The 115,343-nt window shown below is 47.0% G+C and carries 80 protein-coding genes and 1 pseudogene (2 of these 81 running past the window's edge); 35 read left to right on the forward strand and 46 right to left on the reverse strand.

The features are described 5' to 3' along the window. The 8 genes from NF543_RS03160 to NF543_RS03195 all read left to right on the forward strand — a co-directional run. A protein-coding gene (locus tag NF543_RS03160; protein ID WP_257666651.1) for an NADH-quinone oxidoreductase subunit G crosses the window boundary here: on the forward strand, positions 1-176 show its end. It extends 835 nt beyond the left edge of the window; 176 of the gene's 1,011 nt are visible here — the last part of the coding sequence; its start codon lies beyond the left edge, outside the window; the stop codon is at positions 174-176. Positions 177-198: 22 nt separating this feature from the next. Next, positions 199-1,236 carry an NADH-quinone oxidoreductase subunit NuoH gene (gene nuoH, locus NF543_RS03165; RefSeq protein WP_257666652.1) on the forward strand — a complete coding sequence of 346 codons (1,038 nt, stop codon included), beginning with the start codon at positions 199-201 and terminating at the stop codon, positions 1,234-1,236. 16 nt (positions 1,237-1,252) lie between these two features. Beyond that, entirely contained in the window at positions 1,253-1,774 is a 522-nt protein-coding gene (locus tag NF543_RS03170) for a NuoI/complex I 23 kDa subunit family protein (protein ID WP_257666653.1), read from the forward strand. 27 nt (positions 1,775-1,801) lie between these two features. Beyond that, positions 1,802-2,299 carry an NADH-quinone oxidoreductase subunit J family protein gene (locus tag NF543_RS03175; protein WP_257666654.1) on the forward strand — a complete coding sequence of 166 codons (498 nt, stop codon included), beginning with the start codon at positions 1,802-1,804 and terminating at the stop codon, positions 2,297-2,299. After that, complete coding sequence (gene nuoK, locus NF543_RS03180; RefSeq protein WP_257666655.1) at positions 2,300-2,629, forward strand: NADH-quinone oxidoreductase subunit NuoK; 330 nt, start codon at positions 2,300-2,302, stop codon at positions 2,627-2,629. Between the two features lie 60 nt (positions 2,630-2,689). After that, a complete protein-coding gene (gene nuoL / locus NF543_RS03185) occupies positions 2,690-4,609 on the forward strand; it encodes an NADH-quinone oxidoreductase subunit L (protein ID WP_257666656.1) in 1,920 nt (639 codons plus the stop codon). Between the two features lie 25 nt (positions 4,610-4,634). Beyond that, positions 4,635-6,089, forward strand: a complete 1,455-nt coding sequence (locus tag NF543_RS03190; RefSeq protein WP_257666657.1) for a complex I subunit 4 family protein — start codon at positions 4,635-4,637, stop codon at positions 6,087-6,089. A gap of 81 nt (positions 6,090-6,170) precedes the next feature. Beyond that, complete coding sequence (locus tag NF543_RS03195) at positions 6,171-7,550, forward strand: NADH-quinone oxidoreductase subunit N (RefSeq protein WP_257666658.1); 1,380 nt, start codon at positions 6,171-6,173, stop codon at positions 7,548-7,550. A gap of 31 nt (positions 7,551-7,581) precedes the next feature. Here the strand turns inward: NF543_RS03195 and NF543_RS03200 are convergent, their stop codons facing one another. Continuing rightward, the gene (locus tag NF543_RS03200; protein WP_257666659.1) at positions 7,582-9,336 is read right to left on the reverse strand and encodes an ATP-binding protein; all 1,755 of its coding nucleotides are present in this window, start codon (positions 9,334-9,336) and stop codon (positions 7,582-7,584) included. Between the two features lie 110 nt (positions 9,337-9,446). After that, complete coding sequence (locus tag NF543_RS03205) at positions 9,447-12,701, reverse strand: S41 family peptidase (protein ID WP_257666660.1); 3,255 nt, start codon at positions 12,699-12,701, stop codon at positions 9,447-9,449. Between the two features lie 479 nt (positions 12,702-13,180). Between NF543_RS03205 and NF543_RS03210 the strand changes: the two genes are divergently transcribed. After that, a complete protein-coding gene (locus NF543_RS03210) occupies positions 13,181-14,047 on the forward strand; it encodes a CvfB family protein (RefSeq protein WP_257666661.1) in 867 nt (288 codons plus the stop codon). Between the two features lie 18 nt (positions 14,048-14,065). Here NF543_RS03210 and NF543_RS03215 read toward each other — a convergent pair whose 3' ends face one another. Continuing rightward, positions 14,066-14,785 carry a S24 family peptidase gene (locus NF543_RS03215; protein WP_257666662.1) on the reverse strand — a complete coding sequence of 240 codons (720 nt, stop codon included), beginning with the start codon at positions 14,783-14,785 and terminating at the stop codon, positions 14,066-14,068. A gap of 279 nt (positions 14,786-15,064) precedes the next feature. On the opposite strand from NF543_RS03215, the gene NF543_RS03220 reads away from it, so the two are divergent. Together NF543_RS03220 and NF543_RS03225 are read left to right on the forward strand one after the other, a co-directional pair. Next, positions 15,065-15,955, forward strand: coding sequence for a HEPN domain-containing protein (locus NF543_RS03220; protein WP_257666663.1), 891 nt, complete (start codon positions 15,065-15,067; stop codon positions 15,953-15,955). Positions 15,956-16,086: 131 nt separating this feature from the next. Further along, positions 16,087-16,956, forward strand: coding sequence for a HEPN domain-containing protein (locus tag NF543_RS03225; RefSeq protein ID WP_257666664.1), 870 nt, complete (start codon positions 16,087-16,089; stop codon positions 16,954-16,956). Positions 16,957-16,970: 14 nt separating this feature from the next. Here NF543_RS03225 and NF543_RS03230 read toward each other — a convergent pair whose 3' ends face one another. From NF543_RS03230 to NF543_RS03270, 9 genes are all read right to left on the reverse strand, one after another. Then, on the reverse strand, positions 16,971-19,355 hold the full coding sequence (locus NF543_RS03230) for an ABC transporter permease (RefSeq protein ID WP_257666665.1): 2,385 nt from the start codon (positions 19,353-19,355) through the stop codon (positions 16,971-16,973). A gap of 161 nt (positions 19,356-19,516) precedes the next feature. Next, positions 19,517-21,916 (reverse strand): ABC transporter permease, encoded by a 2,400-nt coding sequence (locus NF543_RS03235; RefSeq protein WP_257666666.1) that lies wholly within the window; start codon positions 21,914-21,916, stop codon positions 19,517-19,519. Between the two features lie 44 nt (positions 21,917-21,960). Continuing rightward, positions 21,961-24,402, reverse strand: a complete 2,442-nt coding sequence (locus NF543_RS03240) for an ABC transporter permease (protein ID WP_257666667.1) — start codon at positions 24,400-24,402, stop codon at positions 21,961-21,963. A gap of 417 nt (positions 24,403-24,819) precedes the next feature. Then, positions 24,820-27,216 (reverse strand): ABC transporter permease, encoded by a 2,397-nt coding sequence (locus tag NF543_RS03245; RefSeq protein ID WP_257957427.1) that lies wholly within the window; start codon positions 27,214-27,216, stop codon positions 24,820-24,822. A 563-nt stretch (positions 27,217-27,779) separates the two neighbouring features. Next, complete coding sequence (locus NF543_RS03250; RefSeq protein ID WP_257666669.1) at positions 27,780-27,974, reverse strand: DUF8506 family protein; 195 nt, start codon at positions 27,972-27,974, stop codon at positions 27,780-27,782. After that, positions 27,961-28,539, reverse strand: a complete 579-nt coding sequence (locus tag NF543_RS03255; protein WP_257666670.1) for an ATPase — start codon at positions 28,537-28,539, stop codon at positions 27,961-27,963. Before NF543_RS03255 ends, NF543_RS03250 begins: the two co-directional genes overlap by 14 nt. Before the next feature lie 168 nt (positions 28,540-28,707). Beyond that, positions 28,708-31,152 carry an FtsX-like permease family protein gene (locus NF543_RS03260; protein WP_257666671.1) on the reverse strand — a complete coding sequence of 815 codons (2,445 nt, stop codon included), beginning with the start codon at positions 31,150-31,152 and terminating at the stop codon, positions 28,708-28,710. A gap of 85 nt (positions 31,153-31,237) precedes the next feature. Next, complete coding sequence (locus tag NF543_RS03265; protein ID WP_257666672.1) at positions 31,238-33,685, reverse strand: ABC transporter permease; 2,448 nt, start codon at positions 33,683-33,685, stop codon at positions 31,238-31,240. Positions 33,686-33,745: 60 nt separating this feature from the next. Further along, positions 33,746-36,175 carry an ABC transporter permease gene (locus NF543_RS03270; protein ID WP_257666673.1) on the reverse strand — a complete coding sequence of 810 codons (2,430 nt, stop codon included), beginning with the start codon at positions 36,173-36,175 and terminating at the stop codon, positions 33,746-33,748. Positions 36,176-36,477: 302 nt separating this feature from the next. Here NF543_RS03270 and NF543_RS03275 point away from each other — a divergent pair, with 302 nt between their 5' ends. After that, positions 36,478-36,879, forward strand: a complete 402-nt coding sequence (locus NF543_RS03275) for a GlcG/HbpS family heme-binding protein (protein ID WP_257666674.1) — start codon at positions 36,478-36,480, stop codon at positions 36,877-36,879. Positions 36,880-37,035: 156 nt separating this feature from the next. On the opposite strand, the gene NF543_RS03280 is transcribed toward NF543_RS03275, so the two are convergent. Continuing rightward, positions 37,036-37,263 (reverse strand): helix-turn-helix domain-containing protein, encoded by a 228-nt coding sequence (locus tag NF543_RS03280; RefSeq protein WP_257666675.1) that lies wholly within the window; start codon positions 37,261-37,263, stop codon positions 37,036-37,038. Positions 37,264-37,398: 135 nt separating this feature from the next. On the opposite strand from NF543_RS03280, the gene NF543_RS03285 reads away from it, so the two are divergent. The 9 genes from NF543_RS03285 to NF543_RS03325 all read left to right on the forward strand — a co-directional run bounded on the left by NF543_RS03285 (position 37,399) and on the right by NF543_RS03325 (position 43,095). Next, positions 37,399-39,150, forward strand: a complete 1,752-nt coding sequence (locus NF543_RS03285) for a HEPN domain-containing protein (RefSeq protein WP_257666676.1) — start codon at positions 37,399-37,401, stop codon at positions 39,148-39,150. Between the two features lie 25 nt (positions 39,151-39,175). Further along, positions 39,176-39,364: a hypothetical protein gene (locus tag NF543_RS03290; protein ID WP_257666677.1), complete on the forward strand. Its 189-nt coding sequence runs from the start codon at positions 39,176-39,178 to the stop codon at positions 39,362-39,364. A 41-nt stretch (positions 39,365-39,405) separates the two neighbouring features. Then, on the forward strand, positions 39,406-40,686 hold the full coding sequence (locus NF543_RS03295) for a hypothetical protein (RefSeq protein WP_257666678.1): 1,281 nt from the start codon (positions 39,406-39,408) through the stop codon (positions 40,684-40,686). A 9-nt stretch (positions 40,687-40,695) separates the two neighbouring features. Further along, a complete protein-coding gene (locus NF543_RS03300; RefSeq protein ID WP_257666679.1) occupies positions 40,696-41,202 on the forward strand; it encodes a hypothetical protein in 507 nt (168 codons plus the stop codon). Positions 41,203-41,405: 203 nt separating this feature from the next. Beyond that, a complete protein-coding gene (locus NF543_RS03305; protein WP_257666680.1) occupies positions 41,406-41,612 on the forward strand; it encodes a hypothetical protein in 207 nt (68 codons plus the stop codon). Then, entirely contained in the window at positions 41,606-42,379 is a 774-nt protein-coding gene (locus tag NF543_RS03310; RefSeq protein WP_257666681.1) for an ATPase, read from the forward strand. Before NF543_RS03305 ends, NF543_RS03310 begins: the two co-directional genes overlap by 7 nt. Before the next feature lie 60 nt (positions 42,380-42,439). Beyond that, complete coding sequence (locus NF543_RS03315) at positions 42,440-42,643, forward strand: hypothetical protein (protein ID WP_257666682.1); 204 nt, start codon at positions 42,440-42,442, stop codon at positions 42,641-42,643. 87 nt (positions 42,644-42,730) lie between these two features. Beyond that, positions 42,731-42,880, forward strand: a complete 150-nt coding sequence (locus NF543_RS03320) for a hypothetical protein (protein WP_257666683.1) — start codon at positions 42,731-42,733, stop codon at positions 42,878-42,880. Positions 42,881-42,894: 14 nt separating this feature from the next. Then, the gene (locus NF543_RS03325; protein WP_257666684.1) at positions 42,895-43,095 is read left to right on the forward strand and encodes a PIN domain-containing protein; all 201 of its coding nucleotides are present in this window, start codon (positions 42,895-42,897) and stop codon (positions 43,093-43,095) included. Positions 43,096-43,201: 106 nt separating this feature from the next. Here NF543_RS03325 and NF543_RS03330 read toward each other — a convergent pair whose 3' ends face one another. From NF543_RS03330 to NF543_RS25395, 4 genes and pseudogenes are all read right to left on the reverse strand, one after another. Further along, the gene (locus NF543_RS03330) at positions 43,202-43,327 is read right to left on the reverse strand and encodes a hypothetical protein (protein ID WP_257666685.1); all 126 of its coding nucleotides are present in this window, start codon (positions 43,325-43,327) and stop codon (positions 43,202-43,204) included. Positions 43,328-43,348: 21 nt separating this feature from the next. Continuing rightward, positions 43,349-44,038 (reverse strand): annotated as a pseudogene (locus tag NF543_RS25385) (CocE/NonD family hydrolase); the annotation flags it as partial. Between the two features lie 18 nt (positions 44,039-44,056). Beyond that, the gene (locus tag NF543_RS25390; protein WP_308378392.1) at positions 44,057-44,212 is read right to left on the reverse strand and encodes a hypothetical protein; all 156 of its coding nucleotides are present in this window, start codon (positions 44,210-44,212) and stop codon (positions 44,057-44,059) included. Between the two features lie 9 nt (positions 44,213-44,221). After that, positions 44,222-45,223, reverse strand: coding sequence for a CocE/NonD family hydrolase (locus tag NF543_RS25395; RefSeq protein WP_308378393.1), 1,002 nt, complete (start codon positions 45,221-45,223; stop codon positions 44,222-44,224). Positions 45,224-45,436: 213 nt separating this feature from the next. Between NF543_RS25395 and NF543_RS03340 the strand changes: the two genes are divergently transcribed. From NF543_RS03340 to NF543_RS03355, 4 genes are all read left to right on the forward strand, one after another. Further along, a complete protein-coding gene (locus tag NF543_RS03340) occupies positions 45,437-45,577 on the forward strand; it encodes a hypothetical protein (RefSeq protein ID WP_257666686.1) in 141 nt (46 codons plus the stop codon). 5 nt (positions 45,578-45,582) lie between these two features. After that, positions 45,583-46,257, forward strand: a complete 675-nt coding sequence (locus NF543_RS03345; protein ID WP_257666687.1) for a hypothetical protein — start codon at positions 45,583-45,585, stop codon at positions 46,255-46,257. A gap of 190 nt (positions 46,258-46,447) precedes the next feature. After that, positions 46,448-46,942, forward strand: a complete 495-nt coding sequence (locus NF543_RS03350) for a DinB family protein (protein ID WP_257666688.1) — start codon at positions 46,448-46,450, stop codon at positions 46,940-46,942. A 60-nt stretch (positions 46,943-47,002) separates the two neighbouring features. Continuing rightward, positions 47,003-47,227 (forward strand): DUF8507 family protein, encoded by a 225-nt coding sequence (locus tag NF543_RS03355; RefSeq protein ID WP_257666689.1) that lies wholly within the window; start codon positions 47,003-47,005, stop codon positions 47,225-47,227. 111 nt (positions 47,228-47,338) lie between these two features. Here the strand turns inward: NF543_RS03355 and NF543_RS03360 are convergent, their stop codons facing one another. The 6 genes from NF543_RS03360 to NF543_RS03385 all read right to left on the reverse strand — a co-directional run bounded on the left by NF543_RS03360 (position 47,339) and on the right by NF543_RS03385 (position 55,150). Further along, a complete protein-coding gene (locus tag NF543_RS03360) occupies positions 47,339-47,770 on the reverse strand; it encodes a type II toxin-antitoxin system VapC family toxin (RefSeq protein WP_257666690.1) in 432 nt (143 codons plus the stop codon). After that, positions 47,767-47,982: a hypothetical protein gene (locus tag NF543_RS03365; RefSeq protein WP_257666691.1), complete on the reverse strand. Its 216-nt coding sequence runs from the start codon at positions 47,980-47,982 to the stop codon at positions 47,767-47,769. The genes NF543_RS03360 and NF543_RS03365 overlap by 4 nt, the downstream gene beginning before the upstream one ends. A 231-nt stretch (positions 47,983-48,213) precedes the next feature. Beyond that, on the reverse strand, positions 48,214-50,652 hold the full coding sequence (locus tag NF543_RS03370) for an ABC transporter permease (RefSeq protein WP_257666692.1): 2,439 nt from the start codon (positions 50,650-50,652) through the stop codon (positions 48,214-48,216). Positions 50,653-50,889: 237 nt separating this feature from the next. Further along, a complete protein-coding gene (locus NF543_RS03375; protein WP_257666693.1) occupies positions 50,890-53,337 on the reverse strand; it encodes an ABC transporter permease in 2,448 nt (815 codons plus the stop codon). 41 nt (positions 53,338-53,378) lie between these two features. Beyond that, entirely contained in the window at positions 53,379-53,711 is a 333-nt protein-coding gene (locus NF543_RS03380; protein WP_257666694.1) for a hypothetical protein, read from the reverse strand. A 149-nt stretch (positions 53,712-53,860) separates the two neighbouring features. Next, the gene (locus NF543_RS03385; protein WP_257666695.1) at positions 53,861-55,150 is read right to left on the reverse strand and encodes a DoxX family protein; all 1,290 of its coding nucleotides are present in this window, start codon (positions 55,148-55,150) and stop codon (positions 53,861-53,863) included. 122 nt (positions 55,151-55,272) lie between these two features. On the opposite strand from NF543_RS03385, the gene NF543_RS03390 reads away from it, so the two are divergent. Continuing rightward, positions 55,273-55,707, forward strand: a complete 435-nt coding sequence (locus NF543_RS03390; protein WP_257957428.1) for a hypothetical protein — start codon at positions 55,273-55,275, stop codon at positions 55,705-55,707. 182 nt (positions 55,708-55,889) lie between these two features. On the opposite strand, the gene NF543_RS03395 is transcribed toward NF543_RS03390, so the two are convergent. The 6 genes from NF543_RS03395 to NF543_RS03420 all read right to left on the reverse strand — a co-directional run bounded on the left by NF543_RS03395 (position 55,890) and on the right by NF543_RS03420 (position 60,109). Further along, the gene (locus tag NF543_RS03395; protein ID WP_257666697.1) at positions 55,890-58,310 is read right to left on the reverse strand and encodes an ABC transporter permease; all 2,421 of its coding nucleotides are present in this window, start codon (positions 58,308-58,310) and stop codon (positions 55,890-55,892) included. Positions 58,311-58,453: 143 nt separating this feature from the next. Next, positions 58,454-58,744, reverse strand: coding sequence for a type II toxin-antitoxin system YafQ family toxin (locus NF543_RS03400; RefSeq protein ID WP_257666698.1), 291 nt, complete (start codon positions 58,742-58,744; stop codon positions 58,454-58,456). Between the two features lie 9 nt (positions 58,745-58,753). Beyond that, positions 58,754-58,951 (reverse strand): hypothetical protein, encoded by a 198-nt coding sequence (locus tag NF543_RS03405; protein WP_257666699.1) that lies wholly within the window; start codon positions 58,949-58,951, stop codon positions 58,754-58,756. 56 nt (positions 58,952-59,007) lie between these two features. Beyond that, on the reverse strand, positions 59,008-59,223 hold the full coding sequence (locus NF543_RS03410) for a hypothetical protein (RefSeq protein WP_257666700.1): 216 nt from the start codon (positions 59,221-59,223) through the stop codon (positions 59,008-59,010). 152 nt (positions 59,224-59,375) lie between these two features. Beyond that, on the reverse strand, positions 59,376-59,561 hold the full coding sequence (locus NF543_RS03415) for a hypothetical protein (RefSeq protein WP_257666701.1): 186 nt from the start codon (positions 59,559-59,561) through the stop codon (positions 59,376-59,378). 35 nt (positions 59,562-59,596) lie between these two features. Further along, the gene (locus tag NF543_RS03420) at positions 59,597-60,109 is read right to left on the reverse strand and encodes a D-aminoacyl-tRNA deacylase (RefSeq protein WP_257666702.1); all 513 of its coding nucleotides are present in this window, start codon (positions 60,107-60,109) and stop codon (positions 59,597-59,599) included. 369 nt (positions 60,110-60,478) lie between these two features. On the opposite strand from NF543_RS03420, the gene NF543_RS03425 reads away from it, so the two are divergent. Beyond that, on the forward strand, positions 60,479-61,741 hold the full coding sequence (locus NF543_RS03425; RefSeq protein WP_257666703.1) for a serpin family protein: 1,263 nt from the start codon (positions 60,479-60,481) through the stop codon (positions 61,739-61,741). 10 nt (positions 61,742-61,751) lie between these two features. On the opposite strand, the gene NF543_RS03430 is transcribed toward NF543_RS03425, so the two are convergent. The 9 genes from NF543_RS03430 to NF543_RS03470 form a co-directional block, all read right to left on the reverse strand. Continuing rightward, positions 61,752-64,148, reverse strand: a complete 2,397-nt coding sequence (locus tag NF543_RS03430; protein WP_257666704.1) for an ABC transporter permease — start codon at positions 64,146-64,148, stop codon at positions 61,752-61,754. A gap of 121 nt (positions 64,149-64,269) precedes the next feature. Further along, on the reverse strand, positions 64,270-66,657 hold the full coding sequence (locus NF543_RS03435; RefSeq protein ID WP_257666705.1) for an ABC transporter permease: 2,388 nt from the start codon (positions 66,655-66,657) through the stop codon (positions 64,270-64,272). Positions 66,658-66,796: 139 nt separating this feature from the next. Further along, positions 66,797-69,157 (reverse strand): ABC transporter permease, encoded by a 2,361-nt coding sequence (locus NF543_RS03440; protein ID WP_257666706.1) that lies wholly within the window; start codon positions 69,155-69,157, stop codon positions 66,797-66,799. A gap of 139 nt (positions 69,158-69,296) precedes the next feature. After that, a complete protein-coding gene (locus tag NF543_RS03445) occupies positions 69,297-71,696 on the reverse strand; it encodes an ABC transporter permease (RefSeq protein WP_257666707.1) in 2,400 nt (799 codons plus the stop codon). 131 nt (positions 71,697-71,827) lie between these two features. Further along, positions 71,828-74,200, reverse strand: a complete 2,373-nt coding sequence (locus tag NF543_RS03450) for an FtsX-like permease family protein (protein WP_257666708.1) — start codon at positions 74,198-74,200, stop codon at positions 71,828-71,830. A gap of 62 nt (positions 74,201-74,262) precedes the next feature. Then, entirely contained in the window at positions 74,263-76,671 is a 2,409-nt protein-coding gene (locus NF543_RS03455; RefSeq protein WP_257666709.1) for an ABC transporter permease, read from the reverse strand. Between the two features lie 196 nt (positions 76,672-76,867). Then, positions 76,868-79,240, reverse strand: a complete 2,373-nt coding sequence (locus tag NF543_RS03460) for an ABC transporter permease (RefSeq protein ID WP_257666710.1) — start codon at positions 79,238-79,240, stop codon at positions 76,868-76,870. Positions 79,241-79,341: 101 nt separating this feature from the next. Next, the gene (locus NF543_RS03465; RefSeq protein WP_257666711.1) at positions 79,342-81,795 is read right to left on the reverse strand and encodes an ABC transporter permease; all 2,454 of its coding nucleotides are present in this window, start codon (positions 81,793-81,795) and stop codon (positions 79,342-79,344) included. 103 nt (positions 81,796-81,898) lie between these two features. Further along, complete coding sequence (locus NF543_RS03470) at positions 81,899-84,343, reverse strand: ABC transporter permease (protein WP_257666712.1); 2,445 nt, start codon at positions 84,341-84,343, stop codon at positions 81,899-81,901. A 289-nt stretch (positions 84,344-84,632) separates the two neighbouring features. Between NF543_RS03470 and NF543_RS03475 the strand changes: the two genes are divergently transcribed. Continuing rightward, positions 84,633-85,316, forward strand: coding sequence for a hypothetical protein (locus NF543_RS03475; protein WP_257666713.1), 684 nt, complete (start codon positions 84,633-84,635; stop codon positions 85,314-85,316). A 116-nt stretch (positions 85,317-85,432) separates the two neighbouring features. Here the strand turns inward: NF543_RS03475 and NF543_RS03480 are convergent, their stop codons facing one another. Next, entirely contained in the window at positions 85,433-86,455 is a 1,023-nt protein-coding gene (locus tag NF543_RS03480) for a GntR family transcriptional regulator (RefSeq protein ID WP_257666714.1), read from the reverse strand. A gap of 138 nt (positions 86,456-86,593) precedes the next feature. On the opposite strand from NF543_RS03480, the gene murQ reads away from it, so the two are divergent. The 6 genes from murQ to NF543_RS03510 all read left to right on the forward strand — a co-directional run bounded on the left by murQ (position 86,594) and on the right by NF543_RS03510 (position 97,024). Then, on the forward strand, positions 86,594-87,412 hold the full coding sequence (gene murQ, locus NF543_RS03485; protein ID WP_257666715.1) for an N-acetylmuramic acid 6-phosphate etherase: 819 nt from the start codon (positions 86,594-86,596) through the stop codon (positions 87,410-87,412). A gap of 72 nt (positions 87,413-87,484) precedes the next feature. Next, entirely contained in the window at positions 87,485-89,707 is a 2,223-nt protein-coding gene (locus tag NF543_RS03490) for an alpha-N-acetylglucosaminidase (RefSeq protein WP_257666716.1), read from the forward strand. A 114-nt stretch (positions 89,708-89,821) separates the two neighbouring features. Further along, positions 89,822-92,740 carry a SusC/RagA family TonB-linked outer membrane protein gene (locus NF543_RS03495; RefSeq protein WP_257666717.1) on the forward strand — a complete coding sequence of 973 codons (2,919 nt, stop codon included), beginning with the start codon at positions 89,822-89,824 and terminating at the stop codon, positions 92,738-92,740. A gap of 28 nt (positions 92,741-92,768) precedes the next feature. After that, on the forward strand, positions 92,769-94,295 hold the full coding sequence (locus NF543_RS03500; RefSeq protein ID WP_257666718.1) for a RagB/SusD family nutrient uptake outer membrane protein: 1,527 nt from the start codon (positions 92,769-92,771) through the stop codon (positions 94,293-94,295). Between the two features lie 118 nt (positions 94,296-94,413). Beyond that, the gene (locus NF543_RS03505) at positions 94,414-95,694 is read left to right on the forward strand and encodes a sugar MFS transporter (protein WP_257666719.1); all 1,281 of its coding nucleotides are present in this window, start codon (positions 94,414-94,416) and stop codon (positions 95,692-95,694) included. A gap of 142 nt (positions 95,695-95,836) precedes the next feature. Continuing rightward, the gene (locus tag NF543_RS03510) at positions 95,837-97,024 is read left to right on the forward strand and encodes an ATP-binding protein (RefSeq protein WP_257666720.1); all 1,188 of its coding nucleotides are present in this window, start codon (positions 95,837-95,839) and stop codon (positions 97,022-97,024) included. A gap of 157 nt (positions 97,025-97,181) precedes the next feature. Here NF543_RS03510 and NF543_RS03515 read toward each other — a convergent pair whose 3' ends face one another. From NF543_RS03515 to NF543_RS03525, 3 genes are all read right to left on the reverse strand, one after another. After that, a complete protein-coding gene (locus tag NF543_RS03515; RefSeq protein WP_257666721.1) occupies positions 97,182-99,584 on the reverse strand; it encodes an ABC transporter permease in 2,403 nt (800 codons plus the stop codon). Positions 99,585-99,729: 145 nt separating this feature from the next. Beyond that, complete coding sequence (locus NF543_RS03520) at positions 99,730-102,111, reverse strand: ABC transporter permease (RefSeq protein ID WP_257666722.1); 2,382 nt, start codon at positions 102,109-102,111, stop codon at positions 99,730-99,732. A gap of 523 nt (positions 102,112-102,634) precedes the next feature. Then, a complete protein-coding gene (locus NF543_RS03525; RefSeq protein ID WP_257666723.1) occupies positions 102,635-105,019 on the reverse strand; it encodes an ABC transporter permease in 2,385 nt (794 codons plus the stop codon). A gap of 593 nt (positions 105,020-105,612) precedes the next feature. Here NF543_RS03525 and NF543_RS03530 point away from each other — a divergent pair. Beyond that, positions 105,613-106,071: a DUF6036 family nucleotidyltransferase gene (locus NF543_RS03530; protein WP_257957429.1), complete on the forward strand. Its 459-nt coding sequence runs from the start codon at positions 105,613-105,615 to the stop codon at positions 106,069-106,071. 87 nt (positions 106,072-106,158) lie between these two features. Here NF543_RS03530 and NF543_RS03535 read toward each other — a convergent pair whose 3' ends face one another. The 4 genes from NF543_RS03535 to NF543_RS03550 all read right to left on the reverse strand — a co-directional run. Further along, positions 106,159-108,567, reverse strand: coding sequence for an ABC transporter permease (locus NF543_RS03535; protein ID WP_257666725.1), 2,409 nt, complete (start codon positions 108,565-108,567; stop codon positions 106,159-106,161). A 151-nt stretch (positions 108,568-108,718) separates the two neighbouring features. Continuing rightward, a complete protein-coding gene (locus NF543_RS03540) occupies positions 108,719-111,103 on the reverse strand; it encodes an ABC transporter permease (protein WP_257666726.1) in 2,385 nt (794 codons plus the stop codon). A 58-nt stretch (positions 111,104-111,161) separates the two neighbouring features. Next, a complete protein-coding gene (locus NF543_RS03545) occupies positions 111,162-113,600 on the reverse strand; it encodes an ABC transporter permease (RefSeq protein ID WP_257666727.1) in 2,439 nt (812 codons plus the stop codon). Between the two features lie 141 nt (positions 113,601-113,741). Beyond that, positions 113,742-115,343, reverse strand: partial view of an ABC transporter permease gene (locus NF543_RS03550; RefSeq protein WP_257666728.1) — the 3' portion only. The gene runs 771 nt beyond the window's last position; 1,602 of the gene's 2,373 nt are visible here — the last part of the coding sequence; its start codon lies off the right edge, out of view; it ends in the stop codon at positions 113,742-113,744.

Consider the following 115,343-nt stretch of genomic DNA (forward strand, 5'->3'; position numbering starts at 1 on the left):
GGTTTGAGAAGAAAGCCATATCGGATTGGGTAATTGAAGGACCACGTAAAGTGAAACATACGTCGGTTATTTCATCCAATCATTATGAACAATTGAATCCACCTGCCGTAGTGAGGAAAAACCTTGCTCTGCAGGCAGCAAATAAGGAGGAATTTGATAGGGCGGAGAAGTTATAGTCTCATATCTCAATACTAAGAAATGGAGTTAGCATTTTTCATAGAAAAATTTTTACTGGTGACGATCGTATTTGTCATCTCCTTGGTGATAGCGATGTATTCCACCTTGGCTGAACGTAAAGTAGCCGGATTTATGCAAGACCGTTTCGGACCAGACCGTGCAGGGCCTTTTGGCATCTTGCAACCGCTATGTGATGGTGGTAAGTTCTTTTTCAAGGAAGAAATTATTCCTGCCGGGGCTCATAAGTCCCTGTTTATTCTAGGACCTACCATTGCCATCATCACGGCTTGTATAGGTAGTGCGGTTATCCCATGGGGCCAAGAACTGGTCATCGGTGAGCGGGTCATTGAATTGCAGGTAGCGGATATCAATGTAGGCGTATTGTACATGTTTGGTGTGGTAGCATTGAGTGTGTATGGTATCATGCTGGGTGGCTGGGCATCTAATAATAAGTTTTCATTAATGGGGGCCGTTCGAGCTGCCTCGCAGAGCATCAGTTATGAGCTTGCGTTGGGCCTGTCGTTAATTGCGCTGCTCATGGTCACCCAATCACTTTCATTGAAGGAAATCGTAGTACAACAACAAGGGTTTGTCAATTGGAACATCTGGGTGCAGCCACTTGGTTTCTTGATATTCTTAGTCTGTGCTTTCGCGGAATGTAACCGCGTTCCTTTTGATTTGCCGGAATGTGAGACTGAATTGATTGGCGGATATAATGTGGAATATTCGTCGATGAAATTGGGGTTGTATATGTTTGCCGAATACATCCACATGTTTGTATCGTCGGCGTTGATGTCAGCACTTTATTTCGGGGGATATAATTTCCCTTTCATGTATGATTTGGGGCTGTCGCAGAACTGGATTACAATCATCGGTGTATTGGCGTTTTTTGCTAAGATATTCGTGTTCATCTTTTTCTTCATGTGGATTCGTTGGACACTCCCGCGGTTCCGCTATGACCAATTGATGAACTTGGGATGGAAGATGTTGATTCCATTGGCCATTGCCAACATTGTATTGACAGGTATAATAACCATCATAAAGGATACATTTTTTTAACGAAAAGGGAAATCCTATGGAGCCATTGAGCAACAGGAAAAAAGTATTGGAACAAAAGCCGATGAATTTTTGGGAGCGTATTTACCTCCCGGCGATTTTCAAGGGCCTATCCATCACCATTAAGCATTTCTTCAAGCGTATTCCCACCGTGCGATACCCGGAAGTGCTGCGGCCTTATTCGAAAAATTTCCGAGGGCAGCATTCACTCAAGCGAGACGAGGAAGGGCGCGAGCGCTGTACAGCCTGCGGCTTGTGCGCATTGTCTTGTCCGGCTGAGGCCATCACCATGATTTCGGCCGAGCGCGAAAAAGGGGAGGAACATCTGTACAGGGAAGAAAAATATGCCGCTGTATATGAGATTAACATGTTACGCTGCATTTTCTGCGGATTATGCGAAGAAGCCTGCCCCAAAGAAGCCATTTATTTGGATGGACCACATGTAACGGCAGATTACCTGCGCAAAGATTTTATTTATGGCAAAGACAAATTGGTGGAGCCCCGGTTTGATTATAAAAAAGAACAAGAACCCACAGCCTAATCAGCTGGAAGAACCATACGAAATAGCATGAGCGTTTTTTATTTTGTAGCCTTTTTGTCGATATTTTTTGCGCTGATGACCATATTCACCAAAAACCCGGTGCATAGCGTATTATACTTGGTCATCACTTTTTTCACTTTTACGGTGCATTATATCCTATTGAACGCGCAATTCCTCGCTGTGGTTAATTTCATCGTTTACATGGGAGCCATTATGGTGCTTTTCCTGTTTGTGTTGATGCTGCTTAATCTAAACAAAGATACCGAACCGCTGAAATCCAATTTGGTGAAATTCATGAGCGTTATAGCAGGAATGTGTCTATTGGTTACGTTGGCTGGATCGTTCAGGGTATTGGAGTCGTCTGAGCCGATTGTGCTGAAGAATCCCGATATTGGATTGGTGAGCAACTTGGGCAAAGTATTGTTCAGCGATTTCCTACTTCCGTTTGAGATTTCCTCGATTTTATTGTTGACTGCCATGGTAGGTGCGGTGTTATTAGCCAAAAACGATCCAAAAAAAATATAAATGGAGACTATCGTACAAAATATACAGGGTGTTCCGCTTAACCATTACATTCTGTTTTGTAGTGTTATTTTCACCATCGGCGTCATTGGCGTATTAATTCGTCGTAATGTCATCATCATCATGATGTCCGTAGAATTGATGCTCAACTCGGTAAACTTATTATTGGCCGCGTTTTCGGCATACAGCGGAGATTCCGCAGGACAGGTATTCGTATTCTTTGTTATGGCATTAGCCGCAGCGGAAGTGGCGGTTGGCTTGGCAATTATCGTCATGGTGTATCGCAATACGCGTTCGGTGGATATTAATGCGTTGAACCGATTGCGGTGGTGAGATGGACAGGTTTGCGATTTTGGATTTACGATTTGGATAGCATCATATATTTTTAGAAGCATGATAGATTTAATTTGGTTGATTCCGCTGTTGCCTTTGGTTGGCTTTCTGGTTAATGGCCTTGGCAGGAACGTGTTGCCAAAATCATTAGTTGGGGTTATCGGTAGCGGCATGGTGTTGGCTTCTTTTCTGTTGAGCTGTGGCGTATTTTCAGTAGTTTATGCTGCTCGTCAAGCAGGGGAAGCAGCTTCTTTTACACAAGCTATTTTTGACTGGATTAATGCAGGAAACCTGCATGTTTCACTTTCATTTTTGGTTGATCCCTTGAGTGCCGTCATGCTGCTTATTGTCACCGGTATTGGCTTTCTCATCCATGTCTATTCCATCGGGTATATGAAGCATGATGCGGGTTTTGCCAAGTTCTTCGCCTTTCTCAACTTATTTATCTTCTTCATGTTGTTATTGGTGTTGGGGTCCAATTACATCGTGATGTTCATCGGTTGGGAAGGTGTGGGGCTATGTTCATACCTACTTATCGGTTTCTGGTTTAAAAATTCTGCCTACGCAAGTGCGGCGAAGAAAGCGTTCGTGATGAACCGTATAGGCGATTTGGGCTTTCTTATTGCGGTATTTCTGTTATTTGCCACATTCGGAACATTAGAATTTTCGGGGATATTTCCACAGGCAGCAAATATGTTGGTAGGCGATACCACCTTACTAGTGATTACGTTGTTGTTGTTTGTGGCGGCTACGGGTAAATCGGCTCAGATTCCACTGTTCACATGGCTGCCGGATGCGATGGCTGGACCTACACCTGTTTCGGCATTGATACACGCTGCCACAATGGTTACCGCAGGTATCTACATGATTGCACGGTCCAATATCTTATTCACCCTTTCGCCCATCACACTCCAAGTAGTTACAGCTATCGGTATCTGTACGGCGTTATTGGCGGCCGCCATAGCTGTTACACAAAATGATATCAAAAAAGTATTGGCTTATTCCACTGTTTCGCAGTTGGGTTATATGTTTTTAGGCTTAGGTGTGGGCGCTTTCACGGGTGCGTTCTTCCATGTGATTACCCATGCGTTTTTCAAGGCGCTGTTGTTTTTGGGTGCCGGATCTGTGATCCATGCAATGAGCGACGAACAAGATATGCGTAGCATGGGTGGGTTGAAAAAACAGTTGCCCGTGACGTATTTAACGATGTTGGTCGGCACCATTGCCATCGCAGGGATTCCGCCATTGTCGGGCTTTTTCTCCAAGGATGAACTATTGGCCCATGCTTTTGCAGATAACAAGCTGTTGTGGGTACTCGGTTTCATCGGGGCATTGTTCACCGTGTTCTATATGTTCAGGATGCTTTTCCTTACGTTTTTCGGTAAATTCAGAGGTACAGCGGAGCAAGCGAGCCATTTGCATGAATCTCCGGCTACGATGACCATTCCGTTGATCGTACTGGCGGTATTGGCAGCAGTGGGCGGTCTGCTCAATGTGCCATCGGCTTTAGGTGGTAGCCAGGCATTGGCTGATTTTCTCTCGCCTGTATTCGCGGATTCAGTAGCCATAAAAGGATCGTTCCATTTGGAGCATAGTACAGAATATGTATTGATGGGGATATCGGCTTTGGCGGCTGTGGTGATGGCCATCATTGCATATAGGCAATACGTGACGAAAAACATGGTGCCTACTTCTGATGATGCGCCGCGTAGTCTGCTAGCAAGGCTATCGTACCGCAAGTTTTATGTGGACGAGCTATACGATGCATTGGTGGTGCGCCCCTTGAACACATTATCTGTGTTCTTATATCGTATTGTAGATAACTGGGGTATTGATGGTATAGTCAATGGCTTAAGCAGAAGTGTGGGCGAGTCGGGCAGGGGCATCCGGCTATTGCAAAGTGGCAATGTGGGGTTTTATATCTTTATGATGGTCATTGCCATTGTGGTACTATTGGCCTACGGGTTTTTTAACGGTTAATCGAGACGAAGTTATATCGCGATACATGGACAATCTATTTATACTTTTATTATTTCCAGTCCTTGGGGCGTTGGTGCTTGCCTTTGTGGCACATGCAAAGACTGCTAAGTGGTTGGCGTTGTTGATGTCATTAATCTCACTGGGCCTTACCATCCCATTCCTGGTGAACTTCGTGCCGGATGCCAGTATGCAATTTGAGCAACGTTTTGCTTGGATCCCTTCTTTGGGTATACACTTCCATGTTGGCATAGATGGTATCAGTTTACCGTTGGTATTGCTTACTAATGGTTTGATACCGTTAATCGTTCTTTCTGCATTCAGCTACGATTACAAAGGAGGTTTCTATGCCCTCGTGTTATTCATGCAGGCCGGTTTACTGTTGGTCTTCACTGCATTGGATGCGTTTGCGTTTTATGTGGGATGGGAAGTTGCCTTGATACCAATTTACTTTATATGCGCACTATGGGGAGGGGAAAACCGCATCCGTGTTAATCTGAAGTTTTTCATCTATACGTTCTTAGGGAGCTTGCTTATGTTGGTGGCGATTATCTACCTGCATTTACAAGTGCCGTCAGATGATTACGAGTTGACTTCGTTCTATCAATTGACATTGGATTCCAGCACGCAAAGATGGATTTTTTGGGCATTTTTCATCGCCTTTGCTATCAAAATGCCAATCTTCCCCTTCCACACCTGGCAACCCGATACGTATACAGAAGCGCCTACTGCCGGGACCATGCTTTTGGCTGGTATCATGCTCAAAATGGGCGTGTATGGTGTCATTCGGTGGTTGATTCCAGTAGCCCCCTTGGGTTTCGCGGCTTATGGGCAACTGGCATTGATATTATGTGTGATTGGCGTAGTTTATGCGTCTATCATCGCTTTCAAACAACACGATGTAAAACGGCTAGTGGCTTATTCATCCATTGCCCATGTGGGACTGATTGGCGCAGGCATTTTTGCTTGGAATGTACAGAGTATGCAAGGGGCCATCATCCAAATGGTCAATCACGGTATCAGTGTGGTCGGGTTGTTTTTTGTGCTAGATATTGTCAGCCGTCGACTGGGCACGCGGGAGATGTCGGCCATGGGCGGTATTGCAAAACCCGCACCATCACTAGCCCTTGTGTTTTTGGTGATTGTAATGGGTGCAGTGGGCCTTCCGCTAACCAATGGTTTCATTGGTGAATTCCTGTTGTTGCTTGGAGTCTATGAATACGGTCTCTGGTATGCTGTTTTTGCGGGGCTTACGCTTATATTGGGTGCCGTGTATATGTTGCGGATGTACCAAAAAGTGATGCTGGGCGACATGAATGCGCGAACTTCTAGCTTTGCAGACATTAAGGGATCTGAATGGGTGGTATTGGCTGTGGTGGTGGTGTTGGTTATAGGCATTGGGATTTATCCCAAACCGTTGTTGGACATTTCGGAAGCGGCGGTAACGGATTTGATTGATAAGGTGGGGCCGATTGAGCGTTAATAATAAAACCTCATTGAATACAAACAAAGGCAATGGAAACCTATGAGGTTTGGATAAAGAAGATTAAGATATAAACAAAACATGAGTGCGATTATTACGCTGTCTTTATTAGCAATATTGGTTCTATACCTGGGATTGTTCAATGCTAAGAAAGCTTTATTGCCGATTTCCCTACTGGGGCTGGGGGCTACCTTGGTGTTATACCTGATAGAATGGGGGAAAGATGCGGAACCGCTGTACAGTGGTATGGTGCTTTTCGATCACTTTGCTGTAGCGTTTTCGGTGCTATGCGTTTTCGTAACTGTGCTGATATTCCTTTTATCCAAGGATTATTTTGATAAAGCCAGCACCCATGTGGCAGAATATTATGCCCTTATCATGTTCTCGTTGACAGGAGCATTGCTGGTGGTCTCTTTCCACAACCTGGCCATGCTCTTTATTGGTATCGAAATCATGTCAGTGGCGTTGTATATTCTTGCAGGTATCCGGAAGAGAGACTTTGCTTCTAATGAAGCTGCATTGAAATATTTCCTAATGGGGGCGTTTTCCACTGGATTTTTGTTGTTTGGGATTGCGCTGTTGTATGGGGCGAGTGGATCATTCGACTTGGCAGAGATAAAAAATTATGTGGTAAACAACCCTCAGACGGTATCCCCGCTGTTTTATGCTGGCATCCTGCTATTGATTGTGGGCTTGGCTTTCAAGGTAGGGGCGGCACCCTTTCATTTCTGGACACCTGATGTGTATGATGGCGCACCGATATTGATTACCACGTTTATGAGCACGGTGGTTAAGGCAGCGGCTTTTGCTGGTTTCCTCCGCTTGTTTTATTTCTGTTTTGTGCCATTGCAGGATTTTTGGATGCCGGTTTTGCTGGTTATGACAATTATCACACTATTTGTAGGAAATATTACGGCCATCGTACAACAAAGTTTCAAGCGAATGCTTGCCTATTCGAGTATCTCGCATGCAGGATATATGCTTTTCGCCATCATTGCCATCGGTCCCGCTTCAGCAGGATCGGTGTTGGTATATGCCGGAGCATATTCATTGGCGTCAGTAGTTGCCTTTGGGTCGCTTATTGTGGTGAAGCGTGCTACAGGGAGTGACCATTTTGAGGCATTCAACGGTCTAGCAAAGAAAAACCCTTATTTATCCCTAGCACTTACCGTTGCTATGCTGTCTCTGGCGGGGATTCCGCTTACCGCCGGTTTCATCGGTAAATTCATGATGTTTTCGGGTGTGTTGGCAGATTACCAGGTGTTGTTGGTGGTACTTGCGGCTATTAACGCGGCGATGGGTATTTTTTATTACTTCCGTGTCATCGTGGCCATGTATTTCAAACCAATCGATCGCGATCAAATCGTGCTTACTGGCCAATACAAAACCGTATTGTTATTGGCGGTATTGATTACGTTGGCACTGGGTGTATACCCAGCGTGTGTGGCGGGATTGGTATAGAAGGTGATTTGTCGTAATGGTTTGAAACATTCTATTGGCTATTCAGCACGTTCTCTAATTTGTGGTGCAGGTCGTTGGGGCGGAAAGGTTTACCCAAGTAATCATCAAATCCCAATTGTGTAATGCCGGTAATGATATCATCAGATACGGATGCCGTCAAGGCCAAAATATAAACATGCGATTTGTTAGGATCATCCATGGTGCGGATGTATTTAGTGGCATCTATCCCGTTCATTACAGGCATATGCAAGTCCATCAAGACCACATCGTATACCCGTTGTTCCAATTTATCGATAACCTCTTGGCCGTTTTTGGCTATATCAGGGCTGACTTGCCATTTGAATAGCAATTTTTGCATGAATACGATACTCATTGGGTTGTCTTCGGCCAACAATATACGTAGCCCATGCAGGCTTTTGGTACTGATGGGCCTTTCCCGCTTGGTGGTGCTTGCATGAAGTTGACCATGGTATATGGGATATGTGATATCGAAATAGAACAGGGAACCCACTTGAGGGGTACTTTTCAATTTAATCACACCACCATGCAAATCGACCAAATGCTTTACAATGGCCAATCCCAATCCGGTACCACCAAACTTACGAGTAATGTTGCGCGAGGCTTGAGAAAATGGTTCAAAAATCACTTGTTGCTGGGAAGGATCAATGCCGGTTCCAGTGTCTTCAACGGAAAATCGTACATTGATACGATTAATGTTTTTGCGCAATAATTTGACATCTACGTTGATGGTCCCCTTTTCTGTAAACTTGATGGCATTGCCCACCAGGTTATAAATAATTTGAGCGAGCCTAGCGGTATCACCTGCCACATTAACGGACAACAGCTCTGGATCCGTATTGAGGTTGAAATATAGTGCTTTCTCGTTTGCCTTAATTCTTAACCCGCCACATATATTTTCTAAGAGGTGAGGTAAATTGAAAGGGATGGTCTCCAGTTCGACCTTATGCGAGTCTATCTTGTTGAAATCCAGAATGTCGTTTATCAAAATCAGCAAGCTTTCCGCGGAGAATCTCAAATTGTCTAAATTCTCTTTTTGTTCATCATCTTGGCTATTGTCAATGAGGAGGTTGGCCATGCCGATGACAGAATTTAATGGGGTGCGCAGCTCATGCGACATGGTCGACAAAAAGTCAGACTTGGCATCCAATAGCCTATTGAGTTGATCATTAAGTTTGGTTTTTTCCTCCATGGTTTTATGGAGTGCCCTTTGATAGTAAAAATGTGCGATGATGATGATCAAGGTGTTGGTGGTAATGATAATCATCGAAGCCGGGAATGGATATTGGCTAGGAAGCATCAGCGAATCCTGCAGGGCATTCGTGTTGAACAATAAATAGCCAATAGGTACGACCATAAAGGCAAAGGAATACCAGAGCCCCCGCCGTTGGCCAAGCCCATAGAAGCTCCACAAGACCGCCATGAAAATATTTTGCATCACGATAATGTTTAAACCCGATTCCGTGAAAAAAACGCGATTCCAAACTAGGTAGAGGTATATCATCAAGGCCACGTGGATCAGGAGCTCTAAATACTGTGGCCGTGAGAGAAGCAGTTTCAAGGCCATGATGGTAGCCAAAGCCCCTGCAATAAATCCAGTTATCAGGCTAGGATTTGTTGGCAAGAACGGCAATATCGCACCCATCTTTGCCAGATTGAGAATAAAAACAAGGAAAAAAATCCATATTCGAGCGCGAGTCAGCGCGTCGGATACCGTTTCCAATGTTTTATTTAAGGATAAGTTGGCTAAGGGTAGCTTTTTCGTCATAGATTATAATCTAAACAAATATACACTACTTAAGAGCAGGCGCACACCATATCTATAAAGTATTTAACTAGGCAAAAACATACCAAGAGCGCTCCTATTCCAGTGATATGTTAGTTTGATTTATTAGGGAATGCTGGTATTTTCGGGACACCTGTAGTACCGCCTTCAGCCAGTTTTTTCATCAGCTCGACTATGCCGCGGGTCAATTGCGCATCTGTACCTTGGTATTCTTCATGTGGGTCGTTTATCACCTCAATATCGGGGTGAACGCCCTCTCCCTCGATGATGAATGACGAACCATCTGCCGCGAAGTGCGCAAATTCAGGCTTGCGCATATCGCCGCCATCAATAAACGGCAATGTACCGCTGATGCCTACTACGCCACCCCATGAGCGTTGTCCGATGAGTGGTCCGATACCGTAGTGCTTAAATTGCCAAGGGAACAAATCACCGTCTGAAGCCGAATATTGGTCAATCAAGCACACCTTGGGACCCACATGCGCATCGGGCTTGATGGACGCCGTTTTGCTATTGCGTCGCATGGTGCCCAAGCCAGGTTTACGAAGTAATCGCTCAATAATCATAGGGGATACATTGCCACCACCATTTCCCCGGTCGTCAATGATGAGTGCTTCCTTGTCGAGCTGCGGGTAGAAATAGCGGGCGAATTGGTTGAGGCCATCCGGACCCATATCTGGTATATGTACATATCCGATACGGCCATCACTGGCGGCGCTCACTTTAGCGATGTTTTGTTGCACCCATTCATGGTAATACAATGCCGATTCATCGGGAATGGGTTTTACCAACACCTTGCGTGCACCTTTATCCAAGGGCGATCCGTTGATTTCGATTTCCACCAGTTGGCCAGCCTTGGCAATCAGTGTTTGATAGAGGTTGTCCACATCCTTCAATGACGTGCCGTTGATGGAGATAAGGTATTCACCGGTTTTGGCGGCTACGCCTGAAGCGCGCAGAGGTGACACCAAACTTTTATTCCAGCTTTGTCCGGAAAGGATGCTGTCTATGCGGTAATAACCACTTTTGTGTCGACTGAATAGGGCGCCCAATAGCCCCATGGGGATGCGTTCCACCGCTGGGCGATCGCCACTGTTCACATAGGCATGGCCGACGTTAAGTTCGGAAATTAATTCACCAATCAGATAAGTAAGATCATCTCGATGGTTCACAAAGGGAAGCAGCGGGGCATATTTGTCGCGCATGGCTTTCCAATCTACCCCATGCATATTAGGGTCGTAGAAGTAATCGCGCATTTGCCGCCAGCTTTCGTCATATACCTGCTTCCATTCAGCCTTTAGGTCTACCGTGACTTTCAGCCCGCTTAAATCTACCTTATTGGATGGGGTGATCTTGGATTTGCCAAGGCTTTCAATGAAGAACCCATCATCATGGCGTATAAGGATTTTCTTTTTATCTGCACTTACGCTGTAGCCAGTAAAATTGCCGATTTCAGTTTCCTTTTTGTCTGTTAGGCTGAAGAATGTGAGCCCGCTGCCACCGCGCGAGTAGTAAAGCCCATCTTCCGAGGCCACTAGTCCGAAATAAGATCCAGGTGTTACGGGCAAGCTTTCTATGCGGTCTGCCAGCCCCTCTTCATCCACGGTAATCGTTACACCACCTTTTGCAGCCCCTTCCGCTTTCTTAGCATCACCTTCTTTTTTGTCGTCGCCATCAGTGGCCGTTTTCACCGCCACTTCATCACTTTCTTCGGCAAAGGGGGAGGTGATACCAGCGGTGAGCCGCACAAAGTAAGGGCGGCTCATGTTATTGTATACATGGTTCCATTCCGTATTACTATATGTGGGGTTAAAGTCGCGTGCAGATACGAAATAGAGCAGCTTGCCATCCGGACTGAATTCAGGTTGGCTACTATTATACCAAGCATCGGTCACAGTAATGGTTTTTTTGGTGTCGATGTTATATAGGTTGATGACAGTAAACTCGCGCGCTTTGCCTGGCAGGGAATAAGCAACCCACTTGCTATCGGGCCCGAGGGTATAGGAATTGATGGTGCCTTCATCAGCATGCGCTACTAGCGTTTTACTAGTCGACTGGACATCTACAAGCTGTAAATCCTGATTGCGGTCACCGTAGAGGAGATATTTACTATCTGGGCTCCAGGTTGGATTAAATTTATAAGCCCCTCCCCCTTTGGTCAATTGTTTGGCAGGCTCGGTGCCGTCCTGTTTTTGGATATATAGCTCATCTTCGCCTGTACGGTCGGAAATATAGCTCACCCATTGCCCATCTGGACTCCAACCCACATTGCGGTCATGCTCGCCGCTGCTTTGGGTGAGGTTACGGGTTACTCCCGTTTTAGCAGGTATAGTAAAAATGTCGCCCCGCGCGCCAAAGGTTACACGTTTGCCATCCGGCGAGATAGCCGCACTATAGATGAATTTGGAAGCATCCACCTGCTTGGTTCTGCCCGATGCAAAATCCTCGGCGATTGTAATATTGAGTCGCTGTGTTTGCCCATTAAGCAAGTTGTAGTGATAGATGTAGCCGGCATTTTCAAAGACGATGGCATCGCTGCCCAATGAAGGGAATTTTACATCATATTCGGTAAAATCCGTTATCTTTTGTGTTTGTCTAGTTTGCGTGTCATAGACAAAAAGGTTAGCCGTTCGGTCACGGTCGCTCACGAAATATATCTTGTTTTTATAATACATGGGAAATACATCCTGCGCAGGATTGTTGGTAATATTCTCCGTTTGGCCTGATTTGCTATCGAACAGCCATATGTCGTCGGCCATACCACCACGGTAGTACTTCCATGTTCTAAATTCTCGGAATACTCGATTCATGGCCAGTTTAGAACCATCCATATTATAAGATGCCCAAGAGGCTACTGCAAAGGGTAGTTCCTCGCTTAGGTCGCCATTTAGGGGAGCAAGGTAGAGCTTCCCTTTGAAAGCATTGAATGAGGTGCCGCGTCCACGATAGAGTACATGCTGGTTATCCGGTGTCCAGCCCATCACAATGTTGTTGGGTCCCATGCGGTCGGCCAGATCATCACGGCCTAGGGTGGGGGTATAAGTAATCCGCTTGGGTTCGCCCCCTGTGGCAGGGATGACAAAAACCTCCGTATTGCCATCGTAGTGGCCCGTAAATGCAATGTGTTTGCCATCGTGACTAAATCGGGCAAATAGTTCGTAGCCCGGGTGGCTGGTAATCCTGCGGGCCATACCTCCGCTCACGGGCACTACATAAAGGTCGCCGGCATAGGTAAAGGCCACTTGATCACCAAATACGGCAGGAAAACGCAATAGGCGAGTTTCCTCTTGTGCAACAGTGAACAAAACAATGCAAAGTATTGCGGTTAGGGTAATGATTTTCTTCATGGAATGGAAGTACTATTAAATTCAAAATTACTGGGAATTTGCGGGGCTAAGTTAATGAAAATCTCCCCAAATTGGGTGTAATCTCGCAAGTTGAAGGCATAAAAAAACCGTCCCGACGTGAATCGGGACGGCCGCCCCAATGGGGTTAGGGGCTATCAACCTAAACCTATCGACTTAAAAGCGAAAAGGATGCCAAACTTTTCATTTGCCCATAACTTTTCTGATTTTTTGTGGTTTTCCGGATGGATTCCCCATTTCATCCAAGGCTCGGGGCCGCTTATGGAGCAAGATGCCGTTTTGACAGCTTTATGGAAGCAAGTTCACACCAGTTTTCTTATCGCTAGCTGCCGGTAATCATGCAGTAGGTGAAGCATTAAAGAATGGCCGGCACGGCTATATTTTCAGAAACTATAGTAAGGATTGCTTAGCTTTGCTACTCAATAACAGCCATTGAAGGAAATGGCCTAACGCAAGGAAAAATGGCAGAAATAGGAAAATACAATATACTTAGGGTGGTGGCAGAAAATAGTGATGGTTTGAGCTTATCAGATGGAGAAAGCGAAATTTTGCTACCTTTTGCTGATGTGCTCCCCAATGTGGGGATTAATGACAACATTACTGTTTTTGTGTTCCTGAATAAAGAAGGGCAAATCGTTGCTACCACTAAGCAAGCGTTAGGCGAAGTGGGCGACTTCGTGTTCTTGACCGTAGTAGATGCCAGTGAAGATGGCGCTTTTTTGGATTTGGGAATCGGTAAAGATGTCTATGTGCCTGCAAAGGAGCAGCAAAAGCCGATGAGCAAGGGAGCAGGATACGTAGTTTACCTCTACTTGGACGAGCGCAATCAGCGTATGCTTGCGTCATCGAAGCTGTATAAATTTGTCGAGGAGGATCTCGATTTTGAAGTGGGTGATGAGGTGAGTTTGCTCATCAGTGAACAAACCGACCTGGGTTTCAATGCGATTATCAACAATCGTTATATTGGTTTATTATACCATAATGAAATTTTTTCCAACCTCGCGATAGGTGATAAACGGAAAGGATGGATTAAAAATATCCGCGTAGAGGGTAAGGTTGACCTCAGCCTGCAGCCACAGGGGTTTGGGCATGTTCTTCAGACTAAGGAAGTATTATTGCATGCCTTAACAGTCGAAGGGGGAAGAATTGGTCTGGGTGATAAAAGTACGCCTGAGGAAATATACGAGCGTTTCCAGATTAGCAAAAAAGCCTTTAAGAAAGCCATTGGTGGACTGTATAAGGAAAGGGCAATCGAGCTCGGCGATCATGAAATTAGGCTTATAACAAATCATCCACCCAAAGATTTTAATGATACTTCAGGAGAGTAACGGGATGATTCCTCCTCATTATATTTGACTCCTCGTGATTTTACCCTTGATGATGTACAGCTTTACAATGGAAGCTTTGTCGATGATGGTATCGCCTTTATAATCGGAGTTGGAGGAGCGGAGGATAATTTTGGTGGTATCCGCGTGTTCATAAAGTAACTTCACGGTGACCATACTGTTGGCATGCTCATCGGTGATTACGAGATAGGCTTCACCCCAAAGGATAATATTTGGATTGGTAATCTCCTTGATGGCGATAATTTCGCCGTTGACAAAACGTGGGTACATGCTATCACCGTATATAGGTAGGTAAGCCGTACAGTCGTTAAAAGGGCGGTAGTTTACATAATATTCTGGTGTACTATCGTAAAAGATATCCGGTAGTTGCTGTTGTAGCTCGGCTAAGTTTATGTCGTAATAAGGTACACTTTCTTCGGCTCCTACTGAAGATACTCGAGGCTTGAAGCTTTCCTTGTGATAGGGCCGTATCTTGAGTAACTTTTCACCTTCTCCAGTGCTTAGATATCCAGGATTGATATTATAGTATTCGATAATATCTTTTGCCAATCGCTTTCCCAATTTGCGTTTGTTGTTTTCTATGGATGATCCATTATTGAAGCTTTTCATTAGTGGGCTGTAAAACTCCTCTACCGTCATTTCCAAAGAATTGCGGATTCCTTTTAGCCGAGGCCCAATTTTTTCTGACTGTAAATCAATGTTTTCTAAAATACTTAGCATTTCAGTGCAGTTTGATATTGTAATTAGTATCTAAAGATAGTATCTTTGTGGTGTTGGCCATTGCAAGGTACGAATTTCTCGCAAAAAAATAGTTACTGGACTAAAATGAGCTATACGACAGATTTTTTCATTGCACGTTTGTTTTCAATGGCACTCAAGCTTGCTCCGCAGGTTCCGTCTGTGGTCTACTAGGGTTCACGCAGCGATCCGGCGCAAACTTATCGGATTTATGATGGATATAAAGTGAAGAACAATAGCTAACACTAACACTTAAATACTATGGAATCATTAGAAACTTCAACAACGCAAACACCAAATTACCTTGGTGAAGAAATTCAACAACTTATTACCGCCATCACCGAGGTGATGGCGGTAGAAAAAATCATTTGCTTTGGCAATACCATTCATCGAGTGGTGCGGAAAAGCTGCTTCGAAGAAATTAGGCCAGAAAATGGAGTGGCCCAAAACAGTTACAGCTTACTGGTCATCCCCACAGCGGATAACACGCTACACATGGCCATTGCCCAGCAACGGATCGAAGAGGCGACAAAGTCCGTTGCAGCGGTTATTGCCATTGTGCACCCCATGGAAGAGGTGAATGCAGCCCTACAAAATGGCAGTACATTCTTTACTTCCATCTATAAAAACGGGACACTAATCCATGATCGAAACGAGCTATCTTTTGCGGTACCGAGCGAGGGCAAACCCATCGCTGCACGAATTACTAAACGGGAAAAATTTTGGGACAAATGGCATGCCTTGGCCAAAGGATTTCTCCAAGGGGCAACATTCTACCGCACAGTGGAACAGCCTAATCTTGCCGTGTATCTGTTGCATCAAGCTGTACAACATTGCTATGCCGGCATGCTCCGTGTGTTGACGGGCTACCGAACCAATAGCAATGGCCTGAACAGGTTGTTGCGGCTCATCGATGCAACGGTGTCTTACCCCGCTATCGCTTTACCTCGTCAAACCGAGGAGGACATCCGGCTCACAGGAATACTGCTCAAAGGACACAGTGATGCCCGCTACAAGGATTCTTTTGAAGCCACCCCGGAAGATGTGATGAAGCTAATGAACTGCGTAACAACCATTATTGATGCTGCTGACCGACGTTGCCGCGAGCGTATTCAACAGCTCAAGGATGGCAAAGTGGCTTATGTAGCATAAGCCTTGGCACCAATAGGATCCGTTTTTCACTGACAAAGCCGAAGAACAAGTGCAATTTTCCGGCAATTGCCAGTGATTGATAAAAAGTTACCACTTAATGATATGATGTTGAACACTAAAAGACTATTACCATGGATATCGACCCCAGTGAACTCAGTGTAGCCCAACAAGCTGCATTACGCCAAACAAGCCGGGCGCTTGTTGAACGAATCAGTACCAGTTACATTTTTTGTTTTGCCCTGCAGCGGCATGAATCACGATGTACACATTGTTTCGCGCAGCGAACCAGCAAAAGATGGTTTCAGGCAGATATCCTATTGGTGTATAGCGATGACGAACAACGGTGCCTATATGATATCCAGCACCATGCCAACAATCTCAACACCAAGGAAAACCGATATACGACCGTAGTAATGGGGCGTACCGAGGCCATGGAACGATTGGCAGCAGGTGATGCATTTGTTTGCAAAGTGTTCAGACATGGTGCCTTGTTATATAGCCATCAAGGAGGCTTACCAGGGCGCCAAGGATTTATTTGTCATGAAACACTATTGCAAAAAACACGAGAGGGCTGGCGGCGTTGGTTCAACAACAGCTGCCAATTCATGGATTGTGCGGCTTATTGTCTTGTGGAACACAATTTTGGTATGGCCGTATTCATGCTACATCAAACGGTGGAACAGGCTTGTAAGGCCCTGCTCAAGGTGATGTTACATATGCGCCCTGGCACACACAACCTCGCTTGGATGCTCAAACTATGCAGCACCATCGCCCCGGAAATCGCTTCCATATTCCCGCGCGAAAACCCACAGGACATAGCGCTTTTCAACTTGCTCAAAAATAGCTATACCGATAGCCGATATACTGCGGGTTTCAAAGTAAAGGAAGAACAAGCATGGGCGCTTTACTACCGCGTATCCTCCTTGCTGCAAATCGCCGGCGAACTGAGTAACCGGCGTATTACAGAAATGGAGCAAGTACTTGTCCCATGTAAGGATTAGTTGGGGGCTGCTAATCACTCATCCCTTAGCGAATCTACTGGATTGGCTGTCGCTGCTTTAATCGTTTGAAAACTGACAATGACAATCGTTATGATGATGGCTCCTAAGGCTGCTATGGCAAAAATCCACCATGATATTTCTGAGCGGTAGTCATATTTTTGCAACCATTCATGCAAAAAATAATAGGAAATCGGAATAGCCACTAAACAGGAAATAACAACAAGCAGTACGAAGTCTTTCGATAATAACCTCCACAGCTGGAAAATGGAAGCGCCGACGATTTTCCGTATGCCGATTTCCTTTGTTCGTTGCTCGGCAACGAATGAGGCCAAACCGAATACACCTAGAGAACTGATGATAATGGCCAATAAGGCAAAGAATGTAGCGAGCTTACCTATTCGTTCTTCCTGAGCAAACTTTGCTGCGTACTCATCATCCACAAATTTGTATTCAAAGGGGGCATTGGGAATCACATCTTTGAATACCGCTTCAATCTGCACAATGCATTCCTTTGCGCTTTTAGCAGGATTGAGTTTTAGATTTATCCAATTCACGTTTTCATAACTCACCAAGTAAACGGCTTGTTTTACCGGTTTAAACGGAGAACTCATCAATACATTATCCACTACGCCGATAATGCGATAACTTCGATCGCCCCATTTTATTACTTTATCCACGGGATCTTCAATACCCATGAATTTTACGGCTGCTTCATTGATGATGATCGCTGTGGAATCCGTAGCAAAATCCCTCGAAAAATCCCGGCCTGCGTTGATGTGCCAATCAATGGTTTTGCCATATTCGTGGGTTATCCAAATCGTGGCAAAATCGGTAGACAGATTCGGATCCTTTCCTTCCCAGTCAAAGCCCCCGCTATTTGACCACACTGCAGTGAGCGGACTGGATGATTGCGACAGTTCTTCAATGACATCTTTTTCTTTGAGCGCTGTCCGCAACACATCGAAATTGCCATAGAAATCAGGGGTAACCATATTGACCATCATCAGCTGATCCCTGCTGTAACCTACAGGGCGATCTTTAGTGTGCTGAATTTGTCGAAAGACGATTATTGTGCCAATGATGAGGGCTATAGAAATGGAAAACTGGACAACCACCAATATCTTGCGGGGTAAACCGGCTAATTTGCCCATACGGAACGTTCCTTTCAAGACCTTCAACGGATTGAAAGAAGAGAGGTAAAAAGCCGGGTAGCTGCCCGCAATGATACCCGTGAATAAAGTAAATATTAATCCAGCACCCCAAAACCAGCCATTTGTCCATAAAACACTCATTTTCTTGTCGGCCACCTGATTGAACCATGGCAAGGATAGCTGCACCAACAAGATAGAGAAGAAAAATGCAATAAATGCAATTAAAATGGATTCACTTAGAAACTGGAAGACAAGTTGTCTTTTTGGTGAACCTACTGTTTTCCGGATGCCGACTTCTTTTGCCCGTTTTTCTGAGCGGGCGGTACTCAGGTTCATGAAGTTGATGCATGCCAGCAACAATACAAATACGCCAATAAGGCTGAAGAGCTTGACATATTCAATCAATCCTCCCACAACTTCACCCTCTTTCCAGTCGTTCCGTAGGTGCCAGTCCTTCATGGGGTGCAACATAATTTGGGCGTTAAATTTCCTATCCTCTTCAGAAACCCGGTTTAGCTTTGCATTGCTTATGTTTTTGTTGACCATTTCAAAACTTGAGCCTGTTTTGATTTGCGCAAAGAGCTGAAATGAATTATTATCCCATTGGGTAGCTGCCCTTTGTATCCATGGCTCTGAGGTAACATATAAGTCCCAAGGCGCAATAAATTTTACACTTTTGAAGGAGGTATTATAGGGCAAATCCTCATAAACCGCTGTGACTTTCACATCCAGGTTTTGGTCAATCTTCATCAATTCATTGATCGGGCTGTTTTCTCCAAAAAAGGCCTTGGCGACAGATTCGGAGAGCATGATGCTATTAGGATCCTTCAGACCATCGATACTCCCTTGTACCACATTTAGGGATAGCATTTTTGGCCCGTCTATATCCATATATATCCCTTCTTGCGATAAATTTTTATCTTGATGAGACAATATATGGCTGCCTTCCCAAGAAGCCATCACCACATAATCAAAGTTGTCGCCATAATTGGTTTTCAGTTCATTTCCCAATGGGTGAGGAATCACTACACTTGAACCGATTGAGCCATTCCATGTTTGTACCTGGACGGCGATTCCAATACGATCATAATTTTTATGGTATTTGTCATAGGACAATTCATCCCATACCCATAGAGCAATCAATATGAATACCGCCATTCCCAATGCCAGTCCGGTGATATTAATAAATGAGGATTTTTTATTCTTTAAAAGATTCCTCCAGGCGATTTTGAAATAGGTTTTTATCATAGCTTTTTCGCTTATTTGCTAATTCGTTAATTATACATAGACAAAATCCGATAGCGGAAGGTTCATTGATGCCATTGAATACAAACAAGATATCAATAATCCGCGAATCAGCGTCTCAAAAACGTCATTCATCCATCAGACTATCCACCAATCACCATCCATTACTCATCCCTCAAGCTGTCCACTGGATTGGCCACCGCCGCTTTGATGGCCTGTGAACTTACGGTGAGCACGGCGACAACCAAAGCAAACAATGCTGCCAACCCAAACATCCACCATTCGATAGCAATGCGGTAGGCGAAATCGGCTAACCATGTGTTCATCATCCACCACGCGATTGGGGAGGCAATCACCGCTGCGATGAGTACCAGTTTTACGAAGTCGGCCGAAAGCATCCGTACGATGCCGATGACCGAGGCGCCCAGCACCTTGCGGATACCGATCTCTTTGACCCGTTGCTGTGCAGTGAAAGCGGCGAGGCCAAACAACCCCATGGCTGCTACCAGTATGGTGACCAGCGCGAAGATATTCAGCACCTTGGCCGTTTGTGCCTCCTGCTGGTAAAGCGCTTCATATTCCTGATCGAGGAAATGGTAGTCAAAAGGCTTATTGGGATTGACGGCTTTCCAAGTGCTTTCGATGGTCTTCAACGTATGCGTGATGGATGTTCCGTCCGTCGTTTTGATGAACAATTTTCCGAACCAAGCGTAGTCCGGGAACAAGACGATGGGTTTCACCTCCTCATGGAGCGAGGCAAAGTTGAAGTTGGCCGCCACGGCTTTAACCCGTCCCTCCCGTCCGTTCAGGTTGATCCACTTGCCAAGGGCATCCTCGGCTGACCAGCCCATGGTCTGGGCTGCCAGCTCATTGATGATGAAGGCGTATTCGCGGCGATCATCGTCATCAAGATTGGATCGCTCGACATCCGCATCGGTGAGGTTGCTGCCTGCGAGGAGTTGGATGTCGAATACCGGCACGAAATCCTTTTCAATGGGGATGGCCGTGACACTCAACGCGAAATCCGATTCTTTGCCATCTGCCCCCATGATGGCATAACGGCCCGTTACATTTACCGGTGAATGGTAGGAGGCTGTTACGCCCTGTATGCCCGTTTGACCCAGTAGCTCGTTTTTGAATGTTTCGATGGTTTTCACAGGAAGCGAAGAACCGTCCAGCACGACGACCTGTGAGCGATTCAACCCCGTATCTTTGGTTTGGATGTAATGCAGCTGGCTTCCGGCAATCACCGTGCAGACAACGAAAAGGATGGAGATACAGAATTGGAATACCACCAAGCCTTTGCGCAATTTCCCGCCGCTGCGGGTATTGGTCACCTTTCCTTTTAGTACGTGAATGGGTTTGAATGCGGACAATACCAGCGCGGGCCAACCTCCGGCAACAAGGGATAAGAGGATAAAGAGAGTAGCGATACCCGTATAAAAACGGACATCCAGCCAATGCAACATACTGATGTCCATGCCCACGTACCGGTTGAAGAGGGGGAGCGCAACCATAGCCAGCAAAAGCCCCAGCATAATAGCAATGAAAACAGCGAAGGCCGATTCAAACAGGAACTGGCGGAACAGCAGACCGCGCTCGGCGCCCAACACTTTCTTCACCCCAATCTCTTGAGTGCGTTCCGCAGAGCGTGCCGTCACCAAATTGGTGAAATTGATGCAGGCGATCAGCAACAATCCTATGGCAATACCGCCGAGGATATACAGGTAAGCAATATTGCCCGTACCTGCCGCCTTAGAATGGAGGTGCACATCGCTGAGTTTTTCGATATTTAGACGGTAATCCGCGATATACGTTGATTTTATTTGCTCGGCAAATCGCTGCTTTACGAGGGCATCCGCCTGTCGTTGAACTGTCTGGAAATCCGTCGCGTTTTTAAGCAATAAAAAGGTAATATCACTGCCCGAATGCCAAATGAGGTTGTGCGAGCGTTCCAAGGTAGTATAGGACAAGACAGCTGAAAAAGATAATCGGGTATGTGCTGGAGGTGATTGCACCACGCCGGTTACCTGCCATGGCTTTTCGTCAAGCAGGATGGTCTGGCCTATTGGGTTTTCGTCGCTGAAATATTTCTTAGCCATGGCAGCTGTCAATACCACCGATTGGGGTTGGTTGAGCGCGGTACGCGGGTCTCCGGCGATAAAAGGGTACGTCAATATCCCGAAGAATGTGCTATCGGCATAAATGATGTCCGGCTCGTTGAACAGCCGTTCGCCATGGCGCACCGTCATGGCTCCGCGTTGGTAAACGCGTGCCGCTTTTTCCACCTCCGGAAACCGGTCGCCCAAGGTGGGTGCTACCGCCGTTGGCGTAACGCCCATGTAGCGCATTTCAGTATCATTCGGCGATTTGATACCGGCCGTGACAAGTGCTATGCGGTCGGCATATTGGTGGAAACGATCAAAACGAAGCTCGTTGAGCAGGTAAGTGCCAAGCAATAAAAAGCAGGCGATGCCTACTGAGAGTCCGATGACACTGATAGCGGCGGTGGTTTTGCTCTTCCAAAGATTCCGCCAAGCGAGTTTGAGGTGTTTACTTATCATTTTCAGTTGTTATTATCCGCCAGCTGGCGGATGTTAGCAATCGATCATTCATCCCTGAGTGATTCAGCTGGATTGGCCACTGCCGCTCTAATGGCTTGGAAGCTCACCGTTGCCATAGCGATGGTCACGGCAGCCAATCCCGACGCTGCAAACATCCACCACTCGATATCAATCCGGTAAGCAAAATCCTGTAACCATTGATTCATCACCCACCAAGCCAATGGCGAAGCGATAACGATGGCCAAGCACACTAATTTGATAAAGTCTTTGGATAAAAGACACACAATACTGCCTTCCGTTGCACCTAATACCTTTCTAATGCCGATTTCCTTCGTGCGACGTTGGGTGGCGAAAATGACTAGCCCCAACAGCCCGATGCAGGCAATGACGATAGACAGCGTGCTGAAAACGCCAATGATTTTGGCAACACGTTGGTCGGCTTCATATTGCATAGCTAGTTCTTCACGGAGGAAGCTGTATTCAAATGGAATGTTGGGAGCGAAAGATTTCCAAAGATCGCCTATTTCCTTCAGGACGGTCGGAACATCACCGGGCGCTATGCGTACGGCAATATTCGAAAACGGTATATCATACGATTGGGAAGACTCATGGAACAGCGCGAATGGTTGAATCAAGCTGTGCAATGATTCAGTATGGAAATCCTTTATTATGCCAATGATCTGATAAGATTCAGCTGCGTCGCCGCCTGGGTATTTAATAAATTTGCCGATTGGATTTTTATAGCCCATTCGTTTTGCTGCCGTTTCGTTGATGAGTACCGTTCTGGTATCGTTAAATCCTTTGGTAAAGTTTCTCCCGGAGATGAGCGAAACGCCTAAGGTAGGCAGAAAGTTGTGATCCGTTAGGTACGAATTGAGCGTGATGTCTTCGACCACGGGCTTGTCGCCCGCGCTGGCTAGCGGTACGTAGAAATCCCCAAAGGCACCCCTACCCGGTAGGCTAGTGGTAGCGGAAGCATTTTTTATGGCCGACAGGTTTTTTAGTGCTTCCCTGAAACTATGCTCTTGGTTGCCCAGGCGATTGCTGTTGGATATAACAAGTACATTTTCGCTATCGAGACCCAAGTCTCGGCGCTGGGCATATTGAAGTTGCTGGTACACTACCATTGTACAGATTATCAGCGCTATGGAAATCGAAAACTGGAATACTATTAGTCCGTTCCTAGTGCCTTTGCTGTTCGCAAATCCTGTGGGTATTTTCTTGCCTCTTAATATCGTTACGGGTTTAAAGCTACTGAGATATAGTGCTGGATAACTGCCTGCGAGGCCGGTGCAAACCAATACAAGCAAAATGATGAAGCCCCAATTGCCATTTGCCCAAAGTGTTCCAAAGTCGATGGATTTACCGGCGAGTTGGTTGAAATAAGGGATAGCGGCGTATGCCAATACAAGCCCCAGCAGACAAGCGAGCGTACTCATTGCCAATGCTTCGAGGTAAAATTGGCGAGCTACACCCCGGCGGCCGGAACCCATTACTTTACGCACCCCGATTTCTTTGACACGTCCGATGGCACCTGCGGTAGATAAATTCATGAAGTTGACACAAGCCAGCAGCAGGATGAAGAGCGCAATGATTGCAAAGAAATAGACAGTTTTGATGCCTCCTTGATCCGTAATTACTGAAATGATATCAGCAGAATGAAGGTGTATATCCAGCAAAGGCTGAAGACTGAATGCCCACCTGTTCCCTCGTTCCAGAAACTCGTCATAAGGCTGGCCTATACGATCGAAAGCACTTGCTGCACGCCGGCGAATCATGTCGGGAAATTTAGATTCGAGGTGTTTTATTGCTTCCGCGTCTGTGGGCACATGTTCTTTTAATTTGATGTACGTAGCCATGTTGATCCACACCCAGCTCCAATCGAAGTAGCGTACGTCTTCGCTGTTGGCAACAGGAATTAGGATGTCGAACGTCAGGGAGCTTGGATAGCGGGTGTTGGACACTATCGCTGTGACGGTGTATGGCCTATTGGTTCCCTCAATGAGCAAGCGCTTACCTATTGGATCAGCAGTGCCAAAATATTTTTTTGCCATATGGTCGGTCAGCACGATGCTATGCGGATCTGTCAGACAGGTGCTGCGAACGCCTGCTTGTAGCGGATAGGCAAGCAATTCAAGGAAGTTCGAATCGACACTCAAAATTCCGTTCTCGATAAACTGGAGCTGCTGACGATTATCATTTACCGTTTTTATGATTTTTTGGCTTGGACGGTAAATACGTGTGTAGCTTTCTATTTCGGGGAAATCTTCCAGAAGCGCTTTGCCAAGAGGGGGTGGGGTATAGCCCGCTAAAAATTCCTCTTCGCCCATCTTTCCGTTGGTGTTTACTCGGAAAATACGATCTGTATCTTCAAAATGCCTATCGTACCGGAGTTCACTATTAATGAATAGCGCAATCAGTACAACACAGGCAATCCCCAATGTAAGGCCGAAGAGATTGATGATGGTCTGCGTACGATTCCGCATTGCATTCCGACAAGCTATTTTGAGGTGATTGATCAGCATGGTTTGGATGTAGCAGCAACTACGCCAAACATACAATATGTTAATAATAAGTGAATTATGACCATTTATACGTGCCCGAGGTGTCCGATTTCGAACACCTGTTGTTCAAATACGGACAGTATTTTATACTATAGGCGGGGTATATCCGGGACATATCCGTATTTGCAATTCTATCGCTAAGTGTACGCTATTACTTCGCCATAATGCCGCTTTCGCGGCTTTTTAGCGGATATATAGCGGCGTATATGCGGGACAGCAGCGAATAGGAGGCGAATAGGGAACGGTACGGCGTCGGCGGGTTTATGGCTTGCTATCGAGAGACTCCCATAGCGATAGTTGTGGTCTTCATGCGGATCCGGTCACCGGGATTGTTCGCAATCACTCGTCCCTCAGCGAATCAATTGGATTAGCGACGGCCGCCCGAATCGCTTGCCAGCTTAATGTAATTAGAGCGATCATTACCGCAGTCAAGCCGGCAGCAGCAAACATCCACCATTGGATGTCAATGCGGTAGGCAAAATTAGCCAACCAGCGGTTCATGGTCCACCAGGCAATCGGAGAAGCGATAACTACGGCAATCAATACAAGCTTTATGAAGTCTTTGGATAACATGCCGACGATGCTGGCCACTGATGCCCCCAGCACTTTGCGGATACCGATTTCTTTCGTGCGCTGCTCGATGGAAAAGATGACCAGTCCGAGCAGGCCCAGGCAGGAAATCACGATTGCCAGTGAGGTAAACACATTGACAAGCCTGGCCATCACCTGTTCGTTGGTATAGAAGCTTCGGTATTCCGTGTCGACAAATTGGTAATCAAATGGAAACTTCGGGTTGATGGTGCTGTAAACTCGCTTGAGCCCGTCCAATGCTTGTCTGGTCTTGTCAGCCTCAACACGTATCAAGATCACCCCGAAATATTCGTATTCCTTTACATCGACGATCAGCGGTTTGATTGGTTCGTGCAATGAATAGGTATGGTAGTCTTTCAATACGCCGATAATTTGTCCCTTCTTTTGCCATGCGGAAACCCATTTGCCTATGGGGTTTTCCATGCCCATTTGCCGCACGGCTTCTTCATTCACCAGAAAAGCACTTGCGGAATCCGTGGCGATGGCTGTGGAAAAGTCGCGCCCTTCCGTGATTTCCAGTCCCATCAGTTTAACAAAATTATAGCCAACGGATACGGGCTTGAAGCCAACGGTTGTGCTTTTTTGCTTTCCTTCCCAGTTGATCGCGTCCTCACCGTCCGACGTGTTGGAAACGCCATCGGCCACATCGACTACGAAACGCATGGCATGAGGGGTTTCACTGGCCCGATCGACCATGGTCACGCCAGGCACATCCAAGGCCAGCGTTTTGAATAAGTTGTAATTGCTTTGTTCCATCAGTTCCCCTTCAATGCGCGTATACAACAAATTCTCGCGGTCATAACCCAACTGTAATGTCTGGGTGTATTGCGTTTGCTTTGAAACGACGATGGTCGTCACCAAGAACAATACCGAAAGACTGAACTGGAAGACAATCAGCGCCCTGCGCAATGCCCCTCTTTTCATGGAGAACAACTGCCGTTGCTTCAAGGCCTTGGTCGGTTGCAGACCGGACAGGAAAATGGCAGGATAGGTGCCCGCTAGCAGCGCGGTGATCGCAGTGAGGGTGCATGCGGCGCCCCAAAATTGCGCTTGGCCGAACGGTGACGCGATTTCCGTGCCGGTTAGCCCGGAAAAAAACGGTAATGTAATATAAACCAAGAAAAGCGTGATCAGCAGGGCAAAAAAGGACAAGAGCAAGGCCTCCATGTAAAACTGGAGGATGAGCAATGATCTGGATGTCCCCAGCACTTTACGGATACCGATTTCTTTGCTTCTTTTGATCGAACGTGCGGTGGCAATCAGCGCAAAATTGATACAGGCGATAATCAGGATAAAAATGGCTGCACCGCTGAAAAGCCGGACATAGACAATGCGGCCGGTCGCCGGCTTACCTTTTACAAAATTGCCATAAAGATGCCGGTCTTTTAGTGGCTGCAACCCGATTTGGGTGACAACACCTTTTTCTTCTTTCAGGCGTGGTTTGATGAACGCGTTGATTTTCTTTTCAACTAACGATGAATGTGCATGATCGTCCAACAGCACGTAGGTATTGAATTCGGACGATGCCCATTCAAGTATGGTGTTATGCGCTTGCCAACTGAGCAAGAAATCGAAATCGAGGGAACTGTTGGCGGGAATATCGTCAAATACGGCCGACACGATAAAATCCAGGCGGTTTTCATAGCGGATGGTTTGTCCCATGGCATCCTGCGCCGAACCGAAATAACTTTCGGCCACCTCGCGGGAGATGACGATGTTACGGGGATCCTTCAATGCGGTTTCCACATCACCCTCAAGGAGCGCATAGCCCAGCACTTTGAAGAAATCCCCGCTGGCACGGGCACCGTTGAACTTATTTTTCTTGCCGTTTGCTTCGAGGGTTTCGGGATGCCCCCAGGGTAATTCGTATCCCGTGGCGTAGAAAACCACAGACTGGATCTCGGGTATGGCGTCTTTTGCATCTTGGAGCAGGAAAACACGTTCGTTTTTTTCCGGTGTACTGCTGAAATGAATGGGTGTGCCGTAGTTGCCATCTGCCCGATTCTCGGAGTAGAAGGTTTGGTATGCCGTATAAAGTTGGTCGTTATCGAGGAGGAAGTCGTCGACACGCCGCTCATGTTGTACCCACAGGAAAACCAACAGGCAGCATGCCATACCCAATGCAAGTCCGATTACATTTATCATCCCGAAGGACCTGCTTTGGGACAACAGACGCCACGTGGTTTTGAAAAGGTTGCGTATCATAAATTAAGTCTTTTGATAATTAATTCGATTTTGGTTTTACCCTCACATTCTTGAACCAGTTTTGCTTTTGTTTTCATGCGATGTTCCTCATTGATACAACATTAGTAGTTTTGTTCGTTGTAGGACAAAGGATGGGATTGTGGTCGATTATATCAAATTCAATCCCGTTCATTTCCGGTCAAAGCCGTTCAAATTACGAAGTAACGACAGATTTTATAGAGGAAACTTAGGCTATCCGCTTCACAATGGAAATATCGGTTTTCAGGGATTTTCAGTCGAGAGCGGGCGCTCATAAAGAAAAGCCCCGAAACGGGGAGAATCGGGGCTTTCTAACTAACCAATTATAAACCTAAATTATGAAAAGACAATTTTACTACTAAAACGCCAAACGACTATGCTGAATTGCATCGCATGTTGTTAAAATTTTGTTAAAATCCTATTTTTTGAAGTTGGGCCTGCAAAAAAGCAACGCCTACCAGTGGATGTGCTTAACGCGAGGGGCGCTATTCTTCAGGCAAAGTCTTTAACAGCTCTTTGGCAGGTACGTCCTTGATCTCGCCATCGATTTTTACCACGAGGCTTTCATCATTGGCTGCTGCTTCTTCAGCAAGTTTACGCAATGCTTTTTGAACACCAAACAGAATTTTATCGGTGAAAGAGTTTTTGTCCAGAAATAATGATGCATCAATATTGTTCATCACTTTGCCTTTTTATAATACCCCAAAGTTCGTCATTAAATATCGTTTCTCCAAATTTATCACGCTTGGCCACAGGCTGGGGGACAAGCTTCATACTATCTAAAATCACCCATCTATCACATATAGGGGTATATAAATACATCAAATTATGCAGTCCCCTAAAATACCTGCGTATGACTACATCGTCAGGGATATGGTGGCCTCCTTTGGCAACGCGCTTGGCTACCCGCTTGACGGCCTGCTCAGGTGAATCTAACCAAAAATAGAGTAACGTCACCTCATAACCTCTTTGCTTGGCATCCTTCACCAGAGCGACATAGCTACGTGTCGATAGCGTCGTTTCAAAGGCAAAGTCTGCTTCTTCATCCAGCAGTTCATGGATTCGGTTGAGCATAATCCTACCTGCTTCCAATGCTACACTCTCGGGATTAAACGGCGACAGACCGGCAGCGATATTATCGGCATTCACAAATTCTCTGCATTCGAGGATTTCTGGCAGTATAGTGTAACTAGCCGTAGTTTTGCCAGCACCATTGCATCCAGATATTATGTAGAGGTTCGCCATATTAGCTGATATAACATTGCCGTATACTATCCTTCCCTTTACCCAAGTTGCCTATCATTAAAGCTTTCCCAAATCGTGGTACTGCACATAGTAAACGATGTTCTACAATGGCGAATATACAAAATCATCCCCGAAAACTAAACTCCACCAATACCGCGATACCCTTCATTACTCATCCCTCAAACTATCCACCGGATTAGCCACCGCTGCCCGTATCGCCTGCCAGCTTACCGTAGCCAGCGCGATCATCACAGCCGCCAGCCCAGCTACGGCAAACATCCACCATTCGATATCGATACGGTAGGCAAAATCTTGCAACCATTTGTTCATCGCCCACCATGCAAGCGGAGAGGCCACCAATAAGGCAATACCCACCAGCTTTATGTAGTCGACGGAAAACAACCGGACGATACTGCCCACTGACGCTCCCAATACCTTGCGTATGCCAATTTCTTTTACACGTTGTTCGGTGGTGTGTACCACCAAGCCGAAAATGCCCAATGAAGCCAGAAATAAGGTTAACGCACTGAAAAACGTAAATAATTGCGCTTGCTTAGCCTCTTTTTCATACTGCTTTTTAACCAGGTCGTCCAACCATTCCAATTTTAATGGTTTTTCAGGATGGAATTGCTTCCATAGCTTATTGACTCCACGCATTACGTTTGCCTCATGCCCTGTTTTCACTTTAATCAGGGCATAGGCGTATTTCATATTTTCATTAGCATGTATAACCGTGGGTTTGATAGGGTCCCGCAAAGAAACACTGTGAAAATCATCTATGATACCTACAGGCGTAGCGTTCAGCGAAGGGGCAAAGACGTCGAGGTCTGCGACATCAAACAGTTTTGCTGTGCTGGCAGTAAGCAGGGCTTTTGCATGATACCTATAACGCGTTCTTGTATTCTTGTCCTGCGAAAACATCATCTCACGATTAAACCCAGTGTTTTCCTCGCGTTGGTCAAAAAGGCGTCCGTCCGAAAGATGCAACTCCAGCAACGCAGGTAAATCCGCATCACCAAAGATGACACTTACCTGTACTTGTTCGTCCGGCCGTTGAGGGTGGGTCAGGTTCATCATCATGCCCCCGGTACCCTTAGTCGGTATCCATTCTGTTAGGCTCACCCGTTTCACACCGGGGAGCCGGACAATTTCTTGTTTCAATGTATTCCCATTACCTTCGGTAATGAAAGACGGAATGCTTAAAACGTTGGAAGGGTTATATCCCAAGTCTTTATCCGCCATAAACTGCATCTGCCGCCAAATGGTAATCATACCAATGAGCACTAAAAGGGCAAGGCCAAATTGTGTGACCACCAATGCTTTCCGAATAACAGCTGCGCTGGATAGCACACCTGAGCCAAAACGATTCCTCAATGCATTATTGGCCCTGAAGCCCGACAACATCCAAGCGGGATAAGCGCTGGTAATGAGGGCAATTAAGAAAATCGTAGCAATGAACGATAGGAATAATGGCAAGTTGCCGGTGAAACGAATGGTAAGTAAGTGGCCGACAAATCCTTCCAAAGGAGGTAAAAACAGAGCGTAAAGGCCACACGCTAGTACCGTAGAAATTCCGAAAAACAATAAACCCTCGATAAGGAATTGGAAAATAAGTTGTCTCTTTTCTGCCCCCAACACTTTGCGTACACCCGTTTCTCGGAGCCGCCGCATGGCACGGGCTGTGCTCAGGTTGACGAAGTTAATGCAAGCAATAGCCAGCAGCAAAGCCGCTACCACCGAAAAGATGTAGATGTTGCTAAGGTCACCCTTCACCGATTGATAGGAAAAGTCGGATTTCAGATAGATATCCTCGATAGGTTGAAATTCATAAGTAGGCAAGCTTATTTGAGCGCTTTCAGAGGCATCGGTCAAAAATTCGCGATACCAGCGGTTAGCTTTTTTAGCAAACCCAGCCATATCTGTATTTGGCTTCATCAGTAGCATTTGTTCTTCGTAATAACCCCAACCTTCACGATTGAGAACCATACTGGAGGGCTCGGTTATCTGCAACCCATCCGCTCGGAGGTAGGTATTTGATGGCAGGTCGGCCATGATACCAGTAATCTGAAATGGTTTGGCCTCATCGTCATAGGCAGACACGCTATAGATGGTTTTTCCGATCGGGTTTTCATTCGGGAAATGGATATTGCGGAAGCGTTCTGTAATGATGAGGTTGCCTACACCGGCAATGTATTGATGTGGGTTTCCCTCCAAAATAGTAAAATCAAGCATCATCCATATGTTAGTGTCAGCTTTTATGACGCTCATCGGAATGGTTTCATCGGCGGTTTGCATTTTCCGGAAATCGTATTGCCATTTCTGTACCGCCGCTGCCCGTTCTACTTCGGGGAAGTTGTTTTTGAACTCATTGCCAATATTGGTATAGGCCGAGGCGTTCTTGCCTTCCAAACCCGCTGCGGTATCCACGGTAATAATGCGGTACAGCTCATTCTTATGCGTCCAGAAGTGATCATAAGAAAGATCATCCAATACCACCGTACCTACCATCATGCAAGCGCAAAGCCCGATGGTGAGGCCGAGGATGTTGATGGTAGCATAGGTCTTGTCCTTGACCATGGTCCGCCACGCGGTTTTGAAATAGTTCTTTATCATAGCTTACATGTATTTGCTGATTTGTTTATTATTGATTTCCAAATCTGTGCATCCGCGAAGAGCGCATCCATGAATAACCAGACGACTACTCATCCCTCAAACTATCCACCGGATTAGCCACCGCCGCCCGTAGGGCTTGGAAACCGATGGTCAGTAGAATGATAAGGAGTACCACTGAAACCGGAATAGCAAAAAGCCACCAATCCAAATCTATCCTGAAAGCATAATCCGATAACCAAGCCTGAATGCTCCAGTAAGAAATAGGCAATGCTAAGATACAGGCTACAAGGATGAGTTTTAAGGTGTTTTTTGCCAGCAGTGCGAGGATATTCTTCACTGACGCACCTAATATCTTCCGTATACCAATTTCTTTGGTTTTTTCAATAACTGTGTGTATGGAAAGCCCAAATAATCCCAGACATGCAATAAAAATAGTAAGCCCAGAAAAAATCGCGAAAAGCTTGCCAAATCGCACGTCTTCCTGGTATTGTGCTTCAAAATAGCTGTCTATGAAATAATGCTCGAAAGGTTCATGCGGATACACTTTTTCATAAGTGGCACCAATCTGCGAAAGGGTGGCTTCTAGGTTATCTATAGCTACTTTTATGCTGTAATAAGTGTCTAGTTTATAGGTCGGGTCATTTCTGACGAACATTAGGGGAAGAATTTCGTGTTGAAGACTATGGTGGTGGTAATCTCTGACTACCCCCTGTATATTACGTTCAGCGTTTCGGTTATCTCTGAATACTTGTCCTACAGCGGCTGCGGGGTCATCGAATCCCAAAATTTCAGCTGCACGTTCATTGATGACTGCGCCTTTGTCAGTGTCAAATCGACCCGCCAACAGCTCCAACCCATAAACTTCTGCATAATCATTATCCGCTGTTAACACATCAATTTTATTGTTATCGTAAACTTCGCCCAATTCTATCGGCCAGATGCTGCTTCGTTCACCTGGAATTGACCACGAGAGCGAAATGGCTTTTACCTCTGTATATTGGGCTGCGGCTTCTTTAAAAGGGTCAAGTTCCTCTCCTTTATTCCGTTGCTGATCATGCTCAATCCAGGTTTCAGTACGATTGCCGGGGCCTTTTACCACCACTACTCCTTCCTGGTCGAATCCCGGATTATGGTTGCGCATATAGTGCAACTGGTTGTATACCGCGAAAGTGAAAATGATGAGAATCATAGACACCCAGAATTGAAATACCACCATTCCTTTGCGCAATTGCTTTCCACTTCGGGAATACATCAATTTACCTTTCAACACCTGCATGGGATGATAACCTGACAGCACAAAAGCGGGGTATAATCCAGCGAGTAGTGTGCTTATCGGGAATACCCATAGAATGAACCACCAAAAGCCACCGCTATCATAGTTTAACGCCTTCCCGGTAATTTGCGTATAAAAAGGTATGGCTAACTGAAGAAGAATTACAGACAAAACGAGAGCAACGCCATTCAACAATAATGATTCGAAAAGAAACTGCTTGATGAGTTGGGGGCGTAATGCACCCAGCACTTTCCTTACCCCTACTTCGTTTCCTCTCGCTACCGCCTTGGCTGTCGTCAGATTGATATAATTTACCAAGGCAATGAGTAGTATCAATATTGCGATCATGGAAAGAAAAGAAATATAGGTGGCATTTCCATTCACTTTCAACTCTTCTTCCCGGTGGGAGTGTAGATAAATACCCTTCAGAGGCTGCAACGAAAAGACGGTATTTTCCCTAAGCGCTGTCGGTCCTTGTTGAGCCACATATTCATTTATCTTTTGAGAAAACACATTGGCATCGGCGCCGGGCGTTAATTGTAAATAAGTATAGACTCTGTGCCCTCCCCATGTTTCCATAAAATCTTTGGCCCAGCCAGTTGATAGGGTAGCAAATGAAGCCAAGAAATCATATTGAAAATGGGAATTTTCCGGAGCATCGGCCATGATACCGGTAATCACTAGGGAGAAACGATCAAATTCATTGATATATTCCAACGTTTGCCCGATGATCCGGTCATTCTCTTTCCAATCGTTCCCGAAAAGTTTACGGGCTGTACTTTCAGTCAATACTATTTTATTCGTGCCATCCAGGGCATTTTGCTTATCCCCTTTAATCCAAGGAAAAGAAAACATCTTCAAAAAGCCGGGGTCAGTGTAAAAACCCCAATGAAAATTTTGCCTGATGGTATTCCCTTTTAAATCCTGCCAACCTAATGTACTGGTGGCTGCCTGTCCGCTCCAGGGGAGGATGAGCCGGGTAAAATGGACTACTTCCGGATAATTCTTTTGCAGTTCGTGACCTATTGGAGGAGGTGTTAATGTGGTTTTACGGGGTGGACCATTTTGATCATCGGTGCTTATCCGGTAAATATTAGACGCATTGACATGAAAATTATCATAGCTCCGTTCAAAGCTGACATACTGCAAAATGAGCAAAAAAGCTGTCATACCTACAGCCAGCCCAAGAATATTGATCAGGCTGAAGACTTTGTTTTTTAATAGGTTGCGCCACGCGGTTTTGAAATAGTTCTTTATCATAGCTTACATGTATTTGCTGATTTGCAGATCAGCGCATCGGCGAATTTGCGAATAAACAGTCTATTCATCCCTCAAACTATCCACCGGATTGGCCATTGCGGCTTTAATCGATTCATAACTGACCGTGCATAGTGCAATGGCCGTCGCGGCAACGGACGCCAGCACAATGACCATCCATCCTGCATCAACCCGGTAAGCGAAACCACTTAACCAACTATCCATGGCGTACCAAGCAATCGGTGTGGCAATAACGATGGCAATAAGGATAAGTCTAATGAAGCTCCTTGAGAGCAGGTACACGACATTGAAGACAGTAGCCCCCAATACTTTACGAACACCAATTTCTTTGAAACGTTGTTCAGCCATGAAAGCCGACAAACCATACAATCCCAAACATGAGATAAAAATGGCCAGCCCGGCAAATAGATTAAACAGGCTGCTCAAGCGTTGTTCTCCTTTATATAAATTATCCAAATCCTGATCTAAAAAACCGTAGGAAAAAGGGTGTCCCGGATTTAAACTAGTGTTTATCTCTTCCAGCGTTTTGATTGTGGCCTCTGTGGATCCCGGCTGGGTGCGTACCACTACGGTACCTCCCCAGTCATTGAGTTGCATAATTATCGGCTCAATAGCTTGCTGTATCGGTTTGAAATTGAAATCCTCGACCACACCGATGATAGTCCCCGGCCGGTCACGATAGGATATCGGTTTGCCTACGGCAGTTGTCGCATCAAGGCCCATGATTCCAGCGAATTTTTCATTGATGATATAGTTGCTCGAATCCCCTTTGAAATCGGTGGAGAATGCGCGACCGGCGGCCATTTTCATTTGAAACACATCGAAAAAACGTTCACTTACAGCCATATTGGGGACTACTAATTGCGAATTGGGGTCTTTCCCCTCCCACTGTATATCGATATCGCCAGTCACTATATTGGTCGGCAAAGCACTGGTAATTGTAAAATTGGCTGTTAACCCGTTTCGTGCCAACTCGCTTTTATAAGCTTCCTGTTTATCGAACATTTCACCGCGCATCTGTACGTAGATCAAATTTGATTTTTCGTACCCAATGTTCATGTTTCTGATATAATGCAGTTGGTTATATACCACTACGGTGCCTATCAATAATCCAATGGACACGACAAATTGCAACACCACCAACGTATTCCGAAAGATCAGATTCCCATTTCCACCTAGTTTTGTCCCTCCCCTTAAAACATTGAGCGGCTTGAAACCCGACAAGAATAACGCAGGGTAGCTACCCGATATCAGTCCCGTAAGCAAGGCAATCCCCAGCAAGGCTAGCAATAGTTTCCCTTCAAAAATACTTATTCCCAATGTTTTACCAGCTAAATAATTAAATGCCGGTAAAGCAAGCCAAACTAAAGCGATGGCAATAAGGAGTGATATAAAAGAAATAAGAATAGATTCCCCTAGGAATTGTCCAATCAATTGGTTCCTCCCTGCACCGACTACCTTGCGCATGCCCACTTCCTTAGCCCTTCGTGCGGAGCGAGCCGTAGAAAGGTTCATGAAATTGATACAGGCTACGGCCAGTATGAATATAGCCACCAAGAAAAGGATATTGACATATTGAACATTGCCATTTCCAGGCAATTCAATTTGGAGATGGGAATGCAGATGAATGGATGTAAGCGGTTGGACATGATACATGATCTTTAATTCCAATTCAGGAACATGCTGCTTATAGATATCATCCATCTGTTTTTCCAACGCGACCAGATTCGCTTTTGTTGGCTTAAACGTTTTGTCGAGTTGGATGTAAGCGTAAAAATTAAAATTATCCCATGTGTTGTTTACCAAGTCGCGATTAGTTTTGGCGATGGCCGACATGGGCATGATGTAATCAAACTGCAAATGAGAATGTGGAGGTACGTTAGCTAAAACGCCCGTTATGGTAACCAAATCGCTGTTGTTCTTTTTCAGTGTCTTGCCAATGGGGTCGGCATCACCAAAATATTTTTTCGCCAAATCCGCTGAAATTAAGATGGCATCGGGGCGCTGCATGGCAGTTGTTCGATTCCCCTTGACCAATGGAAAAGAAAACACTTCCAAAAGGGTCGAATCAGCATAAAACCCCTGTTTTTCTTCAAATTTTTTGTCACCATACTCCAACACGTTCGATGATGGTTTGCTAAAGCGTACGGTATTCGTAATGGCTGGTATTTCGGCTTTTAACCCGGCTGGCATGCCTGCGGGATTTACCGCCGCCTTAAACTCTTCCGTAGCCTCACAGGTAATGCGGTAGATTTCATTGGCATGGGTGTGAAAGCGATCATAGCTTTTTTCATGTTGCACCCACAGGAGTATCAAGATGCTGGATGCCATACCAATAGCCAGCCCTGCAATGTTCAGCAGGGAAAAAGACTTGTGCCGACTTAAATTTCTAAACGCGATTTTGAAATAGCTCTTAATCATACCTCCTCCATAGCTAACAGCAGAACCACCCACACCTACTGCGCCAAACATACAAAATATTGATATACAGGTTTATGTGTCAAATGATAACCTTAAAAGTGTTCGATTCCGAACAGTAGCCTGTTCATATACGGACATTTTAGGTGCCCACTAGGAGATGATCCACTGTATAGTATCTTCGACACCACGCATGCCACGCTTTCGTAGTCACCCATGATATCGTCAAGAAATGTCAATGTTTATGTGGATGAGGTCTCAAATAATCGACAGTCCCATAAAAAATATACGGCAATGCTGTCTTTTCCCTTCATTTATCTTTAATATTGTGTTTCAAACAAAAAAATTAAATCGTAATGAACATCACATTAGAACAGGCCGAGCGGGCCATAGCGGCGGCCAAGGCGAAAGCAGCAGCGTTAAACACCCTAATGAACATCGCTGTCGTAGACAGCGGAACCAATTTAGTGGCATTTGTCCACATGGACAATGCCTGGTTGGGGTCCATCGATATTTCACAAAAAAAGGCTCGTACGGCTCGCTATTTCAATATGCCTACCGGCGAGATAGGCAAGTTATCCCAACCTGGCGGTTCGCTGTACAACATTGAGCATTCCAATGGTGGACTGATCACGTTTCCCGGCGGTATACCCATTAAAAATGCGACAGGGGAGATTATCGGAGCCATCGGCGTATCCGGCGACACCGTTGAAAACGACCATGCGGTAGCGCAGGCAGGCGCAGATGCCGTTTCATGATCGGACGATGACATTATTATCAATTAAGTGTCGAGCCATTCGTTGCGCAAGCTTTGGGTATGGCGATCAAAACTTTCAGCATCCTCTTTAGAGAAAACATTTCTGTATTGCACGCTCTAACCCCCAATTCCTTGAGCAGGCGCTTCACCATTGGGTCTAATCCTCTTCTGCCTGCACCAACACCAACTGTCCATACAATTGATTGAGCAACGCGCAGGGATCCATGTCAATGGCTTTGGCAATGAGGTAAAGCTCATCCGCCCTCAGTTTGCTAGAATGGTTTAGTGTTAATTCATTCATCCTGGCTTTGCTGAGTCCTGTACGTCTGGCCACCATCGACTTATTCACCGACCGTTTTGCCAAAATTTCCCCTAATGCTGTCATAAAATTCCATGCTTTTGTATATGTAAATATGCAATATGTGCGGAAAATGTGAACAAGAGTTTGTTTTATTGAAATAATACATATACATTTGTATAGATTTTCTATACGATATTTTGAATATTTAAGCTAAAAGCCATGAGTACTAACCAACAAACCCTTGTAGAACGACTGACCCAACGCATGGATCTCCATCGCATTTTTATGTTTTCCTATCCGTATCTGGAAGAAGAACGACAGCATCTCCTGCTGGTGGTCAACCCGGTGAAAGGGCTTGCGCCCAAGGCCATGGCACCCATTGTGTCGCTATGCATGTCGGACGCGGAGGATATTCCCTTTGACATGGTGCTCGCCGGCGAATGGCAGAACCAATTGAAGCTGGGCAGCCTATATTACACTTATGCGTCTTTGCCTCATCACGAATTGTATACGGCCTCCAAAAAGACTAATCCGCTATTTTCTCATAAAACCATCACCGGACTGCTGGAGCTCGCAGCGCTCAATTATGAAAAATGCCGGAAGGGATCGGATGAATTCAGGGAAGGCGTAAACAACTTCATCGCCAAGGGTGACCTTGGCCAAGCTGCCTTTATGCTGCATCAATTTCTGGAGCTGCGCCTCAAGGGTTTCCAGGCCACGGCGGGCATCAACGGGGGCAAATCCCACAATATTGAGCACCTGATGAAGACTGTACGTGGGGTGGCTCCGCAGCTGTTGACCATTTTTCCCTATGATAGCCCTTCGGTCGAACTGTTCCGCCTGTTGGATCAAAGCTATGTTAAGGCCAAGAAGCAGGAGGCAATAGAAATCACCCAAGATGAATTCGGTATTCTGCTGGATAAATGCGAGCAAGCGAAGGGCGTGATGGACGGTATGGTGGCGGCGATGGTGGAGCGCATAACCGCCTATCGGGAGCAATTGCCGCCCGAGACCGTAAAATCCGAGGAAACGACCGGTGCGCAGCAGGCCTCCAAACCGACGGTAGCTGCCGCAGTCCCAACGCAGCTGATCTGTGAGGATTTCTCCGGCTTCCCCTGGCCGCAACAGTACAAGGTAGATACCAATCAATTGCTGGAAAAGATCCGCAAAAACCACAACCCCGAGCAGATCACGATGCTGAACTACCGCACTGGTAGCTTCACGGGAGGTAACTTGTTTCAACAAGATGCGGATGATGAAAAAGGAGGGTCCAAAGTCGAGCTCTATCTGGTTGTATTGATGAAAAACACAGGCCCGTTCCATTTTAGATGCATGAAGGTTGGCGTAGCCAGCGCAATGGTGGTTTACCTGAACGAGCAATATGTGAAAAAGAAGCTGGCCGAAGGAGGTCGATTCGTCCACACGCTTTGGACAAAGGGATGGGTGTTGCGCAAGAAATCGACCTTTGAACCTTCGTTTGCGGTGGCCGAGGTGGATTGGAACACGGAGTATGTGCGCATTTCGGAGGTACGGGAGAACGCGAAGACGTGCATGGACAACTTGAATGCCGTCATCCAAAACACCGCTAATTTGAAACTTGATACTGGGCTTTTACTTCTGCGTAACCTTTTGGAGATCGGTGTCAATACATACCTGCAATGTGCCGTGGGGTTTATGCCAACCCGCTTGCACATCTCCGAACTGTTGGATTGGAGCGGTATCGCTACGATGAAACTCATCGACTACTTCCATCCCAAAAGCGATGTCGAAAAGGAGCGCCTGCGACTGGCCGTCATTCCGGAATTCGTATGGTGGCAAAACATTCCTATGGGACTATCGAAAACACTCTTGTCGTTCCATCGCACCCGAGCCAAAGAAATCGTCCACTTCTTTGACGGAGTTTGTGGGGAGGCATTGGAAGAGGTAGCGAGGAAGTTTGAAAGCTATCATGAATCCCTTACAACAGAATAATCGGTGCCAATTAAACACGAATGCAATGGAAAACATATATCTCAAAAGTCCAGATGAGTTCTGGAAACAACAGGAATACCTGATGGAAGGAATCCGAGAAGCATTGCATTATGACGATTACGAATCTTTTGCCAAAAAGCTATGGGATTTGACAGGTTGGGTTACCTCGCAACCGGCGGAACTTCCCGATGAAACGGTTGATAATCTATCCTGAAGGCTATAGTAAGCAGGAAGAAGAGGAAAAAGGTGATGGGGATGACAAAAATTAAACGGACAACTAAATTTACAAAGCAACTAATGAAAAACGATTTTACCTACCAAATCCCAAAAGATGATGACGAATATGTCGATCATCTAACCCATGAATTTCTTTGGCCCTTTCAGTTTTTTGGCTATGAAGAACTGCGAAAACAGTTGTGGTCGTTGACAAAAGCGGTTACTGCGCAAGACCCTGAACACGATTATAAGACACAGGATTACTCCAAAGTAATCGAAATGTTGAAGGAACTAATAAACAGCGCATGGATATTTAAAGACCGCATGAAGAGGGAGGAATACACCCCTCCTTTACTTAACGTTGAATGGGTAACGAATCCTTTCCGCCAGAAGTCAAAACATCAGGATCCGGACTATGGTAAACGAAATAGACCAGGGGTGGTTGCAAAAGGGGGATTGCAACATTTGGGCACGCAGGAAATAAAAAACTTCATGATTGCCTTAGATGATTTCTTTTCCAGAATAAGCGTCGTCGAATGGTGTCTATTATTGGATAAATGGCAGGAGTACGCCAATAAATGGGACAGTATCGCATCATCAGGTTGGGACGACCAGCCTTTGGACACATATGAAAATCTGTTAAAGCTTGTTGAGATAGCTTATTTGGTGCGTGACCTTTCCTATTGTGAGTTTCTTCAGGAATGTGCGCCCCACAACGAGCATTTATTTGAAGACGATTATACGATCATACATTTAGATGCGGGAAATACTGGAAAATACAACCCGCTAGAGCATATCAACTGGATTATGCATCGGTATAATGCCACATTGCTTAAACAAGAAATCGACGATTGGTTTGATTGCAGTATTGAAAAAGATCAGATATGGAGCAAAGCGGAGCCGGGAAAGTTAGTTGGTATCTACGAAGATGTCGCTACGTTGTTAGAAGGAGCATGGTTGTTGACGCAAGGTGATGAAGTGCCAAGTTCGTGGCTTGATCCGGACACCTATGAGCATTTTGAAGGGCCCAAACTGGAAGAGGGACAACGGTTGAAAGAACATCATTTAACCGAAAATCAGCTTGCGAATCCTCATCGGGCTTTATCGAAAATCTATCGCAGAACGGGAGTCGGCCTGGCAAGACAACAGCTTCGAGATATGTTGCGTTGGGCGTTACAGAAAGAGTTTAAGGCATATAATCCGTTTAGCGAATTGCGACAAAAATTATTCAAAATTATTGAGCTGCTGTATTTGATTAATATTGATGTATGCAGTCGTTGGACAAGGCCCCTAAATAAAGAAACTGAATCAACTAAATAAACGCTGACCATGCCCTTCGCCAACCACACCCCTTACGACTACTTTCCCCGCAGGTTGCACCCGCAGGGAATCGGTAATCCTTATCTCGCCGTTCACCAATTCTTCGATTGGGAAAACCTGCTGGAGTGGCGTAACCAATTGGATAAATGGCTGTACGCTGCTATAAAATCAGGTTATCAGCTCAATCGCGATGAACTCATGGAGCTGTTCGTTCGCTACGAATTTATCGAGCTATTGGTGGAAGCCTTATCCCTTGTGCGTCGCTTGATGGACAGTACTTACATGCCCGACCGGGAATTATTGCTCAGTATGAGAAATGATAGTGATAAACTGATTCCTGATACAGTTAACACTGCCCACGGCTATTTCAACAACGGCCATAATCCCAAGAAGTTCGAACGTGAAGAATACTACCCATTCCACCTGAACGCTGAGGAAAAGGAAAATCCGCATCGAGTTATCCGAGATTTCTTCGATTACCAGAACCTACCACAATACCGGGATGCGTTGTATTGATGGTACATCGTGGCCATCAACTACACCTCGGCCGACGATAACCGGGGCAGCGACTACATATATAAAATACACGAAAAGTTCCTAAAGGTCATTGAATCCGCACATTTGATTCATGTTCGGGCAGCGAGTATAGACGACAGTTGACAAACTATCGGTGCGTGGCTACTATTGATTGCCGGCGAAAAGTTCGCTATATTTGTACTATGAGTTCAAAAGACCAAAAAACAACGGCAGACGGCTATGCGTATTTAACCAAACGGACATTGCTGAGTAAGGCAAAAGCAGCCGGAAAGAAGGCAGCACGGTCTGCTATGGAAATCATGGGTTATGTCCTTGTGGCCGAAGATGGTTGGATAGTACGCAAAAATGCTGATGGAACAACCGAACGGGTCGAGAAAATCCCATGCTAAACCTACCATTCCGACTAAGGGTGTTTGCCGGCCCCAATGGTTCCGGAAAAAGCACTATAATCAATGCCGTACGCAATTTGGTTATCGAAGGGAAGCCCATCGATTTTGGTTATTATGTTAATGCGGATGATATCGCCACGATGTTACGCAAGGGATCTTTTTCTTTCGAGCCTTTCGCGTTGAAGCTCGATAAAGTGGATTTCGTCAATTTTTCCTTCAATAGCGGCCTGCTTGATAAAACGACTAAACAAACCGATTTCACATCCACGTTCCGTATCACGGAGGATGCCTTTACAATGATTGCCCAAGATAAAATTGAACACCTTGCGCAACTACTTGCCCGGTTTCTTCGTGAGCAATTGTTGCTCAATCGGAGACGCTTTTCTTTCGAAACGGTTTTTTCCCATCCGTCCAATCTGGAAATCATGAAACGCGCTGCAGAAAACGGTTATAAGGTATACCTATACTTTGTGTCTACAGAATCCGCAGCCATCAACAAATACCGTGTAAAACTGCGGGTACAACAGGGAGGCCACAACGTTCCGGAAACTAAAATCGAATCCCGATACATGCGATCGCTTGATTTATTGTATAACGCTGCCGAATTGGCCTACCAAGCCTATTTCTTCGATAATTCGGTAGACGGAGAACCTTATAAATTAGTGGCCCATTTCCGGCAGGCTGACGGGGAAAAAGTTTGGGAAGACTTTCCGAGTGACCCTGTTCCCGCTTGGTTTCAGCGGTATTATCTAGATAAACAAAGGTGAAATAAGTAAGGAAGCGCTTAAAAGCGGAATCGCCCAAAAGTCGCAAAGTGTTTTCCGCAAGTGTGTTCCCAAATTGGCGAAGGCACAATTGATGTATTGGATTCTACCCATGATTCGATAACCGCTCTACGCTACGATGTAGGAGAAATTTGGAATGCAGCGGGTGTGTTTGAAGATGTAGACCGAGCGTTGAAGGTTGCGAAAGCCGTTTTAGAAAAGCGAACGGAGTTGTTGTTTGAAACGCAGGCAAATAAAGTTGGCTGACTGTGGATGATAGGGTGAAGTCGAAGCGGTATAGAAGGAAATAAATATTTACAGTAGTTTTGTATCTTTGTATGAAAGCAATGAGTCATGCAAACAGTACTTATCGAGTTAACGAACCAAAAGGCTTACCGGCTCCTCAAGGAGCTGGAGGATTTGCAGTTGATACGTCTTGTAAACACGCCATCTAAGTTATCGACTTTGCGTAAGCGACACCCCAAAATCCCGATGACCTGCTAATTTACCAACAGTTTGTGGCCAATTCTGCCATTATCGGGGTAGACGAGCATGTCATCAGCGAAACAATTAGGATTCGCAAAACTCACAAAATAAAATTGCCAGATGCACTTATTGCTGCGACCGCTATTGTCAATAACCTGACATTGATTGCAGACAATGATAAAGATTTCCTCATGGTTTCTGCACTTAAATATATCAACCCCAAAAACCATTAAACATTGTAAGTCAAGAAGGTTGGTTGATCGTTGATGATAGTATTTACATGCCGAGGAAAAGAAAAATCCACACGGTGTTATCCGAGATTTCTTCAAATACCAAAACTTACCCCAATATCGGGATGCGCTGTACTGGTGGTATATCGTAGTCATCGATTACACCTCGGCTGACGATAGCCGCAGCATGATGCTCCGTCATGGGCGTCGACCATAAACGTATCTCCCAACCCATTCTTTATCCTCGACGAGCCCATTACTGTCCGAGTATTGCTACCGTGAGGTGGGAGGAGTGGTTTCCACCATGGTATATGCGATGGGTCGCTTTGATAAAATCTTCATCCTTGGCATGGTAGATATCCAGAAACTGCTGGGGGTTGCGATCGACCAGCGGAAACCACGAACTTTGCACCTGAACCATGATGCGGTGGCCTTTTCGAAACGTGTGCCCAATGTCGGGCAGGCTGAAATTGACGGGGGTCACCTTGCTGGGCACAAACGGTTCGGGATGCTCGAAGCTGTTGCGGAATTTGCCTCGCAGCACTTCGCCACGTACGAGCATCTGGTAGCCGCTCAGGTTTTTCCCCTCCTGCCCCAATCCGGCAGCGGTGGTATCCACGGGATGTTCGTCGATAAGCTTGACCACAAAATCGGCATCCGTTCCGGTCGTAGATGCAAAGAGGCTGGCCAGCAGTGGACCGGCCAAGGTGATGTCTTCGGTGAGGATGTCTGACCGGTACACCATAACGTCTGGTCTTGTCGACGCGAAGCGTTGGTCGTCTATCATGTATTCACGACTACGGCGTTGCTGCACGCCCGCTTGGTAAGGCACCGGTGACGCCGGGTCACTGACATACTCGTCATATCCTGCGGCCGTTGCTTTCTCGAAGGTCAGCCGGCCATCGGCATTTAGAAACAATTGCTTTGATATGGCTGCTTTGGGAGGCCAGGTGTCAAAGTGCTTCTATTCATTGCTGCCCGTCAGAAAGACGGTAGCTTCGGCGGCGTCAAATGCGCCCTTCCCTTTCAGGTAATGGTTGAAGAACGGTAGTTGGAGGTGTTCTTGGTACCAAGCACTGGTTGGCTCATGGAACCGGATATCGCCGAAAAAGTCACCCACGCTACGCACCTATCCGCCATGGAACCAGGGGCCCATGACCAAATAGTTGGCAGCGTCAGGGTTATTGGCTTTGATATGCTTATACACTTCGAAAGGTCCGAGGGCATCTTCCGCGTCGAAAAAACCGCCAACGGTCATCACGGCCGGTGTCACATCCGTGAGGTGCCGCACAATCTCCCGGGCCCGCCAGAACGTATCGAGTGTGCCATGCTTCATGAGGTCGTTCCAAAATGCTACGCTGTCTCCGAAGTACCGCTCTCTTACATGAGGCAGGGCCCCAAGCTCCAGGAAAAACTGATAGTTGTCGTGGTAAGAAACCTGCACGGCATTGGTAAACTGGTCGGAGGTAATCGGTTGGGGTCTCGGCACGCCGAATCGACTGTAGAAATTGAACGCGTCCATCATGAAGAAAGCTCCGTTATGGTGGAAGTCGTCGCCCCTGAACCAGTCTGTCACCGGTGCCTGCGGCGATACCGCTTTCAGTGCGGGGTGTGCCTCTGGCAGGGAAGCAGTGGAGTAAAAGCCAGGGTACGAAATACCATAAATGCCCGCCCTGCCATTGTTATGGCCGATGTTGTTGATCAGCCAGTCGATCGTATCATACGTATCGCTGCTCTCGTCCGTGTCTTGGTCACTTTGCTTGTTGGCGATATGGGGGCGGATATCTTGATAAGTTCCTTCGCTCATCCATCGGCCCCGCACATCCTGGTATACGAAAATATACCCCTCGCGGGCAAAATTGGAATCCGGCCCCAGCGTGGTCTTAAACTCATCTTCCCCATAGGGCGCCACCGTGTAAGGCGTGCGGTTGATAAGGAATGGATAGCTTTGGGAGGTATCTTTGGGGATGTAAATGGAAGTAAAGAGCTTCACACCGTCCCGCATCGATATATATTGCTCAATTTTCGTGTAGTGCTGTTTAATATATTCGGCTTCGGTAGTCGGTGCTGCGGTGTCGCATCCTCCAAGGACCGCGACCAAGTATAGGAGCAAAAAGATGAATTTATGCATGGCAAAGGGCTTTGCACAAAGATAAGATTTAAGTAGTATGGGGCAATGCTTCCGTCATAAAATTCAAACCTTTATACCGATAAACGTCCTATTTGTATAGAAAAAGTTAACAAAAGTTTGAATAATTGGAATATTATCTATATGTTTGTATAGATAATCTATACTATTCGTATGTTTTTATGCTTTTCGATGGAAATAAATAAACAAAATCTGGTGGATCGTTTGGTTCAGCGCATGGATCTCGAACACATCTTTCTTTGCAATGGACAGTATGGTCGCCTCGTTGGTGGAGCATATCTGGAGCAGCTATCGCCGGCAGAGGTAACACCGGAAGAAAAGCACCTTATAAAATGATTTTTATGAAACCTCAAGTGACTTCTTATGCAGGTATGCTCGACCAAAGCAGTTTCAAGCAATGGTACACTTATCAAAAACTCTGCGCCAACCATCAATATGATGCGGAGGAGGTATCATTTTTGATGAGTAAACCTCCCTTTTATTTTCGGGATTATGCAATGCTTGCTTCCGGGTCAAAACTCACCTTTGATGACACGCATATTCTTTCGGAGATCTTCCATGGACCGTGGCCTAAACAGCTGGACTTTGATAAAGACGATCTCGGCATGTTCGAAAAGCGAATTGTCCGGATAAAACTGATAGGTAAGCCCAGCGCAATTCAATATCTCATTACCATACCCTGGACGATCAAAGGGAAAGGGAACGTAGGCAAACTATCGTTTCGCGAAGAAAAGCGAGTCATAACTTCCGAAGATGAAAACGAAATACGGCAACATATTGAGCTTTACTTGAACAAATTAATTAGGTATGACTTCTTTCGTTTAGGTCGACCTGCATTGGAAGTTTACCGGGAAATCGAGGAACGTTGCCAGTGGTCTCCGCTGCTCCGGCCCCTGTATGTCAAACAAGCGCTTTACCAACAAATCAGTACCGGTAAGCTTACATTGAAGATGCACTGTGGCCAATTGCATTACCAATACTGCGGCACAGATTTTCTGAATTATTTCGGGCGCTGAAATACTTCGGGAAAACAGTTGGTAGCGCATCGCTCGCTAACTGAAGACTGGTTCATTTGATGCGTAGACATCCAGACCATCAGCCCTGGAAATTCATTGTTTTTCAAATTTGCTTTTTTGCCCTGACATAGGGTTGTCAGTGGATACGGATAGCTTTGCCTCAAGAAACAACAAATAAATACGTATCAAAATGGATATCATTAAAGAACTATTGACCGAATTGGAAAGCGAAGGAGCGACAACCCGCAAGATGCTGGCACTAGTGCCGGAAGACCGATTCGATTGGGCACCACACCCCAAAAGTATGACCCTAAAACAATTGGCTACACACTTGGCCGAAATTCCATCTTGGTATGCGTTGGCTGTGGATCAGGATGAGCTGGATTTCAATGAAGGTGCTTATCAACCCACATCGATTACCAGCAATACCGAGTTACAGGCTTTGTTTGAAAAAGCTTATCGAACGGGAAAGGCGGCGTTGCAACGCTTGCCGGAAGCTGCGCTTGACAAGCCTTGGATTATGCGGGGCGGTGACGCCGTGTACTTGGATACCACAAAATATGGTATGGTTCGCCACGCATTTGCCCAAACGACACACCACCGTGCGCAATTAGGGGTTTTCCTGCGCCTCTTGGATATCCCAATACCGGGAAGTTACGGGCCGAGTGCAGACGAGATGGGGTAGCTGGCGTAAGTTCAAAGTTCGTGCATTTGCATGTATAGCTAATTTTTCATAAATTTGTGTATGGCCACAACAATAAATTCCCCCTTGAATGAGCAACAACTTATGATGTTGCGGTTGTTCAAAAAGCCGTTGCCCGATGCTGATTTTCAGGAGTTACGGAGATTAGCTGTCAAATTGTTGAGCAAGCAACTCGATGAAACCGTTGAGGATTGGGAAACTGAGAAGGGAATCGACAGTGCTTATTACGATGAATTAAGCAAGGGGCATTTCAGGAAGTCTAAATAACGCTATGCGGGTCGTACTCGAAACGAAGCTATGGAAATAATGGGCTGTTATTGTGGCCGAAGATGGCTGGGTAGTGCGCAAAAATGCCGATAAAATTATCAATCCAGCATACTATAAATCAAGCAATGTAATTATGGCAATCTCTTTAACAACTGCCAACCGATGATCATTTGTAAAAAAATAATCCGCTTGATTTTCTAGTGCGGTTGCAATTTGTATCGCATCGGGCGTTTTCAAGTTATATTTTGCTCTTAGTCGGGCTGCACCTTCGGCAATATCATGGGATATCTCAGCTAAGTTTATACCGGAAGCGCTTAAAAGAATTTCTTTGTATTGAGATACCAGTTTAGGTTTCCCTTCCTTTAAAGGTTTAACCAATACCTCCAGAAGTGTAATCGAAGAGGTAATAAATGTAAAATCGCCGTTGTCATTAGCGACAAAACATTCCATTAGCTTTTCCTGATAGTCAGAATGCCCCTCAATGAAATAGATAAGTGGAGCCGTATCTAAAAATACGGCCTTTTGATAGAAATCCTTTATCACCACTGTCTTTCCTGCTCGATATATTCGTCAATATTGATCTTGCTCCAAAGTGATGAGCCAATGCCAGAAATAGAGCTGAGTTTAGCTTTATTTCTTGTCGTATCGGATTTGCGAATTAATAATGCCAGCTTTCCCAATAAACTCAATTGATCTGCCCTATCAAGCTGTTTAACTTGAGTCAGTATAGTGTTTATGTTTAAATCTGCATTCATATTACAAAAATAATAAATATTATCCAAAATAACCAACCTGGAAACTGGTAGGCCAAGTTACTCATTTTATATACCCTGCCACACACCGTGTTATCCGGGATTTCTTCGACTATTTCTTTAGTAGTTAGTACTTAGTAGTTAGATAATAGACATCAGACGTTAGACGGGTCTGCCTTTGTTCTTTTATCCTTATTCTTTGCTCCTGAAATCCTTGCTCTCGTTGATTTACCATCACTCATCCCTTAGTGAGTCGACCGGATTCGCCACCGCTGCCTTGATCGCTTGGAAACTCACGGTCAATAATGCAATCATCACCGCCGCTAGCCCTGCCACGGCAAACATCCACCACTGGATGTCAATACGGTACGCAAAATCAGTCAGCCATTTGTTCATCACCCACCATGCGATTGGGGAGGCGATGAGCACCGCAATCAGTACCAGTTTCACAAAATCCTTCGAGAGTAGGCTCACAATGCCGGTTACCGAAGCCCCCAACACTTTACGGATACCGATTTCCTTCATGCGTTGCTGGGCGGCATGGACAATCAGCCCAAATACGCCCATGGCCGAGAGAAATAGCATCAAGCCACTGAAGAAAGAAAACAAGGTTTGTTGTTTTTGTTCCGCTTCATAGTGTTTGTCCAGGATATCCGATACCCATTGGGCATCCAACAGGCGGTCTGGATAAAACGTTTTCCATAAGCTGACCAAGGATTCTTGCGCCTGTTGCTCCATACCGGGCGTAGTCCGTATGAACATATAAGAATAGTCGGGGTCCGCTTCGCCAAGGATGAAAACCGGACCCAATGCATGATGTAACGCTTCCTTATGGAAATCCTTGAGAATACCCACCGCCGGATAGCCTAGTTTCGGTATGGGTATGCCTGTTTCCGTAATCCCCAGCATCTTCGCAGTTGACGTTGTAACGAGCGCTGAACGTGAATTGACATATTGTTCTTGCTCGGCTTTATCCATTCTCCAGGTTGACTGCATGTCAAAAACATCCGTTCCATAACGAGGGTCTAGATACCTGCCCTTTTGGAGTTCGAACCCGAGCGTTTGCGCAAAATCAAAATCGGCAATAATGAAGTGAATTTCTAATTTTTCACCTTCCTTCATCGGATGATCTACAGTGCTGTACAGCGAAGTGGTGCCATTCACAATATCCCACCCAGCGATGCTTGCCGCCTCAATACCGGGCAGCTTCTTCAATTCAGTTTTGAAGGTTTCTCCTTTATTCTCCCAATTACGGAGTCCAATATGCAGGAGGTTTTTCTTTTCGTAGCCGATATCCTTGTTGCCAATGTAATTAATTTGGTGCTGTACCACAAGTAACGCAACCACTACCGCTATGGCTATGGAAAATTGGACCACAACCAATGCTTTCCGCATACCCCCTGCGCTAACGATGCCATGTTGGAAGAGTTTCCCTCGCAGGGTATTGGCGGGTTTAAATCCGGACAACAGCCAGGCGGGGTAGGCGCCGGTAAGGACACTTACCAAAAAGATGAGTATGAGTGTAGATCCGAGTATATTGGGATTTGCCAACAGCGAATGGGTGAGATCATGCCCAAGGAAACCCGCCACTATGGGCAGACCGAGTACATAGAGGCCAATGGCAAATGAGGTACTGATCAGGAAGAATAATAAAGATTCCGTCAAGAATTGCAACGCCAGTTGGCTTCGTTGGGCTCCCAAGATTTTGCGTACGCCTGTTTCCTTAAGCCGTTTCATCGCCCGCGCGGTGCTTAGGTTCACAAAGTTGATACAAGCAATAACCAAGAGTAACACACCTACCCCAATTAGGATATATAGTGTATTCCGGTTGCCTTGCACCGCAATGCTACTGTCATAATCGGAGTTTAGGTATACCTCTGTAATGGGTTGCAGCACATGGGTTACCTGCTTTTTGTCAGGATTTTCGAAATAATTATTTATCCAATCGTTTATTTTATGGTTAACTGTGGTCGCGTCGGTCCCTTTTTTGAGCAGGTAATACATGTTTGTATACGTTCCACTGCCATCCTTAGCCAATTGTCGGTTTGCCGGTTTGGTCAACATGATGGCATCAGCCCGAAGATGGGTGTTTTTTGGAATATCTTTGATGACCCCTGTAATGACTAATGTTTGTTTCTTTTGGCTCCATGAAGGCACATCTTCGATGATCTTGCCAGTAGGGTCTTCACCTTTGAAATATTTGTCGCGGAAGCTTTCGGTAATCAATAGGTTCTCATGCCCCGCCACAAAACTCGGCAGCCGACCATTAAGGGGTCCGAAGTCAAACATAGACAGCGCATTGGTGTCGGCATTCAGTACATGTACCATTACGCCATCAGGATTGTCCAGACCGATGCGGAAACGTTGTTCGCCTGCTCTGATAGAAGCGTATTGTTCCACTTCCGGAAATTGATCTTTCAACGCTCTCCCCAATGCCTCCAAGGTGTACGCTTCTCTTTGGTGGAAACCGTCGCCCATTTTTTTGTTCGCATACATTTTGTAAAGGTCGCCCGATCGGCTCCAGAATTTGTCATACGACTGTTCATCGATAACTACAGTAAAGACCAACATGCAAGCACACAGCCCAATGGTGAGGCCGAGGATGTTTATGGTGGCATAGGTCTTGTCTTTGACCATCGTACGCCAAGCGGTTTTGAAGTGGTTCTTTATCATATTGTTTCGCTAATTTGTTTATTATTGATTTCCTGTTTGTTTTTAAAGGCATCAATGAACCCTCCTGCGTTGGGTTTCGCTGATTTGCCAATTTGCGCATCCGCGAAGAGCGAATCCACGAGTCAGCCTATCTTATACCTTGTTGCTGTATTCTTATTCTTTTGTTCCTATCCCGGGAGCCCACTGGCCGTAGGCCTTACCTAGGCTTTCCGATAGCTGAGGGCCGACAGCCAATAATTACTCATCCCTCAACGAATCCACCGGATTGGCCACAGCAGCTTTAATGGCTTGGAAGCTCACCGTAAGTAACGCAATTACCACCGCAGCCAGCCCCGCTACTGTGAACATCCACCATTGAATATCGATGCGATAGGCAAAATCTTCCAGCCATTTGTTCATCGCCCACCATGCTATCGGACTGGCGATGACAATAGCTACCAGCACCAGTCTCAAGAAATCTTTAGACAATAAGGCTACAATGCCCGATACGGTCGCACCTAGGACCTTTCGGATACCGATTTCCTTGGTGCGCTGGAATGCAGTGAATGTAGCCAATCCGAACAGGCCAAGGCAGCTAATGACGATAGCAACGGTGGTAGCCAAATCGATCAATTTAGCTGTATTCCGCTCCTGTTGGTAGAGCGATTCAATGTTTTCGTCATAGAAACGGCAGTTAAACGCGTCCGGTGGATAGATGCTATTCCAGTGTTGTTGGATATGTTCGATAGTACGTTGCCATGACGCGGGGTCAGCACTCAATTTTACATTGATGGTACCCATATCCGAAGAGGCCGTCATGAGTGCCAAAGGCTCAATGGCCGTGTAAAAATCCTGTGAGTGAAAATCGCGTACAACACCTACTACCGGATAAGGCCTATCGCCTTGGCTGAGGATTTTCCCAAGCGCATGCTGTGGATTAGCAAAGCCATAAATCTTGGCGGCCGTCTCGTTGATGATGAGTTCACTAATGGTATCGGTGGCGCGTAAGTTCCTTCCGGCTAATAGTTCCATATCATAGAAACGTAGGTAATTGGTGTCGACCAGTTTCTTATGCAACTGCCGGACGGTTGGATATGCCGCTTGCGCCGACGCATAAGTATAAGGACTGGACGAGAAACCTTGTATCATGGGGGCCTTGCCCTGGGATACCATTCGAATTCCAGACTCCTTTCGAAGTTCATTGACCAATACTTGTTCCTTATTCCTATTGGCTTCACCAACAGAAAGCCTCCAGGGTACATCAATCAGTAACACGGCCTCTTTGTCGAATCCTAAATCTTTTTGAATGGTATAATTCAGCTGTTGCCCCATGATTAAGGCCCCAATGATGAAGCATTGCGCAATGACGAATTGGAACACGATGAGCCCTTTCCTTAAGGTAAGCCCACGGTTTCCTGCCGAAAGGAAGGTCTGCCCACGTAAGATACGCACCGGACTTACTCGCGTAACGAGCCAAGCGGGATAACAACCGGCAAATAAGGTAACCAACAGGAGGAGTGTCGACATGAAGAAGATGAAACCAGTATTTCGGACATGTTCGATCGTGCCCTCGGGAATAATGTCGCCCAATAGTACAAAGGCCAATTTGGAGAGAATGAACGATAGAAAGGCAGCCAACAACACGGTGACGAGTGTTTCACTTAGGATTTGGCCAACGAGGTGACTCCGGCTACTTCCGAGGGTCTTTCGCACGCCGATTTCTTTGTTACGCTGGGGCATTTGTGCCGTACTGAGGTTGATGTAATTGATGCAGGCCAATAACAGTAGGAAACCACCGATGCCCATCAACCCGAATAGTACGGATTTACTGGCTTTCCGGACACCATGCTCATTGAGCTGTGTGGCGAAGTGCGAATCAGCGAGGGGCATAAGGCTGAACCAACGAACAAAGCTATAGGTAGGCTTTTGTTCTTGTTGGAATTCCTTCCATTTTTGGTCGGTCATGGCCGTAATTTGTGCCTTGACCTTGGCCGTATCGCCGCTTGCGGATATTTGAAGGTAAACCCGATCACCACCGTTGGTATTGGTCCATTCGTTCAAGGAATATACCCGGGGCTCCAAATAAATAAATTCCTGTGCGGTAAATTCTGTAGGATAGTCCAAGTCCTTTACAATGCCAGATATGGTCTTTTGGATTGTGTCGTTGTAGATAAGTGTCCGGCCCTGGATTTCTTCAGGTTTCAGGTTGGGGAAATAGCTTTTGGCTCGGCTTGCTGTCAAGACCACATTTTGCGGGTCGTGGAAAGCAGTGACCTTATTTCCAGCCAGCCAGGTATAATGTACCATGCCGAAATAGCTGGAATCAGTGGAGACGATCTCCTGTGGCTCCTCGACGAGCACGGCGTTGCCCGTTTCTTGTGGTATTCTGACGGTTAAAAATCGATGTTGCCTAAAGACAGGCACTACCCGCCCCACACCGGTTACTTGCTCACGGATGCCTTGATAAATAGGAGCTGATACACCACCATAGGCCGATTCTCGCTCGTCAAAGATACGTCCGGTAATCAATCGGTAGGTGTTTTCCTTGTCGGGAAGCTTGTTTTCAAAGCTGAACTCATAGTCGACCACCCGATAGACTACCCAGCAGGCACTGATGCCAATGGCCAGGCCGAGGATATTGAGGGCGGTGAAGAGTTTATTGCGCCAAAGGTGGCGGAACGTCGTTATAAAGTAGTTCTTGATCATATTGTTTCGTTTGTGTATTCACGAATTTGCGAATAAACAGTCTATTCATCCCTCATTCCGTCTTGAGTGAATATGTTCCCCCATTCATTCACGTGGCATGCCTCTTCAATAACGGGGATCTCTGTCTTGCCGAAAACAGCCAACGGGGCAGATGAGGCCCAAATGTTCTGCATCTCGCGGTCTATGACCCCATGTGCTGAGTAAATGCGATCCCCCTTGCTATGCATGCGATCATAACTCAATTCGTCCCATACCCAAAGCAGCAATAGCATGGCTGCGGTGAGGCTTATGGCTAGCCTGGCGATGTTAATGATGGAGTACGACTTGTTTTTGACAAGTGTCCGGAAGGCGGTTTTGAGATAGTTCTTTATCATTTTTTAGCTATGAGACACTAAACTTTAGAAAAGCATTTACTGCGCCAAATATGTAATGTGCTGATTGTCTGTGTTATGAATGAAAGGCGTACAGTGGAAGTGTTCGATATCGAACACCAATTGTCCGCATCCGCACGTGGCAGCTACCTTTAACGATTGTACGGATACTCCTGTACCCAGCGGAATTTGGTGCCGATCAGGCGGAAGCTATCCAAGTCGCGTTTGCGGAGACGTATCGTCACCGAATCGTTCTTCATCACCCCTTGCAGTTGCAATACCTCTGGATATTGCTCGCACCGGAGGATGATTTTGTCGACATTATTCTGGCCCGTGCTGAGCGTAAGTCTCCTGGCCACCGTATCCACCGAAGTATTGAAAAACTTCAGTGAGTTGTCCATGGTTTTGACGTGTGTATATTCCGGCCAATCCATGATGAGTTGCCGCCAGCGGATTTTATCGGTAGTGAGCGGAGGCAGCGTGTCGCCGGCCAGCACAAATAATTCCGTATCGTATATCCCATATAGGGGCGACTTCGGGCGGTTATCACCATATTGTTTCATCCCGTTCAATCTCGATGCTGTCTGGCTGATTACAACAAACCCGATGAAGCACACTTTCACCACGGTGAACGCGATGCGCAGCCAGTGCTTCCGCGAGCGGTATTTTACATTCGGTGCGGGCAGCGTAGGTTTGTTCCACACCAACACCCGCAAAAGGCGGTTGGCATCCGGCAGACAGAGGAACACGGCCATGGCAAACAGCAATGTCGAATACAATTTTACGGGGATATCGAAGCAAAAGTTTATGATGGCCACGTTGAACATCACCGCGGCCACCAGCAGTGCCCCCAGTAAGGTGGTGCGCCTGAAGAATAGCAGTGCTCCGCCCACCACCTCGGCAAGGCCCGTAAACATGCTGAATGCCTTGGAGTAGCCAACGTATGACCATGCCAGCCCCATGGGCGATTTATCGCCAAAAGGCTGTACCAGCTGGAACAGGCTGGGTGATGTCATCTGCAGATGAAGCACCTTGATGACACCATACGCCATCATCATCATGGCCAGATAGTAACGTATATATACCCTGAGCCAATACAGCAAGCGGTTGTATTCGGTACGGTGCCGGTCTACCAAACTCCATATGCTCGCAGCCAGCAGAGAAAGCACCGCTACCATGAGGAGGAACACATGGTCATACGTCTTGTCGCCGCTCCCGCTCCGAAATATCGTAATCGGTTCAGGCAAATGCAGGATGTGTTCACCCGTCCACGCCACCACCTGCTGCCAGGCCTTGCCATACCATAGGGCAAGCTGGTTGACCAGCGGGATGCTGTTTAACGGGAATGGGAAAATGTAGAGGGCAAAGAAAATGAAGAAGTAGCGGAATGCCCAACGCTGCAATCTGGTCCAGCGGGGTAAATGGTCAGTTGGTTTTTCCATCGTTCAGATCGGTTATTTAGTTGTGTCGAAGATACTAAATTCCCCGGGGAACACCTGCGCATTGTACCGACCTTTGTAATATGGGGGGCAGCCTAATGGCGCCGACAGACACACGTTGACAGGTGGATACCACAATCAATATATGCGCGAGCGGAAGTTTTCCACTGACAAGCGACGCAAAGAATCTTGCAGGAAGAACTTTTCAGCTGACCGGCTGGGAAGAAAATCTTGCAGGAAGAACTTTTCAGCTGACCGGCTGGGAAGAAAATCTCGCAGGAAGAACTTTTCAGCTGACCGCCTGGGAAGAAAATCTTACAGGAAGAACTGTTCAGCTGACCAGCTTGGGAAGAAAATCTTGCAGGACAAACTTTTCAGCTAACCAGCTTGGGAAAAAATCTTGCAGGAAAAGCTTTTCAGCTGACCGGCTGGGAAGAAAATCTTGCAGGAAAAACTTTTCAGCTAACCAGCTTGGGAAAAAATCTTACAGGAAAAACTCCCCAGCTTATGGGAAAACCCGGCAATCCCACCGGAACCGTCTGTTCCTCAGCCATCAATAGTGAACCTCCGGGGGGCCGGGAAACCCAACCGATTTTCCGCCAGTAGTGGGACACCCGGTCACTCATCCCTCATCAACAATCCCTCTTACTACCACCACAGTTTCAGCCTGATGCTAACCCGGCCTAGGATACGGCAGCGTAGCGCCCCGGATCCAGACGGGGAGCAATAGGCTGAAACATCATCACTCATCCCGCAACGAATCCACCGGATTGGCCACCGCCGCCCTGAGCGACTGCGTAATCACCGTGGCCAGTGCCACAAGCAATACGATGGCGCCGCCAAGGGCCAATAACCATATATCCACATCGATCCGATAGGCAAAATCTTCCAGCCATTTATTGCTTGCCCACCATGCTACAGGTGCGCCGATGGCAAAAGCGATACCGACCATTTTCATGAAACCGCGCGACAGTAGCAGTGTGATGCCCGATACACTGGCACCCAACACCTTCCGCACGCCGATTTCCTTTACCCGCCGGTTGATGGAAAGAAGCGCAATGGCAAACAAACCCATGCAGGAGATGGTGATAGCGAGCGCGGCCCCACTGACGATGATGTTGGCGAACCGTTTGTCGCGCTGGTATTGGTTATCCGTATTTTCATCAAGATAAGAGGCTTCCTCGTTGGCCCCGGGGTTCACTTTTTCCCAAACTTGCTCTACGGCTTGTAGCGAGGCGGAAAGGTTCTCAGGCCTTACCTTTACAAATAAGTATTCAATGGGAAAGTCATGGGGGTTGATCGTCATCGTGAGCGGCTCGATCTGCTGCCGAAGATCCTTGAAGTTGTAATCTTTGACCACGCCGATGACCTGATTGCCTCCCCATCCTCGTATGGGGGTGGGTTGTCCTAAAACCTTGTCGATACCACCCAATTGGGCTGCCATCTGTTCATTGATGACTACGGCATTCGTGTCTGTGGCGAAGTCGCGCGAAAAATCCCGGCCCGCCACCAGCTCGATATCCAGCGCGGCGAGGTAATCGTAGTCGACGCGCAGGTAGTGCGACCGGACTGTTCTCCCCTCATGTTCAAAACCAATGATGGACGTGGACATTCCGCCGTCGTGGCCCCTGCCGATATTGATGTCCGACCCACTCACGCTTTCCACCTGGGGCAATGCCGCTAGTTCAGCGCGCATGCGCTTGATTGCGGTCTCGCCATCCAGTTCATCACCGATGGGGATGCTGATGACCTCCGTCTTGTTGAAGCCCAACGGGCGTGTTTGCAGGAAATGCAGCTGGTTGCTGACCACCAATGTGCCGATAATGAGCGCCACCGCAATGGCAAACTGCACGACGGTCAGCGTATTCCGCAGGCCGCCCCCGCTGTTCAGCTGGAATTTTCCCTTAAGGGTCGTGATGGTATTGATGCGCGCCATGGCCCATGCCGGGTAACCCCCTGCGACCACCGTAATCAGGAGGAACGCCAGCGTGAATAGTGCCACATTCCGTCCGGTGAAGAGCATACCCATCTGCAAGGAGTAGTTCATGTTAGCATTGTATTGCGGTAACAAGCCCCACGCCAAGACACCGCCTAGTCCCAAGGCCAACAAACAAACCACTAACGACTCACCCCAAAGCTGGGTGATGAGCTGCCAAGTCCTGCCGCCCAGCGTCCTCCGCATCGCGATTTCGCGGCCCCGGGTAAATGAGCTGGCAAGGGAGAGGTTCACGAAATTGGAACCCGCTATGAACAAGATTAGCCCGGCCAGCAGCAACAGCATCCATGGGAAGGTGGGGTTACTTCCGCCGCCTATACCCAGGCTGTTCAGGTGGTAGGCTTTCAAGGGTAGTGCCTTGAGGGCCAGATATTCGCCATTTCCATCAGGCTGTGCGCCATCGCGCTTCAAGTTGGCGATGCCCTTGGTGTAGTGGGTGGCCATGAACGGCCGGGCTTGCCGGTTGAATGTTGCAGGATCCAACTTCCCGTCTGCCCATTGGATGAACACGCCATGATTCGCGTGATCCCAGTTGTCCAAATATGCTTGGTAGTCTGGCATCAGGTGTTCAAAACGCAGTAGCGTGTTGAAGGTGAGGCTGGAATTGCGGGGCAGTGTTTCCGTTACCGCGGTCACCAGTTTGCTTTGCCATTGTCCGTTGACCTGCGCTTCGACGGGTTGTCCGACAACATCGGTATGTCCAAAAAGATTGTCGGCCATCGCTTCGCTGATGACGATGCCATCCAGGTTTTCCAATGCCGTCTCCCGGCCTTGCCGGAGCGGGAAACTGAACATCTGCAGGAAATCTACATCAACGAACTTCGCCGAAGCGGCAAATTGCTTGTCGGCATGGCGTAGGATGACCCCGCCGTTTCCGTAGCGGCTCATGCGTTCTACCGACGGGAGCTCGGCTTTCAATGCTGGGCCGAATGGTATGGGTTTCGTTTCCCCATATGCTTTCCCAGTGGTTGGGTTAGATTCCTCATACACGAAACCTATGCGGTCGCGGTTCATGTGGAAGTTGTCGTACGACAATTCGAACATCGCCGTGAGGAACAGCAAGATTGCTGCGCCAAAGGCCATGCTGAGCCCCAGGATATGGACGGCGGTGAATACCTTGCGTTTGGCAAAGTTCCGGACGGTTATAAAAAGAAAATTCCTGAACATACCGTGCTATATGCATTTTTCAGGCCATTGTTTCAAGTTGTTGTTGTTCAGTGACTTGTTTGGTGTGTAAAACATCGGGGTGTTCGAAAACGGACACCTGTTGTTCATATGCGGACAGGTATCGCCGATGGTCAGTTCGGATGTTATCCAAATAAATTTGAATGGCTGCCGGTCCGGACTAGTTCCAGCTGGTTGATTTCTTCGTTTTCATCCCAGATTAATAGTAAGTCAGGCTTTACGTGGCATTCCCAATACCCATTGTAGCTCCCCTTGAGTCGATGGGGTCTGTGTTTCCGGTCTAGGCCTCGGTGGCCCTGTTCTGATAAAATGACAACAATATACCGTAGCAGTTCGAAATCCTTCAGCGAACGTTTCTTTAGTAATTTAAGATCCTTTACGAACCTGGAGGAAGTCGTGATCTTATAGCTTGCCAAGGCTAGTCGTTAAATGCTGTTAAAAAGCGATTCCACGTCGTCAAACTTTTTGCCTTTCCCTTCTTTAAGCTCCTTCATCGCAGCTAGGGTTTCTTTGTTTGGTGTGTCATTTTCTTTTTTAACTTTCACTGTTATACCCAGCTCTTTCAATAACGCCTTTATTAAAGGTGTTTTATCGTCAGGTACTTTGATTTCCAATGTTTGCATGGTACGCAATGTTATACACAAAAGTAATCAATAATTTTGATAAAAAGATACCCTCTTTACTGTTCCAAAACATACACCGTCAAATGGGAGGCATGGTCGCCACCATGGTAAATGCGGTGGCGTTTTCTGAATCTATGCCCTGCCTCGGGCAAGCTGAAATCTACCGGCGTGATTTCGCCCAACAACGACATATGGCGACCCATATGAACAGGATGTGTAGCATTGAGCGGCGCGCAAGCGGGTTTTCCCTGGGGTGGTTGGCTGTTTTCCATCACTGAAACACAAGCGGATTGCATTGGGAAAACGGAAGATGCGCAGTAATCTCAAATTTATGCTCTTCAAAAAACTTGACTTTGTCGCCGTAATTCATAATTATCCTCACCAAATACCCGCGTAAGCAAAGCTGAGGACGTCATTCCAAGGGTTACTTATTAGGTATCTGATTCATTTGTTGCTTATACATCATTTCGAAACTGTTCCAATCCGTGATTTCGGTAGCGTCCGTGATAAACCATAGGAGTGACTGCACATTGGTTAACACCCCATAATAATCGTCGGAAAAATCGTCCCCGTCTAGGTAGTCGACCGCCGAAATCTTCTTGTTTTTCAAGTCGCCCACAAGACGGGCGATGAGCTTGCTGTTAGTTACCGGTCCGAAAGTGTAAACTGCGCTACCGTTGGCTGATGCCCGTGACGCGTTCCCGCAATAGGTGTAAAAGACAAAGCGGATGGTTGTCTTGGGGGGATGACGATGGTTTCGTCTTTTACGACAATCCCGTTTTGGTAACTATCTGTCGTGGAGATGAGTATCAGCCCCCCGGGGAAGGTAATGGTCTTCTCGTCGTCGTTGTCGTTGCGTAGGCCAATACATACGGTAACAAGTAGGCCGCTTCCGATCTGGATTTCGGCCTCCTGGCATATTCCGCCCCTAATTTCGCCATCCACGGTGACACCGTCTGGCAGCGTGAACTGGGCGCCCAATGGCGAACCGGATTTTTCACCAAGACCCGGCAGGTTCCCGATTTCTTCTTCCAGTTCTTCGGGTCCTGGATCGTTGTCTTTGCTGCATGAGAATAAGGATGTGGCAAGCAGTAAGACGATAGCTAATTGCATTAGGCGGTGGGGGTTGATCTTTTTTAATACACGTTGGATGTTCATGGAATACTATTCGCTTTGATGATGATAACTATTTCATTGCCGTCTTTGCAGACGGCAACTCACGCATAGCGAATATCGTTCCAAAACCGGATGGTCGGGCCTGCCAGCCCTATGCTTCGCCCATGTTCCATCCCTGCGATATCCATGTGTTAGCCTATGTATTGCCGTGAAAAAGGCCGAAACACGGCATTTCATAGGGAAACCATAGGGAATAAGGGGTATGTACCTTTGAAAAGACAATAGAAGTTGTAACCAAAAGATGATCCATGGGTAAGATCGAGGCGGACCGAGTCGGCATGTCAGTCCAAGATAAAGGAACAGCTTGTAGCATTTCGCTGGCCATATCCGTCTTTAAGATAAAAACCATCCATGATGAAACCATTCGTTAATTACGGTGCATTGCTACTCAGTGTGGCCACCATAAGCTTAGCCGCTTGCAATAAAACCAACCCGGAAAAACTAGGGACTGGCAAGGATTTGCTGTTGACAGCCGTAGAACAGGAGAAAGCGGGAACCGATAATTTGTTTGCTTTCGAACTGTTCCGCACGGCAACGGCAGACCTAAAGGACAATGAAAATGCCTTACTCTCGCCGCTAAGTGTCAGCATAGCGTTGGCCATGACCAATAACGGTGCCGCCGGGGAGACACGTCAGGCCATTGAGAAGTCCCTGAAGTTTGATGGCTTTACCACGGAAGATATCAACGCCTACTACCAAAAACTGTTGACTGACCTACCGGCACTTGACCCAAGAACGACCCTGGATATTGCTAATTCCATCTGGTACCGGCAGGGATTCAGTGTGTTACCGGATTTCCTTGATGTAAACCGTACGTTTTACAAAGCCGATGTATCCGCACTGGACTTCTCGGCACCCAATGCCGAAGACGTTATTAATGACTGGGTAAGCAACAAAACCAAAAAGAAAATCCCGACGATTATCGATGGCGGTATCCCAGCCAATATGGTGATGTACCTGATCAACGCCGTGTATTTCAAAGGCGAGTGGGAACAACGCTTTGATAAATCCGCCACCAAAAAAGGAACGTTCACACGGCATGATGGGAGCTCCCTGCAAACGGACTTTATGCATGTGAAGCATACTTTTAAGGTAGGGGCAACCGATGAAGTTGAAGCCATCGAATTGCCTTACGGCAACAAGAAATACAGTATGGTCATATTGAAGCCCCATGGTGATATCAGCCCCGCGCAGTTGACAGAAAAGCTGAACGATACGGATACTTGGTCAACACTGGTTTCGCGTTTCCAACCTCGGGAAACCCAACTTGCGCTGCCGAAATTCAAATTCAGCTATGAAAATAAACTGAACGACGAACTGATTGATATGGGCATGGGTATTGCGTTTGGCCCCGGCGCGGATTTTTCCGGTATCGGAGGCGAACGGAACCTCCTCATCAGTGAAGTGAAACAGAAATCCTTTATTGAAGTTAACGAAGAAGGAACAGAGGCTGCGGCGGTGACATCTGTCGGTGTCGAATTAACATCCCTGCCACAGGTATATACATTCAATGTTGACCGTCCATTCCTGTTTGCCATCCGCGAAATCACCACCGGGTTGATCCTGTTTGTTGGGCAGGTAAACGACCCATCGGTTAAGGCGACTAAGGGGTAGTATTAGCGATTTATTCATCGCGTAAAGATTCGACCGGATTGGCCAATGCCGCCCGTATTGCCTGCCAGCTCACGGTGAGCAATGCTATCGTTACTGCCGCCAACCCTACCGCGGCAAACATCCACCATTCCATATCGATGCGGTAGGCAAAATCGGCCAACCACTTGTTCATGGCCCACCACGCAATGGGGGTGGCGATGACGATGGCAATCAATACCAGCTTCACAAAATCGATCGACAATAGCTTTACGATGTTTGCTACACTGGCGCCAAGCACCTTGCGTACGCCAATTTCTTTTTGACGTTGAAGTGTGCTGTATGAAACCAACGCCAGCAATCCGAGGCAAGAAATGAAGATAGTCAGCAACGCAAACTGGAAAAACAGCTGCCCAAAACGCTCTTCGGCACGGTATTGCCGATCGAAAAATTCATCCGCAAAGAAATAATTGAAAGGTCGGTTAGGGATGATTTCCTGCCATTTCGCAGCAATGGCCTCCATCGTGGCAGGCAGGTTATCCGTGTTTACCTTGATGGAAATGTAGTTGGAGAAGTTGCCTTGCCCCAGCGTAATAGCCATGGGCGTGATCTGTGCCTGCAACGACTTGAAATGGAAATCTTTTACCACCCCGATGATACGGCCATCCCTGCCATTCCCCAGCCGGAATCGGCTATCTATCGCATCCGCAGGATCGCTGTACCCCAGCAATTGGACGGCGCGCTCATTCAGCACCGCGCCGTGGATTGAATCAGCCGTGAAGGCGGTTGAAAATGCCCTTCCAGCCAGTACTTGGATGTCATATTGCGGGATGAAATCTTCGTCTACATTATACAGGTCAACAGTGGCCGTTTGCATATCGCCGTTATGGTTTTCCAGCTCCGCATAAGCCCTGCCGTTGTCTCCTCCCGGTACATTTCCTGAGCGCGTGGCGGATTGCACGGCCGGAATCGAAGACAACGACGATTTAAACGTTTCCTGCTTGCTGTCGAAACGGGTTTCCACCACCAGGGTTTGTGTTTTGTTAAACCCCAGGTCATGGTTGCGCATGTAATGTAATTGGTGGTACACGACAAACGTCACCGCGATGAGTGTTACCGATACCGCAAACTGGGTGACCACCAGCGCTTTTCTAAGCCACAGCCCGTTTCCACCAGGTGCAACATGCCCTTTTAATACCTTAATGGGTTTAAACGATGACAATACAAAAGCCGGATAGCTGCCTGCCAATACACCGATTGCCAAGGTAAGCAACGCCAATACGGACAGGGATGCCGGTCGGTTGAAGAAGCTAAATGCGGCGGTCTTTCCCGCAAATTGGTTGAACCAGGGTATGGAGACTTCGATCAGCACAAATGCTATCACAAAAGCAATGAAGCTCACTGCTATCGCCTCTCCCAAAAACTGGTTGACTAGCTGGGCGCGGTATGCGCCCGCAACCTTACGTACGCCAACTTCCTTGCCCCGCTCGGCCGCGCGGGCCGTGGTGAGGTTGATGAAATTGATACACGCAATCAGGAGAATAAAGACGGCCACCAGCGAAAATATATACACGTTGTTGAGGTTGCCGCTTTCAAAACCCGGGTTGACGATTCGATCGGACCGAAGGTAAACGTTTTCGAACGGTTCCAAAGCGAGCGTGAAATCCATTTCGGTCTGTTGGATTTCCTGGGGTAAGCGCCGTTTCAGAAAGGCAGGCAGCTGTTCTTGGAGCTGCTGGGCATCCGCCCCATCTTTCAGCAGCAGGAACGATGCCGTAGTGAAATTGCCCCACTGATTGTTTACCTGTGGGTCGAAAATCTGCTGATAGGAGGCAAATGAAAGGAAAATATCGGCTTTCAACGACGAGTTGCTGGGGAGGTCGGCCATAACGCCGGTTACCTGCACGGGCATGGCGCTTTCCATGATATAAAGGGTCTTACCAAGCGGATCTTCATCCCCGAAATACTTTTTTGCAGCAGTTTCGGAGATCACCATCGAAAATGGATCCCGCAGTGCCGAATTTGGATCACCACTGAGCAGCGGAAAGTCAAAGATGGTGAACAAGGAAGAATCTGCGAAGAACGTGTTAGGCTCCTGAAACTTCCTGTCGTCTATACGAGCCAACAGACTGATTTGGCTAAGCCGCACAAACTGTGTTACCTCCGGGAAATCCTGCGCCAGGTGAAAGGCCATGGCGCTAGAGGCAGCCCCTTCGTGAATGGTTTCTGCAGGCAGTTTGAGGTCGGTCGCGAGCCGATAAATGTGCTTTCCGTTTTTATGGAAGCGGTCATAACTGAATTCGGTATGAACATATTGATAGATGAGAAAGCTGGCGGTCATACCAATGGCTAGTCCCAAGATGTTGATGAGCGAAAAAACTTTGTTTCTCATCAGGTTACGCCAAGCGATTTTGAATGAATTTCGTATCATTTTCTTTTTGTTCTTCTGTTCTTTCGTCTTTTGCTTACTGCCTAGCGAAAAGTCCTATTCCTACCGCCATAGTTTTAGCCTGCTGCGGATCCAGACGGGAGGCAATAGGCTAAAACCTCCATCACTCATCCCGCAAACTATCTACCGGATTGGCTGTTGCCGCTTTGATGGCCTGGAAGCCAACGGTAAACATGGTGATGACCAGCGCCAATACAGCAGCCAAGACGAATACCACCCAGTTGATCTCGATCCGGTAGTCGTAATTGGTAAGCCATTGGCCAAGGTAGTACCAGGCTATCGGCACGGCGATGATGCACGAAACCGTGACCAACAGGATGAATTCCTTCGAAAGCAGGCGCAGCAGATTAACTACGCTAGCGCCAAGCACTTTTCGGATACCGATTTCCTTGGTCCGTTGTTCGGCCACGAAACTGGCCATGCCGAATAGTCCCAAGCAGGAAATCAATATGGCGAGTATGGCAAAATAAGAAGACAATTTGCCGATGCGTTCCTCAGCCCTGAATTTGTTGCCGAATTCTTCATCGATGAATGTATAGTCAAACGGTACGTCAGCTACGTATTTTTTCCAGGCCTTTTCGATGCCGCTGATTGCTTGGCTGGTGCTTTGCCCGGGATTCAGTTTCAGGATCATGTTCGGCATATTATCATTGTCGTGTGAACTAAGGTGATAGAGCGATGGCCGTACCGGAAAGAAAGGCGATTCCTGCAGGATATCGTTGACCACCCCAATGATGGTAAACGGTTCGCCGTCCCATCGAAGTGTCTTCCCCACGGGTTCTTCAAAGCCAAGAAATTTGGCAGCCGATTCATTGATGACGAACGCTGTCGAATCGGTGGTCCGCTCCTGTGAAAAATCCCGCCCTGCTTTGATTTCCCACTGTATAGTTTTACCGAAATCATAGGTTACGGCATTGTTAGGAAAATCAACAGCCATATTGGGGTCTTTGCCTTCCCAGTCAAAACCGCCATTGGTATTCCACACACCGGTTAAGGATTGGCATCCAGCCATTTCTTCAATGGCTCCAGCGTTTTTGAGTTCCGTCCTGAATGCTTCAAAGTGGTCTCTGATCTCTTTTTGGAGACTCAGCCTTACCAGTCCATTTTTGATGTACCCTACCGGCCGGTTTTTCGCATATTGGATCTGCTGGTAAACGATGATGGTGCCGATGATGAGCATCACGGAAACCGTGAATTGGATAACCACCAGCACCCTGCGGGGAATAGATGCAAACCTGCCCGCCTTGAATGTGCCTTTCAGCACTTTCAGTGGCTGGAACGACGATAGGTAAAAAGCCGGATAGCTGCCAGCCAGCAGTCCGGTGATGAAAATAAAGACCAAACTGGCCGCCCAAAATAGGGGGTTCAGCCAGGGGAGTGCGATTTTTTTGTCGGCCACCTCATTGAAGAAAGGTAAAAATACCACTACCAATAGCAACGACAGCACGAAGGCCAGCAGCACGGTGATGAACGATTCGGCGAAAAACCTGCCGATGAGTTGCCAGCGGTGCGAGCCCACGGTTTTGCGGATGCCCACTTCTTTGGCGCGCTTTTCGCTCCTGGCCGTGGCCAGGTTCATGAAATTGATGCAGGCCAGCAGCAATACAAAGACGCCGATGATGCCAAACAGCTGGACGTATCGGATGTTTCCGCCCGTGTTTACACCATCACGGAATTCATTATGCAGATTCCAGTTGCGCATCGGTTGCAGGAAAGCAACCCATTGGTATCTTCGCTCTCCTTCCCCCACGTTATCCATTTTCACATTTTTGATTTTTGCCGAGACTGCCGCCATATCCGCCCGGTCGGCCACCTGCACAAAGGTCTGGGAGAAGTTGCTGCCCCAGGGGTTTCCCATCTTTTTGATCCATGGATTCTGGATGAGGTACAACGCCCAGGGCATGATGATATCCACATTGCTGAAGGAGGTATTGTTGGGCAGGTCTTCGTACACCCCCGTTACTTTAACTTCCTGGTTCCGGTCTACCGTAATGGTTTTTCCCATCGGGTCTTCCCCGCCGAATAGGGATTCGGCTGCGGAGGCCGACAGTAGGATAGAATGTGGGTCTTTTAACGCCGCCCTCGTACCTTTCAGCATATTCAGGGAAAGCATTTCAGGGGCTTCCTCATCAAAATAATTTCCATCCTTGGGGATATGTTTATCGTCCACGGAGAGCAGGTAGCTGCCGCCCCACGATGCCTGCACCACGTATTTGAAATCGCTCCCGTATTTCGCCCGAAGTTCCGGGCCCATCAATGCCGGATTGGCGTTTTGCGTTCCCACTTTGCCGTTAAAATTGGCATGCTGCATCACCTGTGCAATGCGGTCATAGTTTTTATGGTAGGTATTGAAGGTGAGTTCGTCGTACACCCATAGTCCAATCAGCATAGCTACAGCCATACCCACTGCGAGCCCACCGATGTTGATGGCACTGTATCCCTTGCTTTTAATGAGGTTGCGCCACGTGGTTTTGAAATAATTGCGTATCATTATTTTAGGTGTTAGCCATTAGATAAGTCCGTCCTTGTTCTTTGTTCATTTTATCCTTATTCCATGTTAATCACTCACCATCCATTCATCTTCCTACCCCCATTTGTTTTAGCCTATTGCGGATCCGCTAAAACCCCCATCACTCATCCCGCAAACTATCCGCCGGATTAGCTACCGCCGCCCGTATCGCTTGCCAGCTTACGGTGAGCAACGCAATCACCATCGCTGCTAACCCGGCTACCGCAAACATCCACCATTTCACATCGATGTGATAGGCAAAGTTAGCCAGCCAGTTATTCATTGCCCACCAAGCGATGGGCAATGCGACAACGATAGCAATCAACACGAGCTTAACGAAGTCTTTTGACAGCAACGCTACCACACCTGCCACCGAGGCACCCAGCACTTTACGGATACCGATTTCCTTGGTGCGCCTGGCCGTCATCAATGCGACCAATCCGTATAGACCAAGGCAGGAGATCAAGATAGCCAGCAAGGTGAAATAACTGAATAGGTACATCGTTATGGTATCTTTCCGGTATTGAGCTGCGTAGGCCTCGTCCAAAAAGGTATAGTTAAATACCTTATCCGGAAACAGACGCTGCCATTGTGCCTTTACCTTATCAAGGTCTTTAGGCTGTATTTTTACCGAGATAAACCAAGGCGAATCGGTACTGTACACCATCACCAATGGCTCCACCAGATTATGCATCGATTGATAGTAGAAGTTCTTGACTACGCCCACCACCTTGCCCTTGTGGTCAAATCCTGATTCCAGCGGCTGCCCAATAGGATCAGACCATCCCATGGCGTGCACAAACGCCTCGTTCACCAGAAAGGCTTCCTGCTTATCGGTAATGAGGCTATCAGACAGGTTCCTCCCCGCTAACAATTGAACCTGGAAAAGCGGGATGAAATTGGGATCGATGAAAAAATAATTGGCAAACAAATGGCGCTGCTCGCCATTGCTTCGACCCAATGTGGTCGCCAACGCCACGTCTTCTGCTTGCACGCCGTTGCCCACGGTTATCGCCCTTACCTCGGGCAGCTGGCGCAGGGCGTCGTAAAAACCATTTACTGTACTCCGATCTGCGTCATCCGTAGGCATGCGCAAGCTCACCACCTGGTTTACATTAAAAGCTTGGTCGGTATTCGTGATGTACCGCACCTGCTGGTATACCACCAAGGTACCGGTTATCAGCACGATTGCAATGGCAAACTGGACGACAACGATACTCTTGCGTAGCGAAACGCCTTTCAAACGGGTTGTGCGGTTTCCCTTTAGCACCTCGATGGGGTTGTAGCCCGCCAATACAAATGCCGGATAAAGCGAAGTAAAAAAAGCAGTCAGCATAAAACTGCCCATCAGAAAAAATGCATGGTCTTGCCAAATGAAGGAAAGTTCAGTATTCAGCAGTTTATTAAAATAGGGAATGGCCAGCAGCACAAGGCCGATTGCAAGAACCCAAGCCAGCCCGATAAGCAGAAAAGACTCCACAACAAATTGACGGACCAACTGCAAGGGCCGGGCGCCGCTTACTTTGCGAACACCCACCTCCTTTTCTCTTTCCGCTGCTTTTGCAGTGGATAAGTTGATGTAATTCAGTAGCGCAATAACCAGGATAAATAGTGCCAGCAACGAAAAAACGTGGTTAAACTGTTTGTTGCCTTTGGGCGTATCCATTAGTTTACCCTGACTGAAATGCACGTCGGCAAGGGCTTCAACCGAGAATCGGGCACGGTAGTCTACTGCCCCCGCTCCATCTAGCTCGGGCTGTATGTATTGGCTGGCCAATCGCTGCACGTTGCGCTCAAAGTCCGCTAGGTTAATCTTCGCTTTGAATAAGATAAATGTATATACCGGGAAATCGTCTTCCATCCAGGAAGTGACTTCCGAGAAACTTGCCGAGAGCAATCCCTCGATTCGGATATCCGAATTGGCGGGTTGGTCGGCTACCACGGCAGTAACCCGTAAGGGCTGCTGGCCGGAGACGAGGGTTTTCCCTACTGCGTCTTCAGGTGAACCGAAATATTTTCGTGCCATACGTGCTGTCAACACGATACTGTTGGGTGTCGTTAAGGCGGCTGCCTGGTCTCCGGCAATAACCGAAAGCGAAAAAACCGAAAAGACGCTTTGGTCGGCTTTGTAAAAAGCTGGCTCGCTGATCAGCTCGTTGTCATAGGTTACCGTGATCGGTGACGATTCCAGGCGTACCACGGCCTCGACTTCCGGGTAATCGCTCAATAGTGCGTCGGCAAGCGGATAGGGAGAGGTAGCAAGGGACAGGTTATCCGATTCAGGTGTCTCCAATGTGGTCGTTATCCGCGCTATTCGGTCGTAATGGTCGTTATGCCGATCATACGTCAATTCATAACGAACAAATAAGAAAATCAAGAGACAAGCGGCCACACCAATCGCCAATCCTACAATATGGATGAATGAATACAGCCGTTGCTTACTTAAATTTCGCCAAGCGATTTTTATGTAGTTCGTAATCATTTTCTTTTTGTTCTTCTATTTCTTCGTCTTTTTGCTTGCTACTTCCATTGCCACTTCCACTGTTTTAGCCTGTTGCGGCCCCGGCCTAGGATACGACAGCGAAGCGCCCCGGATCCAGTCGGGAAGCAATAGGCTAACATCACTCGTCGCGCAGCGACTCCACCGGATTAGCCACCGCCGCCCGTATCGCCTGCCAGCTTACGGTAGCCAAGGCAATCACGACCGCCGCCAGCCCAGCCGTCGCAAACATCCACCATTGAATCTCTATACGGTAAGCAAAGTCGGTTAGCCAGTTGTTCATGATCCACCACGCAATGGGTGAGGCTACCACCACGGCAATCAAGACTAGTGTTACAAAATCCTTGGAAAGCAGTTTTACGATTCCGGATACCGAGGCTCCCAACACCTTGCGTATACCGATTTCTTTGGTTTTCTGCTGTGCGGTGAAAGCAGCTAACCCGAATAGACCCAAGCAAGCGATGACGATAGCGAGCGTCGAGAATACACCGGTCAATGTCGCGATACGCTGTTCTTCCGCAAACTTCCGGCCATAAGCCTCATCCACAAATGTGTATTCAAATGGATAATTGAGATTGAATTTATTGAATGCAGCTTCCACGATGGCGAGGTTTTCAGCCGTCGTCCGGTCGGGGTTCAACCGGATGTGCATATAACTAAAATAGCCCGCCGGTCCGTATACAACCAGCGGTTCGATGGCGTCGTAGGGCGATTGGAGGATAAAGTCTTTCACCACCCCAACCACATGCCACCGTTCTTCATAATCCTTCCCTGCACCGCGGACGAGCTCGGCACCCAGCGGATGCCCCAGCCCCATGCGCTTCACCGCCGTTTCATTGAGCAATACGGCGTTAGAGTCGGTCGGGAATTCGTAAATATCGATATCCCGTCCGGCAACCAATTCAACTTGCATGGTCTCCACGAAATCGGCATCACTGCTCAACCCCTCAAACACCAAGTCGTAGTCTTCCGGCTTGCTGTTGGGCCAGCTAAAGCCCCATCCGTTCGTGGTGTGCCGGGTTATCGGGCCAATTGTTTTGGTCACGGCGGTTGCTGCCCCCTTATCAAGCAAGTCCTGTTTGATGAGGGGGTAGTTTTTACGGGCCTCACCATTCAACGGCGCGTAGACCAGGTTATCTTTGTCGTATCCATTGTCGCGGTTTTGGACATATTCGATTTGCCTGTTGACAATCAGCGTGCAGCTGATCAGGGTAATCGAGAAGGTAAACTGCAGCACCACCAATACCTTCCGTGGGGTAAAGGCACTGCCAGTGGAGATGAAGGTGCCTTTCAAAGTCTTGACCGGTTGAAAACTGGAAAGGAAGAAAGCGGGGTAAACGCCAGCGACTATTCCAGTGAGTAAAAGAAACAGTGCGAAAAACAGCCAAAAAGCTGGGTGAATAGCCAAAAGCGATAAATCCCTGCCGATGAGTTCGTTGAATAACGGCAGGGCCGGTATGAGCAAAATCAAGGCTAGCACGCCTGCAATCACCGAAAGGAAGACTGATTCCGTTAAAAACTGGCCAACCAACGCGTTTCTCCTGGCGCCGACCACCTTTCTTACACCGACCTCCTTCGCCCGCTTTTCACTCCGGGCGGTACTCAGGTTGGTAAAATTGATGCAGGCCAACAAGAGGATGAACACACCGATAACGATGAATAGCCTGACCGTATTCATTCGGCCAGCCACCATTTGCCCGTTTTCAGATTTGTTGTACAGGTGCCATTTACTGGCCGGATGCAGGAAGATATGCGCCTTATTGGATGGATCAGTGTCGTGCCTGGCCACAAATGTCCGGATCTTTTCGTTGAATGTATTCAGCGCCACTTCGGGTCGGAGCAACACATACGTCTGGTGATTATAACTACTCCACGACCCAGACCCGTAATATACCATCCCGAGTGTTTTCTCCGCGAATAGCCAAGAGCAGAAATAGTCGACATCGCTGAATCGCGAATTTGCGGGAATATCCGCAATCACCGCACTCACCACTAAGGTACTTAGCGTGTCTAAAGCGATGGATTTTCCTATGACATCCGCCTTTCCGAAAAGCCGCCGTGCCAAGGATTCGGTTAGCACTACGTTGTTGGGCGAGGCTAGCGGATTGGCTTTATTGCCGGCGATGAATTTGAAATCAAACAATTGGAAAAATGATGAATCCGGCGCAATGCCACTGGGCGTGAATTTATGATCACCCACCCGAAAAACATACCGGCTACCCATGTTGGCTATCCGGGCCATGGCCTCCACTTCGGGATATTCTTCGGCTAGCGTCTGGCCGAGTATAGCGGCCGTTTGCCCCCAAGCATGCTTTTCCCCTTGAAATTCATCTGCGGTGAAAACTTCATAAAGCCTGTCTGTATGGCTATAGAAGCGATCATACGTCAGCTCGCTCTGTATCCATAAGGCAATAGCGGTCGCCGCCATCATGCCGATTGTCAATCCAATGATATTAATGAATGAAAATCCTTTATCGCGTTTTAAATTCCGCCAGGCAATTTTGAGGTGGTTTCCGATCATGGTTATTACCATCTCATTTTTTAAGCCAAAAATATAACGTATTGTTTGATAGTGGGTTAATACTATTTTCTTGGCAGGTAGTGTTCGATATCGAACACCTGTTGTCCAATAACGAACATCAGGCTAAACTATCATTCATCCCGCAGCGACTCTACCGGATTGGCTAATGCTGCCCGGATCGCTTGCCAGCTGATGGTAAGCACTGCAATCGCCAGCACCACCACCCCCGCTAGGGCAAACATCCACCACTCGATATCGATACGGTAGGCAAAACCTTCCAGCCATTTGTTCATCGCCCACCATGCAATGGGGGAGGCGACCGCCAGGGCAATCATCATCAGTTTAACGAAATCCTTAGAAAGCAGGGTTGCAATACCAGAGACAGACGCCCCCAATACCTTGCGGATACCGATTTCTTTGGTACGCTGTTGCACCCCTAATGAGATCAAACCAAATAGACCGAGGCAGCTGATGAGTATGGCCACGGATGCCGCTATCCAGATTAATTGTTGTTGGATGGATTCGGCAGCGTAGAGCTGTTCGATTTGGTTGTCAACGAATTGATATTGGAAAAGGCTGCCAGCATAACGGACTTTCCATTCCTCCTCCAGCTGGGAAACAAATGCTGCGACGTCTTGGCCATTGGTTTTGATGGCCAGTGACTGCATAAACTGTTCGTTATAGCCTAGTACGGTGGGCTCGATGGTTTGGCGCAACGTATGGATATTATAATTGCCCACTACGCCGACAATGATGCCCGGGTCGCCATCAATACCACCAAACACCAATGATTTTCCGACAACGTCCTGCAGGTTGTCGAAGCCCAATTGATTGGCCATACGTTCATTGATCAAATATTCATGTACCGCAGCCGTGGAGCGGATATTGCGCCCTGCTAATAGTTGGATACCGAATGCATGTACATACGCACTATCGGCGAATGTGGTTTTTGCCGACCAGGTTTCCCAATCCGGGCGGGTATCGAACCGTAGTGTTCCGCCCCGCTGGTCGTGGTTAGCGGGCGATCGGAAGCAATAGCTATAGGCAGTCACTCCCGGCTGTGCATCCAGGAACGAGCGCCAATGGCTATCATTGGCATGCCCTTTCGGTAAGGTCAGCATGATCACGGATTCCCTGTCAAAGCCAATGTCGGTTTGTTGTAAATAATGGACTTGGCGCATGATCACGATCGTAGCCAGTACCAGGCAAATGGAAAGCGTATTTTGGATAACCACCATAAGCCTCCGCCCCAATGGTTTCCCGAAACCAACCTGTTGCCGAATGGCTTGCAATGCATGGATCTTGCCAATCGTCCATGCCGGGTAAATTCCGGCTGCAAACCCAATGATCAACCAAGCGACAGCAGCTGAGATGATGAGTTGCAGTGTAGAAAATAGCAGTACCGGTTCCATCGGGAAGAGGTAGTTGTTGGCAAGGGGGATGGCGATAGCCACTAGGGCGATGCCAAAAAGGGTTGCCAATGCAGCAACGACTAGCGATTCGGTTATCAGCTGCATAAAAAGCTGCCAACGGCTACTGCCCAACACTTTGCGCGTGCCGAATTCGGAACTCCGCCGAGCATACTGAGCGATGGATAAATTGACGTAGTTGAGGAGCGCCATCAGCAAGACGGCCGTCCCGATGATTGCTAGGATAATAAGTAACGACTTTTGCATCGTTCCACCGTACCGCCCATTGAAATGCATATCCGTCAGCGGGAGTAAAGAAAATTTAAAGAGCTTTCCGGTTTCTTCGCCAAAGGTATCCAAGGTCATTGCCCGCAAGGTTTTTTCCACTTGCGCTGTTGTTGTTCCTTCAGCAAGACTGATATAGACTTGGTTGGTCGAATTGAGGTACCCCCAATCGCTGAAAAAGCCGTCTTCCAACCCGGTTAGTACGTTTTTGATGGATGATTCCGAGATGTAGAACGCGTTTTTCAGGCTGGTATTGGAAGGTTCATCGGCCAAAACACCCACCACCTTAAGCGGCACTTCGCCCACCGAAATTAGCGCGCCCATCGGATCTTTGCTGCCAAAGAACCTAGCGGCTGTAGAAGCCGTCAATACGACGGTGTTGGGCTGGTTCAGCGCTTCGGGCTTGCCTGCCAACCAATGGTAATCAAAGAGGTTGAACCAATCTGAAGCAGCGAAAGCACCTTTTTTTTCCGAGTCAAATAGCTGTCCGTTTACGCGGATGGTCAGGTCTTGATTGATCATGGCGAAGGCCGCTTGATCCACCCCCGCTACGTTGGTTTTCAACGCTTCGTAGATGGCATAGGAAGCCCCTTCATTATAAGATGTCTCCTCCAATAATAGGTCTGACACCAGCTTGTAGGTGTGCTGAGCCCGATTATGGTAATTGTCGTAACTGTTATGAAAGGTGATGTACCGATAAATAAATAACCCGCATCCGATAGCCACACCGAGCCCGATGATATGAAGAGCCGTATACCTAAAGTTCCTGCCTAGGCTTCGCAACGTAGTTTTGAGGTGGTTTATCTTCATTTTTTAGCCATTAACTGCCCGACCGCCAATCTTCCGCCTGGACCAAGTTAACAATTTTCTGATTATTCATCCCGCAACGACTCCACCGGATTGGCGCGATTTGCTTTCGTGCATAATCCAATAATCAATCCGTAAGCGAGTACAAAGACCAACAAGCAAACCAGTAAGTAAGCGCCTACATCTTGGCTTATCCGGTATGCATAGCCTTCCAACCATTTGTTGGCCATCCAATAGGTAATTGGCCAGGCAATGAGGTTGGCCAAAATGATGAGGCGGGTATAGTCCTTCATAAACAGCAAGGTAAGGTGTCTGAGTTCCGCCCCGAGCACCTTTCTTACAGCGATTTCTCTCCTGCGCTTGGCCAGCGTGAAGCTCACGATGCCGAATATACCCAGCGCAATAATCAAGAAATTCAACGTCGTAGCCACATCCGCCGCCCGTTTCAGCTGGAGCTCAGATTGGTACAGGGAGGCAAATTGGTCGTCCATGAAGCTAAATTCAAACGGCGCGTCGGGTACTAATTTCTCCCATTGTTGCTTGATAAGCGGGATGGTTTCAGCCATATTTGTCCCGTTCAGTTTTAACGAGAGGAAGCGGTAGGAAAGCCAGTCCTGCACGTGGAAGAACGCAAGGGGTTTGATTTGCTCTTGCAAGCTGGAATAGTTGTAGTCTTTGACCACCCCCGCGATGGTGACCTCGTCGCCTGACGAAGGTGGCCGCAGTTTTTGATTGACCGCTGTTTCCGGTGTTAACCCCAACGCCCTCACTGCCGATTCGTTCAGTACCACCTGGTTGGGGATATGGCCACCAGATTGCGAAAAGCAGGTGCCGGCGAGTACCGTCATCCCAAACGTATGGGCATAGTCCTGATCAACCCCGATGGAGTGAATCATCGTTACGGGGCTATCGCCTGTGGCCAACATGAACCCGAATGCATTTGGCGGTTGGCGCTTAGGCACCTCAAACGACAGCGAAGCGCTTTCCACGGCCGCTAGCTCGGTGAGCGCGTGCTTTACTTCCATCATTTTTTGCACGCCGGTGGCATCCCATCGTTTCGGGAACGCGGTGATGACCATTACCTGGTCTTTGCTGTAGCCGATGTCTTTCGAGAAGATGTAGCCCACCTGGCGCGATACAATCAGCGTGCCGATAAACACCGCAATACCTAAGGTAAACTGGACGGTCAACATCGTTTTACGAAGGGTAAGATTGCCCACGGCGGTATCGATCTTCCCTTTTACGGCAGCGGTAACCGGCGACGAGCTAAGCCGGAAGGCAGGGTAAATACCTGCCAAAAGACCGGTAATCAGCACGAGTGCCGATAGGCCTGCATATGCCGCCCATCCGAAATCGAATACGGAATCCAATTGGGTGTTTAAAATTTCGTTAAAAACGGGTCGCAGCAGTTGGTAAAGCGGCAGGGAGAGCAGTGCAGCAAGCGCGGTAAGGAATAGGGCCTCACCGAGAAACTGGATAACCAGCTGTTGCTTGGCGCCGCCGAATACTTTGCGCAGGCCGATCTCTTTAAGCCGCTGTGATGATGTAACGATGCTGATATTGACGAAGTTGATAACCGCCATCAGCAGGATGAACAGCGCTGATAACGACAGGATGGTGATCATTCGGCGGGCTGCGCCGCCGTTGTCATTGAGGTAATAGTCTTTCACCGGTGCCAGCTCAACGGTTAGGTTTTGCTGGATGTTTTCCGGCGTATATTTGGCAAGCACCTGCTGGCAGGGTACCACCAGATCGGCCGGTGTGACGCCTGGCTGAAGTTGGACCATGCCCATCTCGAAGGGATTGTCCCAACCGGACGCCGGATCTTCAAATCCGAAGTACATATTGCCTTCCGTGGGCACGAATACCGAATAACCGTCGTCTACCAGGTGCGTAACCGAATTATAGGGGATATCTGCAATTACTGCAGAAACGTGATAATCTTGCTTTTCACCTTGCACGGTGGTGTGGACGCTAATGGTTTCATTTATGGCGTCTTTTTTCCCAAACAGTTTGAGCGCCATACTTTCGGTGATGACGGCGGATTGGTTGTTGGGGAAGGGGCGGTCGGCATTGCCATAGCTAACCGGAAAGCCATACATCCGGATAAAGGAGGTATCACCGATGGCAATATCCTCCACAAAGTGCTTATCGCCTGCGGAGACAACATTATTTACCGGGTTGTACCGGTAATAGTCGGCCACTAACGATGGGTATTCTTCACGCAGCGTCTTGGCCAATGGTCCCAAGGTTGTGATATCCAGCCCGAGCCCTTCGGTTTTCCAGTTGCTTTTGACCATGTATTGATCATCGACGTTTCGGAGCGAGCGGTTGATGCTGTACTGATTGAGTACATACATACCCACTACCATCGTGAAGGTGAGACCAATGGTAAGGCAGAAAACATGAATGAACGAAAACAGCTTGTGTTTTGATAGGTAGCGCCAGCCTGTTTTGAAATAGTTCTTAATCATTCTTTAGACATTTAGCTGTGAGACAATAAGCACTAATCAGTCAGTCCTTGCTCTTTATTACTTTTATTTTTGTTCTATATAATCCCCAATTCCCTCTTCCTACCTCCACTGTTTTAGCCTGTTGCGAAGACGGCCTAGGATACAGTAGCGAAGCGCCCTGAATCAAGACGACGCGCAACAGGCTAAAACTAAAACATCACTCATCCCGCAACGAGTCAACCGGATTGGCTACCGCCGCCCGGATGGCCTGCCAGCTCACCGTGAGCAGCGCGATCACCACCGCCGCCAATCCTGACACGGCAAACATCCACCATTGGATGTCGATGCGGTAGGCAAAATCTTCCAGCCATCGGTTCATCGCCCACCAGGCAATGGGGGAGGCGATAACCACGGCGATCAGTACCAGCTTGACAAAACCGGTTGAAAGTAGGTAGACCACGTTGCTTACGGAGGCACCCAATACCTTTCGCACGCCAATTTCTTTTACCCGTTGTCCGGTCATGAATGCCGCAAGGCCGAACAGCCCCAAGCACGATATGGTAAGGGCCAACACGGCGAAGCATGTGGCGAGCTTGCTTACCAGCTGTTCACTTTGGTACAGTTTGGAAAATTCCCAGTCAGAAAATTGGTAAGTGAATGGAATAGTAGGATTTAACTTCTCACCAAGTTGCTTCAGACTCTTCAGTGCAGGGGCAATCTGTCCAGGGGCAATCCGGACGAGAATAGTGCCCCAACCCCAGTTTTCGTCCAGCCGCACAATTAACGGCTCTATAGTATGGTGCATTGAATTGAAATGGAAGTCTTCGAGTACACCAACGACCTGACCTTGTCGCCCATCCCATTCCAATGGCTGTCCGAGCGGCTGTTGGAACCCCATGGCGTTCGCTGCAGTCTCATTGATGAGAAAGGACGCGGTATCAGCTCCGAACGCTGGGGAAAAATCACGCCCCGCTTTCAGACGGAGACGCATAGTCCTGACAAAATCGTATCCAACCACCGCATCAGTGAAGGACAAGGTTGTGCCCGGAGGCTTGCCTGGCCAGGTAACACCCCAAGTGTGGTGTTCAATATAAGTGGGCGAATTGCGCATTTTTGATATGGAAAGGATACCGGGCATGGTAGCGGCCTGCGTCTTAAATAAGTCATAACGTGTGACAAGGTCACCCTCTATTGGGATGTACAATAGGTTACTGCGTTCATAGCCAATGTTGGCATGTTGAATGAAGGCCATCTGCCGCTGGAACACCAGCATCGCTGCTATAAGGATAATTGAAAGGCTGAATTGGAAAACCACTAAACCTTTCCTGAAAAATGCCCCGCCCTTAGCGGTTTTTTCCTTCAACGCCTGCAAGGGATTTAACGATGAAAGATATAGTGCCGGATAACTGCCTGAAAATAGCCCAACAATAAGCCATATACCAAACAATCCAAGCCAAAACTTGACCGTGGAAACCGGTATGAAAAGTTGTTTGCCCGTAAGTTCTTGGAATAACGGCAGGAGAGCAAATAGCAGCAGCAGGGAAATCGTGATTGAAACAGCTGTTAATGATAAGGCTTCCAACAGGTAACGGAAAGCCAATGATGCGCGACTAGCACCGATGGTTTTGAGTAACCCCACCTCCTTGGCCCGTTTCACTGCACCCGCGGTTGCTAGGTTCATGAAATTGATAGAGGCTATTACCAAAATGAAGATAGCAAGTATCGAGAATAGTCGCACGTACGCTACACGTCCACCGCTGGGGTAGCCATTTTTAAACATGCCATTCAGGTATCGGCTGGGATATGATTGCATGGCCAATTCTTGTTTTACCCCTTCTTGGCGGTCGATATACTGATACAGGAAGTCCTTAATCTTTCCCTCTACCTGCGCCGGATTGGCACCGGGCTTCAGGAGGATAAACGTGGCAGGCGAGGCATTCCCCCAGCGGCTGGCCCAGGCGTTTTGAGCCATGAAAGGTGCCCAGCTGCGCAAAAAATCAAACTGCTGGGAAGAATGCGGCGGCAAATCTTCAAAGACGGCAGTCACGCGCAATTCTTCCCGGGCTTCGAGGTTGATTGTCTGCCCCATTACCTTTTCGGGACTTCCGAAAAAGTAGGACGCCATCTTCCGCGAAATCGCGATGCCGTCGGGCGTTGACAGGGCCGTGGCTTTGTGGCCCAATAGCAGGGGGTAGGTAAACATAGAGAGGAAGTCATCACCAACGTGGAAACCGAGCATCTTGCCCGTTTTTTCACCCGTCTTCAAATTGCTGCTGGTGCCCGGTGCTGCGATGTATTCAAATCCGCTGGTCAAAGCGATTTCAGGCACCTTGTTTTTGAGCTCCTGTGCCAGCAACCCCTGTGTTGCAAAGCTTGCTTCCACTTTTCCTTCATAAAAGTTGCGGCTGTATACCTGGAAAAGCCGATCGCCCTGCTCGTGGAAATTATCCACACGCCGTTCATCCTGCACCCACAGCAGGATAAAAAGGCTGGCGCAAATCCCAATCGCCAACCCAGCAATATTGAGCAATGAAAATGCCCGATCCTTCATCAGGTATCGCCAAACCGTTTTGAAATAATTCTTTATCATTCCTTTTTGCTTATTTGCTAACTCGCCCATTCGTTTATTCGTCCGAGCGCCCAAAGCGAATTAACGCATATGCACATCCGCGAATAGGCGCAAAAATAAAATCATTCATCCCGCAAACTATCCACCGGATTGGCCACCGCTGCTTTGATCGCCTGAAAGCTGACCGTCAGCAGTGCAATGACCACCGCCACTAACCCAGCCACGGCAAACACCCACCACTGGATTTCGATGCGGTAAGCAAAATCCTGCAACCATTGGTTCATCGCCCACCAGGCTATGGGTGAGGCGATGACCAAGGCAAACAATACAAGTTTTACAAAATCTTTTGACAGCAGCTGCACAATGCCGGCAACGGATGCTCCAAGCACTTTCCTGATACCTATTTCCTTGGTGCGCTGTTCGGTAGTAAAGGCCGCCAAACCAAATAATCCAAGGCAAGCAATCATAATGGCCAATACCGCAAAACACGTAAAAATGGTTCCGGTGCGCTGCACACTTTCGTACATGTTGGCATAGCTTTCATCCAGAAAGGTAAAGCGGATAGCCTGATTGGGTGAAAATTCCTTCCAAAGGGCAGAAATATCAGCAACGGTCTCCGCCATCTGCTGCCCGTTCAGCTTCACCGCCATCATGGTTGGGCTGTTGCCCAGCGCGAGGACTACGCCACCCACCTCATCGCGCATGGATTCAAAATTGAAGTCTTCCACCACGCCAACGACCAGGATATCCTTTTCACCGTTGGTAATGCGTTTGCCAACGGGGTTTTCCAGGTTCAGCAATTTGGCCATCTTTTGGTTGATGATTGCAGCGTCTGCATCAGTTGCCAGCTGCCCATTAAAATTACGCCCGTCGACAAGTTGAATGCCCAATGTAGGGAGATAGTTTTCGTCGACTTTCCAGTGCTGTCCTGCAGCACCTGCTTCTTCACCGACCTGCCCCGTATTCCAAAAGCGATTGCCATTCCGTTTTACGCCATCCATCTGCACGGGCAGGTAATCGCCTACCGTGACCTGCTGCACTTCGGCAAGCTTTTCCAATTCGTCTTTCAGCGTCTGTGCCTGATCGCCCAGCGTGTGTGTACCCTGAATCACCATCACTTGATTTTTGTCAAATCCGATTTTTTTGCTCAAAATAAATTGCATCTGGCTGTTGATGATCAGCGTACCCACAATCAAAATAATGGAGGTAGTAAACTGGAATACCACCAATCCATTGCGGAGCAGCGGATTTTTGGCGCCCTGACTCAATTGGCCTTTTAACACCTGGGCCGGACGGAATCCCGATAAGTAGAAGGCGGGATATAGACCAGCAATTAATCCGACAACCACCACGGATAACCCAATGACGGGAAACAGCCACGGGCTGGTCCATGGAAATACCAGCTGCTTGCCGGCGAGTTGATTGAATAAAGGCAGGAAAAGCCAGGCCAGTGCAACGCCCAGCACAATAGACAAAAAGCTATATAGTGTGGATTCCGTGAGGAATTGCCGAATGAGCCCGCTGCGATAAGAACCGACCACCTTGCGCAGGCCGATCTCCTTGGCACGGCTGGCTGATTTGGCCGTGGATAAGTTAATGAAATTAATGCAGGCAATCAGCAGGATAAACCCGGCAATGCCGCCAAACAGCCATATAAACCGGACATCGCCGTTGTTTTCGTCGGTAGCGCTATAGTTACGGATATCATGTGAATGGAGGTGGATAGCGGATAAAGGCTGAAAAGATATCTTTAAGGATTTTATTAACCACTCGGGAACCTGTACCCCAGCAGCCTTTGATTGCGGAATATGATAGTTTTCCATCACGTCTGCCGTTAATTTTTTTTGCAGCTGGTCCAAATTCGCACCTTCCCGGATTTTAAAGTAGGTGACGTAATTGTTAGACAGCCAGTCGGTCTGTTCTCCTGGTTGAAACGGCTCCCCTGCCAGCGAAAGAAAAAAATCAAAACCATAAAGATGCGAGTTGTTAGGGATATCTTCTAGCACACCTTTAACGGTATAGGGCTTTGTCTTATCGTTGTTCAGATAGATCACCTTGCCGATCGGGTTGCCTTCCCGAAAATACTTGGTCGCCTTTGACTTAGTTAGCACCACCGTATTGGGTTCATCGAGCATATGCCAAGGATCGCCATGGACAACCGGCAATTGCAGCACATCCATTAGTCCCTGGTCAGCATAGGTAATTCCCTCTTCATACAGGCTCTCCGGATTATCTGTGGTTGAAATCTGGTTGCTTCCTGCGCCGAATAAAGAGCTGGGCAGTATTCTCCCTGCTTCGTCAATCTCCGGGAAGTTGGCGTTCATGGTTTTCGCAAACGGTGCAGGAAAAGACGTTTGTTTTCGTAGATTTCCTTGGTCGTCAACCGCCGACATCACTGCCCGGTACAGCTGATCCGCATCGGGATACGATCGATCGTAGCTGGTCTCGTGCAGGATAAATAAAGTGATCAATATACAGGCCGCGACGCTAAACGCGAGGCCCCCGATTTTAATTGCGGAATATAACTTGTGTTTCACCAGGCTACGCCAAGCGATTTTGAGGTTATTTTTCAACATATTGTCTGTTCTTTATCGGTGTTTCAGCTACCCGCCAGCTGGCAGGTGGTTTTATCATTTTTCTTAGTGTTCAGTGAATCTGTGGTCAGGGTTCAGTGACCGGTCACTCATCCCTCAATGAATTCACCGGATTAGCCACCGCAGCCTTAATGGCTTGGAAGCTCACCGTGAGCAAGGCAATCAATACGGCCGTTAATCCAGCCACGGCAAACACCCACCATGTGATGTCGATGCGGTAAGCGAAATCTTCTAGCCACTTATCCATGCCCCACCATGCGATGGGTGAGGCAATGAGGATAGCTACCAACACAAGTTTTATGAAATCTTTGGAAAGGAGCCTGACGATGCCATTCACACTGGCTCCAAGCACTTTCCTGATGCCTATTTCCTTGGTACGTTGTTCGGTAGTGAAGGCCGCCAAACCAAATAATCCAAGGCAAGCAATCATAATGGCCAATACCGCGAAACAAGTAAAGATGGTTCCTGTTCGTTGCACACCTGCATACATATTGGCGTAACTTTGATCCAGAAAGGTGAACTGGAAAGTCTGATCCGGAGCAAACTTCTTCCAGAGCGCCGAGATGTCAGCAATCGTCTCCTTCACGTCCCGCCCACCTAGCTTGATGGCCATCATGGTCGGGCTGTTGCCCAATACCAGGCATAAACCGCCGACCTCATCCTTCATCGACTCAAAATTAAAATCCTCCACCACGCCAATGACTACCATTTTCTTCCATCCATTCGTAATCCGTGCGCCAATGGGGTTATTTAGGTTTAACGCTTTGGCAAGACTTTCGTTGATGATAGCGGTTTCGGAATCGGTGGCCATTTCCTTGCTGAAGTTACGCCCTTCATGGAGCTGGATACCCAATGTAGCGAGGTAGTCTTCATCAACCTGCCAGTACTGCCCGCCAACCGAGTTATCTTCGGTTACTTTCCCTTCTTTCCAAAACGGATTGCCATTTCGCTTTACGCCACCCATGCGCACAGGAATATAGTCGCTTACCGATACCTGTCGCACGTCCGGAATGTTGCGGATTTCATCTTTCAGGGTCTGTACCTGCTCACCCAACGTGTGGGTGCCTTGGACGATCATCACCTGATCTTTATCAAAGCCAACTTTTTTGTTGAGGATAAAATGCATCTGGTTGTTGATGATCAGTGTACCGACGATGAGGATAATGGAGGTGGTAAATTGAAACACCACTAAACCGTTACGCAATACGGGGTTCTTGACACCCCGGCTCAATTGGCCTTTAAGCACCTGTATCGGGCGGAATCCCGATAAGTAAACCGCTGGGTAAAGCCCAGCGAGCAGCCCAATCCCAATAGCCGATAATACGATTATGGGAAATAGCCAAATATTTGCCCAAGGAAAGACGAGGTGCTTATCGGCGAGCAGGTTAAAGAGCGGCAGAAACAACCAAGCCAACAGCACACCCAAGACAATAGACAAGAGGCTGTATAGCATGGATTCGGAGAGGAACTGGGAAATCAAACCACTTCGATAGGATCCAACCACTTTCCGCAGCCCCACCTCTTTCGCCCGGCTCGCTGATTTGGCTGTGGATAGGTTAATGAAGTTGATGCAGGCGATCAACAGGATAAATCCTGCGATACCACCAAATAGCCAAACGAAGCGGATATCTCCTCTGCGATCCATATGATAATCATGAATATCTGATGAATGCAGGTGGATTGCGGTAATCGGTTGGAGTGTTAACCTAGCCGTTTTCATATATGCTGGAACTGGTCTTCCCGTTGCTTTTATTGCTGGAATCAAGTAGTTGTTCAGCACATTTTCGGTCATTTTTTGCTCAAGCAGGTTCAGATCTGTACCCGCCCTGATTTTAAAATAGGTTACATAATTGCTAGCCAGCCAGTTGGTCTGCTCACCATCATAGAAATGAACCCCCGATAAGGTGAGGAAAAAATCATAACCGTATAAATGGGAAGTGGTCGGAATATCCTCGATCACAGCTTTCACGGTATAAGGTTTACTTTTGTTGTTGTTGAGGTAGATCGCCTTGCCTATCGGATTACCTTCTGGGAAGTATTTCTCAGCCTTTGAAGCTGACAGCACTACGGTGTTGGGTTCGTCCAAAGCATGTTGCATATTGCCGTGGATGACGGGAAATTGCAATATGTCCAGCAGCTCTTGATCGGCATAGGTAATCCCGTCCTCATTCATGCTTTCGGGATGGTCATCAGTAGACACTTGATTGCTTCCGGCCCCGAAGAGCGGATTAGGGAGTAAGCGAGCCGCCTGTTCGATTTCTGGGAAGTCGGCTTTAAGTGCTTCGGCCATTGGTGCTTCGAATGCCGTGAATTTCAACAGATTGCCTTGTTCATCGGTGTTGGTGCCCACCACTCGGTAAAGTTGGCTAACATCGGGATAGGCTTTATCATAACTAGTCTCGTGGATGATAAACAGCGCAATCAATATGCAGGCGGCAATGCTGAAGGCAAAACCTCCTATTTTAATTGCGGAATATAACTTGTGTTTCACCAGGCTACGCCAAGCGATTTTAAAGTGGTTGTTCAGCATCTTGTTTGTTTTTATGGTGCTTGATCTACCCTGATATGCATTGGGACCGAAAGTTTAATACAGCAATTGCGCCAAAAGTTTAATATGCTTATATTCAGCACATTATATGAAATAAGGGCATGGCAAGTGTTCGATTCCGAACACTTGCTGTTCAGATGCGGACAGTTTAGGCCAATCCTTATTTCTTACAGATTATAAATACCAGTTTTTAGGTATTGTTGTTTAGCATAACTTAAGTAGTTTTGCCACGGTTTATTTTATTTATGTATTACTTATTGACTATACTATTATGCAGATCAAACGCTTTTTAATCGTAGCGATGTTATTTTTAATCATCCCAGCCGTATTTCAGTCTTGCGGAAAGGATGATACCGAACCGGAGCAAAATACGGATGAAACGCCAGGCAACATACCGGGGATGGGCGAGGCTGAGGGTAGCCCAGAAGGCGATTTGTTCAAATTACCAGAGGGAATCCGCCTGACTGGATCCATGATTGGGATCGATTGCAATGATGGAGACGAACTTGGGAGTGGGATAAATGTTACGGTTTGTATAAAACTTTACAATGAAAAAAGTGAAAATGTTGAATTAAACTTACCTACAGGATTGGTGTTTGTATGTGACGACGCCAGTTATCAAAACGGCATGCTATTACAAGGGACAAAAATTATTTTGCCCGGTAAAACCAATACGAATTTTACCCTATTTTTATATTGTATCAATGCCGCGCGGGGCTCGTCAGATTCGGATGCCATTTTTCAATTTGGCCCCGTTACAAAGAGCGCGCTAATCAAGGAATTGGCGGATTTGATCAGCACTAAAAAAATAAATTTAGCAGAATATCAAGGAGAAACATTGGGGTATTATGAAGCAGTAAGCGCAGTACAGTCAGCTGTATGGAGCATAACCGATTCGCCTGATGGATTAACGGATTATGATCGGGAAGCAATCGCCCAGCTTCCTAATAAATAGTGGATAATCAAGGCCAAGACTGAGTGGGCGCATGTAGCCCATTCAGTCTTGAGAATGATTTCCAAAGCTCACTCATGTCCTTCGGTAGCGTCGACAAATCTCGGGATCCACTTAACCTAAAATGATTTTCGCGCGGTCATCAAGAAAGGGTTTTCGATGTGTTCACGCTGATTCTGCAAAATCATTTCAGCTATGCTAATACCCATCTGATGGAAATCCGGGCTGATGGTGGTAATTCCGTCAGCAACAATGCTTTTAAGCGGCGTCTCATGGTAGGAAATAACGCCCAACTCTTGCCCTAACTCCCACCCTTTTTCTTTGGCATATAACACTAGTCGCACAAGGTCATTATCATCCATTACCAAGCATAAGTCTCCTAAGTTTGGCTCAAACGTCGCGGTATTGCGGATGACCTGCGCCTTAAATTTTGAAAGCTTGAAAAACCGTTCAAATCCTTTGATTACATCATAGTTCCGCATATTCCCTGAAAATAGCAGAAAAATACGCCTATACCGGAGCAACTTCCCCGCAACAGATTCTAAAAAAGCGTAGATATCTTTTTCGTAATTCTGGCAAACCCCAGGGTAACGTTTACCGAACTCCTTTAAGCCGGTATCCAAAATAAATAGGTTGCGCTGGTCCAACCGCTTTAATACCGATTCCGTCCGCTTGTGGATTTCAGGCATGATTACAAACGTATTGTAATGCGAAGTATGATTCTGTATCAAGGTTTCGAAAACCTCAATGTTATGGTGATGGAAGTAAATATCCACCAAAGCATGGTTTTTCAGTTTACTTGTGAAAGCACTGTAAAATATTTCGCGGTAGGGATTATAGGTACTCATCAGCAAAAAGATGTTTCGCTTGCTGGTTTGGCGGGTATTGATTACAAAATATCCCTTACCCGGAATGGAATCGATGATGCCCGCTGTTCGCAACTCATTGTAGGCTTTGAATATTGACCCTCTAGCAATGGAAAATTGAGCAGCAATGGCATTCACAGATGGAATAAGAGCTCCCTGTTGCAAATGGCCATCAGCTATTGCCTGCTGTATTGATTCAACAATCTGCCGGTAGATGGGAGTCGATAAATCACTATCGATTTTGATAAGTTGTTGTCCTTCCTTGGTTGTATCCATTCGATATTAATCTGTTGCAAGGTAAATAATTATTGAATCATTTGCATAATAAAAAACAATTTATAGATTTGTACTAGTATATACTGGTACATATAACACACAGTTAACAATTTAGTCATATCCAACCCGCAATTTTACATGGAATTTGAAAAAACAACAGAGCAGCCCTCGCTATACAAGCATTTAGAAAAAATGAGCACCTTAGAGATACTCGCGAATATCAATAAAGAAGATAAAACAGTCCCTTTCGTTATTGAACGGGTTATACCAAATATTAGCAGCTTGATAGATGTGATAAAAGAAAACATGCTTGCAGGAGGACGCCTATTTTATATTGGTGCTGGCACAAGTGGCAGGCTTGGCGTACTCGATGCAAGTGAATGCCCGCCTACATATGGTGTTTCCCCTTCATTGGTAGTAGGTATTATGGCTGGCGGCGATCAAGCGTTGCGCTATGGCATCGAAGATGCGGAGGATAGCGAGGAAGCAGGATGGGCAGATCTACAGCAACATATGCTCACTACAAAAGACGTGGTAATCGGTATAGCTGCCAGCGGTACTACACCCTATGTAATTGGAGCATTGCGGATGGCCCAGAAAGCCGGATTAGTTACCGGATGTATTGTATGCAACGTTGGTTCGCCTATAGCTCGTTATGCAGATCATCCTATTGAAGTGATCGTAGGCCCAGAGTTTGTATCCGGTAGTACCCGCATGAAAAGCGGAACGGCACAGAAGCTGATACTCAATATGATCTCTACTGCGGTCATGATTGGTATTGGATTGGTAGAGGATAATCAAATGGTAAACATGCAGATAAGCAATAAAAAGCTCATCGATAGAGGGGTAAGAATGCTTATGAAACAAGCGGGGATTAATGATTATGAGTTGGCGAAATCGGCATTGCTCAAGCATGGTAGTGTGAAACTGGCGATGCAGGATTTTATCAAAAACTAAGGGAGTCATAGCTGAAGTGCTAGGTTGCTGATCATCGATAATGTCAACGTAGCACACATCAAGAATAAGTATATGAATAAGCAAATACATCTTTTCTTTCGCGTGTTTAGCATCATTTTATTGATGATTTTCTCGGCGAATATCAGTCACGCCCAGCTCAATGTGGAAGAGGCCAATGCTTTTATCAAACGCATACTTCCAGAACATTTTGAAGCCTTCGATGTGGAGGATCTCCCGTCGGAAGAAGGCAAAGACAAGTTCGAGATCGAAAGTGAGCGCGGGAAAATTGTGCTGCGAGGATCAAACGGTGTAAGCATCGGCTCCGCCTTGAACCACTACCTGAAGACCTTCTGCAATGCCGATATCTCATGGAATGGCACTAACCTTGATATTCCGCCAAAATTACCCTCTGTAAAGCAAAAGATCAGCAAAATATCTCCTTATAAATACCGCTATTACCTCAATTACTGCACATTCAACTATACGATGGCGTGGTGGGATTGGGAAAGATGGGAAAAGGAAATTGACTGGATGACACTCAATGGAATCAATATGCCTTTGGCTGTACTTGGCCAAAATGCCGTCTGGCAACGGGTCTACAATGACATGGGTTTCACCAACGAAGAGTTACATAATTTTTTCAGCGGTCCGGCATACTCGGCATTCAATTGGATGGGGGTGTTAGACGATTGGGCGGGGCCGTTACCGCAAAGCCTAATAGATGCACATGAATCCTTGCAAAAGAAAATACTCCAGCGGCAACGTGCATTGGGCATGACCCCCGTATTGCCGGCCTTTACTGGCCATGTTCCTCGAGATTTCAAGAAGAAATACCCAAATGCAAAACTCAATGCGCTTGAATGGCAGGGCTTCCCTCCAACCTACGTCTTGGATCCCAACGACTCCCTATTTATTGACATAGGCGAGCGGTTTATTAAAGAACAGGAAAGGACTTTTGGTACTGATCATTTGTATTCGGCTGATACGTTTATCGAAATGATACCACCTTCATCGGATTCTACATTTTTGAACGACATGAGTTGGCGGACATACCAGTCTATGGCCAAAGCTGACCCACAGGCAACTTGGGTAATGCAAGGTTGGATGTTCCACTACATGGCCAAATTCTGGCAACCTACCCAAATCAAAGCCTTGCTTAATGCTGTTCCCAACAACCATATGATTATACTCGACCTAATCAGTGAAAACCATCCCGTGTGGAGCCGGACTGATGCGTATTATGGAAAGCCGTGGGTATGGTGCATGTTACATAATTTCGGGGGCAACATCAGCCTCTATGGTAGGATGAATAATGTCGCGAACGATCCGGCAATGGCGTTGCGCGATGAGCATTCAGGTGATATGCTGGGTATTGGACTGACACCGGAAGCCATAGAGCAAAATCCGGTGATGTATGCATTAATGGTAGAAAACATTTGGCGGGATACGCCTATCCCCCTGGATAACTGGCTTGATGATTACATAAAACGCCGGTACGGAAAAGAAAATGAAAATGCGCAAAAAGCATGGCAGATTCTAAAGAATACCGTTTATAACGGCAACGTGGCATCGGGTGGACCAGAATCTATTATTACCGGGCGACCTACTCTGGAAAAAGAAGCGAGGTGGACAAGAACCGAGCTGTATTATGAGCCAGCGAAACTCGTGAAGGCGTGGACATATCAAATTGAAGCAGTCCCTGAACTGAAAAATAGCGACGGTTTCCAATATGATTTGGTAGACCTTACAAGGCAAGTATTGGCCAACTATGCCAACGTGCTTCAGCAAAAATATGCACAAGCATATCGACAAAAAGAAATTGCGAAGTGCGATAAATATAGCAAGGCGTTTCTGGAGCTAATAGACGACTTAGATCAGCTGCTTGCTGCCCGCAAGGATTTTCTGCTCGGTACGTGGCTGGAAGATGCAAAACGATGGGGTACTACGGAGGAAGAACAGAAGCTTTACGAAAGGAATGCAAGAAACATAATCACGTTATGGGGCGATAAAGACAGTAGGTTGCACGATTATGCATGCCGGCAATGGGCCGGTTTATTGAAAGGATTTTATAAAGTGCGTTGGGAGAAGTTCTTCGCCTATGTAAGACATGCTCAAACAAACGGGGGAGAAGTTGACCTGGGACAGTTTACGAATGATATAAAAGATTGGGAATGGAGCTGGGTTCGGGGTAACGAGGCATACAGCACCGCGCCTATTGGCGACCCAATAACAATCTCAATTCACATGTTTGATAAATACCATACCGAAATGTTAAACGCATATTATACCAATTAGATGCTTACTAAGAAAGGAGGACGAATGAGACAAATCTTCAAATAAAAAAAGGGAGACATTGGCCGTGCCTCCCTCATTACATTAAATAAATATAAAATAATCTATAACAAAGTTATGAAAAAAGTATGTAAAATTACCCTTTCGTTATTTGTTGTCCTGCTCTTTTCCCTGTCATCTTATGCCCAAAGCCGAACCATTACAGGCAACGTAACCGATAAAAATAACGTGGTAATCGCCGGCGTAAATGTACATATAAAAGGCTCTGATGTCAGTACAGTAACAGATACTTATGGGAATTTTGCCATTGAGGTGCCGGCGGAAGGAAATGTTGTCCTGGTATTTACTTATCTCCGTTTCGCTACCCAAGAGATCGCTATAGTTGACCAGCGGAAAGTCAACGTCCAAATGACCGAAGAAATTCGGTCGTTGGATGAAGTCGTGGTAATCGGTTATGGTACGCAAGAGAAAAAGGAAATTACCAGCGCAGTATCTTCCGTCAACCGGGAGACGTTCAATAAGGGGAACGTAAATGATGCTGTCACGTTACTTCAGGGGAAAGTGGCAGGACTAAGCATCAGTAAACCGGGAAGCAATCCAAACCAAGGAGCTACCATCCGGCTGAGGGGGCTTTCTACATTAGGAGGAAACGCAAGCCCATTGATTGTGGTAGATGGTGTCATTGGTGTTAATCTAAACGCCGTTGACCCCAATGACATCGAAAGCATCGACGTACTAAAAGATGCTTCTGCTGCCGCTATATATGGTAGTCGAGGGGCCAGCGGCGTCATTCTAATTACGACTAGAAAGGGCACTATTGATCGCACGCTGCTGGAATACGATGCCTATTATTCTGCCGAAGAAGTGGCGAGAACCGTAGACGTCATGACCGCGGAAGAATTTAGGAATTTGGGTGTCGGTACAGATTTTGGATACAATACAAACTGGTATGATGAAATCACAAATACCGCGGAATCGCAAGCCCATAATTTAGCACTTTCTGGTGGAACAAATCAAACCACTTACAGGGCGTCCATTAATTATCGCGATATCCAAGGTATCGCACTCCATTCTGGCTTTAACCGACTCAATGGTCGATTGAATCTAACCCAAAAAGCACTAGACGATCGTCTTTCTGTTTCGCTTAATATGACAAGTACAACGCTCAACTCAAAAGGAGGGAGTGACAATGCCTTTAAATATGCTGCAATATATAACCCTACATCTCCCGTGCGATCCAATGAGCCTGTATATGAGCAATATGGCGGATATTTCCAACAGACACTGTACGATTACCTCAATCCGGTTGCATTGCTAGAACAGGTCAGGAACGAAAGGCAGACCAACTTGGTTAATATTAATTTAGAGGCTCAGCTTAGGCCAATTGAAAAGTTGAACGTTCTGGTCCGTTACGGTAGGCAGCGATATACTACCGAACGTAGCGAATATTTTTCGAAGAATAGTCTTGGAACCGGTATGGACAGAAACGGATATGCAACGAAAGACCAAGGTAAAAGCGACAATCAACTATTCGAAAGCACAGCTACCTATAATGACCAATTCGAATCGTTAAAATTCACCGGTCTGTTGGGTTATTCATACCAGGAATTTGACAACGATGGTTTTGCCGCTAATGGCGGTAATTTTCTTTCCGATGCATTCAGCTATAATAATTTGGGGGCTGCTCTTGATTTTGCCAATGGAATAGGAAGGGCCTCAAGCTATAAAGATGCTAGTAAAATAATAGGATTCTTCAGCAGAATAAACCTTAATTATGACAACACCTATTTTTTGTCTGCAAGTTTGAGACGGGAAGGATCAACCATGTTTGGCGAAGGCAATAAATGGGGTAATTTTCCTGCGGTAAGTATTGGCTTGGCTTTAAGTGAATTGATTGACATACCGAGGGTAGACAACTTGAAATTGAGAGCCAGCTATGGCGTCGCAGGCAATACTCCGCCCAGCGCTTATCTCTCGCTGCTCAGGTTAAAGCCTATCGGCAACTTTTATTACGATGGAAACTGGATACCAAGCTATGGTCCTGCAAGCAATGCCAACCCGGATTTAGGTTGGGAAAAAAAGGCAGAATTTGATGTGGGCGCAGATTTTACTCTTTTTGATGCGCGCCTTTCTGGATCAATTGACTATTATAAAAGAAACACAAAAGACCTTATTTATCCCCTTTCGGTACCTGTTCCGCCAAATTTGGTAGAAACTACACAATTGAATATTGGCGAGATTAGTAGCAGCGGTTTAGAAGCAAACTTCGATTATCTAGCCATACAAAGAGGTAATTTCTCTTGGACAACTGCACTAAACGGCACGTATTATTTTGCCAATACGCTGGTATCCTTATCCAACCAAGCAGAAGGATTGGAGTTTGGCGGCCGCCGTGTTACTTCTACCTTGGGCAACCCCGGACTCGGCAATACGCCTGCGACAGTTGTGGAAGAGGGGCAGCCATTGGGACTGCTGTGGGGAATGCGATACGATGGGTTGACAGAAGATGGGAATTGGATATTCAAGGATTTGAACAATGATGGACAAATTGACCAAAATGACGAGACGGTGATTGGCAACGGCCTGCCGAAATATCAACTTGGGTTCAATAATACCTTTTCCTATAAAAATTTTGACCTCAATTTCTTCATACGCGGAACCTTTGGACATGATTTGATTAACACATACCGTGTCTTTTATGAGGGCAAGAATGTCGCAACATCTTACAATGTCGTAAATACCAAATACTTCAACCCAGCTCTTGACGACGTTCAAAAGTTTAGTGATCATTATGTTGAAAAGGGAGATTATGTGATGTTGGATAATGCAACTTTAGGGTATACTTTGCCTATACGAACCAACATGCTGTCGAGGCTCAGGGTGTACTTATCTGGTCAAAACTTATTCGTGATAACCGGCTATACAGGGGTCGACCCGGAAGTAAGGCAAAGCAGTGCTTTGGCACCTGGGGTTGACTTGCGAAACAATTGGCTGTTCACCCGAACATACACCGTAGGTATTCAATTGGGTCTTTGATAAACGTGGAGAACTAAAAAAATTAATCATGAGAAAAACATTTCTAATACGAAGTACATTAGTAGGAATATGGCTATTGTTAGGCATTGTTCAATCCTGCACAAACCTAGATGAAGAGATTTTTAGTGAGATTACCCCCGAAAATTTCTTTAGAACGGACGCGGAGTTTGCCTCTGCATTGGGTGAAGCTTATTTTAGACTTGACTGGTGGGTTGATCATAACCGTATGCTTCCTTTGCAGGAAGTCACTACTGACGAAATAGTGGTTCCTACCAGAGGGCAAGATTGGGACGATGGTGGTAGATGGCGAAACCTGCACCGCCACCAATGGGATTTTAGCGACATCAGAGTCAACTATACCTGGACATATTTGTACCAAGGGATAAGTACCTGCAATCGGCTATTGCATCAATTCAGTTTGATAGATGCCGAAAATATTCAGGGTTACATTGCTGAATTACGGGGCTTGAGAGCGCTGTTTTACCTACAATTATTAGATCTCTTTGGAAATGTTCCTGTTGTAACGGAATTTGATGTCCCAGCTGATTATGCACCGCCTACCACTCCTCGACATTTGGTTTATGCATTTGTAGAGGAAGAGGCCTTAGCCATACAAGATTTATTAAGCAAAGATGTGGGAGGTGTTAATTATGGACGGGTTAATTATTATACAATACAAGCCCTTCTGGCAAAACTATACCTCAATGCGGAAATATATACAGGTACACCGCAATGGGAGAAGACGATAGCGGTTTGTGATGTGATCATTAATTCAGAGAAATTTAGTTTGACTACTGATTACTATGACAACTTCAGTACCAATAACCAAAACTCCTCGGAGTTCATTTTTGCTATCCCTTATGATGGTGTATTTTTTAAGGGATTCAAATACCATAGGATAAGTTTGCACTATGCAAGCCAGGCCACATATAATTTAACGGTCCAACCCTACAACGGGTTTTGTACGTTGGCAAACTTTTATTATTCGCATGAAGATTCCGATGTACGCAAGAATAACTTCCTCGTTGGGCCACAATATAGTTCGGCTGGTGAACGCTTGGTTGATCCCGGAGCAGAGGCCAGTGACCCGGATGGCCCTCCGATAACCTTCACCCCGGAAATTAATGAATTGGCGCCCAGAGCGCTTCGTCAAGCAGGAGCCCGGATTGGGAAATGGGGGATCGCCTCCGGTACCATGACAGACTTGGACAACGATTTCAGTGTTTATAGGTATGCAGATGTCCTACTTATGAAAGCGGAAGCTCTTTTCCGGATGGGGCAGACAACCGGAGAGGCATTGCGCCTAGTCAACCAGATCAGAAGCCGCGCTAAGGTAGCGCCTTTTACAGCATTAACCGCAGATAACCTTTTGGCGGAAAGGGGAAGGGAATTGTTCGCTGAGCTGCATCGGAGAACCGATTTGATCCGCTTCGGGAAATTCAATGATGCTTGGGAATTCAAAGATGCCGACCCGAGCGACCATGTGAATATCTTTCCGATACCAAGACCCCAAATGGATGCCAACCCCAATCTGACACAAAACCCGGGCTATTAGGCAATATTAAACGGTCGCGCAATTGTGATTTTCATCCGGACTATACATCGAACGATGGTAGCCCGGATGAAATCTCTTAGCTACTACACGGAATTAAATCAACGAAAAGAAACCTGTTATGTCGACACGATTACATGTAAAAGTAAACTACACACGTCAAATCATATTGATTGGATTGTTCTTTTTTTTGTTCGGCTTCATTACCTGGATAAATGGCGCTTTGATTCCCTATCTGAAAATCGCTTGTCAACTTGAAGAATGGCAGGCTTACTTAGTCACATTTGCATTTTATATCGCCTACACGGTCATGGCACTGCCTTCGGGCAAATTGCTGAGGTATACGGGTATGATTGGCGGTATGCGATGGGGGTTATACGGCATGGCGCTGGGTTGCCTGCTGTTCATACCAGCGGCTTGGCAACGCGAGTACCCGTTGTTCCTTGTCGGACTATTTATTGTCGGCACTGGCTTGACCATATTGCAAACCGCGGTCAATCCATACATCACATTGCTTGGCCCAGCCAAAAATGCAGCCCAACGAATGAGTATCATGGGCATATGCAACAAGTTTGCTGGCGTGTTAGCGCCAATTATTTTTGGCGCCATCATCTTACGCGACGCGAGCGATTTAATTCATGAATTGGAACAACTTGCTTCTGCAGCACGAGAAGCTAGGCTTGATGTATTGGCCCGCCAAGTAATTGTACCCTATAGCATCTTAGCAGTTTTCCTAGCGTTATTGGCTTCACTCATCCGCTATGCCAATCTGCCTGAAATTGCTTCGTCTACTCGCGCTATTTCGCGCAACGTTGATAAAGTGTTGCCGTCCAAATTGTACAATGCGCGAGTCCTTTCCGGATTCACCGCCATTTTTTGTTCAGTAGGTGCGGAAGTGGTGGCTGGCGATACCATTGGCAATTATGGCCTCTACCAATCCATGGATCTGGATCTCGCAAAAATGCTTACCTCTTATACACTTTTTAGTATGATGATGGGCTATGTGATAGGTTCATTAATCATACCCCGATTTATTAGTCAAGAAAAGGCTTTCATTAGTTCCAATTTGATAGCGCTCGTTATACTGTTTTGCGTCCTGATATTACCCGGCCTATTTTCTGTATACAGTGTCGCTTTACTGGGCTTTGCCAATGCGCTATTATGGCCGGCGATATGGCCGCAAACGTTGCGTAATCTGAAAGGCAAACAAGTACAACAAGCATCGGCCATATTAATTATGGGAATCGCAGGTGGGGCTATCATGCCGCTGATATACGGATTTGTGGCTACAGGTATCGGCAACCAATGGGCTTACATTACCATCATTCCTTGTTACTTGTACAATATTTGGTACTGGTATATCGGTACTCGTGAAAAGGTAGGGGTACCGCGGGACGCTTGAACTATTTATTTACAGAAAGCCATCCTATGTTGATGCGTTTGTTTACATAAAGTATAACTATTTGATTGAAGTTTTGTCATAAAGTTATACTTTGTGATATTATTTTTATCATTTTTGGTCATTTTTATATTACATTTGCACCATGTACGCAAGAAATATATACCCTGCATTAGAAGCTCATTTATCCAAAAAACAAGTAACCGTAATTACCGGCATGCGCCGCGTAGGCAAGAGTACGGCTGTGAAGCATCTATTGAAATGCCTTGATCATGACAATATACTGTATCTTGATTGTGAACGTGTGGAGATCAGGGCATTGTTCTCCCGTCCAAATTACGAGGAGATAAAAAATGAAATGGAATTGATGGGGTTTGACTTCTCCACAGCAGGCGTAATCGCCATCGATGAGATACAGCTTTCGGCGGATCTGCCGAGTATTGTCAAATACCTTTATGATACGTATCAAACCAAGTTTGTTGTCACCGGATCCAGTTCCTATTACTTGAAAAATAGGTTTTCCGAAAGCTTGGCAGGAAGAAAGCGCATATTTGAATTGTATCCGCTCAGTTTCAAGGAATTTTTGGTATTCAAAGAAGTCTGGAAAGACAAGTTTAACGAATACGCTGGCAAAACTTTTCAAGCATCGTGGTACAACCAAATGAAAAATTGGTACCAGGAATACCTCACCTATGGCGGATTTCCGGAAGTGGTGCTGGAAACACATGCTGCGGATAAAATGGAATTACTTCGTGATATCATCAATTCGTATATCGAATTGGATGTCAAATTATTGGCAGACTATTCGCAAAGCGAGGATTTGTACAAGTTGACGAAGTTACTGGCAGCAAGGGTAGGGAATAAAATAGACCATTCAAAATTGGGCAGTATTTCAGGGATCAACCGTCAGAAAATTGCCTCCTACGTTCAACTGTTTGAACAAACTTATCTCATCTGCCAGATTGCACCATTTACGCGAAACATCGATAAGGAGATTGCTCATCAAAAGAAGGTTTATTTTGCCGATACGGGCTTACTGCACGCACTTGCAGGAAACTTGCTTTCCAGTGGCCAGGTTTTTGAGAATGCAGTAGCTGCGCAATTGAAAGCCTTCGGTGATTTAAACTATTACCAACGCAAAAGCGGACAGGAGATTGATTTCATATTAAATGGCGATACGGCCATCGAAGTAAAGGAAACAGCAGTTGTCCAAGATAAGAATACGCTGTTGCAACGTGCATCATCCATTGACCTACAGGAAAACTGGTTGATAGGGCTCCATCCTGCACCAAACGGATTCACTGATTTTATTTGGGCAGGAACATTGTTTTGAAATAGTTCTTTATCATTTTTTAGTAGTTAGTACATCGTACTTAGTCATTAGACAAGCCGATCCTTGTTCCTTTTATCTTTACTTCGTTTTTGTCCCTTGCTCTTTTCTCGCTAACCTTTTGGCCGATTGCTGGTAGCCGATTGCCGAAAGCTGACAGCTATTCATCCCGCAAACTATCCACCGGATTGGCCACTGCTGCCCTGATGGCCTGCCAGCTCACCGTAGCCAAGGCAATCACTACAGCCGCTAATCCTGCCACGGCAAACATCCACCACTGGATGTCGATGCGGTAAGCAAACCCATCCAGCCAGACACTCATCATCCACCAAGCTAATGGCGAAGCAATGATAATGGCTAGGATTACTAATTTTAAAAAGTCTTTGGAGAGCAATTGTACAATGCCGGTGACTGAAGCACCCAATACTTTACGGATGCCAATTTCCTTCATCCGCAATTCGGCCATGAACATCGATAACCCCAGAAGACCGAGGCAGGAAATGAAGATGGCGATGCCCGCGAAAATACTGAAAAGGATCTGCTGGGTCTGCTCCCGCTCGTATAGCGCCCCGAAACGGTCATCCAGAAATTCGTATTTAAAGGGGTTTTCCGGAAAACGGGCCTTCCATACCGATTCTAGATGATTCAACGTGGCCCGGATGTCCCCGCCAGAAGTCCGTACAGACCACCAGGCGTAGCCGACACCATTATTCATACCCATGGCTAAGGGTGTCACCTGTTGATGCAGCGACTCAAAATGGAAGTCCTTCGTTACGCCAATAATTCTACCTTTTTGATCGCCATACGCAAAGACGTTGCCAATTGCGTCTTCCGGATCGTCCCACCCAAGCATCTTTGTGGCCGACTCATTCAGGATAAACCCTTCTGAACGGTCGGTTGGATGCTCGCGCGACAAATTCCTTCCCGTAGCCATTTCGATTTGGTAAGTGGGAATAAATTGTTCGTCAATGGCCAACCCCTTGATCATCGCTCCAGTTGGTGCTAATTCACTACCGCGCATGATGGAGGCTGCTTGGCCATCCAATAACCGCCCGGTGGGAATGCGTGATGAGCGCCCGACATCCACAATGCCGGTATGCTGCATCAACTGCTGCCGTGCTGATTCATATGCGGTGGAATCGCCCGCCGCTGGCAATAGTATAACCTGCTCCTTCGAGTAACCCAATTTGAAATCCTGCACATGTTGCATTTGGCTATACACCACCGTGGTGCAGATAATCAGTAGTGTAGCAATGGCAAATTGTGCGGTTACTAATAACTGCTGTAATATTCCTTTCTTGACGTCGGTAGCCACTTTGCCCTTGAATACCTTGATGGGCTGAAAAGCCGTAAGGAAAAAGGCGGGATAACTGCCTGAAACCAACGCGGTAAATAGCATCACGGCCAATATGATGCCTATGAATGCTGGGCTTAAAAGGTCGGCATACAGGAGATCCTTACCCGATAAATTGTTTAGGAACGGAAGGGTGACAAATACAAATGCAAATGACACCAGCAAAGCAATGATGGTATATAATAAAGATTCAGTCAGGAACTGCCTGATAAGCTGGCCGCGTTGTGCACCCACTACTTTGCGCATACCCACTTCCTTTGCCCGTTTGGCCGACCGCGCTGTGGTCAGGTTCATATAATTGATACAGGCAATCACCAAGATGAATAGGGCAATGGCGGAGAAGAAATAGACATATCGGATATCCGATGTAGGTTCTATTTCCGAATCGGTATGCGAATGGAGGTGGATGTCTGTCAATTTCATCAAGTGCAATACGGACCATTTGGAGGTATTTTCTCCCATGTGCTTGTTTTGGAAGCTCGGGAAGGCTTCCGCCAGCCGTTGGGGATCATAATGCTCAGGCAGCAATAAAAATGTATTAAACGAGTTGTTCCCCCAGTTTGTCCGCAAACGTTCCGCACCATAGATATTTTCATCGTTCAAGGTGGCAAATGAAATCAGGAATTCCGGATGCATGGTCGATTGGGCGGGCAGCGGTTCAAACACTCCTGTTACCATCATTTCCGATCGGTTATCCACACGGACCATCTTGCCCAACGGGCTTTCATTGCCGAAGTATTTGTGGGCCATGGGGGTCGACAGCAGGATGGTGAACGGGTCTTTCAGTGCCGTACGCGCATCGCCCCGCGCCATATCGATCGTAAACATATCCAAAAATCCATCTTCTGCGAAAAAGACCCCTTCCTCGTTGAAAATGGATTCGCCGTATCGGATGGTGGCATTGGTTTCCAACATGCGGACCATCTGCTCTACCTCTGAAAAATCCTGAGCAATTAATGGGCCGTAGGGAGGGGCCACACGCGCGAGATGAAGTGTAGTCGAGCCGTCATCCGACAAAAATTCTCGTGATACCCGGTAAATCCGGTCGGACTTTTCGTGGAACCGGTCATAACTCAATTCGTCTTTGATGTATAAGGCCAGCAACAAGAACGCGGTAAGCCCGATGGCCAACCCCACGATATTGATGACCGAGAATGCCTTGCCGCGCATTAAATTGCGCCATGCCGTTTTGAAATAGTTCTTTATCATCGCTTTTTGCTTATTATTGATTTCTTGTTTGTTTTTTAAAGGCATCAATGAACCCTCCTGCGTCGGGTTTCGTTAATTCGCCTATTCGTTCATGCGTCTATACGAATTTGCGCATTAACGAATCTGCGAATCTGCGTCCAAAAAATCATTCATCCCTTAAACTATCAACTGGATTAGTCACCGCTGCCTTGATGGCCTGCCAGCTCACTGTTGCCAAGGCAATCACTACCGCGGTCAACCCCGCCACCGCAAACATCCACCAGCTGATATCAGTCTGGTAGGCAAAATCGGCCAACCACCGGTGCATCACCCACCATGCAAATGGTAAGGCAATCCCGATGGCAATCAATACGAGCTTCATAAAATCAGACGATAGCATCCGCACAATATTGGGTACGGATGCACCCAACACCTTACGGATACCGATTTCCTTGACCCGCTGCGCGGTACTGTATGATGCGAGGCCAAACAGCCCTAGGCAAGAGATGAAGATGGCCAGTATGGCGAAGTTCAGGAACAACCTGCCGAATTGCTCTTCACTGCGGTATTGCCTATTGAAGTATTCATCCAAGAAGAAATAGTTGAAAGGCTGGTTCCCTACCGTTGCCTTCCATTCCTTTTCAATCGCAGCAATAGTAGCCGGCATATTCGCCGTCGAAACATGGATGGAAACGAGATTCAAGGCCTCAGGTTCGATACGCATGGTCAAGGGTTCGATTTTGCCTTGTAATCCCCGGAAATGGAAATCCTTCATCACGCCGATGATCGTTCCTTCGCGGCCCCACTGTTTAAAACGCTTTCCTATCGCCTCTTCAGGCGAACTGTAGCCAAAAAGTTTCACGGCCGCCTCATTCATCACCATGGCCTGCGTGCTATCGGTTCCGAAATCCCTCGAAAATCCCCGGCCTGCCAGCATTTTTATCTGGTATTGGTCGATGTAGTCAAAATCCACAAAATACAGGTCAAGATTAGCAATTTGCAGATCTCCCGTTATGTTTTCGATTTCGGAGTAGGCGCCTGGATTTCCACCGCCCGGCACACTGCCCGACAGCGCACTGGATTTCACGGCTGGAATGCCAGTGAGGGCCTGCCTAAACGCTTCCTTGGATGGGCTTCCCTTCGTGTCCACAACCAACATCTGGTCCTTGCTGAACCCTAAATCCTGATTGCGCATATACTGCATCTGATTGTACACGATGATGGTGCCGAAGATCAGGGCAACGGAAATGGTGAACTGGGCAATGACCAAGCCCTTTCGCAAAAAGATTCCCTTTGTGCCCGTGGCAAAGCGTCCCTTCAATACCGTAACGGGCTTGAATGCCGAAAGGACCAGTGCTGGATAGATGCCGGCAAGCAATCCAATGCAGATGGCCGCCACAAGCAGAATGCCGATGTAGCCAACGTTTGAAAAAACACCCGTGCTGACCGGTTTGCCCGCCAACTGGTTGAACAGGGGTAGCATGAGTACGGATAATCCAACGGTAAATAGGAAGGCAATCAAGCACAACAACAGCGAATCGCCGATGAACTGTTTGGTAAGCTGGCTTTTGGCCGCACCGACCACCTTGCGTATCCCGACCTCCTTGGCCCGTTCGGTGGAGCGGGCTGTGGTCAGGTTGATAAAATTGAAGCTGGCAATCAACAGGATGAATACCGCCACCATGGAAAAGATATATACATTGTTGATATTGCCAGTATTGGAGCCATTTCGTGTTGAGTATAAATACACATCCTTCAGCGGTTCAAGGAAAAGGGTTGCGTACATTTGACTCTGTTTCATTTCACTTCCATTCCGCTTTTCAAGAAAATCAGGGAATTTCTTCTGTAGGGCACCTGCATCGCTTCCTGGATTCAGCAAGAGGTAGGCTTGAGCGCCATAATTACCCCATTGCTCATCGAGCTTGGGGTTAAGCTTCTGAGTGAGCGTACTCATAGAGACCAACATATCCGCCTTCAGTCGGGTATTTTCCGGCATATCCGCCATGACACCAGTCACCGTAGCTGTAAGTTCCTCCTCGTCGATCAACAGCGTTTGCCCTATGGGGTCGGTGTTGCCAAAATATTTTTTTGCGGATGTTTCTGTGAGTACGATGCTGAAAGGTTCTTTCAACGCGGTCTGCTTATCCCCCTTGACCAGACTGAAATCGAATACCTGGAAAAACGCAGAATCAACGAATGCGCAGTTGTCTTCTTGGAATTGCACGTCACCTTTCTTCGCGATAAAACTGGTGTTGTTGACACGCACAAAGGCTTCCACTTCGGGAAACTCATCCTTTACATTGGGCGGTACTGCCCATGATGGCCCTCCGGCATTGAGTACTTCCGTAGGTGTCTTAATGTCGCATACAATACGGTATATACGGTCGGCGTTGCTGTGAAACTTGTCGTAGCCCAGTTCGAATTTGATATACAGGAAAATCAGGAAGCAGGCCGTCATACCCACGGTAAGTCCCATAATGTTGATGAACGAAAAAACCTTGTTTTTCTTCATGTCCCGCCAAGCGATTTTGAGGTAGTTTTTCAGCATCTTGTCTGTTTTTTTATGGTGTTTCAGCTACCCCAATGCTTGGGGTGGTTGTAACATTATAGTTTGTTCTTTATCGCTGTTACAGCTATCCCATTTCATCGGGATGGTCTCAGCATGATTATTTGATCTTTTTTATGGGTGCTTCAGCTATCCGCCAGTTGGCGGATGGTTTGATCATTCGTCTTTTGCTTATTCGCGAATAAGCCCACTGCTTATAATACCTAGTTCCTTCGTTTTTTTGTCGATAAATAGTCAACCCCATAAAACGATACATATTTTGCGCCAAAACCACAATATATTGATAGTAAGCCAAATAAATCGATAATTGGTTCGAGAAGTGTTCGATATCGAACACCTGTTGTTCAATAGCGGACAATGGAAGGGTTGGATATCACTATGTCATGGTAGAAAAGCCGTTGGAATAAGAAAGCTTTCCATGTTTCGATAAGCACTTCAGGTTAATGAACGGTTTTCTGAATTTTGATTTGATGGCGGAATAACGAGTTACCGCATCAACTACCCATCACTCATCCCTCAAGCTATCTACCGGATTGGCCATCGCGGCCTTCATCGACCGATAACCTACCGTCAGTGTGGCAATGGCAAACGTAACACCGATGGCGAGCATAAATACACCGGCCCCGATCGTCACCTGATAAGCAAAATCCTGCAAATACCTGTTCATACCCCACCACGCAATTGGGGCGGCTATGACGAAGGCAATCAACAGCAAGCGGGCAAACTCTTTGCCGAAAAGCCACAGAATCTGCGAGACATTGGCACCGAGTACCTTGCGTACACCAATTTCTTTGGTCTTGTGCAGCGCCATGAACGAAATGAGCCCGTACAAGCCCAAACAACCAATGAGGATGGCCACTAAAGCAAAACCCTGGATCAGCCGAAGCATGATGTTGTCCATTTCGTAGAACTCGGCAACTGCTTCATCCAAAAATTGGTAGGAGTATACATAATCTGGATACGTTTCGTTCCAGATTTTTTCAAACTCGGCCATGGATGCGACCAACTCCCGACCGTTAAGCTTGATCGAACAGTTCCGATATTCCCTAATCGAGGATGCCACACAAATTGGAGCTTTTTCCGTATGGAATGAATAATTATAGAAGTCTTTCATCACGCCGACAATGGAGCCAACTTCGGTTCTTCCGTTGACAGCGATTTGCTTTCCGATTACCTCCTCCGACGTGTTCAGATTAAGGTTTTTAACAAACGTTTCATTGACCAAAAACTCGCGGGCCGTATCCGAAGGGAAAATATTTCGCCCCGCAACCAACGCAATATCAAATGTAGCTAGGTACTGATCATCCGCATATTTCATGTTGACGCTCCAATGTTCGTCTTCCGGGCGATTGTCATATTGTATACCAGTGCTGAAGTTCCAGTTCGAAGCTGGTGGATTGAAATTGAGAGACACATCCTCCACGCCATTTACGGTCGCCAGCCGGTTGCCCATGGTCTTCATTTTGGATACATGATCCTGCTCCGGGATGGATAGGCTCACAATGGCCTCTTTGTTGAAACCCAAATCGGCCTGCCGGGCATAACGGATCTGGCTGGCGATGATGATGGTACCGATAATGAGCACCTGCGAAATGGTAAATTGGCCTACGACGAGAACACGCCGCAGGGAGAAACCACCAATTTCCTTTTGGGTGATTTTGCTCCTGAGTGCATGGATGGGCCGGAAGCCAGAAAGCACCAGTCCGGGATAAGAACCCGAAAGGAAAATCACGAATACAATCACCAAACCAAGAAACACCGGCATTTCCCAAGCGCTGAAAAGCTGTAATTGGACTTCCGATTGCAATGACTGATTGATGACCGGCAGTGTAACGGTGGCGATGCCGTAGGCCAGTACGGTGGCAAGCGATGTAATGATGGCCGTCTCCGCAATAAACTGCCAAAATAAATGCTTCCGCTTGCTACCCAATACTTTGCGGATGCCGATTTCTTTGGATCGATTCATCGCCTGTGCGGTAGCGAGGTTGGTAAAGTTGATCCCGGCAGTGATGAGCAAAAATAGGCCGATGAGCGACAAGGCCCAGAGGTAGTTTTTATTGATGTAGCCATCAAGCTCGGGATTGAAATGAATATCATCTAGGGGTTGTAGGTTAAACTTCCAAATCTTGGCATCGCGGCCTTCGTAATAAGTGGCGGGTAAGCTGGCCATTGCTTCTCGTGCTTGATTGGCGTCTACCCCTTTTTTTAGCAACGTATAACAGTTTGTTCCGCTGTGCACCCCACTCCAAATGTTCTCATTGGGATCATGTAGCAGTTGATGGTAAGAAATGAAAATCTCCTGCGTAATGTCAGTATTGCTTGGGAGATCTTTTAATACACCCTTCACCACATAATCGGTTTCGTTGTTGACTTTCAGTGTCTGGCCCATCGGGTCTTCGTCGCTGAAATATTTCTTGGCGATTTGTTCAGTGATGAGGGCCTCGTTTGGTTTGCGGAGTACCGTCTTACTATCCCCTTGAAGCAATGGATAATTAAATATAGAGAAGAACGCTGGCTCGGTGTAGGCTATTCCAGACTCCTCCTCAAATTTTTTATTGTCGGCCGATCCGGGTAGGGAAATCAGTGTATTTCGGTAACGGACAATCCGTGCGGTATGCTCCGCAAAGCTGAAATCAGACCGGATGGCCTTTCCTAACGGACGGGGAACACCGGAAGAGCGACCCACCTCCCCGTCATGCCATTCCGTTATCAAGCGGTAAATACGGTCTTTCTTCGAGTGGAACGTGTCAAAACTAAGATGGTAGCTCACTAGCGCGAAGATAAGCAGCGCGCAAGCGATGCCCAACGATAGTCCGAATACATTGATAAATGCGTAAGATTTGTTGCGCTTAATGTTGCGCCAAGCGGTTTTGAAATAGTTTTTTAGCATTTTCTTTAGTAGTTAGTCCATAGTAGTTGGTACTTAGTAGTTAGACCGGCGAATCTTTTTTCCTTTTATCCTTCTCTTTACTCCTTGCTTTCATATATCCTCATTTTTTCATCCATCACCGCCATCGTCTGCCTGTCACCGACCCACAACGGCTATCTTTGCAAAACCAGAAAGACAGAAACAAAAAACAGTCTAACCGTAACTTGGGTCACAGTTTTCACACCAAAAAAGTAATATATTGATAATGAGTATACTTTCTAAGTATGTATTGGTAAAAGTGTTCGATATCGAACACCTGTTGTCCATATGCGAACAGTCAAACTGCTGGTAGTAAAAAATTTTACTACTTTTGTTTGATTGTTAGCTGATCCACAAAATATTTGGGGCGATGTCGGATTTCCGTTTAAACAGAAATGCATTTAAGGCACAAACTGCAGATGAGGCGGCCAACCACGCCTTATACTATAAAAATAAGCATTGGACGGCGCGATTGGCGATATCGGCATACCTAAATAGTATCGCTTTTAACTATCCAATTGATTCCCCGCCTCGCCTTAACCGAACAAAATTTAGTGTCAGAGGAAGGGGCTAGCTTGAGAGGTAACATCTTTAATGAGGATTTTAGGGATTTCTTACTCGCATTAAACGAGAAAGACGTGCGATATCTTTTAGTAGGTGGGTTCGCTGTGATACTGCATGGTTATTCGCGTACGACTGGTGATATGGATATATGGGTAGAACGTACCGAAGAGAACTATAAGCGACTATGCAAAGCATTCGAGCAGTTTGGCATGCCGGTTTTCGATATGACAGCGGATAATTTTCTATCACATCCGGTATGGGACGTATTCACATTTGGGATTCCACCTGTGGCCATTGACATCATGGTTCAAGTAAAAGGGATGGATTTCGAAACGTGCTACCAACATGCTGTTTATTTTGAGGATGATGATTTGAGTATCCGTACGATACATAAGGATAGCCTTGTTGAAGCCAAAAGACAAAGTGGAAGACCAAAGGATTTAGATGATCTCGAAAACCTTAACACGTAGTTTTATCGTGCGATCCCGATGGGTCGGGATTTTATCGACGCCGTACTCGTTTTCTATGGAGTCGATGAGCTCTTCGAGGTTCCCCCGCTACTCATCCCTCAAACTCTCCACCGGATTGGCCCGCGCCGCCCGGATTGCATGGTAGCTGACCGTCGCCAAGGCAATCAAAGCAGCTGCGATACCGGCCAGCGCAAATATCCACCAGCTCAAGTCCATGCGGTATGCGAAATCTGCCAGCCAACTATTGCCTGCCCACCACGCCAGTGGTATGGCTACGACGATGGCTATACCTACCAAACTCAAAAACTGCTTGGAAACCATAAACGTGATATTGCCCACGTTGGCCCCCAAGACTTTCCGGATGCCGATTTCTTTGGTGCGCTGCGTGGTCGTAAAGGCAGCCAAAGCAAATAAGCCTAAACAGGCCAAGATAATAGCGACACCCGAGAAGAGCGAGAATAGATTGGCGATGCGCGCTTCGGCTTTGTACAACGCATTGAAATCTTCGTCCATAAAGTGATAGTCGAACGGCCGGTGTGCAATGCGCGATTTCCACGCCGATTCCAGTGCTGCCAGGGTCTGCGCTGTGTTTTCGGTGCTTATCTTTACAAAGAGTTGCCGTACCACGTTGGTGTCCAGAAAGACAAGCAGTGGTCCGATTGGCGCGTGCAACGATTCAAAATGAAAGTCCTTTACAACGCCCACCACCGTTCCCTGTCCGTATCGCACCACCGTTTTTCCGATAGCCTCCTCGGCTGTCCAACCGAGGTCGCTTACCGCTTTTTCATTGAGGATGAAGGTCGACCTGAAGTTCTTGTAATTTTCGCTCGTATCCTGCAGTGCAAAATCTGCCCGGCTAAAGTCTCTGCCAGCAACCAATTGCATACCCATGGTCTTCAGGTAGTCGAGATCCACGGGCGTAGCATTCAACGATAATTCCCGTATACCATGCCCATCATCTACCGTGATACCATCACCCCACCCAATGGACGTGGGATCTTCGTAGGAGCCGGTTACACTGGTGACATTCGGTATGTTTTGAAATGCCGCTTTCAGTTGCTCGTACAAGGGTTTTGTTTTATTGTCTACAGGCAATACAACCACCTGCTCACGGTCGTAACCCAAGTTCTTTTGTTGGATATAGGAAAGTTGCTGGGCCACAATCAAGGTGGCTGCTACGAGAAAAATTGCGATGACAAATTGAACCGTAATCAAGGATTTTCGAAGCATGCCGCCCGAACTGGAAACGCGGATTCCCGATTTCAAAATGGTTACCAATTTTGTGCTCGTCAACACAAATGCGGGATAGGCTCCTGCTATGACGCCGATGAGGCAACTCAACAACAGGATGGCGGCCAAAGCCTTCGGGTGTACAAACAGCGCAGCGGTGAATTCTTTTCCGGTAACCGTATTGAATAGCGGCAGGAGGGGCATACTGATGACCATCGCTAGGCCGGTAGCGAGGAGGGTGATGGCAAACGATTCCCCTAAAAACTGTTTCCACAACTGGGATTTACCGGCACCCATTACTTTGCGGATGCCGATTTCCGTACCCCGGCTCACCGATTGGGCAGTAGCTAGGTTGATGTAATTCACGCAGGCGATCAGCAGGATCAGGAAGGCGACGATGCTTAGCACGTAGATATACGTGATGTTTCCGTTAGCCTCAAAGTTGTTGCCTACGGCAGAATGCAGGTGTACGGCTTCTAGCGGTTCCAGGTGGTATGTCCAATAGTCCGAGCTGCCTTCGGTTATACCCATCTCCGTATGGTTCACCTCTTTCATGTAGTCCGCTATCTGCTTTTCAAGTATCGGCAGCTGATTGGCATCGTTTAACAATAAATAGGTGTGGTAATTGGCAGATTTCCACTGTTCGTTTTTTGAAGCACCAAGACTAGTGAAGGATAGGAGGATATCATACTGGATTTGGGAATTCAAGGGAGCTTCTTCGGCGATTCCGGTCACCTCATATTCTAGGTCACTGCCATCCAAGCGCAAAGTTTTTCCAATCGGGTCTTCCGTACCAAAATATTTCTCTGCCGCCTTGGGGGTTAATACCACCTTTCGCGGCGCGTCGAGTGCAGTTGTGCTGCTACCCATGAGCAATGAAAACGAAAAAAGCTTGAAGAAATCCGCATCGGCATACAGCACCCGGTTCTCTTCAAACGATTTAACACCATCGGAAACTGAATGGGTATACTTCATTGTGCGTACATAGGTTTCCACTTGCGGAAATGTCCGCTGGAATTGCGGCCCCACTTTCGTTCCGGTAACATCCGTCTTGCTCAGCGTGCCGGAAAACTGGTACTCCATATACACTTTTGCGATGCGGTCGCCATTTTCCTGGAAGTTATCGTACGTCAGTTCGTTCCACACATACAGGCCAATGAGCAAACAAGACACGATACCCGTAGTGAGCCCGATAATATTTACGGCACTATACAGCTTGTTTTTGCGGATATTCCGCCAGGCGATTTTGAGATAGTTCTTAATCATTTTCTTTAGTACTTAGTACAAAGTATTTAGTCTTTAGGCATCCTTCGCATCATCATACCTATTTCACTCGCTCACTCATAAGTTCACTAGCCCACCGCCTCACTCGTTCACCAGTTCACTCGCTTCCAAGTTCCCTTGCTCACTACCTCACTCACTCATCCCTCAAACTATCCACCGGATTGGCATTAGCAGCCTTGACGGCTTGGTAGCTAATGGTGACGCATGTGATGGCAAAACCCAAAATACCCGTCAGCATAAACATCCACCATTGCAGTTCGATGCGGTAAACAAAATGATCGAGCCACTTACTCATGACATACCAGGCTATAGGTACGGCAATAAGAAAAGCCAACCCAACCCATTTCATAAAATCCGTTGATAAAAGCCTGACAATGCCCTTAGCGCTCGCACCCAAAACCTTGCGAACGCCGATCTCTTTGGTCCGTCGAACAACCATAATCGAAAGTAGACCCAGAAAACCCAGCGAACTGATGATGATGGATACCACTGCGGCAATCCAGATAAGCTTTTCCAATAGCGCTTCCTTTTCGTAAAGATTAGCTATTTGCTCATCGTAAAACTTGTATTCAAAAAATGCATTCGGATACCAAGCTTTCCATTCTTTTTCCAGCGCATTCAATAACCTGCCGGGATTATTCCCAGCATATTTTATGGCCAGGGTCTTTAGGCGTGTCTCATTATAGCCAATCACCGTAGGCGATACAGCTTCATTCAATGAATTGGTATTGAAATCCGTGACCACACCGACAATCCGACCACTATGTTGATCGTTTAATCCGCCGGCCATCAACATCTTGCCAACAATATCCGCAGGATCATTAAAGCCCAAATCGAAGGCCATTTTTTCGTTGATAAGAAATTCCGGATTTGCGGAATCCTTCTTGAAGTTCCTGCCAGAGACGAGTTGGATACCAAAAGTTTGGAGATAGGAAGTGTCGCCAATAGCATATCGAGGTGCCCAACTTTCCCATTCCAGATTGTTGTCAAACTGTATGGTGCCGCCCCAAACCTTCTCATTCGAGGGCGGATTATCACAAAAAGTGAAGGATTGGATATCGCTGCGGTTGTGAAGAAAGTGGGTGAGGCTCTCCTTAGTCGCCAACATATCCTTTTTCAAGGGAAAAAGGAGTACGGTTTCCCGATTAAAGCCCATATCCGTATTCTTGAGATAAGAAACCTGACTGACAATGACAATGGTAGACGAGATCAGCACTAAGGAAATGACATGCTGGAATACGATTAACGACTTTCTGCCCAAGTTCCAATTTCCTGTCATTTGCTTCTTCAAAGCGGTATGTATATGGGCCATGCTTAGGGAAAATAATGGGAAAACGCAGGACAATAGACATATGCTAAACCACACGCCAACCGATATAGCAAAGAATTTACCTATGGATAATAGTTGAATCGGTTCGTTGATGAATAGATAGTGATTTGCCCAATCCATGAAGAACCAACATAGTAGCCAGGCTAATAACAAGGCGAGGAAGGAAACCAACATGGATTCGGCCATGAATTGGACGAACAATTGCTTTTTTGAACTACCCAATACTTTTCGGATGCCCATTTCCACGCTTCGGTACAGCTGCTGCGCAGAAACCATATTGGTATAATTGACGGTGGCCATAAATAGAATCCCAATACCTATGACCGCAAGGATCACCAACAGGGAATGTTGCGTAGCCTTGCCATAATGTGCATCAAAATGAAAGGATGTTAACGGAAGTAATTTGTAAGAATAATAGTTCAGCACATCCTTGTCCCAATGTTTAGCCACCAAATCATGAATGCCTTGTTCCACTTTATCTTTATCCTGCGCGTTATGTAAGGTCAAGATGATATTGTTGGAAGAATGGGTGTATCCCCAGTTGCTGAAGAAGCCATCTCCGTCAGGTATCTGGCGCAGTGCACCGATGGAGGCAAGCGAAAAATATATTTCCGACCGGAAGTCGGAATTTTTGCGGCTATCGTCAATTACACCTATTACCTCCACCGGGAATTGGCCATCGACATAAATTGTTTGGCCCACAGCCTCCTTTTTACCAAAGAAGATCTTGGCCATAGATTGGGTTAGTGCGACCGTATTGGGTTCGTTTAACTGATCGGGATCCCCTTGCAACCAAGGAAAATCCATCAGTTCAAAATATGTAGAAGAAACAAAGGCAGCTTTGCCGTCTGTTTTTCGCAACTGATCATTTATTTTGAGGGTGAAATCCTGTTTTTCTATGTAAATGGCAGCTTTTTCCACCTGTGGCAATTCCTGTTGTATCGCTTCATACATGGCATAGGAACCACCTTTGTTATGCTCCGTTTTGTCAAGGTGAAGATCCTCAACGACTATGAAGGTCCGGCCAGCATCGGGATGAAATCGATCAAAGCTTAATTGATAGCTATTAAAGATATAGATAAAAAGGCAGCAGGCTATGGACAGACCTAATCCGAAGATATTCAAAAAGGAATGAAATCGGTATTTGCGCATTTGGCGTATTGCTGTCCTAAAAAACATATTCATCATAAGCTATCCTCCCGTCCGCCAAAGGGACATGTGTTGTATTTAATTTATTTTGGTTGCATCACTCATCCCTTAGGCTGTCCACCGGGTTGGCCATCGCCGCCCGTATCGCTTGCGAGCCCACAGTCAGTACGGCGACCACCATGGCCGCCAATCCGGCGCCTGCAAACATCCACCATTCGATATCAATGCGGTACGCAAAGTCGGCCAACCATTGATTCATGGCCCACCATGCGATGGGTGAAGCGATAACCAGGGCTATGACGACCAGTTTCACGAAGTCTTTAGACAAGAGACGTACGATGCTGCCTACTGTTGCGCCCAGTACCTTGCGAATGCCGATTTCCTTACTGCGCGTATGAATGGTGTAGGTAGCCAAACCCAGCAATCCAAGGCAACTGATTAAAATAGAAAGCGACATCGCCCAGGTCAATAAGCTGGCGGTAGCTTGTTCGCGTTCGTAAAACTGACCAATCATCTCATCCACAAATTGATAGTTGAAATCCTCATCGGGATACAGGCTGTGGTATGCTTTTTGGATTTGAGCTATCGCATCGCTCCACGATTGGCCATCTCGGTTTGGCTTGAGCCGCACATGGAAGGTCGATCCGTTATTTTTTTGAAACACCAAGGGGCTAATGAATGACCGGGTAGATTGATCGTGAAAATTTTTCATGACCCCCACAATCGGTACCGCATTGCCGTTCCAGCTCAGAAATTCACCCAACGCTTTTTCCGGCTGCTGGAAACCGATTTCCTTCGCAAACTGCTCGTTGATAAGAATTTCGTTCGTAGAATCACCAGGCAGTATATTCCTGCCCGCAACTAGCTTAATTCCGTATACATCAAGGTAATGTTCGTCACCCCACCGGATTTGGGAATTCGGTTTCAGTTCTTCCTTGCCGTTGTGGTAGGCGACGTTGGTAAAAGCCACCCCGCGGTCGGCCGGAGCGAAAAATCCGGTGCTCGCCAACTCGATTCCTGGAAGGGATTGGACGGTATGCAACAGCTGCCTGCTACGCGTTTCGGCTACGTCTCTAGGCACATCAAACTTGACAACGGCCTTCGTGTCGAACCCCATATCAGAGTCAATGGAATAGTTGATTTGCTGGCTTACAATGATGGTCGCCAAAATAAAAAACTGGGCAATGGCGAATTGGGATACGGTTAGTATTTTGCGTATGCCCGCATGCCGGGTCTGTCCGGTCAGTCCCGACACCTGATTTCTTAAAACGGCTGTAGGGGTATATCCAGACAAGATCAGTGCGGGGTAACATCCAGCAAGAAAACTGACCACCGCGACCAGCAGCAAGAGCAGCAACGCATAGCCGGGTTGGAACATGAAATCGGTCGTCAGTCCCTCGGGGATGAACTTGGAGAATAACCGAAGGATTATCGGGATGGATAGCACCGCAAGGAGGGTAGCGATACTGGTCATGACGACGGTTTCACCCAGAAATTGTCGAATCAATTGCATCTTGGAGCTACCCATCGTTTTGCGGATGCCAATTTCTTTTGCCCGTTGCGATGCCTGTGCGGTGGTGAGGTTGATAAAATTGATGCAGCCCAACAGTAGCAGGAAAGCCGCCACGGCCATTAGGCCATAGAGCGTCGTCTTCTGTGCAATACGGCCATTGATGCTGGGGTAGAGGCGATTGAAATGGATGTCATGGAGCGGTTGCAGGGTAAGCGTGATGTCCTTACCCCGTTCGGTGTTGTGTTGTTGATAAAGCACATTCAGCTGAGCCTGAGCAGCGTCTGCCGACTGGTTTGCCGATAATTTGACAAAGAGTTGGGAATAGGTCATCCAGTCATCCCACACATCCATCATGAAATTATCCTTCAGCGGAGAAGCTTCAATGGTAGCCAAGGAAATGAACTCCCTACCTCCGAAATGCGTGGGCTTATCCAGATCGTCCACAATACCGGATACGGTAAGGGTCAGGTCATTATAGGTGAGCTGTTTACCGATGACCGCTACGGGTGATAGATCTGGAAAATAGAGCCGTGCACGGCTTTGCGTGATTACAACGGTGAATGGTTGTGCTAGGGCATTCGATCGTTCTCCGCCAATCCACTCGTATCCCAGCAATTGGAAGTAATCACTGTTAGTAAAGACAATCTCTTTTTGTTTTTTGAATAGACGGGGTTTGGAAGCATTGTCCCCATCAACTTGCACGTCGGCGGTGGCATCACGTTGAAACTGGAATACGGGGATGGTTTGTTCGATTCCCGTGAGGGCACTTGGTAGGGCATTGCCTAAAGGTGCAGGCACGCCGACACTGTGACCTTCAACCCCATTGAAGTTGGCATCGAGCACGACGCGGTATATCTGGTCGTTATCGGGTTGGAAGGTGTCGAAGCTGAATTCGTAATAGACGATCAAGGAGATGACCACGGCCGAACTAATGCCAATGAACAGCCCGAGCATATTCAATATCGTGAAGAGCTTGTTGCGCCACAAGTGGCGATAGGTGGCTTTGAAAAAGTTTTTTAGCATTTTCTTTAGTACTTAATAGTTAGTACATAGTATTTATTCATCCCCTCTTCCCACCACTATCGTTTCAGCCTGTTGCGACCCCGACCTAGGAGGCGGCAGTGTAGCGCCCCGGATCCAGACGGGGAGCAATAGGCTGAAACATCACTCATCCCGCAACGACTCCACCGGATTAGCCACTGCCGCCCGTATGGCTTGCCAACTCACCGTCAATAGCGCGATCAGCAACGCTGCAATCCCCGCTACAACAAACATCCACCACTCAATATCGATCCGAAACGCGAAATCGTCCAGCCAGGTATTCATTACCCACCATGCAATGGGCGAGGCGATGACAACGGCCAAGAACACCAATAGGATAGACCCGGTAGACAGCAGTTGCACGATGCTGCCCACACTTGCTCCCAGTACCTTGCGGATACCGATTTCCTTCACCCGTTGGCGAACCGTGTAGGTTGAGAGCCCCAAAAGACCGAGGCAGGAAATGAAAATCGCAATGCCGGCGAATATGTTGAAAAGAAGGCCAGCACGCTGATCCGTCCGGTATTTAGCCTCAAACTGCTGGTCTACAAAGTTATACTTGAAGGGAGCGGGGGCGTCGCCCGCATATTTTTGGTATTGCTGTTCAACGGCCTTAATGGCGTTCGAAGCCTTCGTTGCGGTGGTACGTACATACAGCATGTTGCCATCCCACCAATGGAAAAAGAGCAATGGGCCAATTTTCTCTTTGAGGGGCTTGAAATTAAAGTCCTTCACGACGCCGGCGATGGTTCCCGGCCGCTCGTGGAAACTGATGGGCGTGCCCACATAGGGCGGAGTGAGGCCCATTTCCCTGATGGCTGCTTCATTAACAACATATAGGTTGCTGTCGGCTGCTGTACCTGTTATATTCCGCCCTTCCAACAATTGGATACCCATGGTGGGGATAAAATCCTCGTCGATTGATGATTGAGTGATGATGAGGCTACTGTTGGCAGGTTTTCCGGGCCACTCGAGGTCACCCGTAGCAGCGCCGGCATTGGTCATGTCGTACATATCTGAAAGCGCGACATTGATGATGCCCGGATGGTTTCTCAATTCATTTTTCACCGCATCGATATGCTCCACCGCATCGTCGGGGAGCGATACACTGAATACGTAACTTTTATCGTAGCCGAGATCGAGCTCCCGCATGTAGGTCATTTGGCGGCTGATGACGAATGTGGCTACGATCAGCACCATGGAAATGGCGAACTGGAAAACCACGAGGACCTTGCGAAGTAGTGCGGCGCCGGTGCCGGAAGCCATTTTCCCTTTCATCACCTGGAGCGGCTGGAAGCCGGAAAGTAGGAGCGCAGGATAGATAGACGCCGCTAGTAACGTACCCAACGCTGAGTAACCGATGACTTTCCAGATTTCCACGTTGGATAGCGAAAAGTGGAGTTGCTTGCCAGCGATGTTGTTGTACAGCGGTAGGAGTAAGACAATCAGTCCGATGGCGATCAACAAGGCGAAACAGAATAGCAACGCGGTTTCCACGATAAATTGCATGAACAATTGCACCTTGCTGGCGCCGACAACCTTCCGGATGCCCACCTCACGGGCCCTCACCAGCGCACGGGCGGTGGTGAGGTTGATATAGTTTACCGCCGCAATAGCCAACACCATGATGGCAATGAGCAAAAAGATCTGTACCATCCTTGCAGGGGCATTGTTTCCGTCTACACTAACCAGATGCATGTCTGCGAGTGGCTGTAATTTAAACTG

The sequence above is a fragment of the Parapedobacter tibetensis genome (assembly GCF_024704835.1).
Classification (GTDB): Bacteria; Bacteroidota; Bacteroidia; order Sphingobacteriales; family Sphingobacteriaceae; genus Parapedobacter; species Parapedobacter tibetensis.

Coding starts and splice junctions, on each gene's coding strand:
- nuoH (WP_257666652.1), top strand. CDS start 199: ATGGAGTTAGCATTTTTCATAGAAAAATTTTTACTGGTGACGATCGTA.
- NF543_RS03170 (WP_257666653.1), top strand. CDS start 1,253: ATGGAGCCATTGAGCAACAGGAAAAAAGTATTGGAACAAAAGCCGATG.
- NF543_RS03175 (WP_257666654.1), top strand. CDS start 1,802: ATGAGCGTTTTTTATTTTGTAGCCTTTTTGTCGATATTTTTTGCGCTG.
- nuoK (WP_257666655.1), top strand. CDS start 2,300: ATGGAGACTATCGTACAAAATATACAGGGTGTTCCGCTTAACCATTAC.
- nuoL (WP_257666656.1), top strand. CDS start 2,690: ATGATAGATTTAATTTGGTTGATTCCGCTGTTGCCTTTGGTTGGCTTT.
- NF543_RS03190 (WP_257666657.1), top strand. CDS start 4,635: ATGGACAATCTATTTATACTTTTATTATTTCCAGTCCTTGGGGCGTTG.
- NF543_RS03195 (WP_257666658.1), top strand. CDS start 6,171: ATGAGTGCGATTATTACGCTGTCTTTATTAGCAATATTGGTTCTATAC.
- NF543_RS03200 (WP_257666659.1), bottom strand. CDS start 9,336: ATGACGAAAAAGCTACCCTTAGCCAACTTATCCTTAAATAAAACATTG.
- NF543_RS03205 (WP_257666660.1), bottom strand. CDS start 12,701: ATGAAGAAAATCATTACCCTAACCGCAATACTTTGCATTGTTTTGTTC.
- NF543_RS03210 (WP_257666661.1), top strand. CDS start 13,181: ATGGCAGAAATAGGAAAATACAATATACTTAGGGTGGTGGCAGAAAAT.
- NF543_RS03215 (WP_257666662.1), bottom strand. CDS start 14,785: ATGCTAAGTATTTTAGAAAACATTGATTTACAGTCAGAAAAAATTGGG.
- NF543_RS03220 (WP_257666663.1), top strand. CDS start 15,065: ATGGAATCATTAGAAACTTCAACAACGCAAACACCAAATTACCTTGGT.
- NF543_RS03225 (WP_257666664.1), top strand. CDS start 16,087: ATGGATATCGACCCCAGTGAACTCAGTGTAGCCCAACAAGCTGCATTA.
- NF543_RS03230 (WP_257666665.1), bottom strand. CDS start 19,355: ATGATAAAAACCTATTTCAAAATCGCCTGGAGGAATCTTTTAAAGAAT.
- NF543_RS03235 (WP_257666666.1), bottom strand. CDS start 21,916: ATGATAAGTAAACACCTCAAACTCGCTTGGCGGAATCTTTGGAAGAGC.
- NF543_RS03240 (WP_257666667.1), bottom strand. CDS start 24,402: ATGCGGAATCGTACGCAGACCATCATCAATCTCTTCGGCCTTACATTG.
- NF543_RS03245 (WP_257957427.1), bottom strand. CDS start 27,216: ATGATAAATGTAATCGGACTTGCATTGGGTATGGCATGCTGCCTGTTG.
- NF543_RS03250 (WP_257666669.1), bottom strand. CDS start 27,974: ATGAACAATATTGATGCATCATTATTTCTGGACAAAAACTCTTTCACC.
- NF543_RS03255 (WP_257666670.1), bottom strand. CDS start 28,539: ATGGCGAACCTCTACATAATATCTGGATGCAATGGTGCTGGCAAAACT.
- NF543_RS03260 (WP_257666671.1), bottom strand. CDS start 31,152: ATGATAAAGAACTATTTCAAAACCGCGTGGCGGACCATGGTCAAGGAC.
- NF543_RS03265 (WP_257666672.1), bottom strand. CDS start 33,685: ATGATAAAGAACTATTTCAAAACCGCGTGGCGCAACCTATTAAAAAAC.
- NF543_RS03270 (WP_257666673.1), bottom strand. CDS start 36,175: ATGTTTGGCGCAGTAGGTGTGGGTGGTTCTGCTGTTAGCTATGGAGGA.
- NF543_RS03275 (WP_257666674.1), top strand. CDS start 36,478: ATGAACATCACATTAGAACAGGCCGAGCGGGCCATAGCGGCGGCCAAG.
- NF543_RS03280 (WP_257666675.1), bottom strand. CDS start 37,263: ATGACAGCATTAGGGGAAATTTTGGCAAAACGGTCGGTGAATAAGTCG.
- NF543_RS03285 (WP_257666676.1), top strand. CDS start 37,399: ATGAGTACTAACCAACAAACCCTTGTAGAACGACTGACCCAACGCATG.
- NF543_RS03290 (WP_257666677.1), top strand. CDS start 39,176: ATGGAAAACATATATCTCAAAAGTCCAGATGAGTTCTGGAAACAACAG.
- NF543_RS03295 (WP_257666678.1), top strand. CDS start 39,406: ATGACAAAAATTAAACGGACAACTAAATTTACAAAGCAACTAATGAAA.
- NF543_RS03300 (WP_257666679.1), top strand. CDS start 40,696: ATGCCCTTCGCCAACCACACCCCTTACGACTACTTTCCCCGCAGGTTG.
- NF543_RS03305 (WP_257666680.1), top strand. CDS start 41,406: ATGAGTTCAAAAGACCAAAAAACAACGGCAGACGGCTATGCGTATTTA.
- NF543_RS03310 (WP_257666681.1), top strand. CDS start 41,606: ATGCTAAACCTACCATTCCGACTAAGGGTGTTTGCCGGCCCCAATGGT.
- NF543_RS03320 (WP_257666683.1), top strand. CDS start 42,731: ATGCAAACAGTACTTATCGAGTTAACGAACCAAAAGGCTTACCGGCTC.
- NF543_RS03330 (WP_257666685.1), bottom strand. CDS start 43,327: ATGGGTTGGGAGATACGTTTATGGTCGACGCCCATGACGGAGCATCAT.
- NF543_RS25395 (WP_308378393.1), bottom strand. CDS start 45,223: ATGCATAAATTCATCTTTTTGCTCCTATACTTGGTCGCGGTCCTTGGA.
- NF543_RS03345 (WP_257666687.1), top strand. CDS start 45,583: ATGAAACCTCAAGTGACTTCTTATGCAGGTATGCTCGACCAAAGCAGT.
- NF543_RS03350 (WP_257666688.1), top strand. CDS start 46,448: ATGGATATCATTAAAGAACTATTGACCGAATTGGAAAGCGAAGGAGCG.
- NF543_RS03355 (WP_257666689.1), top strand. CDS start 47,003: ATGGCCACAACAATAAATTCCCCCTTGAATGAGCAACAACTTATGATG.
- NF543_RS03365 (WP_257666691.1), bottom strand. CDS start 47,982: ATGAATGCAGATTTAAACATAAACACTATACTGACTCAAGTTAAACAG.
- NF543_RS03370 (WP_257666692.1), bottom strand. CDS start 50,652: ATGATAAAGAACCACTTCAAAACCGCTTGGCGTACGATGGTCAAAGAC.
- NF543_RS03375 (WP_257666693.1), bottom strand. CDS start 53,337: ATGATCAAGAACTACTTTATAACGACGTTCCGCCACCTTTGGCGCAAT.
- NF543_RS03380 (WP_257666694.1), bottom strand. CDS start 53,711: ATGATAAAGAACTATCTCAAAACCGCCTTCCGGACACTTGTCAAAAAC.
- NF543_RS03385 (WP_257666695.1), bottom strand. CDS start 55,150: ATGGAAAAACCAACTGACCATTTACCCCGCTGGACCAGATTGCAGCGT.
- NF543_RS03395 (WP_257666697.1), bottom strand. CDS start 58,310: ATGTTCAGGAATTTTCTTTTTATAACCGTCCGGAACTTTGCCAAACGC.
- NF543_RS03405 (WP_257666699.1), bottom strand. CDS start 58,951: ATGCAAACATTGGAAATCAAAGTACCTGACGATAAAACACCTTTAATA.
- NF543_RS03410 (WP_257666700.1), bottom strand. CDS start 59,223: ATGGAAAACAGCCAACCACCCCAGGGAAAACCCGCTTGCGCGCCGCTC.
- NF543_RS03420 (WP_257666702.1), bottom strand. CDS start 60,109: ATGAACATCCAACGTGTATTAAAAAAGATCAACCCCCACCGCCTAATG.
- NF543_RS03425 (WP_257666703.1), top strand. CDS start 60,479: ATGATGAAACCATTCGTTAATTACGGTGCATTGCTACTCAGTGTGGCC.
- NF543_RS03430 (WP_257666704.1), bottom strand. CDS start 64,148: ATGATACGAAATTCATTCAAAATCGCTTGGCGTAACCTGATGAGAAAC.
- NF543_RS03435 (WP_257666705.1), bottom strand. CDS start 66,657: ATGATACGCAATTATTTCAAAACCACGTGGCGCAACCTCATTAAAAGC.
- NF543_RS03440 (WP_257666706.1), bottom strand. CDS start 69,157: ATGATTACGAACTACATAAAAATCGCTTGGCGAAATTTAAGTAAGCAA.
- NF543_RS03445 (WP_257666707.1), bottom strand. CDS start 71,696: ATGATCGGAAACCACCTCAAAATTGCCTGGCGGAATTTAAAACGCGAT.
- NF543_RS03450 (WP_257666708.1), bottom strand. CDS start 74,200: ATGAAGATAAACCACCTCAAAACTACGTTGCGAAGCCTAGGCAGGAAC.
- NF543_RS03455 (WP_257666709.1), bottom strand. CDS start 76,671: ATGATTAAGAACTATTTCAAAACAGGCTGGCGCTACCTATCAAAACAC.
- NF543_RS03460 (WP_257666710.1), bottom strand. CDS start 79,240: ATGATAAAGAATTATTTCAAAACGGTTTGGCGATACCTGATGAAGGAT.
- NF543_RS03465 (WP_257666711.1), bottom strand. CDS start 81,795: ATGTTGAAAAATAACCTCAAAATCGCTTGGCGTAGCCTGGTGAAACAC.
- NF543_RS03470 (WP_257666712.1), bottom strand. CDS start 84,343: ATGCTGAACAACCACTTTAAAATCGCTTGGCGTAGCCTGGTGAAACAC.
- NF543_RS03475 (WP_257666713.1), top strand. CDS start 84,633: ATGCAGATCAAACGCTTTTTAATCGTAGCGATGTTATTTTTAATCATC.
- NF543_RS03480 (WP_257666714.1), bottom strand. CDS start 86,455: ATGGATACAACCAAGGAAGGACAACAACTTATCAAAATCGATAGTGAT.
- murQ (WP_257666715.1), top strand. CDS start 86,594: ATGGAATTTGAAAAAACAACAGAGCAGCCCTCGCTATACAAGCATTTA.
- NF543_RS03490 (WP_257666716.1), top strand. CDS start 87,485: ATGAATAAGCAAATACATCTTTTCTTTCGCGTGTTTAGCATCATTTTA.
- NF543_RS03495 (WP_257666717.1), top strand. CDS start 89,822: ATGAAAAAAGTATGTAAAATTACCCTTTCGTTATTTGTTGTCCTGCTC.
- NF543_RS03500 (WP_257666718.1), top strand. CDS start 92,769: ATGAGAAAAACATTTCTAATACGAAGTACATTAGTAGGAATATGGCTA.
- NF543_RS03505 (WP_257666719.1), top strand. CDS start 94,414: ATGTCGACACGATTACATGTAAAAGTAAACTACACACGTCAAATCATA.
- NF543_RS03510 (WP_257666720.1), top strand. CDS start 95,837: ATGTACGCAAGAAATATATACCCTGCATTAGAAGCTCATTTATCCAAA.
- NF543_RS03515 (WP_257666721.1), bottom strand. CDS start 99,584: ATGATAAAGAACTATTTCAAAACGGCATGGCGCAATTTAATGCGCGGC.
- NF543_RS03520 (WP_257666722.1), bottom strand. CDS start 102,111: ATGCTGAAAAACTACCTCAAAATCGCTTGGCGGGACATGAAGAAAAAC.
- NF543_RS03525 (WP_257666723.1), bottom strand. CDS start 105,019: ATGCTAAAAAACTATTTCAAAACCGCTTGGCGCAACATTAAGCGCAAC.
- NF543_RS03535 (WP_257666725.1), bottom strand. CDS start 108,567: ATGATTAAGAACTATCTCAAAATCGCCTGGCGGAATATCCGCAAAAAC.
- NF543_RS03540 (WP_257666726.1), bottom strand. CDS start 111,103: ATGATGAATATGTTTTTTAGGACAGCAATACGCCAAATGCGCAAATAC.
- NF543_RS03545 (WP_257666727.1), bottom strand. CDS start 113,600: ATGCTAAAAAACTTTTTCAAAGCCACCTATCGCCACTTGTGGCGCAAC.